Raw genomic sequence first — 115002 nt, forward strand, 5'->3', positions numbered from 1 at the left:
GCCGCGTTCGGTGGTCGTCACGCTGGGTGCGGAGGGGGCGCTCGTCGCCACCGCCGAGGGGAGTGCGCGGGTGCCCGCCGTGAAGGTGGACGCCGTGGACACCACCGGGGCCGGGGACGCGTTCACCGCCGCGCTGGCGTGGAAGCTGGGGGCGGGCTCGGCACCGGCCGAGGCCGCCGCGTACGCGGCCCGGGTCGGGGCCGCCGCCGTCACGAAGGCCGGGGCGCAGGTGTCGTTCCCGACCGCCGAGGAGGTCGCGGCGCTGTGAAGCGGGCCGGGATACTCAACCGCCATCTGGCGGGCGCCCTCGCCGAGTTGGGGCACGGGCACGGGGTGCTGGTGTGCGACGCGGGGATGCCCGTGCCGGAGGGGCCGCGCGTGGTCGACCTGGCGTTCCGGGCCGGGGTGCCGTCCTTCGCGGAGGTGCTGGACGGGCTGCTCGACGAGCTGGTGGTCGAGGGGGCGACCGCCGCGCGCGAGGTGCGGGGCGCGAACCCGGAGGCGACGGCGCTGCTGGAGGACCGGTTCCCCGACCTGGAGTTGGTCTCCCACGAGAAGCTCAAGGAGCTGTCGGGGGGCGCGCGGCTGATCGTGCGCACCGGGGAGGCGCGGCCGTACGCCAATGTGCTGCTGCGGTGCGGGGTGTTCTTCTAGCAGCACGGCACGGCTTCGGAACGTTTCGAGGGGCCCGGTCCAGTGGACCGGGCCCCTCGGCTTTTCCCTCCCCGTCAGAACTCCCGCGATCCCCCCAGATCCCCCTCCGGGAAGTCCTGATGCCACGTATGACCCGCCGGGTGCGGGGAGGGTTGTACGGCGGTTCAAGAATTTTCCGGCCTCGATCGCGCCACGGGGCTGTTCGATTTATGTCCCGATGGTGTCACCGCACGGGTAAGCGCGTTGCGGGTGCAACGCGTTGTGGGAGAGCATGTTCGAGACGTAGGTGAACCGGACACACGGGGGTGGAACGACGTGAAGTTCGACATGGGGTCGACGACCCTGGCCGACCTCGGCAAGAGCACGCTCGGGTCGAGCGACGACCTGGGGACGCTGATCCAGTTGCTGATCAGCGCGGCGGAACCGCTGGAGGGCAAGTTCAACGGCGCGGGCAAGCTGGCGTTCGACTCGTTCAAGAACCGCGCGGACGAGATCACCGCCGATCTGAACGGCTCGCTCGCCGCGATCCTCGGCGGTCAGTCGGGCATGGACACCGCGTTCGGCACCGGTGACACGGAGTCCCAGGACAACGCCAACCAGAACATGGGCCTGGCCAACTTCGACGCGGCCCGCTTCGGCGCCCGATAAGCAGCGATACGCAGCGATACGCAGCGACGAGCAGGAACGAGGGGGAAGTACTCATGGCTCAGAACCAGGACCGCCGTTCGTACGACACCGGGGCCTCGGGCGAGGTGCAGACCGCGCTCGGCACGATCGTGGGGCAGTTGGAGCGGGTGCTCAGTGACCGCGACGCCGCCGTGAAGGCCGCGATGACCGAGTTCCAGGCCGACGGGGTCTCGGACGACTACCACGGCAAGGAAGAGCGCTGGAAGAAGGCCGCGGGCGAGGTCCGCGAGATCATCCGTCTGGTGCGCACCACGCTCGAACAGAACGACGGCACCGCGCAGTCCACGCTGGCCAAGGCCCGCGCGGCGGTCGACCAGATCGGCTGACGGGGCGAGAGGCGAGGGGGGTTCCGTAGCCGTGGCGGCGCAGGATTACGACAGCCAGTTGCTGGAGTCGGTGTCGGTGCGCCGTCGGCGGTTGCGGGACGCCCTGTTGTTCGGGGCGCAGCGGCAGCGGCGCTCGGTGGACGAACGGGTCGGGAAGGTCTTCGCCGGGATCGTCATCGCGGCGGTGTTGTGCGCGGGGTGTGTGGGGTGGTCGTTCGTGTCGAACCGGATCATCGGGAAGAGTCCGTACGGGAGTTCGGTGCAGCCCTCGGGCAGCCCCTCGCCCGCCCCCTCGGTGAGCCCGTCCTCCACGCCGTCCTCCACGCCGCCCTCCACTCCCTCCCCCACGTTGTCCACAGGGTTTTCCACAGCCCCGACCGGCGATTCCGCCCGGTGATAGGTTCGATCGCGTGATGGCTACGGGGACATCTACGGGGACGTCGGGGCAGGCCACGGGTGGTGCGCGGACGGCGCTCAGCCGGGTCACGCTGGTCGGTGAGCGGCGGCGGGTCGATCTTGTGCTGCCGTCCCGGGAGTTGGTCGGGCTGCTGCTCCCGGAGGTCATGCGGCTGCTCGACGACCGGGTGGGCGAGCGGCCCGAGTTGCGGCATCTGGTCACGGCGGACGGTTCCGCGCTGGCGCACGACAGCACGCTGGAGTCGGCCGGGATTCCGGACGGCGCGGTGCTGCGGCTGGTCCGGGCCGAGGACGCGCCGTCGGCGCCCGTCGTGCACGACGTCACGGACGAGGCGGCCGAGGATCTCGATGCCCGGGGCGGGCGTTGGCGGCCGGCCGCGCGCCGGGTCACCGCCGGGGTCGCCACGGTCGGCTGGGCCCTGGTCGCCGGACTGTTCGCACGGGACGCGTACGAGCCCGGTGTCGTCGCGGGCGCGCTGCTCGGCGTCGCGCTGGTGGCCGCGCTCGCGGGCGCGCTGCTGGGGCGGATCGGGAAGCGGGCGCTGTCGACGACGCTGATCGCGACGGCGGGTGCGCTGGGGTTGCTCGGCGCGTCGACGGCGGCGGAGGCACAGCAGTGGTCCGGGACCCCGCAGGTCGCCGCCATGGCCACGGCCGGGGTCGCGACGCTGGCGCTGCTCGGGCTGTTCACTCCGCTCGGGCGGGGTGGGCTGGTCGGGGCGGGGGCGCTGGCCGGGGCCTCGGTGTGCTGGCTGGGGGTCGCGGCGGCCGTGTCGGGCTCGGTGTCGCTGTCGGTGACGGAGCAGGCGGAGGTGGGGGCCGTCCTCGCGGTGGTCTCCGTGGTGGTGCTCGGGCTGCTGCCCCGGCTGGCGTTGATGGCGTCGGGGCTCTCCGGGCTGGACGACCGGCGTTCCGGGGGTGCCTCCGTGAGCCGCCTCCAGGTGTCGGCGGCGCTCACCGCCACCCACCGGGGGCTGGCGCTGGCGACGGTCACCATGGCCGTCTCGGCGACGGCGGCCGGGGTGTTCGCGTTGCGTGCGCCGACCAAGTGGACCGTGCTGCTGGCCGCCGTCACCATGGTCGTCCTCGCGCTGCGCGCACGGGCGTTCCCGCTGGTCGCGGAGGTCGTGGTGCTGCTCGGCGCGGCGGCCGTGCTGGCCGTGCGGCTGGTGTCGGCCTGGCTGGACCACTCCGGCGAGGCGGCCGGTCCGCTCGCCGTCCTCGTCCTGCTCGCCGCGCTTCCGCTGCTGGTGCTCGCCGTGCGGCCCGCCGAGCATGTCCGGGTCCGGCTGCGGCGCCTGGGCGACACTCTCGAATCGATCGGCGTCATCACTCTGTTCCCGCTGCTCATCGGGGTGTTCGGCGTGTACGGACGACTGCTCGACACGTTCGCTTAGGAGCTGGGGGCCGGACATGGCGCAGGCAGGGGACTGGCAGCGGGACGTGCTGCGCGAGCTGGGCCGACAGGACGCGGCGTCCGGCGGCGACGCCACCACCGGACCACCACCGGAGGCCCCCACCCGCCGGGCCGAGCCGACACTGAGGCTGGTGCGGTCGGCGCCGGCGGAGGAACCCGAGCCGACGAACGGGCCTGCGGTGCCTGAAGGGGCCGAGAGGGCCGAAGGCGCTGAGAGGGCTGGGCTGTCGGGGCACGGTGGGCAACAGGCGGTGCAGCGTGGTGCGCAGCCGCCGGTCGGCCCCGACGTCGTAGGGCCGCCCGTGTCGTACGCACCCGCCGGGGAACCCTACGCCGTCCCCTACCCCGTCCCCCAGGCCGCCGCGCAGCCGCCGGGGGCGGCCGGTGACGCACGGCGGCCGGGCGTGTTCCGTGACGCGGATCGGCAAGGGGAACCCGGCGGTCACCCCGCGCCCGGGTCCGGGGGCTCGGCCGGGTCTGGTGCCGCGCCCGGGTCCGGGGGCCCGCCCGGAGCAGCCCCCTCAACCTCGCCCGGGGCAACCCCCGCCGCCCCCGCCCCCCGCGCCTCCCACGCCCCCCAGACCCCCCTGCGCGCCCCCGACGCCGTGCCCACTGTCGATCCCCGGCTCGCGCATGCGCTAGGGCGGCCGCAGCACGGGGAGTCGGTGGCTCGGCGGACGGGGCGGTCGATTCGGAAGCTGGCCTCGTCGGCGGCGCGGGACGTGGTGGAGGAGACGCGGATCGCGCGGGAGTTGCAGCAGCCGGTGACGACGGGGCGGGTGATCGCCGTGACGTCGATCCGGGGCGGGGTCGGGAAGTCGACGACGGCCGCGCTGCTGGGGCGGACGTTCAACCACTACCGGCACGACCCGGTGCTGACGATGGAGGCGGACGCGGCGCTGGGCACCCTGCCGGTGCGGATGGGCGCCGACTCGGTGCGCTGGGCGGCGGCCGACCTCGCGCGGATCCTCAACCCGGCGATGCGGCTCACCGATGTCACCGGCTACCTGGTGCCGGTGGCCGACGGCGGCTGGCTGCTGCCCGGGAGCCAGGGCCGGGTCGGGGCCCCGCTGGACATCCGTACGTACCGGACGGTGACCCTCGCGCTGCGGCGCTACTTCGCGGTGACCGTGGTCGACTGCGAGACCCTGCCGGGCGAGGTGGCCCGTACGGCGATGGACACGGCCCACGCGCGCGTGGTCGTCGCCCCGATGACCGCCGAGGGGGTCAACGGCACCCGGCAGGTCCTGGACTGGCTCGGGCAGTTGCCGCATTCCGCGCTCGCCTCGACCGTCGTCGCGCTGACCGTCAACTCCCCCGATCAGACGCTGGACCGCGCGACGGCCGTCGCCCATCTCAAGGAGGCCGGTGTCCATGTCGTCCCCCTCCCCTACGACCGCCACCTCGCCCAGGGCGGCCCCATCCGCACCGCCCTGCTGGGCCAGGAGACCCGTGAGGCGGCGATCACGCTCGCGGCCGAGGTGATGAACCGGGCGGTGAGGATGCGATGAGGGACCACCGGCACAGCGACCACCGGCCTACGGAAAAAGAAGAACCGGAAGAACAAGAAGGGGTCCGGTCGTGACCCAGCAGGTGATCCATCGGCCCGCCCGGAGCACCCGGCCGCTCGGGGCCACCGGTGCCCGGACGATCGAGCCGCCGCCCAACCTCCCGGAGGGCAAGGCGGGGACGGCGGCGACGGCGCTGCTGCCGATGGCGGGTGTCATGGGCTCGGTCGTGATGATGACCGTGATCCGCAACAGTCAGTTCGCGGCCATCGGTGCGATGGTGCTGGTCGTCGCGCTGCTCGGCGCGGTCGCCCTCTTCCTCTCCCAGCGCGGCAAGGCCCAGCGCACCCGGCGTACACAGCGGGAGCGGTATCTGGAGTATCTGGAGGAGCTGCGCGAGGAGTTCGGGAGCGACGAGCGGGAGCGGCGGGGGCTCGCGCGGGTGCTGAATCCGCCCCCGGAGGCGCTGTACGACCTGGTGCGCGACCCCGCCCGGCTCTGGGAGCGGCGGCGGCAGGACGCGGACTTCCTGCGGGTGCGGGTCGGCACCGGTGACGTACCCGTGGCGCATCTGGCCATCGGGCAGAACCAGGGCGGGGTGCTGACCCCGCCGGACCCGTTCATGCTGAACGAGGCGCGGGCGCTGCTGGCGCGGTACTCGATCGCGGGCGGCTGCCCGATCACGGTGCCGTTGGACCGCGCGGGCAATGTCAGCGTGGTCGGCGACCGGGAGGGTGTGCTGCGGGTGGCCCGCGCGCTCCTCGTGCAGGTCGCCGTGGCGCACGCGCCGGACGACGTGGCCGTGGCGCTCGGGGTGCCGGGTGAGCGGCTGGCGGACTGGGAGTGGGCCAAGTGGCTGCCCCATGTGCTGGACTCGCAGGAGCACGACGGTCCGGTGGCGGCCCGCCGGATCGCGCCGAGCCTGCCGCAGCTGGCGCGGCACGTCCGGCACGAGCTGGGCCGGCGTGCCTCGTACGCGGCGGAGGTGCGTCGGGGCCTCGCCGACCGCAAGGCGCTGCGGCTGGCGTCCCGGATGCTCGTCGTGAGCGACGAGTACGGGGAGACGGCCGTCGAACTGCCGCGTCCGGACACGGCGGTGGGGCTCGCGGACATGGGCGTCACCGTGCTGCATCTGCTGGAGGAGCAGGTGCACGAACCCGATCAGGTGTCGGTGCGGATCACCGTGCGGGGCGATCAGGTGGTGGTGGAGGACCTGCGCGATCCGGACCCCATGGCCGTCGCGACACCGGCCGTCGCCCCCGCCGCGCACGGCACCTCCGACCAGGTCACCGCCGCCGGGGCCGAGGGCCTCGCCCGGCTGCTGGCACCGCTGCGGCTGTCCGCCGAGTCGGCCGCCGAGGGCACCCCGGTCACCGGGCCCGTCGACTTCCCAGGCCTCCTCGGCGTCGACGACCCGGCCGCGCTGAACCTGGCCGATCTGTGGGCGCCGCGCGGCGAGCGTGAATTCCTGCGCGTACCCATCGGCTTGACGGACCGTCATGAGCCGGTGCTGCTCGACCTCAAGGAGTCCTCCGAGCTGGGCATGGGCCCGCACGGGCTGTGCGTCGGCGCGACCGGCTCCGGCAAGAGCGAGCTGCTGCGCACCCTGGTGCTGGCGCTCGCCGCCACCCACTCCCCCGAGGATCTGGCCCTCGTCCTGGTCGACTACAAGGGCGGCGCGACCTTCGCCCCGTTCACCGAACTCCCGCACGTGGCCGGGGTGATCACCAACCTGGAGAACCAGGCCGGGCTGGTCGAGCGCGTCCACTCCAGCCTCGCGGGCGAGGTCAAGCGGCGGCAGCAGGTGCTGAAGGACGCGGGGAACGTGGCCGACATCGGGCACTACGCCGCACTGCGCGCCACCCGTCGGCCCGATCTCGAACCGCTTCCGCACCTCTTCGTGGTGATCGACGAGTTCGGTGAACTCCTCACCGCCAAGCCGGACTTCATCGACCTGTTCCTCTCCATCGGGCGCATCGGCCGGTCCATCGGGGTGCATCTGCTGCTGTCCAGCCAGCGCATCGAGGGCGGCAAGCTCAAGGGGCTGGACACCTATCTGTCGTACCGGCTGGGGCTGCGCACCTTCTCCGCCGACGAGTCGCGGACCGTGCTCGACACCACCGACGCCTTCCATCTGCCGCCGCTGCCGGGCTTCGGCTATCTGAAGGTGGACACGTCGACGTACGAGCGGTTCAAGGCGGGGTACGTGTCGGGTGCGTACCGGGGCCCGGCGCTGGTCACCGAGGAGGACGACACGCCGTTGGCCTGGACGTATCCGACGTACAACACGCTCGACGGCGGGTCCGCCACGGGTGCGGCCCCGGCGGAGGCCAAGGCGACCAAGCGGGAGACCGGGCCGACCGTGATGTCGGTGATGGTGGACCAACTCGCCTCCGCCGCACGGCCGGTGCGGCGGATCTGGCTGCCGCCGCTGCCGGACGCGATCACGCTGGACGCGGCGGCCGGGCCCGTGCGGGTGGATGAGCGCGGGCTGCGGCTGGCCTCCGGGAAGGCCGGGGAAGGCGCGATGCGGGTGCCCCTCGGTGTGCTGGACGATCCGGCGAAGCAGTGGCAGGGGCACTGGGTGCTCGATCTGACGGTCGCGGGCGGGCACGCGGCGGTGATCGGCGGCCCGCAGTCCGGCAAGACGACCCTGCTGCGGACGCTCGCCCTGTCGCTCGCCACCACGCACACCCCCGCCGAAGTCGGTATCTACGGGCTCGACCTGGTCGGTGGCGGGTTGTCCGCGCTCACCGGGCTGCCGCACGTCGGCGGGATCGCGGGGCGGGCCGACCGGGAGCGGGCCGCGCGGACCGTCGCCGAGGTGCGGACGATGCTGGTCGAGCGGGAGGAGCTGTTCCGCGAGCACGGGATCGACTCCGTCGACCAGCTGCGGCAACTGCGCCGGCAGGGGAGGCTGCCGGAGCTGGGGTCGACGGACATCGTGCTGCTCATCGACGGGTTCGGGGCGCTGCGCGACGAGTTCGCCGAGCTGGACGACACGGTCGTGGATCTGCTGAAGCGGGGCGGCGGGTACGGCATCCATGTCGTCGGCGGCATGCTGCGCTGGAACGACGTACGGATCGCGACGCAGTCGATGTTCGGGACGCGGGTGGAGCTGCGGCTCAACGACCCGAGCGATTCGAGTGTGGACCGCAAGCTGTCCGAGACGCTGTCGCCCGACACGCCGGGCCGGGTCCTGACCGACGGCAAGCTGTTCGCGCAGGCGGCCCTCCCCCGTCTCGACGGGCGGCCGTCGACGGGTGACCTCGGTCCTGCGCTGGAGGACGCGGCCCGGACGATACGGTCCACCTGGCACGGTGAACTGGCCGCGCCGGTACGGGTGTTGCCGACCCGGCTGCCGTCCGCGCGGCTGCCGTCGGTGGTCGCCGAGCCGCACCGGGTGCCGATAGGGGTGGACCAGGACGCGCTGGCCCCGGCGCTGCTGGACCTGTTCGGCGCGGACCAGCATCTGCTGATCCTGGGCGACAACGAGTGCGGCAAGACGAACCTGCTGAAGCTGGTGGCGGCGCGGCTCGTGGAGCGGTACTCGGACGAGGAGCTGGTGTTCGGTGTCTTCGACCCCCGGCGCGGGCTGCGCGGGGTGATCCCGGAGCCGTACCGGGGCGGGTACGCGCACAACGCGAAGCTCGCGGCGGGGCTGGCGACGGGGATCGCGAGCGAGCTGGAGAAGCGGATGCCGGAGAGCGCCGACCCGGACGCGCTGACCGACGAGCCCGCGTTCAAGGGGCCGCGCATCGTGATCCTGGTCGACGACTACGACATCCTGACCACCGCCGGGCAGCAGCCGCTGGCCCCGTTCCTGCCGTACGTCTCGTCGGCGCAGGACATCGGGCTGCACTTCGTGATCACCCGCCGGGTGGCGGGCTCCTCGCGGGCGATGTACGAGCCGCTGCTGCAGACGCTCCGCGAGACCGGTACGGCCGCGCTGCTGATGACCGGTGAGCGGAGCGAGGGGCAGCTCTTCCCCGGTCTGTACGCGTCGGCGCAGCCGGCCGGGCGGGGCACGCTGGTCCGCCGGGGCCGCGCCCATCAGCTGATCCAGACGGCACTCGACACGGCACTCGACAGCACGGCATTCGACAGCGAGGAGGGCGACCGCCCGTGATCCGCCCATGACCAAGGACGTCATCGCCCTGACCCCCAAGATGCCCGATGTGTGGGCGCTCATGACGAGTCTGTACGCCGGTGGTTCCGACCTGGACCTGTCGGCGGCGGCCGAGGGCGCGGTGGTCCAGTTGCACGGGCCCGGCGGGCGTCCGCTGGTGTCGGTGGAGTCGCCGGTGCTGGTGCAGGTGCCCGGTGAGGCGGAGCGGCTGCTCGGGCAGGCCATGGCGGCCCCGTTCTGGTGGACGGAGGCGCGGGCGTCCACGGCGGTGCCGGAGGCGGAGCGGCTCGCGGGGGTGGTGTGCGGGCGGCTCAACGCGCTGCTGGGCGGCGCGACCTGGCCCCCGGAGGCGGCGGGCACGGAGGTCGTCGACGTGTCGGCCGTGCCCTCGGCCGGGTCGGGGCAGCCGGCCGTGGACGTGGTGACGGAGAACGCGGCGGTCGTCCTCATCGACCGGCCGGTGGTGGCGCTGACCAGCTGGCTCGCGGAGATCATGCGGACGGCGGTGGCGTCCCGGCGGTCCCTGCAGATCGTCACACCGCGCGGTGTACGCCTGACTCCCGCCGCCCGGACGACCCTCGCGCGCGTCCCCAACCGCTGGGTCGTCCAGGACCCGGAGTGCGGCTACTACGACGGGCTGTCGGGCGCGGTGCTGCGCTGGCAGGACGGCGCGTTCTCCCCCGCGCTCGCGGCGGACGGGACGGCGACGGTGGCGTCCGCGTTCACCCGCCCGGCGAGCCAGCACGACGGCCATGACAACGGCCAGGACAACGGCCAGGACGACGCCCCCGGCCGGCAGCTAGTCGTGGCCCTCCGGACCGTGCACCGGGCCGACGAGCATCTGTTGCTGGGCGGTGCGCTGGAGGCGGTCTGGCGGGTGCTGACGGGGGCGGGGCCGGTGGGGTGGGGTACGGCGGAGCCGGTCAACCTGCCCTGGTCGCCGCGGCAGTTGACCGATCTGGCCCGGGAGCGGGCGCCGGAGCCGACGCAGCTGATCGTGGTCGGCACCCCGGAGCGACCGGCCCTGGCCACGGTCCGGGTGACCCGGACGACGAAGGGCGTGGAGGAGGAGGCGGTCCTCACGCTCGGGTACGCGGCCGGTGAGGAACCGCCGCTGGACCGGATCGAGGCGCTGGCCGACACCCTGGTCCGGGAGCACGGGCTGCGGACCATGCTGACCTCGGTGCGCGTGGCCCGCGCCGACCTGACGACCGCGCCCCGGCTGGAGGGCCCGCCGATCCCGTACGCCTTCACGCTCGGTCCCGACGACGTCCACACCATCGGCCTGGACCACGCCCGCCGCCCTCCGGTCGAGGTCCGCGCGCGGCACCTCGGCCCGACGTCCCGCCCGGCCCTGCACTACCCCCTCGGGGACGGCACGGACACCGGGGCCTGGGCACGGCTCCAGCAGCTCACGGCCCATCTCAAAGGCGATCATTCCCAGCCAGTCACCCCTGCTCGGAGAGGGTGACTCGCGTCACTAACTCAACGACCAATACGAGCAGTACGAGCTCTGACGGATGAGGGATTTACCGGCCTGACCTGGGTCCCTAACCTCCCGGCAACAGCTGCCAGAAGGCACGCGCCAGGAGGAGAACCATGGCCAGATCAAGCCAGACCAGCACGCGACGCATCGTCGTCACCGCGTGCGCCGCGACGCTCGCCCTCGGCAGCCTGGCCGCCTGCGGCGGTGGTGACAGCGACGCGCCGAAGGTGGCGGAGAACAAGATCTCGGCGGGCAAGGTGCCGGACTACTACCCGGCGGACTACGCCGACCTGATCGCGGCAGCGGAGAAGGAGGGCGGCAAGCTCACCGTCTACTCCAACCTCGGCGACGAGAACATGGCGCCGATCGTCCGGGACTTCAAGAAGAAGTACGACTTCATCAAGACGGTCTCCGTCAACGAGCTGGACAGCGACGAGCTGTTCCAGAAGACGCTGTCGGAGAACGCGGCCGGTTCCTCGCCCGCGGATGTGCTGATCTCCAGCGCGGCGACCGCGTGGTCGGACTTCTCGGCCCGCAAGGGCACGGTCCTGGAGTACAAGTCGCCCGAACTGAAGGAGCTGGGCGCGGACGCGGAGCTGCTGCCGAGCGTGTACTCGCTGTCGCAGGACCCGATGACGATCGCGTACAACACGTCGCTGATGGAGACCCCGCCGACCACCCTGACGGACTTCGCGAAGATCGTGACGGAGGACGAGGGCAAGTACAAGAACAAGGTGACGGTCCGCGACCCGGAGGGCTCGTTCGGGTTCACGGTCACGCGGGCGCTCACCGAGGGCAACCCGGAGGCCTGGAACGACCTGGAGAAGATCCTTCCGCTGACCCGCCCGGAGACCTCCTCCGGCACGCAGCTGGAGAAGATCGTCGCCGGTGAGTACACGGCCGGCTTCCTGATCAGCGCCTCCCCCGCCTACCCGGTGGTCGAGGACAGCGCGGGCCTGGTGAAGATCGTCTTCCCGAAGGACGGCACGGTCGTGCTGCCGCGTGGCATGGGCATCGCCGCCGAGGCGCCGCATCCGGCGACCTCGAAGCTCTTCATGGACTTCGCCCTCTCCGAGGAGGGTCAGCGCGCGGTCGCCGAGGGCGGTCTCGCCTCGTACCGCGACGGTGTGAAGGGCGAGGGCCTGCACACGTACCAGGAGGTCGTGGACGCGGTCGGCGAGGAGAACATCATCCACGTCAAGTACGAGCCGGTCTCCAAGGACGACTCCGCGGCCTGGCTGGAGCGCTTCGACGGACTCCGTAAGTAGACGGACTCCGTAGGCAGGCAGCTCTCAAGGACGATCGGAGTCAGCTCAGATGTCAACCCTCACCCAGCCACCCCGCACACCGGCGGACGAGACACCCGCGGAGACGTTCCGGCCCCCGCGCTACCGCCGCCCCTTCGGCATCGGACGGGACACGGTCGTCCAGTACGGGGTCCTGGCGTTCCTCGCCGTCCTGGTGCTGGCCCCGATCGTCCCGACCCTCTACCAGAGCATCCGCAACCGCCCGCTCTACGAGGCGGGCGGCGCCTTCACCCTCAGCGGCTACACCGACCTCTTCACCAAGGCCGGTTTCGGTGAAGTCGCCCTGAACACCCTGCTGTTCGCGTCGCTGACCACGATCCTCAGCCTGGCGATCGCCATCCCGATGGCCATCGTGGTCGTCCGGACCAAGCTGCCCGGCGGCCGGCTGATCGCCCTCGCCATGCAGTGGCCGTTCTTCATCTCGTCGCTGATCCTGGGCTTCGGCTGGATCATCATGTACGGCCCGGCCGGGTTCGTCAGCGTCAAGGTGCAGCAGTTCTTCGGCTCGGTGCCGTGGAACCTGTACTCGATCCCCGGCATGGCCCTCACGGAGGCCGTGGCGCTCGCCCCGATCGCGTACGTCTTCTGCGCCAACGCCCTGCGCCAGTCGGACGCCTCGCTCGAATCGGCCGCGCAGGTCTGCGGGGCCGGTCCCTTCCGGATCCTCGCCCAGGTGATCGTGCCGCTGCTGCGGCCCCCGATCGTCTACTCGGCGATCCTCGTCTTCTCGGTCTCCATCGAGACGCTGAGCGTGCCGCTGCTGTACGGCCAGCCGGTCAGCATCGACGTCTTCTCAACCTTCCTCTACCACAACGGACTTCAGTCCGTGGACCCCGACTACACCATGCTGGGCGCGGCCTCGACGGTGATCCTCGTCGTCACGCTGAGCCTGGTCGCCGTACAGGCGAAGCTGCTGAAGGACGCGGCCCGGTTCGTGTCCGTGCGCGGCAAGGTGACCCGGCCGCGCAAGCTGGACCTGGGCTGGCTGAAGTGGGTCAGCATCGCGTGCATCTGGTTCTACGTGATCGTCGGCGCCGTCGTCCCGATCGCGGGCCTGGTGATGCGGTCGTTCACGCTGGTCTTCACGCCGTTGCAGTCGCCGTTCCGGACGGTCACGACGAAGAACTACGAGATCGTCTTCGACTCCGACAACTACGTGCAGTCGCTGTACAACAGCATGATCGTGGCCGGTGTCGGCTCGGTCGTGGTGTCCGCGCTGGCCGTGTTCGCGGTGATGGTGGCCCGGCGGTCGACGTTCCGCTTCGGCCGGGCGGTGGAATACCTGGCCCTCATCCCGCAGTCCCTCCCCGGCATCATCATCGGTATCGGCTTCTTCTGGGCCTTCGCACTCGCGCCCTTCGGGATGGGCTCGGTCCTCCAGGGCACGATCTACGCCGTCATCATCGCCTTCGGCATGCGGGCCCTGCCCAGCGCGTTCGGCTCGGTGGCGCCGGCGATCATGCAGATCGGCGGGGAGCTGGACAACGCGGCCCGGGTCTCCGGCGCCGACTGGCTGATGACCTTCTTCCGGGTCCTGCGGGCCCTGATCACACCGGCGTTCGCGGGAGCGCTGATCCTCACCTTCGTGATCATGCTCAAGGAGTACTCCCCGGCCGTCTTCCTCTCCTCGGCCGACAACAACATCCTCGGCACCACCATGCTCAGTCTCTGGACGCAGGGCAGGGCCGGATCCGTCGCCGCGCTGGCCACCCTCCAGATCGGCATCACCGCGGTCTTCGTCGCACTCGCGGGACTGCTCATGAAGGGAAAGCACCATGCCTGAGGTGACCGTCAAGAACCTCGCCAAGACCTTCGGCGACAACTCCGTGCTGCGGGACGTCACCTTCACCATCAAGGACGGCGAGTTCTTCACGCTGCTCGGCGCGAGCGGCTGCGGCAAGTCGACGACGCTGAACTGCATCGCGGGTCTGGAGCAGCCGACGGAGGGCTCGATCGCGGTGGGCGGCAAGCCCTTCGTGGACGCCGGCGCGGGGATCTTCCTGCCTCCCGAGGAGCGCAACCTCGGCATGGTCTTCCAGTCGTACGCGCTGTGGCCGCACATGACCATCGCGAAGAACCTGGCCCTCCCCCTCAACATCCGCAAGGTCCCGAAGGACAAGCAGAAGACGCTCATCCACGACGCCCTCGACAAGGTGGGCCTCGCCGCGCTCAGCGGGCGCTACCCCCACCAGCTCTCCGGCGGGCAGCAGCAACGCGTCGCGCTGGCACGGGCGTTGGTGTACTCGCCGAGCGTCCTGCTGCTCGACGAGCCACTGTCGAACCTGGACGCCAAGCTCCGCGAGCAGGCCCGTGCCTGGCTGAAGCGGCTCCAGGAGGAGCTGGGCATCACCACCGTCTACGTCACCCACGACCAGGACGAGGCCCTCGCGCTCAGCGACCGGATCGCCGTGATGGAGGGCGGCAACATGATCCAGATCGGCACCCCGCACGAGATCTACGAGAAGCCCGCCGCGCCCGCCGTCGCCGCGTTCGTCGGCCGCTGCAACTTCCTCACCGGCAAGGTGGTGAGCGTGGACGGCACCCGGCACAGCGTGCTCCTCGACGCGAGCGGGGAGGTCGTACGGGTCGACAGCGACGCCCGCGTCCCGACCGGTGACTCCGTCACGGTCGCCGTCCGCCCCGAGCGCCTGGAGGTCGTCGCCTCCGCCGAGACCCCGGCCGGGGTGAACCGGCTCGACACCCAGGTCATCACCAGCTCCTACGTCGGCTCGCGCTACGAGTACGACGTCCGCCTCGGCGACCAGGTGGTCCAGGTGCTGAGCGGCAACGGCGGGCTGGCCGGGGAGGTCGCGCTGGTCTTCGACCCGGGGCACGCGCTGCTGTACGCGGACCGGGTCGAACTGCCGGAGGACCAGCGGGACTTGCTGACCGTCACCTAGTGACGGCGGGCGAGGGCCCGTCGCCCCGTGACGGCCGCGAGCGCGGACAGGGCCTCCCGGTGGCGGGGTGTCGGCATCCCCGAGCCACCGAGAGGCCCCCGCGCTCACAGTTCGGTCTTGGGGCTGCTGTTGCTGGGGTCCAGGAAGAGCCTCCAGAGGGCGGTGATGAGGACCGCCCACTCCGAGGCCTGGTTGTCGCCCCTCTGTTGCGCTATCCCCAGGAGGTCGCTGTTGCTCGATTCGAACCCCGGGTCGTTGACGGGGGCGTCGTTGCTGTCGGGGCCGGGGGTGCTCGGTCCTTCGGCGGGCTGGTCGGTGAGTTCCTCGGCGGTGGGCGTCTCCTCCGTGACCCGCAGATCCGCGGCGCCCGCCGTGGGGTTGGGGCAGGTGATGGCCCCTCCGCTCTCCCGGCACACGGGGGCGGGCACGGGCATGGTCACGTCCGACGCGTTGGGTCCCTCCAGGTACTGGTAGAGGTGGAAGTCCGTGTAGTGGTTGGGGGTGTAGAAGATGAAGCCGTTGACGTTGTCCCGGACGATCCGCTCGTCACCGCGGTTCGTGCCCCGGGTCGGCCGGATGTCGATGTCGTACTCGAGGAGCTGTGGCTCCTGCGTGCCGGGGATGCCCCGGATGAAGTCGGTGAGGTCTCCGGAGGCGGCGTCGAGGAAGAAGCCACCGCGCATGATGAAGCCGACCCGGTTCGTCGCCGCGTTCGTGGGGTCGTTGGGGTCGGACATGTCGATCCGGTCGGTCCGCCTGCCGAAGGGGAAGCCCCGGCTCATCCAGTAGGCGATCGCGGTGTCCAGTTTCTCCGTCGGGAACTGGAAGTTCGTGCCGTCGTCGACGGCGGCGCTGGCCTGCTGCCCCTGGGACGTGGCGAACCACGTTCCGCCGCCCAGCAGCGTCGCCACGGCCAGGAACAGCGCCAGGAACTTTCCACTGAGCCATCGGGAACGGCGTTTGTGGCCACGGGGGCTCCCCGGGACCGTGCTTGTCGAAGTCATACGTGATTCCCCTCCTCGTACGCGACTGAAGCCGCCGGCCGGATTCAGTGCCGCGTCGGGAGTCTCACCCGCCCTCACAGGCCCCGCACAGAGTCAAACCTCCCAACCCGCCGGTATTAATCGACAGGATTCCTGTCTGTTGCGGCGGTGCGGCGCAGGGTGAGGGCCCGGCGGGGCGCGCGCCTTGAGGTGCTAGCCGCGCCTCTTCGGCGGCCTGCGCTCCGGGAGCCGTCTCATCAGTGAGCGCCAGTCCGGCAGGTCGATCTCGACGAGGACGGTCTTGCCGGGCGGCCTGCGGTCCTGGACCTCCCAGCGGTCGGCGAGCGCGTCGACGAGGACCAGACCGCGGCCGTCCTCGCCCAGGGGGTGGGCCGGGCGTACGGTGCCGGGGCGCGGGGGCAGGCGTTCGGCGCGGGTGTCGGTGACCTCGATGCGGAGGGAGCCGGTCGGGAGCGAGAGGCGCAGCTCGAAGTCCCGGCCCGGGACCCGGCCGTGCGTCACCGCGTTCGCGGCCAGCTCCGCGACGACCACGGCCGCCTTGTCGGACGCCTCCGAGCCGTACCGGATGCCCCAGGCGTGCAGCTGGTGCAGGGCCAGGTGTCTGGCGAGGCGGGCGCCCAGCGGTGTCGAGCTGAACCGCTGGGTGAACGCGTGCACGGTGACGGGGTGTTGCGGAGCGGGCGGTGCGGTCATGCCGCCAATGTGGCCTGCGGAACGGCCCGTTCACCAGCTCCACGCCGCGTACGCTGCGCGAGCGTACACGGTTACGCACTGGACGGTACTGGTGACATCGAGTAACCATGGGCGTTGGAACGGTGTGGTTCGGGTGGGCGGGTGCGCGGGAGGTGGCCCATGGTGGCCGACAGCGGCGGCGTGGTGGGGATCGGCGGAGTCGCCGGGGGCGGCGAGCCGGAGTCGTCCGACAGTCTGCGGACGTTCGGGGCGATGGTCCAGGCGCTGCGGGAGCATGCGGGGCTGAGTCGTGAGGAGTTGGCCGAGGTCATCGGTTACTCCAAGCACATGGTGGCCTCGGTGGAGCTGGGAAGGAGGATGCCGGACGCGGCGTTCGTGGAGGGGGTGGATAGGGCGCTGGGTAACACCGGTGCGCTGATCAAGGCGGCTCAGCATCTGGGGCGACAGCCGGGGTTGGCGGCGTGGTTCAGGAAGTGGGCCAGGCTGGAGGCGGCGGCGATCACTCTCTATACGTACGAGTGCCGGTTGCTTCCAGGCTTGCTGCAGACCGAGGCATACGCGCGGCAGCTGTTCCACGACGAGTTGCCGCCCCTGAAGGACGAGCAGATCGAGGCACAGTGGACAGCACGGGCAGAACGTCAGCGGTTGCTGCGGGAACGCCCGAACACCGCGTTCAGCTTCATCATCGAGGAGCAACTGCTGCTTCGCCGAACGGGCGGAACGGCGACCACGCGAGAACTCATCGGCCATCTGCTGGACGTCTCCGAGCTGCGGAACGTCGAGATCCAGATCATGCCGCTGGTGCGCGAGTCCCATGCCGGGCTGCACGGTCCCATGCAGCTGCTGGAGACCTCGGAGAACAAGTGGTTCGCTTATACGGAAGCCCCTGAGAGCGGCCAGCTGATCGCCGACCGGAAAGTGGTCAGTGTCCTCCAAGGGCGGTATGCCAGGATGCGTTCACAGGCTCTCACCATCCCGGACTCCGAGAGCCTGTTGCAGCGGATGCGAGGGGATCTATGAGCGCCACGGAACTGGTCTGGTTCAAGTCGAGCTACAGCAGCACCGGCTCCGGCGACTGCGTCGAAGTGGCCGTAGCCGCCGCCCTCCCCCACACCATCCACATCCGCGACTCCAAGAACTCCACCGGCCCCCAACTCACCCTCTCCCCCACCGCCTGGGCCGACTTCGTCCCCTACGTCGCCCGGGGCTGAACGCACCGTGATCGGCACCGTGTTCCGGAGCGACGACGTGCCCGTCGAGCACCGGTTCGACTACTGGCGGGAGTTGACGCACCTGGCCATCGCGCCCAGCGAGATGAGCAGCGAGTTCGCTCATGACTTCTGGGCGCGGCAGCGGCTGATGGCGCTGGGGCCGATGCTGGTGTGGCCGACGGCGCATCTGCCGACGGGGTTCCGGCGTACCGAGAAACTGGTGCGGCAGTCCGACCCGGAGATGTACCACCTGTCGCTGGTCCTCGGCGGCGGGCTGGGGTTCGAGCATGTGGGGCGGGCCGAGGTGTACGGGCCGAGCGATCTGTGGGTGAGCGACACGTCACAGCCGTACGACGTGTGCCCGCCGGACGGTCTGGGCCGTCAGGTGATCACGGGCGTCGGCGTGGACTTCCCGAAGGCGCTGCTGCCGTTGCCGCCTGCCCGGATCGGGCAGTTGCTGGGGCGGCGGCTGTCGGGGCGGGAGGGGGTGGGTGCCCTGCTGACGGGGTTCCTCACCGGCCTGGAGCAGCAGTCCGACTCGCTCCAGCCGTCCGACGCGCCCCGGCTGGGCACCGTACTGCTCGATCTGCTGTCCGCCTGGTTCGCGCAGGTGCTGGAGGCGGAGGACGCGTTGCAGCCGGAGACGCGGCAGCGGGCGCTGACGACGCGGATACGGGCGTTCGTCCGGCAGAACCTGCACGACCCGGAGTTGACGCCTCCGGTGATAGCGGCGGCGCATCACATCTCGCTGAGCTATCTGCACCGGCTGTTCCAGGAGGACAGCCCCGGGGAGACGGTCGCGGCGTGGATCCGCGGCCAGCGTCTCGCGGGCGCCCGCCGCGACCTCGCGGACCCGGCGCTGGCCGCCACGCCCATCCACACCATCGCCGCCCGCTGGGGCCTGGTCCGCGCCTCCGACTTCACGCGGGCGTTCCGGAGCGCGTACGGGGTGTCGCCGATGGAGTACCGCGCACGGGCGGGGGTCGTGGGGGAGGCGGGGTGGACCGGTCGGCAACGTACTCGTGAACGCACGGGTGATGACGCCGGCTGAGCGGGCGTGATCCAGTAGGACCGCGGCGGTCCCCCGGGCCCGCGCGCTCCCGCACGGCCGGCGATGGCCGTGCCCGTCATCGGCGAGGAGTCCATGCTCACCTCTCATTTCTCCCGTACCGAGTGGTGGATCGCCGCCGCCGTGGCCGGGGTCGCCCTGGCCGTGGCGCTCGCGTCGTTGCTCCCCGCGAGGAAGGACTGGTGGAAGGCGGTCGTGCCCGTCCTGGCGGCGGCCGTCTCCGTGGGGCTGAGCGCTCCGTCCGAGGAGGCCGACGGGGATCCCATAGCCCTGCCGCTGTTCACCGCCACCGCACTCGGTCTGGCGCTGATGCGGGTCGTCTTCGCCGGTCACATCAGGCGCCGGCAGGAGCGGGCGCGTTCGGGCCGACCGTGGGAGAGGCTGACCACCAGGCAGACCGTGATCTTCTTCCTCACCTTCACCGCGGTCGTGGCACTCATGGCCCGCATTCTGTGAGAGACCGGTAGGAGACGCGCACCTCGGGCATTCTGTGGATCACCGCCGGTCAGCGCCTCAGGTCCATGACTGCGACTCCGAGTCCCTCGTACCCATCCGGTTCCACCGTGGCGATCAACGCCCCTGCCGGAAGGGTCTGGTTGGGCCTCGCCGCGTGAACGGCGGCCGAGGTGTCCTGGGCGATTCCCGTTCGGCCCAGGTCGGCAACCGTCACGGCCATGGCGTAGTCATCGTCGACGATGGACAGCACGTCCACCAGGACACCCACGTGGTCGACCATGCCCGCACGACGGCGCTCTGCTTCCAGAAGGCACAGGACAGGCACCCACAGACGGACATCGTCACTCGCCGCGGCGGCATGGATGAGGCCGGAGACCTGCTTGTCGCCACCCAGCGCCACGAGCGTGGGCGCGTCGAGAACATAGTGCTCGACCTGGCTCAACTCGACGACTCCACCTGCGCGAGAGCGGCCCGGTGGGCAGCCGTGGCCTCCCGCATCCTGCGCCGCATCTCGGCCGACTCCTCCTCGGACACGTCGTGCCCGAAGCGTTCGGCGAGCAGGGCCCGGGTGCGGTCGGCGCGTTCCCTGATCTGCTCGGGGGTCAGTGTCTGAGCGGCTATGTCCTGCATGAGGGCACGAAGACTCGTCCCCCGGGCCTCGGCCACGGCGGCGAGCTGGTCACGGACTTCGGCGGGCACGCGGATCATGACGTCGGCCATGTGCCGAGTATACGTGACGTATACGCCTGTCGGCGGCGAGCCCGGCGCCGACCTCTCGCCCGGCTCGCCGCCCAACGACTAGGCCGCGTGCTCCACGAACCGCCGGGCCGTCTGGGCGAGCAGCGCGTGTCCGTCGCCCACCCACAGGTCGTCGTTGAAGAGTTCGACCTCGATGGGGCCGGTGTAGCCCGCCGCCTCGACGTAGGACTTCCACTCGCGCATGTCGATCGCGCCGTCGCCGATCTGGCCGCGGCCGGTGAGGACGCCCTGGGGCAACGGGGTGATCCAGTCGGCGAGTTGGAAGGTGTGGATGCGGCCGGTCGCGCCCGCGCGGGCGATCGCCGCCGGGGCCGTGTCGTCCCACCAGATGTGGTACGTGTCGACCGTCACGCCCACCTGGTCCGCCGGGAAGCGCTCCGCGATGTCCAGGGCCTGGCCCAGCGTGGACACCACGCAGCGGTCCGAGGCGAACATGGGGTGGAGGGGCTCGATGGCCAGGCGCACGCCGTTGGAGGCGGCGTACGGGCCCAGCTCCGACAGGGCGTCCGCGATGCGTTCGCGTGCGCCGTGCAGGTCCTTCGAGCCGGACGGGAGGCCGCCGGAGACCAGGACCAGGGTGTCCGTGCCCAGGGTCGCGGCCTCGTCGATCGCCTTGCGGTTGTCGGCCAGCGCCGCCGCCCGCTCGGCCGGGTCGATCGCCGTGAAGAAGCCGCCCCGGCAGAGGGTGGTGACCGACAGACCCGCGTCGCGGACCAGCTTGGCGGTGGCCTCCAGGCCGTACTCCGCCACCGGCTCGCGCCACAGGCCCACGCCCGGGATGCCCAACTCGGTGCAGCCATCGACCAGTTCGGGCATCGACAGCTGCTTGACCGTCATCTGGTTGATGGAGAAACGGGACAGATCTCCGAGGGCGCTCACTGGGCCACTCCGTACAGGGAGAGCAGGTTCTTCATGCGGGTCTCCGCCAGCGCCGGGTCCGGGAACAGGCCCAGGCCGTCGGCGAGTTCGTAGGCGCGCGCGAAGTGCGGGAGGGAGCGGGCCGACTGCAGGCCGCCGACCATCGTGAAGTGCGACTGGTGACCGGCCAGCCACGCCAGGAAGACGACACCCGTCTTGTAGAAGCGGGTCGGGGTCTGGAAGAGGTGGCGGGAGAGTTCGACGGTCGGGTCCAGGAGGTCCCGGAAGCCCTTCGTGTCACCCGTGTCCAGGACGCGGACCGCCTGGGCCGCCAGCGGGCCCAGCGGGTCGAAGATGCCGAGGAGGGCGTGGCTGAAGCCCTTCTCGTCGCCCGCGATCAGCTCGGGGTAGTTGAAGTCGTCGCCCGTGTAGCAGCGGACGCCCTGGGGGAGCCTGCGGCGGATGTCGATCTCGCGCTGGGCGTCCAGCAGGGAGACCTTGATGCCGTCGACCTTGTCCGGGTGGGCGGCGATCACGGCGAGGAAGGTCTCGGTGGCCGTGTCGAGGTCCGAGGAGCCCCAGTAGCCGTCCAGCGCCGGGTCGAACATCGGGCCGAGCCAGTGCAGCACGACCGGCTCGGTGGCCTGGCGGAGCAGGTGGCCGTAGATCTCCAGGTAGTCCTCGGGGCCCTGGGCCGCCGCCGCCAGCGCGCGCGAGGCCATCAGGATCGCCTGGGCGCCCGACTCCTCGACGAGCGCCAGCTGCTCCTCGTACGCCTTGCGGATCTCCGCGAGGGAGGCCGTCGCCGGGTCGGTGAGCTGGTCGGTGCCGACGCCGCAGGCGATCAGACCGCCGACCGACTTCGCCTCGGCCGCGCTGCGGCGGATCAGCTCCGCCGCGCCCGCCCAGTCGAGGCCCATACCGCGCTGCGCGGTGTCCATCGCCTCGGCGACCCCGAGGCCGTGCGACCACAGGTGGCGGCGGAAGGCGAGGGTGGCGTCCCAGTCGACGGCCGCCGGGGAGTCCGGGGACACGTCCGCGAAGGGGTCCGCGACGACGTGCGCCGCCGAGAAGACCGTACGGGAGGTGAGGGCGGTGCCGGGGGACACCGCCAGGGGTTCGGTACGCGGGGCGTAGGCCTTGAACCCGCCGTTTCCGTCCGGGAGTTGGATCGTCACAGCTGGATCTCCGGGACGTCGAGACGGACACCCTCGGCCGAGGACTTCAGGCCCAGCTCGGCGAGCTGGACACCGCGCGCGCCGGCCAGCAGGTCCCAGTGGTAGGGCGCGTCGGCGTACACGTGCTTGAAGAACAGCTCCCACTGCGCCTTGAAGCCGTTGTCGAACTCGGCGTTGTCCGGCACCTCCTGCCACTGGTCGCGGAAGGAGTAGGTGGCGGGGATGTCGGGGTTCCACACCGGCTTGGGGGTGGCGGAGCGGTGCTGGACGCGGCAGTTGCGCAGACCGGCGACCGCCGAGCCCTCGGTGCCGTCGACCTGGAACTCGACCAGCTCGTCGCGGTTGACGCGGACGGTCCAGGAGGAGTTGATCTGGGCGATCGCGCCGCCGTCCAGCTCGAAGATGCCGTACGCGGCGTCGTCGGCGGTGGCGTCGTAGGGCTTGTCCTGCTCGTCCCAGCGCTGCGGGATGTGCGTGGCGGTGAGGGCCTGGACGGACTTCACGCGGCCGAACAGCTCGTGCAGCACGTACTCCCAGTGCGGGAACATGTCGACGACGATGCCGCCGCCGTCCTCCGCGCGGTAGTTCCAGGAGGGGCGCTGGGCCTCCTGCCAGTCGCCCTCGAAGACCCAGTAGCCGAACTCGCCCCGGATGGAGAGGATGCGGCCGAAGAAGCCGCCGTCGATGAGGCGCTTCAGCTTCAGCAGGCCCGGGAGGAACAGCTTGTCCTGGACGACGCCGTGCTTGATGCCGGCGGCGTTCGCGAGCCGGGCCAGCTCCAGGGCGCCGTCGAGGCCGGTGGCGGTCGGCTTCTCGGTGTAGATGTGCTTGCCCGCCGCGATCGCCTTCTTGATCGCCTCCTCGCGGGCCGAGGTGACCTGGGCGTCGAAGTAGATCTCGACGGTCGGGTCGGCGAGGACCGCGTCCACGTCGGTGGAGACGTTCGCCGGGTCCAGTCCGTGCTGCTCGGCGAGCGCCTTCAGCGCGTGCTCGCGCCGGCCGACGAGGATCGGCTCCGGCCACAGCACGGTGCCGTCACCGAGGTCCAGACCGCCCTGCTCGCGGATGGCGAGGATCGAGCGGACCAGGTGCTGGCGGTAGCCCATGCGCCCGGTCACGCCGTTCATGGCGATCCGTACGGTTCTGCGCGTCACGGCCGTTTCCTTTCGTTGGTGTGCGTTCGGGGTGCGTTCGTTTTTCGCGTACGCGTCCGGCGCCGCGTACGCCCGACGAAAGGTGAGCGTCCCAGCAAGCGCTTTCTATCTGATGAGAAGCTAGCCTCTGAGCAGCGGTCTGGACAAGACCGTGAGGGGGTCGAGTTGTTCGAGGGGGCGAACGGCGGGCTGTTCGAGGGGGCGAACAGTGGTCGCGGTCGTATGGTTCCCCGACAGCCCGAATCGACAGCCCGAATCGATACGCCTATGCACACGCATACGCACTCGCGCACCGGAGGACGAGCAACGATGACTGTGACCCTGGCGGACGTGGCGGCCCGTGCGCAGGTGTCGCCCGCGACCGTCTCCCGGGTGCTCAACGGGAACTACCCGGTGGCCGCTTCCACGCGCGAGCGGGTGCTGAAGGCGGTGGACGAGCTGGACTACGTGCTCAACGGTCCCGCCAGCGCGCTCGCCGCCGCCACCTCCGACCTCGTCGGCATCCTGGTCAACGACATCGCCGACCCCTTCTTCGGGATCATGGCCGCGGCCATCCAGTCCGAGATCGGCGGGCCGGGCGGGCGCGCGGGCGGGGAGCGACTGGGTGTGGTGTGCAACACGGGCGGCTCCCCGGAGCGTGAGCTGACATATCTCACGCTGCTGCAGCGGCAGCGGGCCGCGGCCGTCGTACTGACGGGTGGGGCCATCGAGGATCCGGCACATCTGGCCGCCGTCGGCAACAAGCTGCGGAAGCTGGCGGAGGCCGGGACGCGTGTGGTGCTGTGCGGGCGGCCGCCCACGCCGGAGGCCATCGCGATCACCTTCGACAACCGGGGCGGCGGGCAGTTGCTCACCGAGCATCTGATCGGGCTCGGGCATCGGCGGCTCGGCTACATCGCGGGGCCGCAGGAGCGGACGACCACCCGGCACCGGCTGGAGGGGCATCGCGCGGCGCTGGCCGCGGCCGGTATCGAGGACGACCCCCGCTGGACCGTGTACGGCCGCTACGACCGGCTCTCCGGGTACGAGGCGACGCTGGAGCTGCTGCGGCGGGACCCGTCGCTGACGGCCGTGGTCGCCGCCAACGACACGGTGGCGCTGGGGGCGTGTGCGGCGCTGCGGGACTCGGGGCTGCGGATTCCTGACGATGTGTCGGTGGCCGGGTTCGACGATCTTCCCTTCAGCATCGACGCGGTGCCCGCGCTGACGACGGTGCGGTTGCCGCTGTCGGAGGCGGGGGCGCGGGCCGGGCGGATCGCGATGGGGCGGGAGGAGCCGCCGTATGGGGGGATCGCCACGGTTCGGGGGGAGTTGATGGTGCGGGGGTCTAGTGGGGGGCCTCGGGGGGGTTGAGGTGTGAGGTGGGGGTGTTGGGGGCGTCTGGTTGCTTGGGGCGTGGGGCCTCGGGGGGCCTGAGGCGGGGGCTTTGGGGGCGTCTGGTTGCTTGGGGCGTGGGGCCTCGGGGGGCCTGAGGCGGGGGCTTTGGGGGCGTCTGGTTGCTTGGGGCTTGGGGGCGTGGGGGCCTCGGGGGGCCTGAGGCGGGGGTGTTGGAGCCTCGGGGGAAGTGGGCCGGGGTGGGGTGGGCTGCGGTGGGGTGGGCTGCGGCGGTGAGCTGCGGCGGTGAGCTGCGGCGGTGAGCTGCGGCGGTGGGCTGCGATGGGGTGGCGGGATCGGTCGGGGTGGGCCGGGTCGCGGGGGGGCACATTGCGGGGGCCGGGGCGCGTGGGCCGGGTCGTGAGGGCCGGGTCGTGAGGGGGGCGTCGACTCACGGGGCGTCGACTCACGGGGCTTCGGGGCGGGTTGAGGGGGGCGGGGGGTCGGTCGGGGCCGTTTCGGGCCGGGTTGGGGTGCCGGTCGGGGTGATTTCGGGCCGGGTTGGGGATTGGGTCGGGGCCGTTTCGGGCGGGGTTGGGGGTTCGGTCGGGGCCGAACCGGGTCGGGGCGGGGATCCGCGGAGTCCTTGGAAGGCGGTTGCGCCCAGGGTGAGTACGCACAGGGCGATGCCTCCGAAGACGGTCGGGTTGACCCAGGTGGGGACGAGTTCGGTTCCCACACCCTCCTCCGTGACGCACTGCACGCTGACCGGCAGGGTCATCCGGGTCACCACGTACTCTCCGCTGGCGCCGGAGGCCGCGCACATCTGATCCGGGTCCAGGATGTAGAAGCCGCTCATCACGCCGTACGCGTACGCACCGAGCGCCGCCGCGCCGGTGCCGATCGCGAGCAGCGCGCAGGAGCCGGCGTCCGGCAGGCCACGCCGTCCACCGCCCGACCACCGTCTTCGCGCACGCAGGGCCAACGCCCCGGCCGAGGCCAGGACGACCAGGGGGGTGCCGAAAGGCGCGAGGGTGAGGGTCAGGAAGAGGACGCCGTAGAAGAATTGCTCCATGCTTCAGCGGACTTCTCCGGGGGGTCGGTGGTTCCGGCCCGGCGGGAGGGGTCGGACGGCCCCCCTCACCCTCTGTGACCGTTCGGCGCGCGAGGGTCACCGGTCCGCCGTACGTTGGGCGGGCAAGGCACTTCACCCCCCACCAAGGAGTAACCATGGCCGCCAAGGACAAGGGCAGCATGGACAAGATCAAGGGCAAGGCCAAGGAGATGACCGGCAAGGTCACCGGCGACCGCCAGCAGCAGGCCGAGGGCAAGATGCAGCAGGCGCGCGGCGAGGCCAAGAAGATGAAGGGCAAGGCGGAGGAGCGCGTCCGGGAGACGCAGCGGTCGGCACGGCGCGACGGCATGTAAGTCCGCGCAACGGAAGGGGGCTCCCGAGAGCGGGGAGCCCCCTTCGGCGCGAGCGGGGTCCGTGAGCGGGGAGCCCCCTTCGGCGCGAGCGGGGTCCGTGAGCGGCCAAGCCCCCACCGGCGCGAGCGGGGAAGCTGTTCGGCGTGAGCGCCGCAGGGGGAAGCTGTTCGGCGTGAGCGCCGCAGGGGGAAGCTGTTCGGCGTGAGCGCCGCAGGGGGAAGCTGTTCGGCGTGAGCGCCGCAGGGTGGGTCCGCGCGAGCGCCATGCCGGGCCACGGGAACGGGGAAACTCCTGCGGCGTAAGCGCCACCGGCCGCGAGCACCGGGCGGGCCCCACGGGCGGGAAGCCCGTCCGACGTGAGCGTCGTCGGCCGGGTCAGTGCAAGGACCGCGCGGGCCCCGTGAGCGTGAAGGCCCTTCGGCATGAGCGCCACCGGCCGCATCCGCGCGAGCGCCCCGGGGGCGGCAAGCCCCCTTCGGCGCGAGGGGCCCCGGGAACGGGGTAGCTCCTTCGTCGTGAGCGCCACCGGGTGGGTCCGTGCGAGCACCGTGCGGGCCCCGGGGGCGGCAGGCCCCTGCGGCGCGAGGGGGGAAGCTGTTCGGCGTGAGCGCCGCAGGGTGGGTCCGCGCCAGCGCCATGCCGGGCCCCGGGAGCGGGGAAACTCCTGCGACGCGAGCGCCACCTTCGCCGCGGCCGCACACGCGCCACGCGAGCCCCATGAGCGGCAAGCCCCCCTCGGCATGAGCGCCAGGAGCCGCGTCCGCCCACGCGCCACGCGAGCCCCGTGAGAGGCAAGCCTGCTTCTGCGGGAGGGGCCCCGGGGGCGGGGAGCCCCCTTCGGCGTGAGCGCCACACGCCGCGGGCGCGCACGTGCCGGGTGGGCTCCGCGTAGTCGTGTGGGTGGACGTGAGCGCGTGGGGATCGTGGGTACTCGGGGTGTATGGAGAGGCAGGTCGTGGGGCCGGTGTTGCCGGAGGGCAGGGGGCGGGTGTCGGCTGCTGTTCTGGGGTGTCTGCGGAGGGCGGGGGCGCCGCCCGACAGCCGTGTGATCGCCGGGGCCGACCCCTTCGGTGAGGATCTTCAGCTGGCGCTCTACCTCTGCTACGAACTGCACTACCGCGGCTTCGCCGACGTCGACGCCGACCTCGAATGGGACCCGGAGCTGCTGCGCTGCCGGGCGGCCCTGGAGTGGCCGTTCCTGGAGAGCCTGCGCGACCGGGCGACCCGGCACGTGAGCGCCCGCGAGGCCCTGGACGAGCTGCTCGTGGAACCGGCGGGCGGCGACGGGGGCGGCGGAGTCGGTGATTTCCTCCAGGACCGGGGCGAGCTGTGGCAGGTCCGGGAGTACGCGGCACAGCGCTCGCTCTACCACCTCAAGGAGGCCGACCCGCACGCCTGGGTGCTGCCCCGGCTGTGGGGGCGGGCGAAGGCGGGGATGGCGGCCGTGGAGTTCGACGAGTTCGGCGGGGGCCGGGCCGACCGCGTGCACGCGCGGCTCTTCGCCGAACTCATGACCGATCTGGGGCTCGACCCGGAGTACGGCCACTATGTGGACGCCGCCGGCGCCGAGGCGCTCGCCCTGGTGAACCTGATGTCCCTCTTCGGGCTGCACCGCGCCCTGCGCGGCGCCCTCGTCGGACACTTCGCGACCGTCGAGATCACCTCCTCCCCCGGCTCCCGGCGGCTCGCCCGCGCGATGCGGCGGACCGGGGCCGGTGCCGCCGCCGAGCACTTCTACGACGAGCACGTCGAGGCCGACGCCGTACACGAGCAGGTCGTCCGGCAGGAGGTCGTCGCCGGGCTCCTGGAGGAGGAACCGCAGCTGGACGCCGACGTGGCCTTCGGCGTCGACGCCACCAACCACCTGGAGGACGCCCTCAGCACCCACCTTCTCGGCGCGTGGCGGGAGGGCCGGTCGTCGCTCCGCACGCCGGTCTGAGCACGCGGGTCCAGAGCACACCGGCCCAGAGCACACCGGCCCAGAGCACACCGGTCCAGAGCACTCCGGTTTGACGACGTCCGCACGGTCGCCGCCTCACGGTCGCCGCCTCACGGTCGCCGCCTCACGTCCTCCACCCGTCCGACCAGAACAAGGAGCGGTGACCACCATGCCGAACACTCCCGCCGAACCTCGCCGCATCACCCTCCAGCGCCCCGGCCCCCTCCTGGTCGAGGGCCCGGTCGAGGTCACCCTGGAGGACGGGACCACCGTGGCGTCGGACCGGTTCCGCGTGGCGCTGTGCACGTGCCGTCGCAGCCGGATCTATCCCTGGTGCGACACCAGCCACCGCCGCCGGGCCCGTTGACCGCCCCGGCCCCCCGTCGACTATCTCTGACTCAGTCAGCTATTCTCCTGACTGAGTCAGAGATAATGAGACGGTCGGACGGCCAAGCGCCGGCGGCCACAAGGGGGCGATCGGTCATGACCGTGCACGACATCCGCGCGTTCAACCGCTTCTACACGAACGTGATCGGCGCGCTGGACTACGGCCGCCAGGTGTACGCCCCCTACACGCTCACCGAGGCGCGCGTGCTGTGGGAGCTGGCGCACACGGCGCGGGCCGAGGTGGCGGAGCTGCGGGCCGAGCTGTCGCTCGACTCGGGGTATCTGAGCCGGCTGCTGGCGAAGTTCGAGAAGGACGGGCTGGTGGAGCGGGCCCGGTCGGCGCGCGACCCGCGGCGGCGGCGGGTGACGCTCACCGCGCGCGGACGCGAGACCGCCGCGCTGCTCGGCGAGCGGTCCGACGAGGCGGTGGGGTCGCTGCTGTCGACCGTGCCGCCCGCCGACCGCCCCCGGCTGACCGAGGCGATGGGCGACATCCGCACGATCCTCGGCGACCGCCGTCGCACGCCGGGCCCCGACGACGTACGGCTGCGCGGGCCGCTCCCCGGCGACCTCGGCTGGATCGTGCAGCGCAACGCGGCGCTGTACGCGGCGGAGTACGGGTTCGACGGGGACTACGAGGCGCTGGTGGCGCGGATCGTCGCGGACTACGCCGAGCACCGGGACCCGGAGCGGGAGCGGCTGTGGATCGCCGAGGTGGACGGGCGGCCGGTGGGGTGCGTGATGTGCGTACGGGACGAGGCGCCCGGGGTCGCGCGGCTGCGGCTGCTGCTCGTCGAGCCGGAGGCGCGGGGGCTGCGTATCGGCGACCGCCTCGTGGGGGCCGTCGTCGACTTCGCCCGCGAGACCGGCTACCGCGAGGTCGTCCTGTGGACCAACGACTGCCTCGCCGCAGCCCGCCGCGTCTACCAGCGCCACGGCTTCACCCTCGTCGCCGAGAAGCCCCACCGTTCCTTCGGCGTGGACCTGGTGGGCCAGGACTGGCACCTGGAGCTGGGCGAGGAGTCCCGTCAGGGGAACGCGGCCGGGTCCGGGCAGCACATGACCCGCTGACGTGTGACGTGTACGGTCCGAAGGCATGAAACTCGCGTTCTCCACCCTCGGTGTCCCCGGCCTCCCCCTCACCGACGTCCTCCAGCTCGCCGTCACACACGGCTATCACGGCGTAGAGCTGCGCGCCCACCCCGAGGAGCCGGTGCATCCCGGCATCGGGGCGGACGAACGAGCCGCCGTGGCCGCCGAGTTCAAGGCGGCGGGCGTGGAACTCCTCGGCCTCGCCGGATACGCGCGGGTCGCCGCGCCGGGCGAGGACGGCCCCGTGCTCGACGAGATCCGCGGCCTGCTCGACCTCGCCCGTGACCTGGGGGCGCCCTACATCCGCGTCTTCCCCGGCGCCGACCTGGACGGCGGCCAGAGCCGGGAGGAGGCCGACGCGATCGCCGCCCGGCGGCTCGGCACGGCGGCGGAGGACGCGGCCGACCGGGGCGTACGCGTGCTGCTGGAGACCCATGACTCGCACCGCACCGGCGCCGACGCGATCCGCGTGCTCGGGCCGGTCGGCCACGGCAGCGTCGGCTCGCTCTGGGACGTGATGCACACCTGGCTCGGCGGCGAGCAGCCCGCCGAGTCCTACGCGGCCCTCTCCCCCTTCCTCGGCTACGTCCAGGTCAAGGACATCGCCTCCGCCGAGGACACCACCCCGCTCGCGCTCGGCGCGGGCGTCCTCCCGCTCGGCGAGTGCGTCGACCTCCTCTCCCGCAAGGACTGGGACGGCTGGCTCTGCTGGGAGTACGAGAAGCGGTGGTACGAGGAGGCCGCGCCGCTGCCGGAGCTGCTCGCGGCCGGTCGGGAGCACCTCGGGCGACTCCTCAACGACGCGGCGTAGGGCCGGCGACAGGACACAAACCGCCTGAAGTCGATCACCCGCCGAGCAATTACCGACAGTAACTCTCGTAAAACGGAGCGCTGCGGTATGCGCTTACAGCAGACTTACCTCCCGCAACAGCCATGCGTAACTGGCCATGTATCGGGGGGATTTGGCATATGCAAGGCACGGTCGACGGTTTCAGTTACGGTGTGGTCACCCCGGTGGCCGCCTATGTCATGGCCTGCCTGGGCGCGGCGCTCGGACTGCGCTGTGTGGTCAGGTCGGTCTACAACGAGCAGTCCTGGAAGCCGGGTTGGCTGGCGCTCGGCGCCGCGTGCATCGGGTGCGGCATCTGGACCATGCACTTCATCGCGATGGTCGGCTTCCGGGTGCAGGAGAGCCCGATCCGCTACGACGTGGGGCTGACCGTGCTCAGCCTCGCCGTCGCCATCGCGGTCGTCGGCATCGGGGTCTTCGCCGTGGGGTACCGCGGTGTCAGCACGTCCACGCTGTGCTCGGCGGGCTGCGTCACGGGCCTCGGGGTGGCCGCGATGCACTATCTGGGCATGGCGGCCATCCAGTTGAACGGCTACATCCAGTACGACATCGCCGTCGTCGCCCTCTCCGTGGGCATCGCCATCGCCGCCGCGACCGCCGCGCTCTGGGCGGCCGTGTCGATCCGGGGGTTCCTCACCAGCCTGGGGGCCAGCCTGGTGATGGGGGTCGCGGTGTCCGGCATGCACTACACGGGGATGGCGGCGGTGGGGGTGCATCTGCACGGCACGACCGGTGGCACGTTCACCGGGGAACCGCCCACGTCGATCCTGCTGCCGATGCTGATCGGGCCGGTCATCTTCCTGCTCCTCGCGGGGGTGGTCGTGATGTTCGACCCGATGCTCGTGCTGGGGGAGGGCGACTGGGACCGTGCGGGTGCCGGGCGTGGGCGGGAGCGGCGGGAGCCGCCTCGTGGCCCCTGGCGCGCGGACCGCCCCGACGTGCCCCTCCAGCACCCGGACCACGACTCCCCCGGCTCCCTCTTCGACCCCGGGACCCGCCGGGCCGCCCCACCGGAGCCCCAGGGGACCGGGCCTCGGGTCCAGCCGTGGTGAGTGGGGTTCGTTTTCGGGCGCGGGCCCGGTGGGGCTTCTCGCGCAGTTCCCCGCGCCCCTAAAAAACCAGGCCCCTGCGGGCCTGAAAGACCAGCCCCCCGCAGCCCTGCAAGGCGGCCGGTGGCGGGGAGGACGGCGGCCGGGGGCGGGGAGGAAAAGCACGGGGCGTAGCCCCTGCTTTTCAGGGGCGCGGGGAACTGCGCGAGTAGCCCCACCGGAGCTGCAGCCGCCAGACGTACCCGCACCCCCGAGCTATCAGGCGCCCGGCTCGCGCAACAGCCGGGGCTCCACGCGTTCCTCCACCGTCGCGTCACCCTCTCGCCGCACGATGTACGCGCCCTTGCCCGGGAGTTCGGCGACAGCCTCCACCAGGCGGGTGCCGTGGTAGACGAGGCCGACGCCGTCGTCCGTGCAGTGGGTCTCGGGCAGCGTGCCGTCGGCGACGAGGCGGTGGGTCAGGGGGCGGCGGCCCTCGTCGACGTCGTAGTGGACGCCGTTGCCGTAGGGAAGGAATCCCAACGCGTCGGTCACCGGGCGGAGTTGGGGGCCGAAGGAGTCCGTCGTGCCGCCCCGGAACCAGCAGAGCGAGCCCGCGCTGACGCCGCTGAGGACGACGCCGGAGCGCCAGGCCCGCCGGAGGATCGCGTCGAGTCCGTGGACACGCCAGACGGCCAGCAGGTTGGCGACCGAGCCGCCCATGACCCAGACGACGTCCTGTTCGAGGACGGCCGCCTCGATGTCCTCGATGTTCGGCATCGGGAAGAGCGCGAGCGGCGTCAGATCGAAGCCCGCCACCCGCGCCGCCTCGCTCATCCGCGCGGTCATGTGCTCGGCGTCCCCGATCGCCGTACCGACGTACATGACCTTCGGCCGCCGCCCGTTCACCCCCGACAGCTCCACCGCGTGGTGCACGAGGGAGTGGAACGTCACCCGGGTGCGGTCACCGACACGGTGGCCGCCCGAGGTGGCGAGGATGGTGGGGGTGGGGGTGGAGGTGGGGGCGGTCATGGTCGGGAGGGTAGTGCGAGTTTCGCGAACGCGTCGTGGAAGGCCGGGAACGTCTTCCGTACGCAGCCGGGGTCGTCGAAGGTGATGCCGGGGGTGCGTAGGCCGGTCACGGCGAAGGACATGACGATGCGGTGGTCGCCGTAGGTCTTGATGTCCGTGCCCTGGGTCGGCGGGCCCGGCTCGATCTCGATCCAGTCGGGGCCCGTGGTGACCCGCACGCCCAGCCGCCGGAGGTTCTCCGCGCAGGCGTCCAGCCGGTCGCACTCCTTGACCCGGGTGTTCGCCACGTCCTCGATCCGGACCGGGCCGGAGGCGAAGGGGGCGATCGCGGCGAGGGTGGGCATGGTGTCGGAGATGTCCCGCATGTTGACGGTCAGGCCACGGAGTTCGCCGGTGCCGGTCACGGTCGTACGGTCCTCGGTCACCTCCACCCGCGCGCCCATCCGGCGCAGTACGTCCACGAAGCGCAGGTCGCCCTGGAGGGCGCCGGTGCCGAGGCCGGGGACGGTGACCTCGGTGCCGGTGAGGGCCGCCGCGGCGAAGAAGTAGCTCGCGGTGGAGGCGTCGGGTTCGACGGCGTACGTCGTCGCCCGGTAGCCGCCGGGCGCCACGGCGTAGGTGTCGCCCTCGCGGCTCACCTCCGCGCCGAAGGACCGCATCATCGCCGTCGTGATGTCGACGTACGGCTCCGAGACCAGGTCGGTGACCCGGACGCGCAGGCCGTCGCGGGTGAGGGGGCCGAGGAGGAGCAGGGCGGTCAGGTACTGGGAGGACTGACCGGCGTCCAGGGTCACTTCGCCGCCGGTCACTCCGTGGGCGACGACGGTCAGCGGGTGGTGGCCCTCCGCCTCCTCGTGCCGCAGGTCCACGCCCAGGTCGCGCAGGGCGCGGGAGAGCGGGGCGAGGGGGCGGCGGCGCATCTGGGGGGAGGCGTCGAAGCGGTAGGTGCCGTGGCCGGCGGCGGCGAGGGTCGGCAGGAAGCGGGCGGTGGTGGCGCCGTCGCGGCAGTACACGTCCGCCTCCGCGACGGCGGGGCCCTGCGGGCGGCCGTCGATCTGCCAGGTGTCCGGGGTACGGCCGACGCGGTAGCCGAGGCGGGTCAGGCCCTCCGCGAAGCCCTCCGTGTCGTCGGACCGCAGGGGGTTGAGGAGGGTGGTGACGCCGTCGGCTGCCGCCGCGAGGAACAGGGCGCGGGCGGTGATGGACTTGGAACCGGGGATGTGCGCGAGGGGCATGCCGCCATGCTGGACCTCGGCCGTGGGTGCGCGCCGGGGTGTCCGACCTTTGGACCCCGGGTGCGCCCGGGACACCTTTGGGGGCGCCTCATGGGGTGGGGGTGCGGATTCGTCGGCGGGTGCGGGTGGTTCGTGGTTGCTCGCGCAGTTCCCCGCGCCCCTAAAAGACCAGGCCCCTGCGGGCCTGAAAAGCATCGGGCGCAGCCCATGCTTTTCAGGGGCGCGGGATGCTTTTCAGGGGCGCGGGGAACTGCGCGAGAAGGCCCCACCGGCCCGCACCCGCCGACGAACCCCGCACCCTCCACCCCATAAGGCGCCCCCGTCACCCCCGTCCCAGCCGTACCGACTTCCGAAAATCACCCCTCCCCGGGGAACCCGAACCCACCCCACCCCGTCCAACCCCCATGCCGCCGGATGAGTCCCGCAGTGCGGTGTCGGCCTCGCTGCTGGCTGCGATCGCTGACCAACCCTCTCCACCGCACGCGGCCGGCGGCACGCCGTCACCGGCGCGCCCCCCTCCTCAGCGCCGGTGACGGCCCCTGACGTATCGCCGTGCGTCGCTCCCTTGACCGGAAGAAACTTTCCAGATAATCGTGACTTCTTGGAAGTTTCCTTCAAAGGAGCGACGCCCGTGCCTTCCAGACGTACCGTTCTCGCCGCCACGGCCGGCGTCACCACGGCCCTGGCCCTCGGCACCGACGCACAGGCCGGACCCACGGAACCGGACAGCGGCACCCACGACGACACGTCCCTCCGCCGTCTCGTCTCCCGTATGACCCTCGAAGAGAAGGTCGGCCAGCTCTTCGTGATGCGGGTCTACGGGCACTCGGCGACCGCGCCGGACCAGGCCGACATCGACGCCAACCTCCAGGAGCTCGGCGTCCGGACGGCCGCCGAGCTGCTGGCGCGGTACCGGGTCGGCGGGATCATCTACTTCTCCTGGGCGCACAACACCCGCGACCCGCACCAGATCGCCGCCCTCTCCAACGGCATCCAGCGCGCCTCCCTCGCCCTCCCCCGCGGCCTGCCCGTACTCGTCTCCACCGACCAGGAGCACGGCGCCGTGGCCCGGATCGGCGAGCCCGCCACGCTGCTGCCGGGGGCGATGGCCCTGGGAGCGGGGGGTTCGATCGCCGACGCCCGCGAGGCCGGGCGCATCGGGGGCGCGGAGTTGCGCGCGCTCGGCGTGCGGCAGGACTACGCGCCGGTCGCCGACGTGAACGTCAACCCGGCGAACCCCGTCATCGGCGTCCGCTCCTTCGGCGCCGACCCCGAGGCCGTCGCGGGGCTGGTCGCCGCGCAGGTGAAGGGCTATCAGGGCGCCGGGGTGGCCGCCACCGCCAAGCACTTCCCGGGGCACGGGGACACGGCCGTCGACAGCCACTACGGCTTCCCGGTCATCGAGCACACCCGGGCCCAGTGGACCACCCTGGACGCCCCGCCGTTCCGCGCCGCGATCCGGGCCGGCATCGACTCGATCATGACCGCGCACATCATGGTCCCCGCCCTGGACCCCTCCGGCGACCCGGCCACCCTCTCCCGCCCGATCCTCACCGGCATCCTGCGCGGCGAGCTGGGCTACGACGGCGTCGTGGTCACCGACTCGCTCGGCATGCAGGGCGTACGGGAGAAGTACGGCGACGACCAGGTGCCGGTGCTGGCGCTGAAGGCCGGGGTGGACCAGCTGCTCAACCCGCCCTCGATCGACGTGGCGTGGAACGCGGTCCTCGCCGCCGTACGGGCCGGTGAGCTGACCGAGGCGCGGCTGGACGAGTCGGTGCTGCGGATCCTGCGGCTCAAGGCGCGGCTCGGGCTGTTCGAGCGGCCGTATGTGAGCGAGGAGGGCGTGGACCGGGTCGTGGGCGTCCGGCGGCATCTCGACACCGCCGACCGGATCGCCGAGCGGACCACGACGCTCCTGGTCAACGAGGGGCCGCTGCTGCCGCTGTCCCGGCGTACGCACCGCAACGTGCTGGTGGTCGGCGCCGATCCGGCGTCCCCGTCGGGTACCACGGGACCGCCCACGGCCGTCCTCGCCGCCGAACTCGCCTCCCTCGGCTTCACCACCACCGGCCTGTCGACGGGTACGGCCCCCACGGCGGCCCTGATCGACCAGGCCGTGGCGGCGGCCGGGGGCAAGGATGCGGTGGTCGTGGCGACGTACAACGTGACGGCGGGCAGTCCGCAGAAGACCCTGGTCGAGCGGCTGATCGCCACCGGGGTGCCGGTGGTGGCCGTCGCGGTCCGCAACCCGTACGACGTGGCCCAACTGACGCAAGTGAAGGGCTACTTGGCCGCGTACTCCTGGACGGACGTCGAGGTGCGGGCCGCGGCGCGGGTGCTGGCCGGGCGGGTCGCGCCGCGCGGGAAGCTGCCGGTGCCGGTGCAGGAGGCCGACGACCCGACGGCGGTGCTGTACCCGATCGGACACGGGCTGACGTACGGACCCTGACGTACGGGCTCTGACCTGCGGACCTCGGCGTAAAGCCGCTGACGTACGGGATCTACGCCGCACACCTCGCGCACTCCCCCCAACTGTCGCAAAGCGCACGGTATGTCTGGCGTGGCCCGCTCCGCAGGGTCACGCTGGGCGGGGGTTCATCGGGGGGTGGGCATGCGAGGGGTGTGGCGCGTTCGAAGGATGCGCGGCGGGGTGCCGGCGGCTGCCGTCGTCCTGGCCGTCGCCCTGCTCGCGGGATGTCAGGCCTGGTCGGGCGGGGTGGGCGAGGAACCCGAGGCGCCGGCGACCACGACCGCGCCGACCCGGCCGACGGGGTACGGGACGGTGTTCCTCGGGGTCGACGAGTGCAGTTCGTTCGGGACGACCAGCTTCACCGAGGTGCCCTGCGCGGGCGAGCGGGCCGCCGCCCGGGTCGTGGCCCGGCACGACGGCCGGGTGGGGCAGGGGCCGCTCTGCCCGCCGACGACCGACTTCGTCCTGCACATCAGCGAGTCCGCCGACGAACGGGACGGCTACGACGAGGACGGCGACGGTTCGGTGCCGCAGGGCTACGCCTGTATGCGCAAGCTCCAGCCGCCGCATCCGGGCGATCCCGGCGGCGGGGGCGGGCCCCGCACCATCGTCGGCGACTGCGTCTACGGGGCCGGGCGGGGCGAGGTCCGCGAGACGGCCTGCGACGGCGGTGGCAGGCACGACCCGGAGTACGAGGTGACGACGGCCGTCGACGCGAAGGCGCGGTGCCCGGCCACGACCGAGCTGTATGTGCGGCTGGGCAGCGGCAGCCGGCCGGTGGGCTGTGCGGTGCCGGTGTGAACGACCGAGCCCCAGTGCCACCGAAGCGGCGGCACCGGGGCTCGAATCAGCTGGACAGACCGGTTACGGCCGGAGCGCCGGCTCCCGCTCGACGTCCCGCTTGTCGAGCTTGGAGTCGAACTTCGCCAGCGGCTTCGCCTTGCTCGGGTCCGCCTGGACGGCGGCCGGGGCGACACCCGCCCACTTCAGGATGCGGGCCGTGGCCAGGTCCTTCTGTCCCTCGACGAGACCGGCGACATTGGCGCCGTGGTTGGCGCCGGGGACCGTGAAGACGTACGAGTCACGGGCCTTCTTGCCCAGGTGGAACGGCTCGGCGCCCCACGGGTCGTTCTGCCCGTAGACGAAGAGCATCTGCTTGGCGTTGTTGCGGACCCAGGTGTCGACGTCCCGCATCGCGTACGGCTGGAACCTCATCTTGATGTCGCGCGGGACGAAGTTCCGGGGCGGCTGGTAGCCGTAGCGGATGTACTTCTTCTCGATGTGCGGGAAGTCGATCGTGGGCGCGCCCAGCTGCGTACCGGCCTGGTAGTAGTACGGCGTGTACGGCTCCAGGCCCTGGTCGGTGTAGAAGGAGAAGCCGGAGATCGTGTCGATGGACGTCCAGATCTCGTCGTCCGTGGCCTTCTTGGCGTCCTTCGGGATGACGTCGCTGTCGCAGTCGGCGAGCAGGCTGTACTGCCAGAAGCCCCACACGTAGTCGAGGACGACGGCCTCGTACGCCTTGTCGAGGCTGCCGACCGTGTCGAAGGTGAAGCCCTCGGCGGCGGCGACCTCCGCGTACTTCTTCTCCAGCGGCTCACGCCGGACGAGGGCCTCGCGCTGCACGGCGTTCAGCCGGTCGCGGCACTCCTTGGTGCCGACCTTCGCGAAGAACCGGTCGTACGCCGAGTCCTCCTTGTTGACGACGTCGTTGGGCGCGACGTACGCGACGACGCCGTCCATGTCCTTGGGGTAGAAGCGCTCGTAGTAGGTGGCGGTCATGCCGCCCTTGGAACCGCCGGTGGAGATCCACTTCTTGCCGTAGATCTTCTTCAGCGCCTTGAAGATGCGGTGCTGGTCGCTTGCCGCCTGCCAGATGTCCAGCTTGGACCAGTCGGCCGGGTCGGGGCGCGACGGGCTGAAGAAGCGGTACTCCATGGAGACCTGGTTGCCGTCCACGATCTGCGTGGGCTCACGGCGGCCGGGGTTGGTGGAGACGCTGTAGCCGCCGGTGTAGAAGACCGTCGGGCGGGCCGTGTCCTTGTGCAGCACGGTGATCCGCTGCTGGAACGTGCCCTTGGACGGGTGCCGGTGGTCCACGGGCTGGGTGAAGTTGAGGACGAAGAAGCGGTAGCCGGGGTACGGCTTCTCCTGGATCAGGCTCACGCCCGGTATGGCGAGCAACTGGTCCTTGATGTCAGCGGAGTCCGAGTCCGCGGCGGTGGCCGCTCCCGCCGTGCTCAACGTGCCAATGAGCACCACGAGCGACAGCACCCATCCGAGTGCTTTGCGCATGCGTTTCTCCCCTATGCAGCAGCTGTGCGCCGGAAGCTATCGGAGCCACCGCCGGGGCACCAGGGAAGAAAGGGGCCAACTGGACTGCTTTCGGCCGCAGATGGGAGCGATAGGGAAAACCCTGTGTGCGCGGGGAAGGGAGAGGTTCAGCGCAGGATCCAGCCCGAGTCGTAGGTTCTGCCGCCGGCCTTGGCCTTGATCCATACGGCGCGGCGGCCCGCGTGGACGGTCACGGGGCCGGCGGGGCGCTTCTTGTTGCGGACCCACTGGCCGCCCCACGCCCGGATGCGCAGGGTCCCCTTGTGGGCCTGCTTCCTGGGCACGAGCACGGCGCACACATGACGGCCGCCCTTGCGGTAGACCCGTACGGTCCCGGTCTCGAAGGTCAGCGTGCGGACCTTGCGGCCGGGGCAGGACTTCGCCGCGGCGTACGCGGAAGCCCTCGCGGCGGCCTGCGCGCCGGGCGCCGGTCCGGCGAGCGTCAGCAGGCCGGCCGTCGTCAGCACGGCCAGCGCGAGCGCGATCGGCCGACGTACCCCACGCGGTCTCACTGCTGCCCCTCCCGCCACACGACCGTACTGATGTACGGACGCACGACCCCCCTCGAACGGTTGCGCGGCCGAGCTGAACCCGCTGTCACGGCTTGAGCGCCGGTTCCCCCACGAAGGTGCGCCAGAGGGCCGCGTACCGGCCGTCGCGAGCCAGGAGTTCGTCGTGGGTGCCGTCCTCGGCGACCCGGCCGTCGGCCATGACCACGACCCGGTCGGCGCGGGCGGCCGTGGTGAGGCGGTGGGCCACCACGAGCGTGGTGCGGCGGCCGGCGAGGCGGTCGGTGGCGTGGTTGACCTGGGCCTCGGTGGCCAGGTCCAGGGCGGCCGTCGCCTCGTCGAGGAGCAGGATGTCGGGGTTCACCAGCTCCGCGCGGGCCAGCGCGATCAACTGGCGCTGCCCGGCGGAGAGGTTGCGGCCCCGCTCGGCGACCTCGTGGAGGTAGCCGCCGTCGAGCGTGGCGATCATGTCGTGCGCGCCGACCGCGCGGGCGGCGGCCTCCACCTCGGCGTCGGTCGCGTCCGGACGCCCGTAGGCGATGGCGTCGCGGACCGTGCCCTGGAAGAGGTACGCCTCCTGCGGGACGACGCCGAGCCGGTGGCGGTACGAGGTGAGGTCGAGGTCGCGCAGATCGGTGCCGTCGACGGTGACCCGGCCGCCGGTGGGGTCGTAGAAGCGGGCGACCAGCTTGACGAGCGTCGACTTGCCCGCGCCGGTCTCGCCGACGAAGGCGACGGTCTGCCCGGCGGGGATCGACAACCGCACGTCGCTGAGGGCCGCTTCCCCGTCGGTGTCGGTGGCGGCGCCGTACGCGAAGTCGACGTCCTCGAAGGCGATCTCGCCGCGCAGGGACCGCACCTCCTGCGGTGCGGAGGCCGACTTCGTGGACGTCGGCTCCTGGAGGAGTTCCTGGATGCGGCCCAGGGAGACGGTGGCCTGCTGGTAGCCGTCGAAGACCTGGGAGAGCTGCTGGACGGGGGCGAAGAACAGGTCGATGTAGAGGAGGTACGCCACCAGTGCGCCGGTGGTGAGGGTGCCCGCGTCGACGCGGTGGGCGCCGACGATCAGGACGGCCGCCGCGGCGGCGGAGGACAGGAACTGCACGAACGGGAAGTAGATCGAGATCAGCCACTGGCCGTGCACCCGGGCCCGGCGGTAGCTGTCGCTGCCGGCCGCGAACCGCTCGCCGCCGTCCCGCTCCCGGCGGAACGCCTGCACGATCCGCAGCCCGGCCACCGACTCCTGGAGGTCGGCGTTCACGACCGACACCCGCTCGCGCGCCAGCTCGTACGCCTTCACGCTCGCCCGGCGGAAGTAGACCGTGCAGACGATCAGCGGCGGGAGGGTGGCGAAGACGACGAGCGCGAGCTGTACGTCGAGCACCAGCAGGGCGGCCATGATGCCGAAGAAGGTGACGACGGAGACGAAGGCCGTGACCAGTCCGGTCTGCAGGAAGGTCGAGAGGGCGTCGACGTCCGTCGTCATCCTCGTCATGATCCGGCCGGTCAACTCCCGCTCGTAGTAGTCGAGTCCGAGACGCTGGAGCTGCGCGAAGATCTTCAGCCGGAGCGAGTAGAGGACGCGTTCGCCGGTACGGCCGGTCATCCGCGTCTCGCCGATCTGCGCCGCCCACTGGACGCCCACCGCGAGCAGCCCCAGCAGGGAGGCGGCCCAGACCGCGCCGAGGGCCGCCTGCGAGACCCCGTCGTCGATACCGTGCCGGATCAGCACGGGCAGCAGCAGCCCCATGCCCGCGTCCACGGCGACCAGGGCCAGGCTCAGGGCGAGGGGCACCCCGAAGCCGCGCAGCAGCCGTTTCAGGCCGTACGACTCCTCCGGCGCGACCGCGCGGGCCTCGTCGACGGCGGGGGTGTCGGTCGCCGGGGGCAGCGCCTCGACCTGGGCGAGGAGTTCGGGGGTGGCGGGCGTGCCGTCGAAGGCGGCGTCCCGCGGCTCCCGGTCCCCGGTCCACAGCCGGGGCGTGATCCCGCGCTCGGCGTCGAACTCGGCGTCCAGCTCGTCCCGTATCGAGTCGCGTACGGGGCTGTCGTCGGCCTTGGCCAGGGAGTGGGCGGCCGGCGGGGTGTGGCCGGGTGAGACACCGCCCAGCTCGTCGGGGTCGGTGAGCAGCCGGCGGTAGAGCGCGGAGCGGCGCTCCAGCTCCTCGTGGGTGCCGATGTCGGCGAGACGGCCCCCGTCGAGGACGGCGATGCGGTCGGCGAGGCCCAGGGTGGAACGGCGGTGGGCGATGAGGAGGGTCGTGCGGCCCGCCATGACCTGCTGGAGCGCCTCGTGGATCTCGTGCTCGACCCGGGCGTCGACGGCCGAGGTCGCGTCGTCGAGGACGAGGAGGCGGGGGTCGGTGAGGATCGCGCGGGCGAGGGCGACGCGCTGGCGCTGGCCGCCGGAGAGGGTGAGGCCGTGCTCGCCGACCTTGGTGGCGTAGCCCTCGGGCAGCTCGGTGATGAAACGGTCCGCCTGGGCGGCGCGGGCGGCGGTCTCGATCTGCTCGTCGGTGGCGTCCGGGCGGCCGTAGGCGATGTTGGCGCGGACGGTGTCGGAGAAGAGGAAGGAATCTTCGGGGACGAGCCCGATCGCGGCCCGCAGCGAGTCGAAGGTCAGCTCGCGCACATCGTGTCCGCCGATGAGGACAGCGCCGCGCGTCACGTCGTAGAAGCGCGGCAGGAGAAGCGAGACGGTCGACTTGCCGGAGCCGGAGGAACCGACCACGGCGAGGGTCTCGCCGGACCGGATCTCGAAGCTGAGCCCGTCGAGGACGGGTCGCCCGTCCTGGTACCCGAAGGACACGTCGTCGAACTCGACGGTCGCGGGCGCGTCGGCGGGGAGGGTCTTGGTGCCGTCGGTGAGGCTCGGCTCGGTGTCGATCAGCTCCAGGACCCGCTCCGTGCCGGCGCGGGCCTGCTGGCCGACGGTGAGGACGAGGGCGAGCATCCGGACCGGGCCGACGAGCTGGGCGAGGTAGGTGGAGAAGGCGACGAAGGTGCCGAGCGTGATGTGGCCGCGCACGGCCAGCCAGCCGCCGAGCGCCAGCATCGCGACCTGGCCGAGGGCGGGGACGGCCTGGAGGGCGGGGGTGTACCGCGAATTGAACCGGATGGTGCGCAGCCGCCCCGCGAAGAGCTTGCGCCCCACCTCCCTGAGCTTCCCGGTCTCCTGCTCCTCCTGCCCGAACCCCTTCACCACGCGTACGCCGCTGACGGCGCCGTCGACCACACCGGCGACGGCGGCGGCCTGGGCCTGCGCGTACCAGGTGGCCGGGTGCAGCTTGGCGCGGCTGCGCCGGGCGATCCACCACAGCGCCGGGGCGACCGCGATCGCGACCAGGGTGAGCGGGAGGGAGAGCCAGGCCATGATCCCGAGGGAGATCAGGAACAGCAGGAGGTTGCCGATGGTCATCGGCAGCATGAAGAGCAGGCCCTGGATCAGCTGGAGGTCGCTGGTGGCGCGGCCGACGACCTGGCCGGTGGACAGCTCGTCCTGGCGGCGGCCGTCGAGGGCGGTGATCGTGCCGTACATCTCGGTCCGCAGGTCGTGCTGGACGTCGAGGGCGAGGCGGCCGCCGTAGTAGCGGCGGATGTAGGTGAACACGTACACGAGGAGGGCGGCGCCTATCAGGGCCGCCGCCCAGGGGGCCATGTCCCTGGTGTTGTCCCCGATCACGTCATCGATGATCACCTTGGTGATCAAAGGGACGAGTGCCATGACCGCCATGCCGGCGAGGGACGAGCCGAGGGCGAGGACGACGTCCTTCGGGTACCGCCAGGCATATCCGGCGAGCCTTCGCGCCCACCCTCGGTCGCCCCCCTGCTCCGCTGCCACGCCGGTGCCCTCCGCTCGTCCTGGTCGTGCTGGTCGTCCTGCTCTCCGCAAGACGGCAACACGGCTGGAGTGCGATTTCATCCCCCCGCAATAATTGGGGGGCGCCTTGGGGGGGTGGGGGGGGTGGGTCTCGTGGGCGGGTGCGGGTGCGTGGGGCTTCTCGCGCAGTTCCCCGCGCCCCTGAAAAGCAGGGGCTGCGCCCCTTGCTTTTCGGCCCCGCGGCCCCGTCGCCTTTCAGCCCCGCGAGGGCTGTTCTTCAGGCCCGCAGGGGCCTGGTTTTTTGGGGGCGCGGGGAACTGCGCGAGAAGCCCCACCGGGCCCGCACCCGCCGACGAATCCGCAGCCCCGCGAGCTATGACGCGCCGGTCTCAGCGCACCCGTACCCGGAGCGAGATGAAGCGGGTCGTCTGGGCGGCGTTCTGGTTGTCGTCGCTGACCAGGAGCACGTTCAGCCGACCCCCCGACCGCGAGCCCCCGGTCACGGCCATCCCCTCGATGTTGTCGAGGAGAGGATTCGGCTGCGGCTGCTTCGCCGTGGCACCGAGGCCAGGGCAGTCCACGAGATCCGCGAGGAGGGCCTTCCGGACGAGCCGCACCCCACTCCCCTCCTCCCCGCTCAGCACACCCACCGCACGCGTGTCGCTCGCCCGCCGCACATCCGCCACGTACAGACGCACCGTGTTGCCGACCCCCGCGGTGAACCCCCGCTCCAGCACCAGCAACCGCCCACCCGACAACCCCACCACCTCGACGACCCCGAGGCCGGTGTCCGCCCGGTACCCGTACTGCGCCGCGAGCCGGAAGTCCCGCCCACCCGCACCGTGCCGCTGCCAGGTCTGGAGGCGGACGACCCCGGCGGTGTCACCGGAGAGCGCCCCCTCCATCGAGGCCAGCAGTGTGCGCCCGCCGGGCAGCAGCGTGAGCCCCTCGAAGGTCTGGTTGGCGGTGGCCCGCCCGGCCGGGGCGACCTTCAGCGCGTCGGGCACGGGCAGGCTGCCGAGGATCCGCCCCCGCCGGTCGTACCGCCGTACGGTCGGCTCGGTCTCGGAGGTGATGAGCCGGGTGCCGTCCCGGTCGACGACCACCGCCTCGGAGTCGAGCGCGGCCCCGGTCTCCGTGGCGAGCGGGACGACGCCCTCGGGCCGGAGCGTGCGGGCGTCGAGCGTGAAGAGGGAGGACCGGTCGGACACGGCGAGCAGCGAGCCGTCGCGGTCGACGGCGAGGCCGGAGAAGTTCCCGACGAAAGTGCCTTCGTACGTCGTCTTGTCGAGGGCGTCGGAGTACCCCTCGATCGACACGGACGACGAACAGGCGTGCGCACGCGGCGAGTCGGCGTGCACCGGCCCGGCGGCGACGAGCGTGGTCGTGGCCGCCGCCAGGCCGGCGGTGAGGGAGGCGAGGAGGTTTCTCAGAGACATGGCGTCACGGTAGGACGACCCCGGTGAGACGAAGATGGCGTCACCGTGAACGTCCGGATGTCATCCGGAGCGGTCCTGGAAAGGCAGCGGGCGCAGCCCCTGCCTTTCCAGGGGCGCGGGGAACTGCGCGAGAACCCCCACGCACCCGCACCCGCCCACGCACCCGCACCCCCGAGCTATGAGGCGCCCCCCGCCCCCGACTCAGGCACCGGCACAGTCGCCTCCTGCGGCCGATCCGTCGGCACATACCGCTCCACACTCACCGTCGCCCCCGACGCCGTCTTCTTCGCCGGCACCAGATCCTTGTGGATGGCCTTGGAGACGGCCTGGATCGTGTTGACCCCGTACTGCATGTCCGGGTTGCCGTGGGTGAGGACGGTGATCGTGTAGTCCCGCCCGCCGCCCACGAACGTGCCGACGCTGTGCACCCGCCACCCGTGCGTGGCACGCGACAGCCACCCGTTCTTGACGTGCACCTTCACCGTGGACGGCGCCCCGGCCGGGGTGCCCCAGCGCTGCGAGGCGACGACCTTGTTCATCAGCTTGAGGGTGTACGCCCGCGCGTTGTCGCTCAGCACGGTGTTCTTCGCGGTGAGCAGCGCGAGCAGCCGCTGCTCGTCCCGGACGGTGATCTGGGTGAGGCCCCAGTAGTTGTTGGCGCCCGGCTTCGTCTGCGTCATCTTGGCGGCCGTGAGGAACGCCTGGATCTTCTTCACGCCGAGCTGCTTCCACAGGGTGCTGGTGGAGGCGTTGTCCGACTTGGTGATCATGGCGGTGGCGAGCTTGGTCTCGCGGTCGGTGAGGTACCGGTTCGTCTTCTTGGCGTCGAAGAGCAGGGCCGCGAGCACGGTGACCTTCACGACGCTGGCCGAGTCGAACGCGGTGTCGCCGCGCAGCGTGCAGGTGGTGTTGGTCGCGCGGTCGTAGAGGCCGACCGCCACCGTCCCCTTCCGCTTCGCCAACGCCGCCGTGATGTCCTTCTTCAGCTTGTCGGCCAGCCCGGCCTGCTTCGACGTGCAGCTGACGGCGGGCGCGGCGGTCGCGGCCGGCGCGAACGCCACCGCCCCCGACGTCATGATCATCCCCGCGCCGATCCCCGCCGCAAGCACACGCGTCCTTCTGGACGTCCGTGACACCCGGGATACCCCCGATATCCGGTGAGTCATAAAACGCTTCCCATCCCGTTGAGTGACTGGAACCCACCCCTGGCGGGTTCACCACAGTCGACTCGCAAGTGTGGCCGATAGTTGTACGCCAGTTCCCGTCCGGGGGGTCCCGGCAGGTCCGGTGGATTCGGTACGGTTCGGAAAGGGCCCGCCAAGGCCCGGGAGGGAAGGCCGAGTTGACGGACAAGCCGCCCAGCCCCGCGTATCAGTGCGGGCAGCTCTACGCGACGCTGCACGCGCTGCGAGCCATCGGCAAGCGGGACAGAACCCTGATGAACGCCAACAACCTGAACAAAGCCGCCATACATCCCGGCCCCCGGCTGCGGGAGCACCTCGCCCAGGCGGGCGAGCACCTGCTCTCCGCCCGGCGACGGGGCCCCAAGTACGCCAGGGCCGCCACCGAGGTGTTCCAGGCGATAGCCGACTTGGCCCCGCTCGGCGGCCAACTCCCGAACTATCTGCACGGAACCCAGCAGGACGATTTCCACGCGGGTTTCCACCACCAGTACGGCGAGTACGTCATCTCCCACGGCGACCTGGTGCGATGACCCCGTAGCGCCGACCCCGTAGCGCCGACCCCGTAGCCTCGGCTTCATGACGACCACCCTGCAGACGATCCACGACGTCCCCGTTCTGATGTGTGCCGCCGAGGGCGGTGTGATCGCCAAGGAGGGGGACGCCCTGGATCTCATCGGGGAGGCGGGGTACCAGGGCGCCGCTTGGGTCGTCGTGCCCGTCGGGCGGTTCGACGAGGCGTTCTTCCGGCTGAGCACCCGTCTCGCGGGGGACATCGTCCAGAAGTTCGTGCAGTACGGGGTCGGCCTCGCCGTCGTCGGGGACATCTCCCGCTACACGGCGGACAGTTCAGCGCTGACGGACTTCGTCCGGGAGTGCAACCGCAACCGGCAGACGTGGTTCCTGGCGGATGTCGACGAACTGCGGGAGCGGCTCAAGGGCTGAGGCACCCGGGGGCGGTTCCGGCACCTCCGCCACGTCCGCCACGTCCGCCACGTCCGCCACGTCCGCCGCCTCCGCCGTCCACCGCCGGTCGAGCCGGAAGTAGCCGTACGCCACCGAGGCCATCGCCAGGAGGAGGAGTGGTCCGTACACCCACGGGTGTCGGGCCATCTCCACCGGCAGATAGCGATAGGCCAGCAGCAGGGCGACGAAGACCGTCGCGCCGTGGGCGACCAGTCGCCGTCCCGAGCGGTCCCAGCCGCGGTCGATCGTGCGCAGCGCCGTCTCGATGGTGAGCGTGAAGACGACGCCGGCGATGAGGTCGACGCCGTAGTGGTAGCCGAATCCCAGCGTCGCGGTGAGCGTGGCGACCAGCCAGAACGTCCCGGCCCAGCGCAGCCCGCGCGGGCCCCGGCGGGAGTGGATGAAGATCGCGGTGGCCCAGGCCGTGTGCAGGCTGGGCATGCAGTTGCGCGGGGTGAGGTCGTCGTACGGCATCGGGTGCGGCGGGCCGATCGGCGGGGGTGTGCCGGGCCACAGGTTGGCCAGCGCCCAGTGTTCGCCGCCGGTGCCGAAGGCGCCCGTGCCGTAGGCGAAGACGGGCCCGACCACCGGGAAGATCATGTAGATGCCCGGCCCGAGGAGGCCTATGACCAGGAACGTGCGCACCAAATGGTGGCGCGGGAAGCGGCGTTCGACGCCCACGTGCCGCAGTTGGTAGAGGGCGACGACGACCGCGGCCACCGCGAGCTGGACGTAGACCCAGTCGAGGAGGGTGGAGCCGACCGGGCCGGTGGCGCGGAGCATCCGGCCCACCACCCAGGACGGGTTGCCCAGCGCGTGGTCGGCGGTCGCCAGGTACGGGTCGAGCACGGTCGGGCGGGTCTTGGAGGTGATCAGCAGCCAGGCGTCACCGGTCTTGCGGCCGGCCACCAGCAGCAGACCGAGGCCCACGCCCTTGAGCAGCAGCATCCGTTCACGGCCGGTGCGGCGGGTGACGGCGACGACCGCGCAGCCGAGCACCACCCACAGCGCGCCGTTGCCGAACATCATCTCGGCGTCGAGGGCCCAGCGCACCAGGAAGAAGACGAGGTCGATACCGAGGGCGGCCCCGAGCGCGATGAACCGCTGCCGCCAGGTGAGCACCACCATCGTCAACGCCATGCCGGCGTACAGCAACGGCCCCGATTTCGGGGCGAACACCACTTCCCGCGCCTGGTTGGTGAGCGGCCCCGGCAGGCCGTATCCCCGTGCGGTGATCTCCAGCGCGAGAACGAATCCGACGGCCGCGACGACCACCGCGGCCCACAGAATCACCCTCGGCCGACGCCACGAGGTGGACGCGAAAGCACTTCGTATGCGCGGGAGGACCCGCGAGGCTATGGATATCACCTAGCCGACCGATGCCTTGTTCGGTCGGCCGGGTCTCTTCGTGGTGGGGGGCATGACTTCCCGGTGAGTGGGTGAGTGGGCGGCTGGGCTCACGGGTGAGTGACAGGCGGGTGAACCGGACCACGACGGACGTGATCGCTCTATTGAAGACTGTCAAACACCTGTCAAGGTTGCCCGATACCGGTCAACTCTGTGCACCCGGGCACCGCCCAGCACGCCCGAATCCCCACGTCAATGAGGGCCTTCCCTCGACTCGGAGCACAGGCAGGGGAGTTGGGGCACGACGGTTGCCCCGTTCTTCATAACGTCACCGAATCGCCTTCCTTCCGTAACACATGGGCTGACCCGTCCATGCCAATCTCTCGGTTACCCACACAGTCAACCCGCGTAGAACGAGGCTCCCCGAAGCAACTCCTCGCGCTGCGCGGCCCTCTGGGAAGGGACACCCCTCATGCCCGCTGCGCGGATACGCAGTTGGAAGTCGGTCGCTCTCGCGACATCGGCCGTGCTCGTCGGTATCGTCCTCCCGGCGGCCACCGCCACCCCCGCCTCGGCGACGACGACCGCGTACGACGACACGTACTACGCGAACGCGATCGGCAAGACCGGTACGGCCCTGAAGTCCTCCCTGCACACGATCATCAGCGACCAGACGACGATCTCGTACTCGGCGGTCTGGAACGCGCTGAAGGTCACCGACCAGGACCCGAGCAACAGCAGCAACGTCAAGCTGCTGTACAGCGGGATCTCCCGCAGCAAGTCCCTCAACGGCGGCAACTCCGGCAACTGGAACCGCGAGCACGTGTGGGCCCAGTCCCACGGCGACTTCGGCACCTCCGCCGGCCCCGGCACCGACCTGCACCACCTCCGCCCCGAGGACGTGGCGGTCAACGCCCGGCGCGGCAACCTCGACTTCGACAACGGCGGCAGCAGCTTCACCAACAGCGGCGGCAGCCTCGTCGACTCGAACTCCTTCGAGCCCCGTGACGCGGTCAAGGGCGATGTGGCCCGCATGATCCTGTACATGGCCGTCCGCTACGAGGGCGACGACGGCTGGCCCAACCTGGAGCCCAATGACCTCGTCACCAACGGCGGCACCCGCTTCCACGGCCGCCTCTCCGTCCTGAAGACCTGGAACGACGAGGACCCGCCGGACTCCTTCGAGGAGCGCCGCAACGAGATCATCTACGACGACTACCAGGGCAACCGGAACCCGTTCATCGACCACCCCGAGTGGGTCGAGGCGATCTGGTAACGGAAGCGCCCGGCAACGGCTACGCGCATCGAACCCCCGGTCCGGCGGCCGGGGGTTCGCCGCTGTCCCCCGGCCCCGGTGAGATCCGCGTACTCCACAAGGTCCCCGTGAGCCGGGCGCCCGGCCGGCGACCTCGGTACGGCGTTCCTCGACGGCCACCGGTCGCGCGTACCCGTCCGACCGGCCCGCGGCCATTACTTCCCGCTGGGCGAATTCACAGGTCGCTGCCAGGTACGCCACAGTGCGCGCCCATGACGTCGCCGCACGGTGCTGTGGTGACATCTGCCACCGATCCACGTCCCCACGCCCCGCACACCACCGAGGCCACCGGCGCGCCCGAAGCCGCGGTGCTCTCGGAGCCACCACCGCCCGCCCTTCCCGTACCGCCGCCGGAGGCCGCGCCACGCTGGTCGCTGCCCGCGCTGCTCGGGATCATGGTCCTGGCGGGGGTGCTGTACGCCTGGAACCTGTCCTCGTCCGGCCTCAACAGCTTCTACAGCGCGGCCGTGCTGAGCGGCACGGAGAGCTGGAAGGCGTGGTTCTTCGGCTCGCTGGACGCGGGGAACTTCCTCACCGTCGACAAGCCACCGTTCGTGCTGATGGTGATGGGCCTGTCCTGCCGCCTCTTCGGCTTCGGCACCTGGCAGATGATGGCCCCGCTGATCGCCTCCGCGCTCGGTACGATCTGGATCCTGCACTCCTCCGTGAAGCGGGTCTGGGGCCACGGGGCGGCGGCCGTCGCCGCGCTCGTGCTCGCCCTCACCCCCATCACGGTCGCCATCAACCGTGACAACAACCCCGACACCCTCCTCGTCTTCCTGATGGTCGCGGGCGCGGCCCTCGCACTGCGCGCCGTGCACAACGGCAGGCTGCTCCCGCTCCTCGGCTCGGCCGCCTGCTTCGGTCTCGCCTTCAACACCAAGATGCTCCAGGGCTACATCGCCCTGCCCGCCGTCTTCGCCGTCTACCTCTACGCGGCCAACACGGGCCTGGTGAAGCGGATCGTCAACCTGGCGCTCGCGGGCGTGGCGCTGGCCGTCTCCAGCGTCTGGTGGGCGGCGGCCGTCTCCCTCGTCCCCGCCGACGAGCGGCCGTACATCGGCGGCTCCACCGACGGCACCGCCTGGAACCTGATCATGGGCTACAACGGCCTGGGCCGGATCCTCGGTGGCGAGGGCAACGGCGGAGGGGGTGGCGGCGGAGGCGGCGGCTTCTCCGGCACCGCGGGGCTCGGCCGGATGTTCAACGACGTCCTCGGCGGCCAGATCTCCTGGCTGCTGCCCTTCTCGGCCATCGCGCTCGTCGGCGGGCTGGTGCTGTGCGGACGCGCCCCGCGTACGGACCTCACGCGCGCGGCGCTGGTGATGTGGGGCGGCTGGACCGCCCTGCACTACCTCACGTTCAGCCTCGCCGAAGGCACGATGCACCCGTACTACACCACCGCGCTCGCCCCCGGCATCGCGGCCCTCTGCGGGGGCGGCGGCCTGATGCTGCTGCGCGCGTTCCGCACGGACAAGCGGTGGCTGTGGGTGCTGCCGGCCGCGTTCGCGGTCACGGGGGTGTGGGCGGTCGTCCTGCTGCGCCGGGCGACGGACTGGAACACCTGGCTGTGGCCGACGATCGCGGTCGTGATGGTGGCCGGGGTGGCTGGCCTGATCGCCTTCCGCTCGGCGGACTCCGGCAGGCGGGTACGGCTGCTCGCCGCGTCCCTCGCCGCCGCGGTCGTCGCCTCGGTCGCGGGACCGGCCGCGTACGCCGCCACCGAACTCTCCGCCACGGGCGGCGGCATGGGCGGCACCAACCCGACCGCCGGGCCCACGACGGGCGGCGGCATGGGCGGCTTCGGCGGCGGTGGCGGCGGCAACCGCGCGGGCGGCGGCCCCGGGGGCGGCGGCTTCCCGGGCGGCGGCCAGAACGGGCAGGCCAACGGCCAAGCCAATGGCCAAGCCAATGGCCAGGCGAACGGGCAGGCGAACGGGCAGGCCGCCGGCGGGCAGCAGCCCGACGGTGGCCAGATGGGTACGCCTCCGAGCGGCGCCCCCGACGGCAACCAGCAGGGCGGCACGCAGCCGGGCGGGACCCAGCAGGGCGGGCAGTCCGGCGGGCAGGCACCGCAGAGCGGCACGAGCGGCGGACCCGGCGGCGGCATGGGCGGCGGTGGCGGCATGGGCGGTGGCGCGAGCAGTGAGCTGATCTCGTACTTGAAGAAGAATCAGGACGGCGCCAAGTGGCTGCTCGCGGTGTCGAGTTCACAGAGCGCGGCGCAGCTCATCCTCAGCAGCGGCGAGCCCGTCATCTCCATGTGGGGCTGGTCCGGCAGCGACCAGGCCATGACCCTCGCCAAGCTCAAGGAACTCGTCAAGGCCGGCGAACTGCACTACATCCAGCTCGGCGGCGGCATGGGCGGCGGCCCCGGCGGCAACTCCTCCCTCAGCTCCGAGGTGACCGCCTGGGTGCAGAAGAACGGCACGGCGGTGAAGGCGAGCGAGTACGGCGGCAGCGACACGTCGTCCGACAGCGACAGCGACAGCGGCAGCGGCAGCGGCAGCGGCAGCGACACCAGCCAGTCGGCGAGCGTGTACCGCCTGGACGCGTCGGACGTGAAGTAACCACAGCCCCACCCATCCCCTCCCCCATCCCCTCCCACGAGGGCCCCTGGACGCACCCGCGCCGGGGGCCCTCGGCAGTTACTCATCCATGACATTCGGACGTACAACCGATGAACCCCCGGTCGAGTCGGACTACATGGACGCGGCGCTTCCGCCCCGCCGGACCCCACCGACCCGAAAGGCACGTGCATGTCACGAGCAGGAGCACGAGTACGAGCAGGCGCACGACGCGGCACCCGGACGGCACGCGTGGGCGCCCCGCTGGCAGCGGTGGTGCTGCTGGCCGGAGGCCTGACCGCTCTGTCGCTCGGCCCGGCCGCGGCGGCCCCCGCGAAGGTGGGCGTGGCGGACGACTTCAACGGTGACGGCTACGCCGACCTGGTCGTGGGCGCCCCGGACGGCACGGTGTCCGGGAAGGCCAAGGCGGGCTATGTGGCCGTCCTGTACGGCTCGAAGAGCGGCGTCGCCCCCTCGAACACCGCGAAGAGGAAGCTGATCAGCCGCTCGACGAGCGGTGTCCCCGGCTCCGCCGCCGCGAACCAGCGCTTCGGCGCGACGTTCACCAAGGGCGACCTGGACCGGGACGGCTACGGCGATCTGGTGATCGCGGGCGGCACGGCGGGCTCGGTGATCGTCTGGGGTTCGGCGTCCGGGCTGACCGGCGGGACCAGCATCCCCCAGTACGGGGCGGCCCCGCAGGCCGGCGACTTCGACGGCGACGGCAAGACCGACCTGGCGCTGTTCTCCGCGCAGTCGGTCGGCGGCGACGACCCCGAGGGCGCCCCGGCGGCCCTGTGGAAGGGCCCGGTCTCCCGCGCGGGCAAGCCCGCCGCCGTGCTCAACCTCCTCGACAAGTCGCTGTGGTGGGGCTGGGACGAGGACGACGCCTCCTGCGCGACCGGCGGCGGCTGCGAGAACGGCCCGTCCTCCATCACCGGCCCGGTCGTCTCCGGCCAGGTCGGCGACGTCAACGGCGACGGCCGGGACGACCTCGTCCAGTGGCACTACACGGGCGACGGCACCTGGGGCAACCGCCTTCTCCTGGGCGGGAGTTCGGGCTTCACCCGGGGCTGGGTACCCGGCGACGACGTGAGCCGCGACCCGGCGGGCACAGGCATCGGCGACATCAACGGCGACGGCTACGACGACGTGGTCGTGGGCGCCGACGGCTGGTCCGACCATGCCCGGGTGGCGTACGGCTCCGCGACCGGCCTCTCCGAGGCGAACACCAAGCTCGACCAGGACCTCCCGGGCTTCCCCGGCGCCCAGGAGGACGGCGACCTCGTCGGCTCGGCGGTCTCGGTCGCCGACGTCACCGGTGACGGCTACGCCGACATCGCGCTCGGGATCGCGTACGAGGACGTCGGCACCGTTGTGAACACCGGCTCGGTCGCCCTCGTCCCCGGCTCCGCCGCCGGTGTCACGGGCGCGGGTACGAAGGTGTTCCACCAGAACACCGCCGGAGTCCCCGGAGCCGCCGAGGCGGACGACCGGTTCGGCACCACCACGGCCCTGCTGGACCTCGACGGCAACGGCCACGCCGACCTCGTCGTCGGCGCCCCCGCCGAGAACAGCGACAACGGCGCCGTCTGGATCCTCCCCGGCACCACCACCGGCCCCACCACCACCTCGGCCCAGGCCTTCGGCCCCGGCGACGTGGCGGGACCGGTGACGGACGCGGCGTTCGGAGCGGCGCTGCGCTGATCCGGGCGGCACAGCGCTGATCCGACTGGTGCTGCGCTGATCCGAGGGGTGCGCGGGCCCGGTGGACGCCGCCGGGCCCGTGCACCCGAAGGCCGGCGGCGTCCCGGCACGTCAGCCCGTGTGCCGCAGGACCTCCTCGGCCAACCGGCCGTCCAGCGCGGTCGGCAGGGTGTGGCCCAGCCCCTCGATCATGACCAGCCGGGCTCCGGGGATCGCGGCGGCGGTGGCCTCCGCGTGCGCCGGCGGGAACATCGGATCCTCCGTGCCGTGCAGGACGAGCGTCGGCGCGGTGACGGAGGCCAGGGCCGCCGTGTCGTCCCCGCCGGCCGCTCCGGCGAGCGTGTGGTTGAACCCGGCGGCCAGGTCGCGCGCCCGCTCGTACACCCGGCGCTCCATGGCCCGGTACTCCTCCGCGTCGAACGGCAGCACCGAGCCGTGCAGCACCCGCCACAGCGGCAGCCGGAGGGCGAGGTGACCCTCCAGCCCGGCCCCGGGATCGGGCAGGCTGCCGGCGAGCGCGGCCAGCAACTCGGCGGTGGGCGGCGGCAGTTCACCCGGCTCCGGGGGTGCCCCCGCCAGGGCCCGTGCCACCACCGCCGCCGTGTCCGTGCCCAACGGCTGGGAGGACAGGCTCGTCAGGGTCAGCACCCGCCCCGGATCGGTGACGGCGATCCGCTGCGCGATGATCCCGCCCAGCGAGGCCCCCACGAGATGGGCCTTCCCCACCCCGAACGCGTCCAGCACGGCGAGCGCGTCGGAGGCCAGGTCGGCGACGGTGTACGGCCGTACGGCGAAGTCGACGACGGAGGACCGCCCGGTGTCCCGGTGGTCGTAGCGGATCACCCGCCGCCCGCCTTCGACCAGCCGCCGGACGATCCCGTCGTTCCACTGCACACCCTGCGCCTGCGCCCCCATCACCAGCAGCACCACCGGCTGCCCGGGATCGCCGAACTCCTCGGCCCACAGCTCGACACCGTCCACGGGGACGATCCGCTCGCGGCCCCTCAGCTCTTCGTTCCTGGCCCTGTCGTTGATGACTCTATTTTCCTGCATGGTCGTTCAAGATAATGATGCGCCATGTATCCCGCACGCGTTTTTTCGAAGTGGACGCCCCGCCGCCGCACGCGGCACCCTGACCCCATGGCGGGAGTCAAGGGACAGGTGCAGAAGCGGGGCGTGGAGCGGCGGCGCGCGATGGTGGACGCGGCGATCACGCTCTTCTCGCAGCAGGGGGTCCGGGGAACCGGCGTCGCCGCGATCGCGGAGCGGGCCGGCGTGACCCCCTCCGCCCTGATCCACCACTTCGGCAGCAAGGACGGCCTGGTCCAGGCGGTCCTGGAGGAGGCCGACCGCCGCGCACTGGCCCGGCTGTCCGTTCCCCCGGACGCGGAACCCACCCTCGACCAGGCCTTCGACTGGTTCGTGCGGGACGCCGAACACACGGCCGCCACCGAACGCGAACTGACCGCCCTGCACACCACGTTGACGGCCGAGAACCTCGAACCGGGCACCGCCCTGCACACCTGGTTCCGCGACCGGGGCCGGGCGCTGCGGGACCATCTGGCCGCCCTCTTCACCCGCGCCGCGGCCGACGGCTCGATCCGCCCCGATCTGAGGCCGGGCCTCCTGGCCGCCGAGGTGACCGCCTTCCTCGAAGGCGCGCACCTCATCTGGCTCCTGGACCCCGAACAGGTGGACCTGACCGCCCTGTGCCACGGCTACTTCGAGGGCCTGACCGCCCGCCTCCGCCCGTGACCCCCGCCGGTCGCGCAGTCCCCCGCGCCTCTTGAGGCCTACGGCCCTTTCGGGCCGAAAAGCACGGGGCGCAGCCCCGGCTTTTCAGGGGCGCGGGGAACTGCGCGAGCAACCCCCACCGCACCTCCACCCGCCGACGAACCCCCACCACCCCACCCCTACGCCGCCCCATTGAGATGCGTCGCCGCGAACATCCGCAGTACCGCCGGCAGCACGACCACCGAAGGGCCGGGCGTGGCAAGGGACTTGGTGAGGTCCTCGGTGAGGTTCTCGGGGCTGGTCCGGGTGGCGGGGACGCCGAAGGACTCCGCCAGGGCCACATAGTCCGGCCGGGTCAGCTCCGTGGCGGTCGGCTCGCCGAACGCGTCGGTCATGTACTCGCGGAGGATGCCGTAGCCGCCGTCGTCGACGATGAGCCAGGTGACGTTCAGGTCGTACTGCCGGGCCGTGGCCAGCTCCGCGATCGAGTACAGGGCGCCGCCGTCGCCGGAGACGGCGAGGACCGGGCGGGTGGGGTCGGCCGTCGCCGCGCCGAGGGCGGCGGGGAAGCCGTAGCCGAGGCCGCCGGCGCCCTGGGCGGAGTGGAGCAGGTTCGGGCCCTTGGCGTCGAAGGCCGACCAGGCCCAGTAGGCGAGGATCGTCATGTCCCAGAAGGACGGGGAGTCGGCGGGCAGGGCTTTGCGGATGGACGCCAACAGCCCCTGTTCCAAGGTGAGTTCCTGGGCGGCGATCCGGTCGGCGACCTTGGCCAGGACCTCGCGGACGCGCTCGGCGGCCCCGGTGTCCGGGCGCTCCGACACCGTCTCCAGCAGCGCCTGGAGCGCGAGCCGGGCGTCCGCGTGGATGCCGAGCGCCGGGTGGTTGGACTCCAGCTTGCCGAGGTCCGCCTCGATCTGGATCACCCGGCCGCGCGGCTTGAACGTGTGGTAGTTCGAGGAGAGTTCACCGAGGCCGGAGCCGACCACCAGCAGGACGTCCGCGCCCTCCAGGAAGTCCGTGGTGTGCCGGTCCTCGATCCAGGACTGGAGGGAGAGCGGGTGCGTCCAGGGGAAGGCGCCCTTGCCGCCGGGCGTGGTGACCACCGGCGCCCGCAGCAGCTCGGCCAGCTGCCGCAGCTTGCGGGAGGCGTCCGCCCGTACGACTCCCCCGCCCGCGATGATCGCCGGGCGGGCGGCGCGCGACAGCAGATCCGCGGCCACCGCCGTGAGTTCGGGGCGCGGGGGCAGTTCCTCGGGGAAGGCGTCGCCGCCCGTGACCACCGGGATCAGGGTCTCGGCCAGCAGCACGTCCTGCGGGATCTCCACCCACACGGGGCCGTGCGGAGCGGACAGCGCCGACTTCCAGGCCGCCTCGATCGCGGACGGGATCTGGGACTGCGTACGGACGGTGTGCACCGACTTCACGACGCCCCGGAACGAGGCCGCCTGGTCCGGGAGTTCATGGAGGTAGCCGTGCCGTCCGCCGCCGAGGCCCGCCGTCGGGATCTGGCTGCTGATGGCGAGTACGGGGGCGGAGGCCGCCGCCGCCTCCTGGAGCGCGGCCAGGGACGTCAGCGCGCCCGGCCCGGTGGAGAGGAGCAGCGGCGCCGCCTCCCCCGTGATCCGGCCGTACGCGTCCGCCGCGAACCCGGCGTTGTTCTCCACCCGCAGGCCGATGTACCGCAGGTCGGAGCGGCGCAGCGCGTCGAACATGCCCAGCGCGTGCTGGCCGGGGAGCCCGAAGACGGTCGTCGCGCCGAGCCCGGCCAGGGTCTCCACGACCAGGTCCCCGCCGTTGCGGCCGGGGGGAGGGTTCAGCGCGGCCTCCGTCTGGGCGGCCGTCGGGCGGAGTACCAGGTCGTGGTCGTGGGTCACTTGCCCTCGTTCTCCTTACGAGTCTCACGGGCTCCGGCGATCTGCCGGGACATGATCGTGGTGAGTTCGTACGCCGTGTGCGAGGCGGCCACGGCGGTGATCTCGGCGTGATCGTACGCGGGCGCCACCTCGACGACATCGGCGGAGACCAGGTGGCAGGAGGCGAGGCCCCGCAGGATCTCGAGGAGTTCCCGGGAGGTCATGCCGCCGGCCTCGGGCGTCCCCGTGCCGGGCGCGTGGGCGGGGTCGAGGCAGTCGATGTCGATGGAGATGTACAGGGGGCGGTCGCCGATGCGCTGCCGCAGCTGGTCGGCGATCTCGTCCACGCCTCGCCGCATCACATCCGCCGACGTGACGATCCCGAAGCCCATCTTCTCGTCGTCGGTGAGGTCCTGCTTGCCGTAGAGCGGGCCGCGCGTGCCCACGTGGGAGAGGGCGGAGGTGTCGAGGATGCCCTCCTCCACCGCCCGCCGGAACGGCGTCCCGTGCGTGTACTCGGCGCCGAAGTACGTGTCCCAGGTGTCGAGATGGGCGTCGAAGTGGAGCAGCGCCACCGGCCCGTGCTTCTTGGCGACCGACCGCAGCAGCGGCAGCGCGATGGTGTGGTCGCCGCCGAGGGTCATCAGCCGGGCCCCCGTGGAGAGCAGTTCGTCCGCCGCGGCCTCGACCGTCTCCACCGCCTCGTTGATGTTGAACGGGTTGGCGGCGATGTCACCCGCGTCCGCGACCTGGGCGAGGGCGAAGGGGGAGGCGTCCTGGGCCGGGTTGTAGGGGCGCAGCAGCCGGGACGCCTCCCGGATCGCGTTGCCGCCGAAGCGGGCGCCCGGCCGGTAGGAGACCCCCGAGTCGAACGGCACCCCCACGACCGCGACGTCCGCCCGGCCCACCTCGTCGAGGCGCGGCAGCCGGGCGTAGGTCGCGGGACCGGCGTAGCGCGGGATACGGGAGGAGTCGACGGGACCTCGGGGCGTCTCGTTGCCGCTCATGATGTTCTGCCTTCTTTCCTACGCTTCGTCGCGTATGTACTACTCGGTACGACTCTACTGGTGTGCCGGGGCCGGCTCGGACACGGGTTCGGGTGACCGCCCGGCCAGCCGCTCCCGCCAGGCGGCGAGGACGGCCGCGTCGGTGGGCGGGGTGGCGAGGGAGACGGTCAGGTACGCGGCGAGCGACAGCAGCAGCCCGTAGTAGACGGGCTCGTTGGCGAGGATCCCGTGCGTCGCCATCAGGACGACCACCGCGACCCCGCCGACCGCGACGGCGGCCAGCGCGCCCTGCGCGGTGCCCCGTTTCCACAGCAGTCCGCCGAGGATGGGCACGAGGAGGCCACCGACGAGGAGGTTGTACGCGACGGTCAGCGCCTCGACGACGTTGTTGAGCGCGATCGCCGTACAGATCACCGCGACGCCCATGACCAGGATGAACACCCGGTTGCCCCGCACCTCGTCGTGGCCGTCGCCCACCGGCCTTCCGACCGCTCCCCTCAGCCGCGACCAGATGTCGTTGTTGGCGACGGTCGCGCAGGCGATGAGGGCGCCGGAGGAGGTCGACATCACCGCGGCCAGCGCGGCGGCGAGCACCAACCCCCGTACGCCGATGGGGAGTTCCTCCTTCACGATGGTCGCGAAGGCGTCGTCGGCGCTGGCCAGGTCCGGGAAGAGCACCTTCGCCGCCGTACCGATGACGGCACCGGCGAGGGCGTACGCCAGGCAGTAGGTGCCCGCGACCGTGCCGCCCCACTTGGCCGTGCGGTCGCTGCGGGCGGTGAAGACGCGCTGCCAGATGTCCTGCCCGATGAGCATGCCGAACGTATAGATCAGGACATAGGTGAAGATCGTCTCGCCGCCGATGCCCAGCGGATCGAAGTACGAGGTCGGGAGCGCGTCCCGCATCTCGCCGAACCCGCCGGCCTTGACGACGGCGATGGGCAGCAGCAGAAGCAGCACACCGATGGTCTTCACCACGAACTGGACCATGTCCGTCAGCGTGATCGACCACATGCCGCCGAGCGTGGAGTACGCGACGACGATCGAGCCGCCGAGGACGATCGCGAGCGTGCGGTTCATGTCGAACAGCACATCGAAGATCGTGGCGTAGGCGATGGTCGAGGTGACCGCGAGCATCAGCGTGTACGCCCACATGACGACACCGGAGATGACGCCGGCCCGGCCGCCGTAGCGCAGGTCGAGCATCTCGGAGACGGTGTAGACCTTCAGCCGGGCGATGCGGGCGGAGAAGAACACGGAGAGGGCGAGCAGCCCGAGGCCGATGGTGAACACCATCCACGCACCCGACAGCCCGTACTGGTACCCCAGCCCGACCCCGCCGATGGTGGAGGCGCCGCCGAGGACGATGGCCGCCATGGTGCCGGAGTACATCGTCGGGCCGAGGCGGCGCCCGGCGACCAGGAACTCGCTCTTCGACCTGGCGCGGCGCATGCCCCACCAGCCCATGGCCAGCATTCCGGCCAGATAGACGACGATGACGGTGTAGTCGACGGCCATGGTGAGAGGCCTCCTTCGCGCACACTCGGTGGCGGGTGATGGGCACCGACACTAGGTGGCCGGAAAGCGACTGCGAAGTGTACGTTTCATCCATTCGCGCCGCCCCGGATGGAGGGAACGCACACCATGCCGCCGGACCCGGTCACACCACCCGCACCACCCGCCCCGGCGGTCCCTCCCACCCCGCCCGTCCTCCTCTCGGAGCTGCTGGCCCGGGAGGATCTGGGCCTGCGGCAGATCGCCGGGCCGGTGGACGCGGGCGCGGCGGTCCACTGGGCGCACACCTCGGAGATGTCGGACCCGTATCCGTATCTGCTCGGCGGCGAGCTGCTGCTGACGGCCGGCGTCCACATCCCGGAGGCGGCCGGTTCGGGCACCTACTTCGACGACTACGTCTCCCGCATCGTCGCGGCGGGCGGCGCGGCCCTCGGCTTCGGTGTCGCCCCCGTCCACGACAGCGTCCCGAGGGCCCTGGTCGCGTCCTGCGACTCCTACGCCCTGCCCCTGGTCGAGGTCCCGCCCCGCACCACCTTCTCGGCCGTCGCCCGCGCCGTCTGGCAACTGATGGCCCGCGCCCGCCACGCGGAACTCCGCCGCGTGACGGAGGCCCAGCAGGCCCTGGCCGCCGCCGCGTCCCGCCCGGACCCGGCCCGCGCGGTCCTCCGCCAGCTCGCCCAGCGGGTGAACGGCAGAGCGGTCCTGTACGGCCCGGACGGCACGGAACTGGCGTCGGCGGGCCGGGGCGCGACACCGGCCGCGCTGGCCGACCTGGTGGCGGTGGTTCAGCCGGGTGCTCCTGTGGCCCCCGGCCGCCTTCCAAGGGGCGCGGGGAACTGCGCGACCAGCCACGAACCACCCGCACCCGCCGACGCACCGAAACCCCCCACCCCCTCCCCGCGCAGCTCACCCCCCACCTCCGCGACCGACACAGTCGACGGCACCCACCTCGCCGCCTACGCCCTCACCTCCGGAGGACACGGCTTCACCCTCGGCGTAGCCACTCCTCACCGCGACCCCGGCGACCACACGATCACCTCCGTAGCTGCCGTCCTCCTCTCCCTCCTCACCGACGAACGCCAGAGCGGCACCGGCGCGGCCCGCACGTCGGCGCTGGTACGGCTGCTGCTGGGCGCCGAGCCGCAGCAGGTCGCTCCCCTCCTGGGCACGGGCACCCGCTGGCGCGTCGTGCACGCCCAGCCCTCGACCGGCGGCCCCCAGCCGGAGGCTCTCGCCACCGCCGCCCTCGGAACCACCCTCGGCTCAACCCTGGTGGACGCCCACGGCGACACCGTCCGCGTCCTCGTCCCCGCCGACCGCGAGGTCACCGAGCAGCCCGGCTGGATCTGCGGCGTGAGCGCCCCCGCCGAGCCGCACGCCTTGTCCGCCGCCGACGTCCAGGCCGCCCGCGCGCTGGCCCGCGCCAGGGCCACCCGGTCGGCACTGGTCCGGCACGGGTCCCGTACGACGCTCGCCCAGCTCGTCCCGGAGGACGACGCGACCGCCCACGCGCACGCCCTGCTGGCCCCGCTCACCACCGCCCCCGGCGCCGCCGCGCTCACCGAGACACTGCGCACCTGGCTGTCGCTGCACGGCAGTTGGGACCGTACGGCCGTCGCCCTGGCCGTGCACCGCAACACGGTCCGTCAACGGGTCGGCCGCTGCGCGGCGTTGCTGGGCGCGGACCTCGACGACCCCGACGTACGGATGGAGTTGTGGTTCGCGCTACGGCAGGAGTGAACCGGTGGCCGTCGTCCATGGCCCCCTCGGAGTGACGCAGGTCGCAGCGGCGGGGACGCCCGCGACGACGCACAGTCGTCTGCCTCACAATGGACGCATGCCGATACCCGGGACCCCCAGCCGCGCCGAACTCGTCGAACACCTCGTGAAGACGCGTATCGCGGGCGACGTCGCCACCCCGCGCGAGAACAACCTCTCCCACTACCGCGAACTGGCCAACGGCAACCGCCACTACTGGCTCGGCCTGGAGCTCGGGGACCGCTGGACGGACGAGCAGGACGTGCTGGCCGTGATGGCGGAGCGTGTCGGCGTGAACGACGACCCGGGGCACCGCTACGGCCAGGACACCATCGACCCGGATCTGACAGTCGACGCGCTGGAGCGCATGGCGGCCCGGCTGCGCAAGGCGGCGGACGGCGGGCAGCGGGTGCTGTTCGCGACCGGGCACCCCGGCGGGCTGCTCCAGGTGCACCACGAGACCGCGCGGGCGCTGCGCGCGGCGGGCTGCGAGATCGTCGTCATCCCGGACGGTCTGCAGACGGACGAGGGGTACGTCATGCAGTTCGCGGACGTGGCCGTCCTCGAACACGGCGCCACGCTGTGGCACACCCACTCCCCCGAGCCGATGCGCGCGATCCTGCGGGGCCTGGAGGGCGCCGGCCGGCCGCTGCCCGACCTGGTCGTCGCCGACCACGGCTGGGCGGGCTGCGCGGGCCAGCTCGGCGTGGACTCCGTCGGGTACGCGGACTCCAACGACCCCGCCCTCTTCCTCGGCGAGTCCGAGGGCACCCTCCAGGCCGTGGTCCCGCTCGACGACCATGTGGTCAGCCCGCGCCACTACGACCCGATGTCGGCGTATCTGCTGGCGCAGGCGGGCCTCAGCGAGGCGTAGCCCCCGGGGCCCCGGGCCCACCGGGTTCCCCGGGCCCACCGGGTTCCCCGGGCCCACCCGGCGCCCCGGGCTACTCCGGGCGCTCCGCCGGCCGCTCCCTAGGGACGCGGACCACGCCCTCCTGGATCACGGAGATCGCGAGCCGGCCGTCCTGGGTGTAGATCCGGCCCTGGCCGAGGCCCCGGCCGGCCGCCGCGGACGGCGACTCCTGGTCGTACAGCAGCCACTCGTCGGCGCGGAACGGCCGGTGGAACCACATGGCGTGGTCCAGCGAGGCCCCGACGACATCGCCGACGGCCCAGCCGCCGCGCCCGTGCGCGAGCAGGATGGAGTCGAGGAGCGTCATGTCGGAGACGTAGGTGGCGAGGACGACATGCAGCAGCGGGTCGTCGTCGAGCTTGCCGTTGGCGCGGAACCAGACCTGGGAGCGCGGTGCGCGGGGCTCGCCGTAGCGGCCGTAGGGCGGGTCGTCGACGTGGCGCAGATCGACGGCGGCCCGCGCTTCCAGCATCTTCTCCACGACGGCCGGGTCGAGGCCGTACGCCGGGAGGCGTTCCTCGGCGGTGGGGAGGGACTCCGGGTCCGGTGCGGCGGGCATCGGGGCCTGGTGGTCGAGGCCGTCCTCGTACCGCTGGAAGGAGGCGGAGAGGGCGAAGATCGGCTGGCCGTGCTGGACGGCGACGACGCGGCGCGCGGTGAAGGAGCGGCCGTCGTTCATGCGCTCCACGGTGTACACGATGGGCGCGCCGGCGTCGCCGATGCGCAGGAAGTACGCGTGGAGGGAGTGCGGCAGCCGGTCCGCGGGGACCGTCCGCCCGGCGGCGACGAGCGCCTGGGCGGCGACCTGCCCGCCGAAGACCCGGGGGACGATGGCGGGCCGGGACTGGCCGCGGAAGATGTTCTCCTCGATCTGCTCCAGGTCGAGCAGATCGAGGAGAGACTGCAGTGCGGGCTGACTCATGGGATCAGTTGTACTGTGCAGCGGTTTCCGGTGCCTTACAGACCCATGTCCTTGCTCACAGACCCATGTCCTTGGCGATGATCGTCTTCATGATCTCGCTGGTGCCGCCGTAGATGCGGTTGACGCGGTTGTCCGCGTACAGGCGGGCGATGGGGTACTCGTTCATGAAGCCGTAGCCGCCGTGCAGCTGGAGGCAGCGGTCGATGACGCGGTGGGCGACCTCTGTGGTGAACAGCTTGGCGGAGGCGGCCTCGGCGGCGGTCAGCTCGCCCGCGTCCAGCGCCTCGGTGGCGCGGTCCACGACGGCCTCGGCGGCGTCGACCTCGGCCTGGCAGGCGGCCAGTTCGAACTTGGTGTTCTGGAAGGCGGCGACGGGCTGGCCGAAGACGACGCGCTCCTGCACGTACTGCTTGGCGAAGCGTATGGCCGCCTTGGCCTGCGCGTAGGCGCCGTAGGCGATGCCCCAGCGCTCGGAGGCGAGGTTGTGGCCGAGGTAGTAGAAGCCCTTGTTTTCCTCGCCGAGGAGGTCCTCGACCGGCACCTTGACGTCGACGAACGCCAGCTCGGCGGTGTCGGAGGTCTTCAGGCCGAGCTTGTCGAGCTTGCGGCCGACCGAGTAGCCCTCGGCCTTGGTGTCCACGACGAAGAGGGAGATGCCGTGGCGGCGGTCCTCCTTGGTCGCGGCGGCGGTGCGGGCGCAGACGATCATGCGGTCGGCGTGGACGCCGCCGGTGATGAAGGTCTTGGCGCCGTTGAGGACGTAGTGCGTGCCGTCCTCGGAGAGCTTGGCGGTGGTGCGCATGCCCGCGAGGTCGGAGCCGGTGCCCGGCTCGGTCATCGCGATGGCCCACATCTCCTCGCCGGAGCAGAACTTCGGCAGGAAGCGCTTCTTCTGCTCGTCGGTGGCGAGCAGCTTGATGTACGGCAGGCCGAGCAGCACGTGCACGCCGGAGCCACCGAAGGTGATGCCCGCGCGGGCGGTCTCCTCGTACAGGACGGCCTCGAACTTGTACGAGTCGATGCCGGCGCCGCCGTACTCCTCGTCCACGCGGATGCCGAACACACCCAGCTCGGCGAGCTTGTAGTAGAACTCGCGCGGCGCCTGGCCGGCGGCGAGCCACTCGTCGTAGACGGGCACGACCTCGGCCTCGATGAAGGCACGCAGGGTCTCCCGGAACGCCTCGTGATCCTCGTTGAACACCGTACGGCGCACCGCCGTCACCTCCACCTGAGTACCTTCGGATGTGCCCAGCGCCCACCGGACAGACCCGACACGGCTAAGCGCTTGCTCAGCCAACCGTACCGGCGAGTAGACAACCCCGTCCAGACCCACCCCTCCGTAACGCTCGTCACTCCTTTGCGGCAGCCGCCCCGAACGCCCCCCGCGCCATCCGGTGCAGCAGCGACGCGGTGACCGCGCGGCCGGGGAGGGCGCCCGGGCGGCCCAGGTGCGGGGTGGAGTTCAGCAGGCCGAAGACCGAGTGGACGGCGGAGCGGGCGGTGGGTTCGGTGAGGTCCGGGTGGACCTCGCGCAGCACCCCCACCCACAGCTCGACGTACTGGCGCTGGAGCTGGCGCACCAGCTTGCGGTCGCTGTCGCGGAGGCGGTCCAGCTCGCGGTCGTGCAGGGTGATCAGGGGACGGTCGTCGAGGGCGAAGTCGATGTGCCCCTCGATGAGCGAGTCGAGGACCTCTCCCGGAGACACCCCGTCCGCCTCCGCGAGCCGCCGCTTCGCGCCCGTCAGCAGCTGCCCGCTGATCCCCACCAGCAGCTCCGCGAGCATCGCGTCCTTGCCCGCGAAGTGCCGGTAGAGACCGGGGCCGCTGATCCCCACGGCGGCGCCTATCTCGTCGACACCGACCCCGTGGAAGCCGCGCTCGGCGAAGAGCCGCGCGGCCTCCTTGAGGATCTGCTCACGGCGGGTGGGGGCGTCGGTTCTGGTGGCCATGGGCCAATTCTAGACAGGGAGGTTAGCGCTCGTTAACCTGAAGGAAATGCGTTAACGCTCATTAACAAGGTGAGGGGTTCGCAGGATGCACGAGGCACCGGAGCTTCACAGCGCGGCCGATCCCGCGTCGGAAGCCTGGCGGGCCAACGAGGAGGCCCATCGCGCGCTGGCCGACGAGCTGCGCGCCAAGCTGGCCGCGGCCCGGCTCGGCGGCGGCGAGAAGGCCCGCGCCCGGCACACCGCGCGCGGCAAGCTGCTGCCGAGGGACAGAGTCGACACCCTCCTCGATCCCGGGTCCCCCTTCCTGGAGCTGGCACCTCTGGCCGCCGACGGGCTGTACGACGGGCAGGCACCGGCCGCCGGTGTGATCGCCGGGATCGGGCGGGTCGGCGGACGCGAGTGCGTGGTCGTCGCCAACGACGCCACCGTCAAGGGCGGCACGTACTACCCGATGACGGTGAAGAAGCATCTGCGGGCGCAGGAAGTGGCGCTCGAGAACCGCCTCCCCTGTCTGTATCTGGTCGACTCCGGCGGCGCCTTCCTGCCCATGCAGGACGAGGTCTTCCCCGACCGCGAACACTTCGGGCGGATCTTCTACAACCAGGCGCGGATGTCCGGGGCGGGCATTCCGCAGATCGCCGCCGTGCTCGGGTCGTGCACCGCCGGGGGCGCGTACGTCCCCGCCATGAGCGACGAGGCCGTGATCGTCCGGGGGCAGGGCACGATCTTCCTCGGCGGCCCCCCGCTGGTGAAGGCCGCCACCGGCGAGGTCGTCACCGCCGAGGAGCTGGGCGGCGGCGAGGTGCACTCCCGGATCTCCGGCGTCACCGACCACCTCGCCGAGAGCGACGCGCACGCCCTGCGCATCGTGCGGACCATCGTCTCCACCCTGCCCTCCCGCGGCCCGCTCCCCTGGTCGGTCGAGCCGGTCGTCGAGCCCAAGGTGGACCCGTACACGCTGTACGGCGCCGTCCCGGTCGACTCCCGTACGCCGTACGACGTCCGCGAGGTCATCGCGCGCGTGGTCGACGGTTCGCGGTTCGCGGAGTTCAAGGCGGAGTTCGGGCAGACCCTGGTCACCGGCTTCGCCCGGATCCACGGGCACCCGGTCGGGATCGTCGCCAACAACGGCATCCTGTTCTCCGAGTCCGCCCAGAAGGGCGCCCACTTCATCGAGCTGTGCGACCAGCGCGGCATCCCGCTGGTCTTCCTGCAGAACATCTCCGGCTTCATGGTCGGCCGGGACTACGAGGCGGGCGGCATCGCCAAGCACGGCGCCAAGATGGTGACGGCCGTGGCCTGCACCCGGGTCCCCAAGCTGACGGTCGTCGTCGGCGGCTCGTACGGCGCGGGCAACTACTCGATGTGCGGCCGGGCGTACTCCCCGCGCTTTTTGTGGATGTGGCCCAACGCCAAGATCTCCGTGATGGGCGGCGAGCAGGCCGCGTCCGTCCTCGCGACCGTGAAGCGGGACCAGGCGGAGGCGCGCGGCGAGGAGTGGCCCGCCGAGGACGAGGACGCCTTCAAGGCCCCGATCCGCGCCCAGTACGAGCGCCAGGGCAACGCCTACTACGCCACCGCCCGGCTCTGGGACGACGGGGTCATCGACCCGCTCGACACCCGCCAGGTCCTGGGCCTCGCCCTGACCGCCTGTGCCAACGCGCCGCTGGGTGAGCCCCAGTTCGGCGTCTTCCGGATGTGAGGGGGAGCCAGCAGATGTTCGACACAGTCCTCGTGGCCAACCGGGGCGAGATCGCCGTCCGCGTCATCCGCACCCTCCGCTCGCTCGGCGTCCGCTCCGTCGCGGTCTTCTCCGACGCGGACGCCGACGCCCGGCACGTCCGGGAGGCCGACACGGCGGTACGGATCGGCCCGGCGCCGGCGGCCGAGAGCTATCTGTCGGTGGAGCGGCTGCTGGAGGCCGCCGCCCGCACCGGCGCCCAGGCCGTGCACCCGGGGTACGGCTTCCTCGCCGAGAACGCCGCCTTCGCGCGGGCGTGCGCCGACGCGGGCCTGGTCTTCATCGGCCCGCCCGCCGACGCCATCTCCCTCATGGGCGACAAGATCCGCGCAAAGGAGACGGTACGGGCGGCCGGTGTGCCGGTGGTGCCCGGTTCCAGCGGCAGCGGGCTGACCGATGCCCAACTCGCCGATGCCGCACGGGAGATCGGCATGCCGGTGCTGCTGAAGCCCAGCGCGGGCGGCGGCGGCAAGGGCATGCGGCTGGTCCGGGACGCGGCCGTGCTGGGCGACGAGATCGCCGCCGCCCGGCGCGAGGCCCGCGCCTCCTTCGGTGACGACACCCTCCTCGTGGAGCGGTGGATCGACCGGCCCCGGCACATCGAGATCCAGGTCCTCGCCGACGGCCACGGGAACGTGATCCACCTCGGCGAGCGCGAGTGCTCCCTCCAGCGCCGCCACCAGAAGGTCATCGAGGAGGCGCCCAGCGTCCTGCTCGACGAGAAGACCCGGGCGGCGATGGGCGAGGCGGCCGTGCAGGCGGCCCGCTCCTGCGGCTACTCGGGCGCGGGCACGGTCGAGTTCATCGTCCCCGGCGTCGATCCGTCCGCGTACTACTTCATGGAGATGAACACCCGCCTCCAGGTCGAGCACCCGGTGACCGAGCTGGTCACGGGCGTCGACCTGGTGGAGTGGCAGCTCCGGGTCGCGGCGGGCGAGCGGCTGGGCCTCGGCCAGGCGGACGTGACGCTGACGGGGCACGCGGTCGAGGCCCGTATCTGCGCCGAGGACCCCGCGCGCGGGTTCCTGCCCTCGGGCGGCACGGTCCTGAGACTGCGCGAGCCGCACGGCGACGGCGTCCGCACGGACTCCGGCCTCACCGAGGGCACGGAGGTCGGCTCCCTCTACGACCCGATGCTCGCCAAGGTCATCGCGTACGGCCCCGACCGCCCCACCGCCCTGCGCCGTCTCCGCGCGGCCCTCGCGGAGACGGTCACCCTCGGCGTCCAGACCAATGCCGGGTTCCTGCGGCGGCTGCTGGCCCATCCGGCGGTGGTGGCGGGCGAGTTGGACACGGGACTGGTGGAGCGGGAGGCGGAGGGGCTGATCGACGGGGAGGTGCCGGAGGAGGTGTACGCGGCGGCGGCGCTGCTGCGGCAGGCCGCGCTGACCCCGGCCGACGGCGGCACCGACGGGACCGGCACCGGCATCGGCATCGGCACCGGCACCGGCACCGGCACCGGCACCCGTACCGGTTGGGCCGATCCGTTCGACACGGCCGTCGGCTGGCGGCTGGGCGGCGAACGGGCCTGGACGGCGCACCATCTGCGGCTGCCGGGCCAGGAACCGGTGACCGTACGGGTGCGGCGCGCGTCGGGCGGCGGGGCCGAGGTGCTGCCGGACGGGGCCGAGACCCCTCTCCAGGGGTCAGGGGCCCTCCGGGGGTCCGGGATCCTCCGGGGGTCCGGGATCCTCCAGGGGTCCGGGGTCCTCCAGGGGCCCGGGGGCGCGCACCCGCGTCCCGGGGACGCGGGCCGGTTCACCTTCCACCTCGACGGCCTCACCCACACCTTCCACCACGCCGCCGACTGGCTGGGCCGGGACGGGGACGCCTGGCAGGTGCGGGACCACGACCCCGTGGCGGCCTCCCTGAGCCGGTCCGCGCACGCCGGGGCCGACTCGCTCACCGCCCCCATGCCCGGCACCGTCACCGTGGTGAAGGTGGCCGTGGGGGACGAGGTGGCCGCCGGGCAGAGCCTGCTGGTGGTGGAGGCGATGAAGATGGAGCACGTCGTCTCCGCGCCGCACGCCGGGACGGTCACCGAGCTGGACGTCACCCCGGGCACGACCGTCGCCATGGACCAGGTGCTGGCGGTCGTCGCACCCCACGAGGAGCACGCGGAGCACGTGGAGCACGTGGAGCACGCGGAGGTGGCCCGGTGACCCTGCCCATGACGTTCCCCGAACCCGGCCTCCCCGCCCGCGTCCGTATCCACGAGGTCGGCGCCCGGGACGGCCTGCAGAACGAGAAGGGAACCGTCCCGACGGAGGTGAAGGCCGAGTTCGTCCACCGTCTGGCCGACGCGGGCCTCACCACGATCGAGGCCACCAGCTTCGTCCACCCCAAGTGGGTGCCTCAACTGGCGGACGCGGAAGCCCTGTTCCCGCGCGTCGCCGAGCTGCCCGTGGACCTCCCCGTCCTCGTCCCCAACGAACGCGGCCTCGACCGCGCCCTCGCGCTCGGCGCCCGCCGCGTCGCCGTCTTCGCCAGCGCCACCGAGTCCTTCGCCAAGGCCAACCTCAACCGCACGGTCGACGAGGCACTGGCGATGTTCGACCCGGTGGTGGCCCGGGCGAAGGCCGAGGGGGTCCATGTCCGCGGCTACCTCTCCATGTGCTTCGGCGACCCCTGGGAGGGCGCGGTCCCGGTCCCCCAGGTCGTCCGGGTCTGCCGCGCCCTGCTCGACCTGGGCTGCGACGAACTCAGCCTCGGCGACACGATCGGCGTGGCGACGCCGGGCCATGTACAGGCGCTGCTCGGCGCGTTGAACGAGGCAGGCGTCCCCACCCTCTCCCTGGGCGTGCACTTCCACGACACCTACGGCCAGGCCCTCGCCAACACCTACGCGGCGCTCCAGCACGGCGTCACCACCGTGGACGCCTCCGCCGGCGGCCTCGGCGGCTGCCCGTACGCGAAGTCCGCCACCGGGAACCTCGCCACCGAAGACCTCGTGTGGATGCTGGACGGTCTCGGCATCGACACGGGCGTCGACCTCGGCCGCCTCGTCGCCACCAGCGCGTGGATGGCCGCCCACCTGGGCCGACCCAGCCCGTCCCGCACCGTACGAGCCCTCTCCCACCAGGAGTGACCATGAACCACCACCTCTCTCCCGAGCTGGAAGAACTCCGCCGCACGGTCGAGGAGTTCGCGCACGAGGTCGTCGCGCCCAAGATCGGCGACTTCTACGAGCGGCACGAGTTCCCGTACGAGATCGTGCGCGAGATGGGCCGTATGGGGCTGTTCGGGCTGCCGTTCCCCGAGGAGCACGGCGGTATGGGCGGCGACTATCTGGCGCTCGGGATCGCCCTCGAAGAACTCGCCCGGGTGGACTCGTCCGTGGCGATCACGCTCGAAGCCGGGGTCTCGCTGGGCGCGATGCCGATCCATCTCTTCGGGACCCCGGCCCAGAAGGCCGAGTGGCTGCCGCGGCTCTGCTCCGGCGAGGTGCTGGGCGCGTTCGGCCTCACCGAGCCCGACGGCGGCTCGGACGCGGGCGCGACCCGGACGACGGCCCGCCTGGACGAGTCGACGAACGAGTGGGTCATCAACGGCAGCAAGTGCTTCATCACCAACGCGGGCACGGACATCACGGCCCTGGTGACGGTCACGGCGGTCACCGGCCGCACCCCGGACGGCAAGCCCCTGATCTCCTCGATCATCGTCCCGTCCGGCACCCCGGGCTTCACCGTGGCCGCCCCCTACTCCAAGGTCGGCTGGAACGCCTCCGACACCCGGGAGCTGTCGTTCGCGGACGTCCGGGTCCCGGCGGAGAACCTCCTCGGCGAACTCGGCCGCGGCTACGCCCAGTTCCTGCGCATCCTCGACGAGGGCCGGATCGCCATCTCGGCGCTGGCGACCGGTCTCGCCCAGGGCTGTGTGGACGAGTCGGTGAAGTACGCCAAGGAACGGCACGCCTTCGGCCGGCCGATCGGCGCCAACCAGGCCATCCAGTTCAAGATCGCCGACATGGAGATGAAGGCCCACACGGCCCGTCTCGCCTGGCGCGACGCCGCCTCCCGTCTCGTCTCCGGCGACCCCTTCAAGAAGGAGGCGGCCCTGGCGAAGCTCTACTCCTCCACCATCGCCGTCGACAACGCCCGCGACGCCACCCAGATCCACGGCGGCTACGGCTTCATGAACGAATACCCGGTCGCCCGCATGTGGCGCGACTCCAAGATCCTGGAGATCGGCGAGGGCACCAGCGAGGTGCAGCGGATGCTGATCGCCCGGGAGTTGGGGCTGGTCGGCTGACCGACAGGGTACGTTCGAATGATGGCCGGAATCAGCGATGACAGCAGGGCTCCGGCACCCTCTCACCCGGCTCGCCTCAGGCGGGCCGGGTGCCTTTTCGCCCTCTTTGCGCAGGCCCTTCAACCCGCTCACGTTCCCTGCACATCGGGGTCACACCCCACAGGTTTACGCTTCAACCGACCCCCACCAGCCCCATGAACCTTCGATTCACAGGGGATTCAAAGATTAGGGCGGGGGTGGACCTGGGCATTCCACTCCGTGGAACCACCCTCTGGACAAGTGGTGAGGTTAGGCTAACCTACCTTCGAACTCACCCTCGGGCGGCACTCCGCCCCGTTCGAAAGTAGCCATACACATGTCCAACGCCAGAGCCGCTCACCTCACCCGCCGTGGCATCCTCGCCGCCGGTGGCGCACTCGGTCTCGGTGCCGTGCTCGCCGCCTGCGGAGACGAGGACTCGACGAGCAGCGGCACTGGCTCCGACAAGGAGACGGCTGCCGCCAAGTCCGGCCCCTGGTCCTTCAAGGACGACCGCGGCGTGACCGCCAAGACCGACAAGGTCCCGGCGAACATCGTGGCCTTCGTGGGTGTCGCCGCCGCGCTGTTCGACTACGGCATCGACGTCAAGGGCGTCTTCGGCCCGACCAAGACGGCGGACGGCAAGGCCGACGTCCAGGCCGGCGACCTCGACGTCAGCAAGGTCACCGTCCTCGGCAACGTCTGGGACGAGTTCAACGTCGAGAAGTACGCCGCCCTCGCGCCCGACGTCCTCATCACCACGATGTTCGACGACGCCGGCACCCTCTGGTACGTGCCCGAGGCCTCCAAGGACAAGATCGCCAAGCTCGCCCCGAGCGTCGGCATCTCCGCGTACGACATCCAGCTGACCGAGCCGCTGCAGCGGGTGCTGGAGCTGGCCAAGTCGCTGGGCGCGGACACCGGGTCCGAGAAGATCACCGCGGCGAAGAAGCGGTTCGAGGACGCGGCGGCCCGGCTGCGCGCGGCGACCAAGGCCAAGCCCGACATCAAGGTGCTCGCCGGCTCCGCCAGCCAGGACATCTTCTACGTCTCCGGTTCGAACCTCTCCATCGACCTGGAGTACTTCAAGGCCCTCGGCGTGAACTTCGTCGAGCCGAGCGCGGAGGTGCTGAAGGCCAGCGGGGGTTGGTTCGAGAACCTCAGCTGGGAGAACGTCGACAAGTACGACGCGGACGTCATCATCATGGACAACCGCACGTCGGCGATCCAGCCGGACGCGATCGAAGAGGCGACGTGGAAGAAGCTGCCGGCGGTCAAGGCGGGGCAGGTCATCGGGCGTAACCCCGAGCCGATTCTCTCCTACGACAAGTGCGCGCCGCTTCTGGAGGAGCTGGCCGAGGCGATCGAGAACGCGAAGAAGGTCGGTTAGGGCTGAGGCCATGGGTCGACTGCGGGTCCGGTGGGGGCTGGTCGCGCAGTTCCCCGCGCCCCTGAAAAAGCAGGGGCTGCGCCCCGTGCTTTTTCGGCCCGAAAGGGCCGTAGGCCCTTAAGGGGCGCGGGGAACTGCGCGAGAAGCCCCACCGGACCCGCACCCGCCCACGAACACCCGCGCACCCTCCCGCACACGCTCCCGCCCCCTACCCAGGAGCCCCCATGACGACGGCCGTAGCCGCCCCCTTCCGTTTCTTCTCTCTTCAGGTCGTACGGACGGAGCGGCTGGGGCCGTCCCTCGTACGTGTCTCCTTCGCGGGGGACGACCTCAGGTTCTTCCACTCCGACGGCAGGGACCAGTCGCTGTCGCTGTTCCTGCCGCACCCCGGGCAGGAAGCCCCCGCCGTCCCCTATGAGTTGGGGGACGGCTGGTGGCAGGCGTGGCGGGAACTGCCGGACGACGTACGGGCGGTGATGCGCTCGTACACCCTGCGCGGGCTGCGGTGCGACGCGCACGGCGACACCGTCGGGATCGACATCGACTTCGTGCTGCACGGGGTCGAGCCGGAGGCCGCCGCGCCCGCCGGCCCGGCGTCCCGGTGGGCGTCGACGGCGAAGGCCGGGGACCGGGTCGTACTGCTCGGGCCCGCGATCGCCGACAACCGGGCGATCCGGTTCCGCCCGCCGGCCGACACCGATCTGGTGCTGATCTGGGGTGACGACACGGCACTGCCCGCCGCCTCCGCGATCCTGGAGTCGCTGCCGGCCGGCACCCCGGCCCGGGTCTGGCTGGAGGTCCACCACCCGGGGGACATCCAGGACCTGGCCACCGAGGCCGACGCCGAGATCACCTGGCTGGTGCGGACCGAGGCGGCGCCCACCGCCCTCGACACCATCCGCGCCGCCCAACTGCCGCCCAGCGAGCTGCCGTACGCCTGGATCGCCGGTGAGTCCGGCCGGGTGAAGGAGCTGCGCCGTCATCTCGTGCGGGAGCGCGGGATCGACAAGCGCCGCGTCACCTTCGTCGGGTACTGGCGTGAGGGTCTGACGGAGGAGCAGCTGCGGGAGCGCGGCGAGTAAACGGAGTTGCCCGAGAAACCGAAGTGACCACAGTCACGGGTGCGCCCGGACTTCTCGGAAGTTAGTTAGGTTAGGCTTACCTAAGTTGGACGACGTGATGTCACCCCCCACTCACCTCTCCGTCCCACCCGGACCGCCCCGCTCGGAGGACCTCCCCATGCGCTCGCACCTGCTCAATGACACGACCGCGGAGCGGTACCGCCGCACCGTGACCGAAGGCGTGGAGCGGGTGGCGGCCAAACTCGCCACCACCGACCGACCGTTCACCGGTGTCACCGTCGACGCCCTCTCCCCCCACATCGAGAAGATCGACCTCGACAAGCCGCTGCACGACACGGCCGCAGTCCTCGACGAGCTGGAGGAGGTCTATCTGCGCGACGCGATCTACTTCCACCACCCGCGCTATCTCGCCCACCTCAACTGCCCGGTCGTCATCCCGGCCGTGCTCGGCGAGGCCGTCCTCTCCGCCGTCAACTCCTCCCTGGACACCTGGGACCAGTCGGCCGGCGGCACCCTGATCGAGCGCAAACTGATCGACTGGACCAACGAGCGCATCGGCCTCGGGCCCGCCGCCGACGGCGTGTTCACCTCCGGCGGCTCGCAGTCCAACCTCCAGGCCCTGCTGCTGGCCCGCGACGAGGCCAAGACCGACGACCTCGCCAAACTGCGGATCTTCGCCTCCGAGGTCAGCCACTTCAGCGTGAAGAAGTCGGCGAAACTGCTGGGCCTCGGCCAGAACGCCGTCGTCACCATCCCGGTGGACGGCGACAAGCGGATGCAGACGATGGCGCTCGCCCGTGAGCTGGAGCGCTGCAAGCACGACGGTCTCGTCCCCATGGCCGTCGTCGCCACCTCCGGCACCACGGACTTCGGCTCCATCGACCCGCTGCCCGAGATAGCCGAGCTGTGCGCCCAGTACGACACCTGGATGCACGTCGACGCCGCTTACGGCTGCGGACTGCTCGTCTCGCTCAAGCGCCGCCACCTCCTCGACGGCATCGAGCGCGCCGACTCCGTCACCGTCGACTACCACAAGTCCTTCTTCCAGCCGGTGAGTTCGTCCGCCGTTCTGGTCCGGGACGCGTCCACCCTGCGCCACGCCACCTACCACGCGGAGTACCTCAACCCGCGCCGCATGGTCACCGAGCGCATCCCCAACCAGGTCGACAAGTCCCTGCAGACCACCCGCCGCTTCGACGCGCTCAAGCTGTGGATGACGCTGCGCACCATGGGCGCCGACGGCATCGGCCAGCTCTTCGACGAGGTCTGCGACCTGGCCGAGGAGGGCTGGCGGATGCTCGCCGCCGACCCGCGCTACGACGTCGTCGTCGAGCCCCGGCTCTCCACGCTGGTCTACCGCTACATCCCCGAGGCCGTCACCGACCCGGCCGAGATCGACCGCGCCAACCTGTACGCCCGCAAGGCCCTGTTCGCCTCCGGCGACGCCGTGGTCGCGGGCACCAAGGTCGGCGGTCGCCACTATCTGAAGTTCACCCTGCTCAACCCCGAGACCACGGCCGAGGACATCGCCGCCGTACTCGATCTGATCGCCGGCCACGCCGAGCAGTACCTGGGAGAATCCCTTGACCGCGTCGCTTCCTGAACCCGCCGCATCCGCCGGGTCCGCTGAACAGGCCGTGAAAACACACGACTTCATCGGCATCGGGCTGGGACCCTTCAACCTCGGCCTCGCCTGCCTCACCGAGCCCATCGCCGAACTCGACGGGATCTTCCTGGACTCGAAGCCCGCCTTCGAGTGGCACTCGGGGATGTTCCTCGACGGCGCCCACCTCCAGACCCCGTTCATGTCGGACCTGGTCACCCTCGCCGACCCGACGTCCCCGTACTCCTTCCTGAACTACCTGAAGGACTCCGGCCGTCTGTACTCGTTCTACATCCGCGAGAACTTCTACCCGCTGCGAGTCGAGTACGACGACTACTGCCGCTGGGCCGCGAACCGGCTGAGCAACGTCCGCTTCAACACGACGGTGACGGAGGTGACGTACGAGGACGACCTCTACGTCGTACGGACGGCCGACGGCGACGTCCTACGCGCCCGACACCTCGTCCTCGGCACCGGTACGCCCCCGTACATCCCGGAGGCCGCGCAGGGTCTGGGCGGCGACTTCATCCACAACTCCCGCTACATGGCACACAAGCGGGAGTTGCAGCAGAAGGAGTCGATCACCCTGGTCGGCTCCGGGCAGTCGGCCGCCGAGATCTACCTCGACCTGCTGAGCGAGATCGACGTCCACGGCTACCAGCTGAACTGGGTGACCCGCTCCCCGCGCTTCTTCCCCCTCGAATACACCAAGCTCACGCTGGAGATGACCTCCCCGGAGTACATCGACTACTTCCGCGAGCTGCCGGAGCCGACCCGCTACCGCCTCACCCAGGAGCAGAAGGGCCTCTTCAAGGGCATCGACGGGGACCTCATCAACGAGATCTTCGACCTGCTCTACCAGAAGAGCCTCGGCGGCCCGCTCCCCACCCGGCTGCTCACCAACTCCGCGCTGAACAGCGTGCGTCACGAGAACGGCACGTACACCCTCGGCCTGCGCCAGGAGGAGCAGGAGAAGGACTTCGAGCTGACCTCGCAGGGCCTGGTCCTCGCCACCGGCTACAAGTACGCCGAGCCGGAGTTCCTCAAGCCCGTCCGCGACCGGCTGGTCTACGACTCCCAGGGCAACTTCGACGTGGCCCGCAACTACGCCGTCGACACCACCGGCCGCGGGATCTTCCTGCAGAACGCCGGCGTCCACACCCACAGCATCACCTCGCCCGACCTGGGCATGGGCCCGTACCGGAACGCGTACATCATCCGCGAGCTGCTCGGCACGGAGTACTACCCGGTGGAGAAGACCATCGCGTTCCAGGAGTTCGCCGTATGAGCGGCACGGACAGCGCACGCGCCACGGACTTCACCTTCCGCCCGCTGGACCCGCTGAGCGACGCCGAGCTGCTGCACCGCTGGGTGACGCACCCCAAGGCGGCGTACTGGATGATGCAGGACGCCCGGCTGGAGGACGTGGAGCGGGCGTACATGGAGGTCGCGGCCGATCCGCACCAGGAGGCCCTGCTCGGCCTGCTGGACGGCGAGCCCGTCTTCCTCATGGAGCGGTACGACCCCGTCCACCGTGAACTCGTCGGCCTGTACGAGCCCGAGCCGGGTGACGTCGGTATGCACTTCCTGGTGCCGCCGACGGACACGCCGGTGCACGGCTTCACCCGGGCCGTGATCACCGCCGTGATGGCGCGTCTCTTCGAGGACCCGGCCACCCTCCGGGTCGTCGTCGAGCCGGACGTCTCCAACAAGGCCGTCCACGCCCTCAACGAAGTCGTCGGTTTCGTCCCCCACAGCGAGATCGACAAGCCGGAGAAGCGCGCACTGCTGAGCTTCTGCACGCGAGAGCAGTTCACCGACAGCCAGAGCAGCCAGAGCCTGGCTGCCCAAGGAGTAGCTGTATGACCCTGTCCGATGCCGTGGCGCATCTGTCCCCCCACCGCTGGGCCCGGGCCAACCGCCTGCTCATCCGCAAAGCCCTCGCCGAGTTCGCCCATGAGCGGCTCATCACGCCGGAGGCCACCGGCGACGGGCGCTTCGAGGTCCGCAGCGACGACGGTTCGACCCGCTACGGGTTCACCGCCGTGCGGCGCGCCCTCGACCACTGGCAGGTCGACGCCGACTCGATCTCCCGTCAACGAGACGGCGTCGACCTCCCTCTGGCCGCCCTGGACTTCTTCATCGAACTGAAGCGGTCCCTCGGCCTGAGCAACGAGATCCTGCCGGTCTACCTGGAGGAGATCTCCTCCACCCTGTCCGGCACCTGCTACAAGCTCACCAAGCCGCAGACGACCGTCGCCGAGCTGGTCGACTCCGGCTTCCAGGCCATCGAGACGGGGATGACCGAGGGCCACCCCTGCTTCGTCGCCAACAACGGCCGCCTCGGCTTCGGTGTCCACGAGTACCTGTCGTACGCCCCCGAGACGGCGAGCCCGGTCCGCCTGGTCTGGCTGGCCGCGCACCGCTCACGGGCGGCGTTCACGGCGGGCGTCGGCATCGAGTACGAGACCTTCCTGCGGGACGAGCTGGGCAAGGAGACGGTCGACCGCTTCCACTCCGTCCTCACCGGCCTGGAGCTGGACCCCGCCGACTACCTCTTCATCCCGGTCCACCCCTGGCAGTGGTGGAACAAGCTCACCGTCACCTTCGCGGCCGAGGTCGCGCAGCGGAACCTGGTGTGCCTGGGCGAGGGCGACGACGAGTACGTGGCCCAGCAGTCGATCCGGACCTTCTTCAACAGCTCCGCCCCCGAGAAGCACTACGTCAAAACGGCGCTCTCCGTCCTCAACATGGGCTTCATGCGCGGCCTGTCGGCGGCGTACATGGAGGCGACGCCGGCGATCAACGACTGGCTGGCCGGCCTCATCGACAACGACCCGGTCCTGAAGTCCACCGGCCTGTCGATCATCCGCGAGCGCGCGGCCGTCGGCTACCGGCACCTGGAGTACGAGGCCGCCACCGACAAGTTCTCCGCGTACCGCAAGATGCTGGCCGCGCTGTGGCGCGAGAGCCCGGTCGCCTCGCTCCAGGAGGGCGAGTCCCTGGCGACGATGGCCTCCCTGGTCCATGTCGACCACGAGGGCAACGGCTTCGCGGCGGCGCTGATCGCCCGCTCGGGCCTGACCCCGAAGGAGTGGCTGCGCCGCTACCTCCGGGCCTACTTCACCCCCCTCCTCCACAGCTTCTACGCCTACGACCTGGTCTTCATGCCGCACGGCGAGAACGTGATCCTGGTGGTGAAGGACGGTGTCGTCGAGCGGGCGATCTACAAGGACATCGCCGAGGAGATCGCGGTCATGGACCCGGACGCGGTCCTCCCGCCGGCGGTCGAACGCCTCCGCGTGGACGTCCCCGAGGACAAGAAACTCCTCTCCCTCTTCACGGACGTCTTCGACTGCTTCTTCCGCTTCCTCGCCTCGAACCTCGCGGAGGAAGGGGTCCTGGACGAGGAGGAGTTCTGGCGCACGGTAGCCGAGACCGTCCGCGACTACCAGCACGCGACGCCCGAACTCGCCGAAAAATTCGCCCAGTACGACCTCTTCGCCCCCGAGTTCGCCCTCTCCTGCCTCAACCGTCTCCAACTCCGCGACAACAAGCAGATGGTCGACCTCGCGGACCCGGCGGGTGCGCTCCAACTGGTCGGCACCCTGAAAAACCCCCTCACGGGCCTCTAGGCCCCCCGAGCAGACGGGCACCTCGGAGTACGGTCCTCCGAGGTGCCCGTCGCCGTATCAATCCTGGTCGGTCCGGTTATCAACGACGCCGAGATCGACGCTGCGCTGCCTCACCCCACCGAATCCGATCCGCCCCCGCTGCCCACAGCCCCACCCAGCATCCGCTCCAGAGTCCGCGCCTCATCAGCGAATCGAAGCGTGACGGGCTCATCGGCGTAACCGTCAGTTGTAAGTTTTTCCCCCAGGGCACGCAGCATGTGAGCGGCAGAGGTGACTTGGACCGTCGCTTCTAGTGAGTCTCTTCTGTTGGGCGCGTCACGCACCGTCTCAGCGTTGCGCTTCATTGCGTCCACCATTCCAGTCAGGTGAGCACGGAGGTCTCCCGACAACGCTGACCGGCCGAGGAGACGCAACAGGCGTTCACAGGAAAGCGCCAGTCTGTCAAGGATCCTGGCGTGGTGGTCCATCTCTAATCCGGCATCGGTCGCAGTGATGTTTCGCAGGAAACCCGCGTGCTGGGTGCGCACCAGAACATCTGCGCCAAGAGTCTGCGGACCCGTGTCGAAAGAAGTAGTTCCATCGACCGTACGGCAGTTGAGAGCAGGACGAAAGCATGGGTGCACGTGGAGCTCGTCCTCGTACGGCTGTACAGGAAGTTGTGAGTCGCCGGCGAAAACGACACCGAAGCCCCGACGTACGCCGAGAAATCCGATGGCATACAGGGACTCGATGACAGCGTGCGACGTCAGATGCTCCGTGTACGCGGAGTGGGCTCGCTCCAGTGGCTCACGAATGGCTTCGAAGCGGGCTCCTAAGTCATGACGCCGCACCATGTAACCGCCATTTTCGAACAAGGCGAAGATCGGTCGCAAGAATGGAAATCCAACGTTATATTCCGTCGCCAGATCTTCCAGCTTCCACCTGGAGAACTGCTCTGTGGCCGCCAAAATATCATCCTCAAGCACCGTGGAATGACCATGCTCTGCAGCGGCATCCCGGCACAGGGTCAGGAACTGAATGGCGTCACGAGGGCGAGGGAGTGATAGGCGCGAAAGGTAGTCAGCCGTCGGCTCACCCTGGACTTGAGCAGGGAAGATCTCACCCCACAGTTGGCCACTTGTGAGCGGCCTCTCCAGGGAGAGCCGGGCCCGGGCCAGCGCAACATCGCGGAGTGCGTCCCGAGTCCAGGTGATCCTGATTTCGTCACTGCGGAACTTGTCTCCGTCGGAGAAGTTCAGACGGTCATAGATGTCAGCCCTCAGGAACAGAACGCACCTGACGGCCTGACCATATGTGCCGGTGACACGCTTGGCCGCCAACAACAGACCGGTGACCAGCGCATGACTTTCTGGATCCGCTTGCCACACCTGCTCCAATTGGTCGACAAGAATCAGTAATGGCTGATGCAGCACAGCGCAGCTCAGATCAGCGAAGGCGGCGCACACTCCTGACTCCAAGGCATCGAGTTGCCTGATCGCACGCGCCCCTTCCGTGCCTCCGCCTTCAGATCCGCCCACTGCCTCGACACTCGCTTCGACACCGAACATCTTCAGTGCGAGTGTTGCCGACTGGAGACGGCGCGTACCACGCCTCAGCCGATCCGCCAACTGCCCGTCGCCCGACTCGCCATTGGCCACAAGGAAGTCCCGGAGGGCACGCACCGAGCCCGGTAAACGCCGGCTGCCATGGGCATCGCGGGCGTGGGACGTCAAGTAACGTGCGGCTTGAATCGCGAAGACATATCGCCAGATCAGCGATTTGGCGGTGTCTGAAGTAAGACCCTGCAGGTCGAAGCGGCGTATCTCATCACCCGAGGGGTCATCGGGTGTGATCGCTATGGCGACCCCACCGTAAGCCCCTCCGACGCTGAGCTGCGCGCAGATGGCACTCTTGCCTGATCCTTTGCGTCCGATGACCAGCGACTTACGCCCGCTGAGTGCGGCAGCGTAAGCGTGGGTCGGCTGGAAACCGCGTCGGAGCAGACCACTCGTGAAGTCGTTCTCCGCGTCGTCGCGTCCGAAAAAGAGACGATCAACGGGCCGATTCAGCTGTTCCACGACTCCCCCTGTGGCTGTGGCGACCGATGTGGCCCACACTAGCCGTGGCTGAACCTACGTGCCTCGGGGGACACATGACGGACGACTTCGCAGATGAACCCACGCCCAACGAGCTGATGGCCGCCGTCATCGGACTGGAGCACGACATCGGTCTACTACGAGAGACCGTTGGTTCAATGGAGGAAGAGATCACCGAAGTACGCGACAGCGTCAGGGGTCTCACCTCCGCAGTGCACGGCGTGGCGAGTACGGTCAGCAACGTCTCGAACGCCGTTGACCAACTCACCCGAGATTTCGACCAGTTCACGGAGCGGTACGCCAAGGATCAGGCGCGTGCCGCCGCCGAAGCCGAACTGACCCAGCTCACCATCGAATGGCAGAGCCGCTTTGAACAGCGTCGACACACTCGAGCCCTGGCCCGAGGACTCGTGCACACGCTGACCAAGGATGCCGTTGAACGCGACGTCGTGGACAGGGACTTGGTGGCGGCGTGTGCTGGGGAGCGCTTGCTCATGACGCCCTCCTTCTGGCTGGCTCCATCCATCGTGGCCCTCGCCGCTCGCTATCGAAACGAACCAGAGCGCGGCCAGCGTGCACGGAGTCAGGCGTACTCGCTGGACATGGGCAAGTCCAACCTCTTCTTTTCTCTGACCTGTTCACGCCTGGGAGACATGGGGCAGGCAGCCCGCTGGATGGATCGCTACCTGCGCTCCCTCGACCCGTACGCCCTCGACGAGGACTTCCAGATCGTTCTCGACGCCATCGCCTGCAACGAGTTGGGGATCGACGCGCATTCTTACGCCAAACAGGCCATGAAGCGCTGGGCCGGGCAACTTGACCTGACCACCACAGACACCGGCGCCAACCAGACAATCCGGCACATGTGGGATTTACGCAAGTCCGTTCCGAGCCGGGACTTCAGGGAATTGGAACAGCTATGTTCAGATCAATGGGACCTGCTGAGCAGAGGATGGGAACTCTCAACAGTCCCGGAAGCCACACTAGCCCACTTGAAAAAGTCTTTTGTCTTCGCAGAGGAGGCAGCGAAAGACACGAGTCGTGGGCACGCCGAGAGCGCACTGGAATCCCTCATCAATCGACTCGACCCGGACGAGACCAAGGTGAACGACCGCATGAACTACCTGCGTTTGCTCATCGAACACGATGGTGATACGCGGGCGGCCCTCACAGAACACGCCACCCGCCTTGACGCACGAGGCCCGGTCGATCTGCACAACTTGCTGGTGAACGCCGTGTTTGTGCCGGATGCAGTCAAGTTGGGGGATGAGGCCCGCCTGTTCGCCCTGCGACTCCTGTGGCCGGACATACTGAACGCGACGCAAGACTACTCAAGCCGATCACAAGGCCTCTTTCCCCAAGAGCTGCGATTCGCGGTGGAGGGGTGGCAACGGGCTGTCCCTGCTCACCCAATAGCCGCCGTGGCTGCCGATCCGCTCGTCACGGAGCTGACACACACGATCGAGGAACGAACGAACCAGCACATCGATTCAGTGCGTCTGGCGCGGGGTCGACTCGCCGGCGCCCTTGTCGTCACGGTAGCGAGCTGCGGTCTGGCGATCCCCTCCACGCCCGGCCTTACTCGCGTACTCCTGGGTCTCTGTGTACTCATCGGTATGGGCTGGGCAATCTTCGAGTGGCGCCGTGTCCCCGTCCGAAAGCAAAAACTACAGCTGGCAGGTACGACCGCCGCCCGGTCAGGAAGCGCCACACTGAGGCGTGGACTCCAGCAGCGCAAAGTCTTCTTCGTGGCGTGGCTGGATCATCTCGATGCACCGTCCCGGATCGCCGCTTGGGGCACAGACATCTGGAGCGAACCTGCTGAAATAGAGTCCGACAAGGCCAGATCCCAAGAGTCCGGGAACGCGGATGAACATGGTGAGTGAGAGCAAGTTCGTCGGCCCCAACAATCGATTCGAGTTGTTGAGACACCGCGACAGCGGTGGCATGGGAGACGTGTGGGAGGCACACGATCACAACCTCGATCGACGCGTAGCACTGAAGTTCTTGGCACTCAGTCGCCTGACAGGAATTAATCCGAGCAGTGAGCGGGTCTCCCACTTACTGGACTTGTTTGTCCGCGAGAGCACGACCATGGCGCAGGTCCAGAGTGCCTACGTCGCTACAATCCACGACCGCCACATGGACGGCGACACCCCATTCCTGGTCATGGAACTCGTCGAAGGCAGCCCGCTCGCCGAATATCTGGGTGGCACACCCCTACCCCTCGAACGCACGGTCCGCTGGACCATGCAGATTGCCGAAGGGCTCGATGCGGCCCACTACGAAGGAGTGGTTCATCGCGATATCAAGCCTGGCAACATCCTGATCACAGAAGACCGCGGCGACGTCCGCATAGTCGATTTCGGACTGGCACGCTTCGCAGACGCCACCGAAACAAACAGCGGCACCGGAACTCCGTTGTACACCTCGCCGGAACGCTGCCGCATGGAATCTGGCGACGCGCGAAGCGATCTTTATTCTCTCGGCTGCGTGATGTACGAGATGGTGACAGGTTGGCCTCCCTTTGGAGATCGCACATCGGATCCCGCGTCTCTTGCCCAAGCCCACCAACACAAGCTCCCAAGCAGGCCTAGCGATACAGTGTCCGGCGTTCCGGAGCAGCTGGACAACCTGATCATGAAGTTGCTTTCCAAGAACCCGGAAGACCGACCGGAGAACGCACGGGTGGTCATCCACGCGGTACAGCAGGTTGAGCGGACCCCAGAGATGAAGAACGAGATGAAGCAGAACATCAAGGGCATGGGAGGAGGCACACCCCACGTCAATACGGGGTTCGTAGAGGAAATTCGTCAGACGGAGCGACAAGTGCGCAAGCTTCGGCTGAAGCATGGCTTTTCTCATCCAGACGTCATCACTGCGCGAATGGAGCTCGCTGAACTCACTGGCCGCTCGGGCGACCCCCGCGGCGCAGCGGACTTGTACGACCAGCTCGGCCAAGAGTGCCGCAGATGGTTCGGGTCACACGACGGCAGGACTCTCGACGCGTTTGAGGGCGTTGCACGGTGGGTCGAGGGTGCTCCATAAGTACCCGGGGCCCGCGCATCGGACTCGTCTTGTCCCCACAGCAACGCAGCCTCGTGCGACAACGCAGGCACCTCGGAGAACGGTCCTCCGAGGTGCCCGTCGCGCTTCGTACCCGGGCACGGGTCCGGTGGAAACCGCGCGAGAACCGCCACCGCTTGCACACGCAGAGGCACCGCACCCCCACCCCCTACCGCGCCCCAGGCCACGGCACCCCCGGCGCACGGAAGTACCCAATCCCCAACGCCTCCCACCGAGGCCCCTGCGCAGCAAGCCGCCCCCGATACCCGTCCCACCCGAGCGCGGCCTCCGGCGACCACCCCAACTCGGCGACCCCCGGCAGCCGCGGAAACACCATGTACTCAACATCCGCCGAGGACCCGATCGTCTCCGTCCACAACGGCGCCTCAACCCCCCGCACCGCGGAACCCCGCACCCCCTCCAGATACGCCCCCGGATCCCAGTCGTACGCCCGCCGCACATCCACATACCCGGCCCAGTCGAGCCCCAACGGCGTGTCCTTGTCGTACTTCATGTCGAGGTAGATCCGGTCGGCCGGCGACAGTACGACCCCGGTCCCGTTCCGCGCCGCGTCCGCGACCCGCTCCTTCTCCGCGGCCTCCGTGCTGTCCAGCCCCCAGTACTGCGCGAGAGCGCCCCGCGCCGGAGTCGCCCCGGTCAGCTGGTGCCAGCCGACGACCGTCTTCCCGTACCGCTCGACGACGGGCTGCACCCGGTCCATGAACTTCACGTAGTCCTCGTGGCTGGTGGAGTGCGCCTCGTCCCCACCGATGTGCAGATACCGCCCGGGCGTGAGCGCGGCCAGCTCCCGTACGACGTCGTCCACGAAGTCGTACGTCACGTCCTTGTCGACGCAGAGGGAGCTGAACCCGACCTCGGTCCCGGTGTAGAGCGGCGGCGCGACCCCGTCGCAGTTCAGCTCGGCGTACGACGCGAGGGCCGCGTTGGTGTGGCCGGGCATGTCGATCTCGGGGACGACCTCCAGGTGGCGCGAGGAGGCGTACCGGACGATCTCCCGGTAGTCGGCCTTCGTGTAGAAGCCCCCGGGGCCGCCGCCGACCTGGGTGGAGCCGCCGTACGGGGCGAGCCGCGGCCAGGAGTCGATGGCGATGCGCCAGCCCTGGTCGTCGGAGAGGTGGAGGTGCAGCTTGTTGAACTTGTACAGCGCCACCTGGTCGATGTACCGCTTGACCTGGTCGACGGTGAAGAAGTGCCGGGAGACGTCGAGCATCACGCCGCGCCAGCCGTAGCGCGGGGTGTCCTTGATCGTGCCGCCCGCGATCAGCCAGGGGCCGGGCTGCACGGAGTCCTTCTCGACGGCGGCGGGCAGGAGTTGGCGCAGCGTCTGGACGGCGTGGAAGAGCCCGGCGGGCGCGCGGGCGGTGAGGGTCACCCCGGAGCGCCCGCTCTCCAGCCGGTAGCCCTCCTGGCCGAGACCGGCCTCCTTCGACGCCAACCGCAGTCGGATTCCGGCCTCTTGGCGCTCACCGTCGCCGCGCCCGGCGCCCCCGCGCCCGGCGTCCCCGCGCTCGACGACCGGCAGCCGGTACCCGGTCGAGGGCCGCAGGATCCCCGCGAGGTACTCCCCCACCCGGCGCACCTCGGGCCCGCCGGACACGGCGATGCGCGTATCGCTCCGCAGCCGGTACGGCGATCCGTCGGCGCGGACCGAGGCGGGGGCCGGGATCACCCGCCCGAGCGGAATCGTGGCGGTGTCGGCGCCGGAGTCGGGCTTCTCGGACACGGGTGCGGCTCCCACGGTGAGGATCCCGGCCGCCACGAGCAGCAGCGAACCGAGGAGGCGGGTCGATCGGTGGCGCGGTCTCACAAGGTGCTCCCTTCCACAACCGAACGGACGACACCACCATCCCCTCAGAAGCACCCTCAGGTCTAGACCATCTCATCTGCCGACCGATGGAACAATCCCTGTCATGGCGGAAATCCTCCAGCGGGACGGCACCTGGACCTTCGACGGCGACACCCTGCGGCTGACCCCGGGCCGCGACAAGAGCGTGAGCCTGCTCCGCAAGACCCTCGGTGAACTCGCCGTACCACTGGGCGCGTTGGCGGGTATCTCGTTCGAGCAGGGCAAGAAGTCGGGGCGGCTGAGGCTGCGGCTGCGCGACGGCTCCGACCCGCTGCTCCAGGCGACCGGCGGCCGGCTCGCCGACTCCAACGACCCGTACCAGCTGAGCGTGGACTCCGACCGGTACGGCGTCGCCGAGTACTTCGTGGACGAGATCCGCAACGCGCTGCTCCTGGACGAGGTACCGGCCGACGCGGTGAACGCCTACCTCCTGGCCGGCCCGGCGGTCCCCCTCTCCGTCTCCGCCGGCGACGGCACCGCGAGCTTCGACGGCGACCACGTACGCCTGGAGTGGAACTGGAAGACGGAGGACGCCAAGGCGGCCTCCGGGGCGCGCACGCTGTCGCTGGCGGACATAGCGGGCGTCGAGTGGCAGCCCTCGGTCGGCCTGGAGAACGGCCACCTCCGCTTCACCGTGCGGAACGCGCCGACCAAAGCGCCGCCCAAGTACGACCCCAACTCCGTGGAGCTGTGGGGCTTCAAGAAGGACCCGCTGATGGCCCTGGTCGCGGCGGCCGTACAGGCCCGGCTCCCGCATCCGGCGTCCCCGGCACCGAAGCAGCTGACCTCGTCCCCGTCGCCCCAGGACCGGCCCGCGCCCGAGGAGGACCACGACGCGCTGCTGCGCCGCCTGCGCGAACTGGGCGACCTCCACCGGTCCGGGGTGCTCACGGACGAGGAGTTCACCCTGGCCAAGCAGGCGGTCCTCAAGCGCCTGTGACGCCGCTGAGGACCGCCCGCGAGGGTCACCCGGGGTAAGTGAGGTCCGTCGGTGCTCACTTGGCGCGGCGCGCCACCGTGAAGTGGTCGACCTGCGCGCCGGTCTCGGCGATACCGCGCACGGTCAGCGTGGCGTAGTGCCCCTTCGACGCGGGCTTCACGTCCACCCGCAGGAAGGAGTAGTCGAGGTAGCGCACCCGCGACCAGGTGACGGTCTCGTTCTGCTTGCCGTCCTTGGTGTTGATGTACGAGGCCACCGACTCGACCTCGTTCTCGTGGCCCTCGTACGACAGCGGGGCGCTGAAGGCGTAGAGGCTGCGACCGGCCGCGCCCGCCGTGACGTAGACCACGCCCTCGGTCTCCGGGTACGCCGTGCCGCCGATCGGGAGCTTCTTCTTCACCGCGCCGCCCTTGATGACGTCGGTGCGCTCGTACTGGTGGTTGTGGCCGTTGATGACCAGGTCCACCGAATACTTCTCGAACAGCGGCACCCACTCCTGTCGCACGCCGCCTTCCGAGGCGTGCGCCGTGGAGGTGCAGTACGCGCAGTGGTGGAAGAAGATCACGACGAAGTCGACGTCACGGGAGGCGCGGAACTTCTTCAGCTGCGCCTCCAGCCACTTGGTCTGCGTGCCACCGGAGATGCCGAGGTTGGCCGGGATCTCGAAGGAGATGTCGTTGGCGTCGAGCGAGATGACGGCCGTGTTGCCGTAGACGAAGGAGTAGACGCCCGGCAGGTTCTTCCGGTCGGGGCCGTTGTCGGGCAGGTTCCAGCGGGCCTCCTCGCCGCCGTAGCCGTTGGGCGAGTACCAGGCCTCCATGTCGTGGTTGCCGTAGGCGGGCATCCACGGCACGGACTTGGCGACGGACTCGGTCTGGGCCAGGAACTGGTCCCACACCCGGGAGTCGAAGCCGGTGTCGGCGGTCTTGCCCTGGCCGGCCGGGTCGGCGTAGGCGATGTCACCGGCGTGCAGGTGGAAGGCGGGGTTCTGGCCGAGCAGCAGGCTGTTGTTGGCCAGGCCGTGGTAGCCGACGCCCTCGTCGCCGAAGGCGGTGAAGGTGAAGGGCTCCTTGTGGGCGGGGGCGGTGGTGAACGTGCTGATGGTGCTCGCGAACTGCGGCGAGGCCGGATCGAAGCCCTCGTGACCGGCACCGTAGTAGTAGGTCCTGCCGGGCTTGAGGTGGGTGAGCTTGGCGTGCACGTAGTACTGCGTGTGGTCGCCGCTGGCACCGACGCCGGCCGGGGTGTAGAGGGTGCGGACCTCGGCGTCGATCTTGACCGAGAGGTGCGAGGCGTGGGTGCCGATCCGGACGAAGGGCTTCTTGACGGCGACCGGGACCTGCCACGAGATGGTGACCTCGGTACGCGGGTCGTTGCCGAAGGCGAGGTGCCGGCCGAAGGGGGCGACGAGGGAGCCGTCGACGCGCTCGGTGCTCGTACGGGCCTGGGTGGGTACGGAGGAGGAGCGGAGCGCGGCCGGGGTGGCAGCCTGGGCGGCCGTGGCCGGCACGAACGCGCCGCCCGCGACGGCACCGAGCGTGACGGCACCGCCTCTGATCATCGAGCGGCGGGAGAACTTGGAGCGCAGGTACTCGTGCTGCTCGGCCATGCTCATGCGCTCGGCCAGCTGCTCGGGTACGCCCATGCGAGGAATGTCCATGGCGTCCGAAAGTCGTCGCCTCAGGCGACGGGATACGGGCCATCGGATGGACAGCGCACGAACAGGCCCTCATAACACATTCAATGTTCCCCCAAGGGCCAGTAACAGCACCCTGCCCGATATCGGGCAGATTTCTTGCGAAACCCTCTTCGGTCCCCCAGGATCTACCGAGTGCACGACGAACTCGTTGATCATTTGACGCGATCCTCGCCCCTCAGCCGGGGCGAGGCGCTGCGGGTGATCCAGGACGTCCTCGCCTACTTCGACGAGACGACCGAGGAGTTCGTCCGTCGCCGCCACCGCGAGCTCCAGGCCCAGGGCCTGGTCAACGCGACGATCTTCGAACGGATCGAGGCGGACCTGAAGTACCGCGCGGTCGCACCGCCGGAGCTGACGCTCAGGCAGCTGCGCCGCATCGTCTACGGCTGAACATCCACAGCCGGTCGACCACGGCTGATCGTCTACACCTAGGGGATACGTATATATGTGCGGGATTGTCGGTTACATCGGCAAGCGCGATGTGGCGCCGCTGCTCCTGGAGGGCTTGCAGCGCCTGGAGTACCGGGGCTACGACTCGGCGGGCATAGTGGTCACCTCGCCCAAGACGGCCGGCCTGAAGATGGTCAAGGCCAAGGGCCGCGTCCGTGACCTGGAGGCCAAGGTCCCCGCGCGCTTCAAGGGCACCACCGGCATCGCGCACACCCGCTGGGCCACCCACGGCGCCCCGTCCGACGTGAACGCCCACCCGCACATGTCGGCCGACAGCAAGGTCGCCGTCGTCCACAACGGCATCATCGACAACGCCTCCGACCTGCGGAAGAAGCTGGAGGCGGACGGCGTCGAGTTCCTCTCCGAGACCGACACCGAGGTCCTCACCCACCTCATCGCCCGCTCCCAGGCCACCACCCTGGAGGAGAAGGTCCGCCAGGCGCTGCGCATCGTCGAGGGCACGTACGGCATCGCCGTCATGCACGCCGACTTCAACGACCGCATCGTGGTCGCCCGCAACGGCTCCCCCGTCGTCCTCGGCATCGGCGAGAAGGAGATGTTCGTCGCCTCGGACATAGCCGCTCTGGTCGCCCACACCCGCCAGATCGTCACCCTCGACGACGGCGAGATGGCCACCCTCAAGGCCGACGACTTCCGCACCTACACCACCGAGGGCACCCGCACCACGGCGGAGCCCACCACCGTGGAGTGGGAGGCCGCCTCGTACGACATGGGCGGCCACGACACCTACATGCACAAGGAGATCCACGAGCAGGCCGACGCCGTGGACCGCGTGCTGCGCGGCCGCATCGACGACCGCTTCTCCACCGTGCACCTCGGCGGCCTCAACCTGGACGCCCGCGAGGCGCGCCAGATCCGCCGCGTGAAGATCCTCGGCTGCGGCACCTCGTACCACGCGGGCATGATCGGCGCCCAGATGATCGAGGAGCTGGCACGGATCCCCGCGGACGCCGAGCCGGCGTCGGAGTTCCGCTACCGCAACGCGGTCGTCGACCCCGACACCCTGTACATCGCCGTCTCCCAGTCCGGCGAGACGTACGACGTACTGGCGGCCGTCCAGGAGCTGAAGCGCAAGGGCGCGCGGGTGCTGGGCGTGGTGAACGTGGTCGGCTCGGCGATCGCCCGTGAGGCGGACGGCGGCATCTACGTGCACGCGGGCCCCGAGGTCTGCGTGGTCTCCACCAAGTGCTTCACCAACACCACCGTGGCGTTCGCCCTGTTGGCGCTCCACCTGGGCCGCACCCGCGACCTCTCCGTCCGCGACGGCAAGCGGATCATCGAGGGCCTGCGCAAGCTGCCCGCGCAGATCGCCGAGATGCTGGAGCAGGAGGAGGAGATCAAGAAGCTGGCCCAGGAGTACGCCGAGGCCCGCTCGATGCTCTTCATCGGCCGCGTCCGGGGCTACCCGGTGGCCCGTGAGGCCTCCCTGAAGCTCAAGGAGGTCTCGTACATCCACGCCGAGGCCTACCCCGCCTCCGAGCTGAAGCACGGCCCGCTGGCGCTCATCGAGCCCGCCCTCCCGACGGTCGCCATCGTCCCCGACGACGACCTCCTGGAGAAGAACCGCGCCGCGCTGGAGGAGATCAAGGCCCGCAGCGGCAAGATCCTCGCCGTCGCCCACCGCGAGCAGGAGAAGGCCGACCAGACGATCGTCGTCCCCAAGAACGAGGACGAGCTGGACCCGATCCTGATGGGCATCCCCCTCCAACTCCTCGCCTACCACACGGCGTTGGCCCTCGGCCGCGACATCGACAAGCCGCGCAACCTGGCGAAGTCGGTCACGGTCGAGTAGGGGGCGCGCCCAGGCCCCTATAGGGGCGCGGGGCTGTGACATATGCGGCTCCACCGCGTGGGCGCGAGCAACCCCCACCCACCCGCAGAGGCCACACAACGAAGACGGACCCCCACGTGATGCCACCCATCACAAGGGGGTCCGTTCGACCACGCCGGGTTCGCCCAACACCCAAGCGCCGCTGCCAACTACCGTGGCCGTCACACCACTCGGTCCGGCATCACGCGGGTTATGCCCTTCACAAGGACACAAACACCCCTACGCGCCAGTAGACTTGCCCGTTCGTGAACTCGTCAGGGAATGACGATGACCGGCCGCTGCGCCCGCTTCGCGAGCCGCCCCGCGACGGACCCGAAGAGCCGCCCGACGAGCCCGTGCGTCGACCCGACGACGATCGCGTCCGCCTCGTACTCCCGCCCCACCTCTTCGAGTTCATGGCAGATGTCGCCACCACGCTCGACGAGGATCCAGGGCACTTCGGCGAGATAGTCGGCGCAGGCGAGTTCCAGCCCGAGCACCTCGGTGCGGTGGTCGGGGACGTCGACGAAGACGGGTGGCTCGCAGCCGGCCCACACGGTCGTGGGCAGCCGGTTGGCGACATGCACGATGATCAGGCCCGAGCCGGAGCGGCGGGCCATACCGATGGCGTACGCGAGGGCGCGCTCACTGGACGTCGAACCGTCGAAACCGACGACGACGCCGTGCTTGAACGCGGGATCGCAGGAGGGGCGTGTCTCTTCCGCCGCAAGGGGCTCGGCCGCCGTGTGATCGGCGACGGGCCGCCGCTTGCGGTCCGCGGAGTCGAAGAATTCTTGACCGGCCATGGGTGTCTCGGCGTTTGGATCCTCGTGTGGGACGACGTGGATGGGACGTCAGTGTGCGGCGGAGCCGTGTCCGGGAATCATCTTCCCCACCCCATACCCCCAAGGGTACGACCGCACGCCTCCTCCGCCCAGATCCCGCACCGGCTGCGCGGGGTTCCAGGGAGCATGCACGAGCACCGCCCCGTAACGCAATGGTTGCTGCCCCGTACAGCCGGTTTACGCGGGTAGGTGAACGCCGGCCCCGCACCCCGCGGCAACCCGATCAAGCGGCACCAGTGACCGACGGGTCGAACACGCGTTGAACCCCCGTAAGCCGATCCCGAGGGAGCCAGGAGGGAGCCCGCAGTGCCCGCCCACCGCACAGCACACCGAACCGCACCCCGTACGACACCCCGCACCGGGCCCCAGTCCGCCCCCGCCCCAGCAGCCGAAGCCGCAGCCGCCGCCGCCGCCGAGGACAGCACCCCGGCCCCGCCCGGGCCTCCCGCCGACACCGCCACGGACGTGGTCCGCTGGGCGGCGTTCAGCTGCGTCCTCGTCCCGGTCGTCCTCGTCTGGTACGGCACCTCACTCGCCGGCGCCACCGGCGCGGCCCTCGGCCTCGCCGCGGTCACCGGCGTCTGCCGCGTCCTCCTCCGCCAGTCCGAACGCGGAGCGGCCCGCGCGGCCCGCGGCGCCCGCACGGCCCGTGCCACCGCCGCCCGTTCGATGGCCGAAGATCGCGCCTCCGCACGCGGCCGACGCGGACGCCCCTCCTCCGGGGCGCACGGGGGCGGACGGAACTCCGGCCCGAGTACGCCGGTCGACTGACCGGTTTCCGCGCACACCCCCGTATCTTTTCAGCCAACTTCGGCCACCTGCACATCCCTTGGTCGAACACCCCTCCACCCCCCGTTCGACCTGCACTGAAAGGGGTCCAGGGGCCGCGCGCACCCTACGTGGACCGGCCACTGGGACGAGGCGTACTTCCCTGCACGGCCCACGAGTGCAACGCTTCGTGATCGAATGCTTCACGCCAAGTTGCCATGTCGACAATGTGCCGGATGCCGAACTGGTCACGCCGGCACCACGGGACACAGTAGATTCGATCATGACTGTCTTATGGCGGGGGACTCGTGCAGGACCAAGGGGAAACGTGCAGGAGCGACACAACCGAGGAGCCGCGACCACCGAGGGGGGCTTAGCAGTATGAGCCACGACTCCACCGCCGCGCCGGAAGCCGCGGCCCGGAAGCTGTCCGGGCGACGCCGCAAGGAGATCGTCGCGGTGCTGCTGTTCAGCGGCGGTCCCATCTTCGAGAGTTCCATACCGCTGTCGGTGTTCGGGATCGACCGCCAGGACGCCGGCGTACCGCGCTACCGCTTGCTGGTGTGCGCGGGCGAGGAAGGCCCGCTGCGGACCACAGGGGGCCTGGAACTCACCGCACCGAACGGCCTTGAGGCGATCTCGCGGGCGGGCACGGTGGTCGTGCCCGCATGGCGTTCGATCACCTCACCGCCGCCGGAGGAAGCGCTCGACGCACTGCGCCGAGCGCACGAAGAGGGCGCCCGCATCGTCGGGCTGTGCACCGGCGCGTTCGTGCTGGCCGCCGCCGGTCTGCTGGACGGCAGGCCCGCGACGACACACTGGATGTACGCGCCGACGCTGGCCAAGCGCTATCCGTCCGTCCACGTCGACCCACGAGAGCTCTTCGTGGACGACGGCGACGTACTGACATCGGCCGGCACCGCGGCCGGAATCGATCTCTGTCTGCACATCGTGCGGACGGATCACGGGAACGAGGCGGCTGGCGCGCTGGCCCGCCGTCTGGTGGTCCCACCACGCCGATCGGGCGGCCAGGAGCGCTACCTCGATCGGTCTTTACCAGAGGAGATCGGCGCCGACCCGCTCGCCGAGGTCGTCGCCTGGGCACTGGAGCACCTCCACGAGCAGTTCGACGTGGAGACGCTCGCGGCACGGGCGTACATGAGCCGTCGTACGTTCGACCGCCGGTTCCGTTCGCTCACCGGGAGCGCTCCCCTGCAGTGGCTGATCACCCAGCGGGTGCTGCAGGCGCAGCGTCTGCTGGAGACGTCGGACTACTCGGTGGACGAGGTCGCGGGGCGCTGCGGCTTCCGTTCGCCGGTGGCACTGCGCGGGCACTTCCGGCGGCAGCTGGGCTCGTCCCCGGCGGCGTACCGGGCGGCGTACCGGGCACGGCGTCCGCAGGGCGAGAAGCACAACGACCACCACCACGACGGCCCGCACGGCGTCCCGGGGCCGTCCCCGGTGTCGCCGGAGCACGCACCGGTGCCCCTCCAGGCCCGGCGCACGGCCGCGGCGAGCGCCCTGGCCCCGTCGGCGTCCCTCTCCACGGAGGGCGCCAAGCCGGAGCTGTACGCGACGGGCCGCCTGCCGGGCCAGCGCAGCGCGCCGTAGCCCGGACGGTCGACTGACGGCCCGGTCCCGCACCTGATCACTCTGTCTGTGATCACCCTGGTGCAGGACCGGGCCGTACGGCTGTCACGGGCCGTAAGGTGAGACACATGAACGATCGCATGGTGTGGATCGACTGCGAGATGACCGGCCTCTCGCTGTCCGACGACGCGCTCATCGAGGTGGCCGCCCTCGTCACCGACTCCGAGCTGAACGTGCTCGGCGAAGGCGTCGACATCGTCGTCCGCCCGCCGGATTCCGCTCTGGAGACCATGCCGGAGGTGGTGCGCCAGATGCACACCGCGTCCGGCCTCCTCGAAGCGCTGCCCGGCGGCACGACGCTGGCCGACGCGGAGGCGCAGGTCCTGGCATACGTACGCGAACACGTGAAGGAGCCGGGCAAGGCGCCCCTGTGCGGCAACTCGGTGGGCACGGACCGGGGCTTCCTGTCGCGTGACATGCCGGCCCTGGAGACCTACCTCCACTACCGCATCGTGGACGTCTCCTCCATCAAGGAGCTGGCCCGCCGCTGGTACCCGAGGGCGTACTTCAACAGCCCCGAGAAGAACGGCAACCACCGGGCCCTCGCCGACATCCGCGAGTCCATCGCCGAGCTGCGCTACTACCGCGAGGCGATCTTCGTCCCGCACCCCGGGCCCGACTCGGACACGGCCCGCACCATCGCCGCGAAGCACGTCCTGCCCGCGGGGTGACCCCCGCGCCGGGGCCTCCCGGGGCCCCGGACCGCCCCCACCGAAACGCGTGCGCGGGCACCCCTTCGGACCCTGTACACTTTTTCTCGGCCGGTCGGTGAAACCTTCGGACGAACCGCCGGTCATGGTGGGTGTAGCTCAGCTGGTAGAGCACCTGGTTGTGGTCCAGGATGCCGCGGGTTCGAGTCCCGTCACTCACCCTGAACAACGAGCCCCGACCTGGGAAACCAGGACGGGGCTCGTCTGTTTGTGTTTCCCGGTCACCCGGTTCAGCAGGAGTCGTAGCGCCAGACGCCGGCCTCGCGGGCCCACGGCTCCCGTTTCTGGTCGAACTTGGGCGTGCCGACGCCGTAGGAGACGTGGGCCGAGTCGCCGGACATCTCGTCGACCTCGAACCGCTTCACCACCTTCGGCTCGTGGTCACCGATGGCCCGCTCGGTCTGCTCGGCCCGTTCGGTCAGTGCGGCCATACCGGCGCGCGTGATCTCCTTCTGGCAACGCGCGGACAGCATGCCGAAGGCCGTGTCGGGCTCGTTCGCGAAGTACGCGGCGGCGTAGGCGCGGACGGCCGCTTCGAGGCCGGCGGTGTCGGCGTCCGAAGCCGCGGACCGGCTGGGCATGGCGCTCGGCTGCCGCTCGGCACTCGCGGACGGTTTCTCCCCGGCTCCGCTCGGCTCGTCGTCGGACGTACACGCGGTGAGCGAGAAGAGCGTGACAGCGGCGAGTAAGACGGTGACACGGGTGCGCATGGGTCCCCCTGGAAGCGGTGTACGAAAGAGCATCGTGGCACGGCGTGGTGGAGGGGCGGCCTCAGGAGTCCCGCCCCTCCACCACCGCGTACCACTCGACCGCGAACTCCCGTACGCCCGCGAAGCGTTCAGCGGGCTCGGGACGCGTGGCCCGCTCCAGGACGTCCAGTTGGGCCGCCGTGCCGCGGCCAGGCTGCCAGCAGCACGCCCCGTCCGTCGTGGGGCGTGCTGCCGCAGGTGCCAGCCGCCATCGGCCCGGTCGCTACAACCGCTCCCCTCTCGACCGCGCATTGCTCCTGGCAACACCTTCACTCAGCGCTTCGGACCGGGTCACCGGCCTGAGCCGTTCCGGCCGGGCGTCCCACTCCCGGCCGCCGCCGATGGGCCGGAGCTGCACGTACGGTCCGACAAACCCCATGACCCGGCCGATCCGCCCGGTTGAAGCGTCCCGAACCGTGTCACCGAGGCCCACCGGGAGCGGAACAGGACGGCCCGGAGGTTCGCAGCTGCCCGTCACGCCACCGCCTCCGCGCCCACCACATGCTCATCGAGATCGATCCCGAAGTCCGCCGCGAGCACCAGCGCGAGCCTCCGCCGAGCCTGCCGGGCCTCCTCCCGCTCGGCCTCGACGACGTACGGCCGGACCATGATGGTGGCACCGCCGTCGAGCGGGCCGTGGAGGCCGTACGGGGACCGCTGGGTCAGGAGTCGTCGCGGGGCAGCGTGGGGCAACGCCTCCGTACGAGGGCGCGGAGGTGATCCGGTAGAGCAGGCACGGGCGTCGGCCCGTCGCCTGCCCGTGCCGGGGGCTACGACGCCCAGGGCCCACCGCAGAAACGCGTGGATAATGCTCACTGTCGTCAGCTCCTTCGAAGCTGGTGGCCATGCCCCCGGACGTTCGCCGCGTCGCGGGGGTCTTCTCGTGTCGGTGCCGACGTTAGCGCAACCTGGTCATGCCCTGCCATGGCATGACACAGAAGGATGCTGTTTCCCATGGGCACATACGGTCTAGCCATGGTGGACATCCCGAAGGGCTACGGCCCGGACGCCGAACTGGACCCGGAAGCTGCCGACCCGCTGTACCTGCAGCTCGCCGCGGTACTGATCTCCCGCATCGACAACGGCACATACGCGCTGGGCCGCGCCGTGCCGGGGGTCGACCGGCTTATGCAGGAGTTCGGAATCGCGCGGGGCACGGCCCGCAAGACGTTGGTGTTGCTGGCCGAGATGGGTTACGTGCGGACGGTCGTCGGCAAGGGGTCGTTCGTGATCGAACGCGAGGCCGTCGAGGCAGCCAAGGACAACACTCCGGTCGAAGGGGCGCGACCGCAGACCGGCGGCTGATGAGGACGTCGGACGACGAGGCCCGTAATCAAAGTTGAGAATCCTTGGACCGGCGGGCTGCTCTTCGGCCTAGGGTCTCGATCATGTTCAAGTCAGGGGTGGGGTTCCTCGCGTTGTTCGGGCTCGGCTGGTGGCTCTTGGGCTCAAGTCCATTCGGCGGGTTGATGTGGCAGGTCCTGATCGCGGTCGGCTGTGCCGTCACGGTGGGGCTGACGCTTGCCGCGCGCCGTTTCCTTCCCTCGTCGGCAGGGGGACCTTTCCCCGTTGGCCGACGTCGGCGGTTCAACCAGATCAACGGGCTCCAGTGGCTGTTGATCGTCATCATCGCCGCAGTCTGCCGTCAGGCCGGGGTTCCGGTGCTCATTCCCCCACTGGTCGCGGTTGTCGTGGGGCTCCACTTCCTGCCGTTGGCGGCGGTGTTCGAGCAGCCCCGACTGCGCATACCGGCGGCCCTGATGATCGCTTCCGGCGCGGCGGGCATGACCGTCTGGCTCACGAACGGCCCGGACGAGACCGTTCGCCTCGTGGTGGGCATTCTTTCCGCGCTTTCCCTGTGGGGCATGGCGACATGGACAGTCGCAGGGGCGGCATCCGCTGCCGGGCAAGGGGCAGGAAACGAGGGATCTGGCGGCGCGTGACGGCCATCCCGTCTTGGTGGCAGAGCGAGTACGCGTGCGTGAGATCGACGCTGACGAGGGACCGCGGCTGCTGCGGATCATCCCAAGGGGCACCCGGCCGGTGGTGACGTGGCGGCGGACCCAGGTGGTCCTGCTGTCCATTCACGCTGCCCGAGCGCCGCGAGATCAAGAAGACCACCAAGTCCAAACCGGCGGGCTTCCTGGTCGCCGAGGGGGTGGTCGACAACAGCAGCCACGAGGGCCTGCGCATCCTCGCTCCGCGAGACAACGAAGAGATGTCTTGTCGTATCGAATGGCGATGCCGCGCCAGGCTTTCAGCCTATTGGTCAGGCGTTCGACGGTGTCGCGGTTCTTGTAGAGCTCCGTGTCGTCAGCGACGGGCCCGCCGCCCTTGCTACCTCGCTACCTCGCTACCTCGGTTGTTCCGATGGGCGGCCTGGTTTTCTTCTCCGGATGACGGATGGGGCGTTCGTGTTGCGACCTGTCCCGGAGGCTCTCATCGAACTCACCACGCTCACCACGCACCGCGAGCCTCTCCGCTACCTCCCGCCTCGGGTCCGTCATCCACCCCCATGCCGACCATGGGCATGGGCATGGGCAACCGTGGCGTGCTTCAGGACGAATCCCGCGCCACCAGCTCCGTAGGCAGCATCACCCGGCGTCGTTCCAAGCCGCGGGACACCGCCGGGCGGCGGTCGGCGATCTCGTCGAGGAGGAGGTCGATCATGGCTCGGCCCATTTCCTCGATGGGCTGGCGGACGCTGGTGAGCGGGGGGTCCATGTGGCGGGCGATGGCCGAGTCGTCGTAGCCGACCAGGGCTACGTCGTCGGGTATGCGGCGGCCCGCCTCGCGGAGGACCTGGCGGGCGCCCGCGGCCATGACGTCGGACTCGGCGAAGACCGCGTCGAGGTCGGGACAGCGGGCCAGCAGTTCCGTCATCGCCCGCCGGCCGCCCTCCTCCGTGAAGTCGCCGGGGACGATCAGGCGCTCGTCGACCGTGCGGCCCGCGTCCTCCAGGGCCTCGCGGTAGCCGACGACGCGCCGCTGGGCGCCGTAGACGTCCAGGCGCCCGGTGATCGTGGCGATCCGGGTGCGGCCCCGCTCGATCAGGTGTTCCACCGCCGAGCGGCCGCCGCCGTAGTTGTCGGAGTCGACGGAGGGCAGCGTCTCGTGCTCCGAGCGCGGGCCGCTGATGACCGCCGGGATTTCCAGTTGTGACAGCAGGTCGGGGAGCGGGTCGTCGGCGTGGACCGAGACCAGGAGGACGCCGTCGACGCGGTGCGCGGCCAGATACTGGGCCAGGCGCCGCCGCTCCCGGTCGCTGCCCGCGAAGATCAGCAGGAGCTGCATCTCCGTGTCGGACAGCTGCGCGCCCACGCCCTTGAGGATGTCGGAGAAGTACGGCTCGGCGAAGAAGCGGGTCTCCGGCTCGGGGACCACCATCGCGATCGCGTCCGTGCGGTTCGCCGCGAGGGCGCGGGCCGCCGTGTTCGGGACATAGCCCAGCTCCGCGACGGCCGCCTCGACCGCCGCGCGGGTCGCGTCGCTGACCCGGGGCGAGCCGTTGATCACCCGGGACACCGTCCCCCGGCCCACTCCGGCCCGTGCGGCGACCTCTTCCAACGTCGGCCGCCCACCGCTCCGGCCCCGTGCTCCGTGGCCTGCCACCATGGTCGCCTCCCGTTCACACCGCGCTGGCGTGGAATCTAACAGTCCTGATGCTCGTACGACGTCCGGGAAGGCTCACGGGAAGTTACTCAGCCGACCGCGACCGCCCTCGGTGACACCTGAGGTACTTGAGACACCTGAGACACCTGAGATATCTGAGACAGCTGAAATATCCGAGATACCCGATATGGGACAGGTGAGCGTCGGCCGGGCTCCTCGGACGCCGTTCCAGTCAGGGCGACCCGGAACGGTTACACGAGTCCAACGGTCCGGCCACCCCGCGGCGGCCGCCCCCGAGACCGACGCCCCCGTCCCGGCGCCCGAGGCCCCCCCCCCACCCCGCCGGCCCGGCGAAGCCCCACTCCCGCCCCACTCCCGCCCCAACCCCACCCCTTCCGACCGTTTCCGGGCATGCCCGGCCCCCGGCCCTCGGGTTAGTTAACAGCCCGATAACCGAAGACATCTCTCCGCGCCTGCTCCCTTGACACCCCCGCACGAACCGACGACTCTTCAACACATCACTCGTGGGAGCGCTCCCACAGTACCTGGCACTTACACATCCCGCACGTTCCCCGCCCGAGCCGCAGCATGAACAATTGGGCCCAACAACGCAGTTGGCCGGGGGGTCGGCACGTCAGGGCATCAGGAGGACGCAATGCGAGCACGTACCCTCCCGCACTCCCGGCTCTTGTCGGGCGGGGGCACCCGTAACGCCCGCAGGACGCGCAGGGCGGTCGCCATCGCGGCCGTCGCCGCGCTGGGCGCCGGGCTGCTGGCCGGCTGTGCCGACGACGGCAAGGACGAGGACGGCACGTCGTCGGACGGCGGTGGTGGCGGCAAGACCAAGATCACCCTGGGCCTCTTCGGCACCGCGGGCTTCGAGGAGTCCGGTCTGTACAAGGAGTACGAGAAGCTCCACCCGGACATCGACATCGAGCAGACCGTCACCGAGCGGAACGAGAACTACTACCCCGCGCTCCTCAACCACCTGACGACCGGCAGCGGTCTCCAGGACATCCAGATGATCGAGGTCGGCAACATCGCCGAGATCGTCCAGACCCAGTCGGACAAGCTCCTCGACCTGTCGAAGTACGGCAAGAAGAGCGACTACCTGGAGTGGAAGTGGCAGCAGGCCACTACGTCGGGCGGTCAGACCATCGCCGTCGGCACCGACGTCGGCCCGATGGCCATCTGCTACCGCAAGGACCTCTTCGAGGCGGCCGGGCTGCCCACCGACCGCGCGGAGGTCGGCAAGCTGTGGGCGGGCAGCTGGGACAAGTTCGTCGAGACCGGCAAGAAGTACAAGGCGAAGGCGCCCAAGGGCACCACGTTCCTGGACTCCCCCGGCGGTCTGCTGCAGGCCATCCTCAGCGGTGAGAAGGACCGGTTCTACGACGCCTCCGGCGAGGTCATCTACAAGACGAACCCGGCCGTGAAGACCGCCTTCGACCTCACCTCCGAGGCCGCCGAGGACGGGCTGATCGGCAACCAGACGCAGTTCCAGCCGGCCTGGGACACCACGATCGCCAACAGCAAGTTCGCCGCGATGTCCTGCCCGCCCTGGATGCTCGGCTACATCAAGGGCAAGTCGAAGCCCGAGTCGGCCGGCAAGTGGGACATCGCCCAGGCGCCGAAGTCCGGCAACTGGGGCGGCTCCTTCCTCTCCGTGCCGAAGAACGGCAAGAACGCCGAGGAGGCCGCGAAGCTGGCCGCCTGGTTGACCGCGCCGGAGCAGCAGGCCAAGCTCTTCGCCGTACAGGGCAGTTTCCCCAGCACCCCGGCCGCCTACGACTCGGCCTCGGTGAAGGACGCCAAGAACGACATGACCGGTGACGCGCCCATCGGCACGATCTTCGCCGAGGCCGCGGAGAACATCCCGGTCCAGACGATCGGCCCGAAGGACCAGATCATCCAGCAGGGCCTGACCGACAACGGTGTGATCCTCGTGACCCAGGGCAAGTCGGCCGAGGAAGCCTGGAAGAACGCCGTCAAGACCATCGACAACGCACTGGACAAGTGACCGGAATGACCGGTATGCCAACACGGCACGACACCGCCGCGCCCCCCAAGGAGGGGGGCGCGGCCCCGGCCCGCCGAGCCGTGGACTCCCCGGCCGAGGAACGACGCCGGGCCCGGCTGTCCCGCCGCTGGCAGCGGGACGTGCGCTGGAGCCCGTACGCGTTCGTCTCCCCCTTCTTCCTGCTGTTCGTCGCGTTCGGCCTGTTCCCGCTGCTCTACACCGGCTGGGCCTCGCTGCACGCGGTGGAGCTGACCGCCCCGACCGACATGAGCTGGGTGGGGCTGCGCAACTTCACCCGGATCTTCGACGACGAGTTCTTCTGGAACGCGGCGCAGAACACGCTGATCATCGGGGTCATCTCGACCGTTCCGCAGTTGCTGATGGCGCTGGGCATCGCGCACATCCTCAATTACAAGCTCCGCGCCTCGACCTTCTACCGGGTCGTGATGCTGGCCCCGTACGCCACGTCCATCGCCGCCGCCACCCTGGTCTTCGTGCTGCTCTTCGGCCGCGACTACGGAATGATCAACTGGTTCCTGGGGCTGCTCGGCTTCGACCACATCGACTGGCAGAACGGCGAGTGGTACTCGAAGATCGCCGTGTCGACCATCGTCATCTGGCGCTGGACCGGCTACAACGCGCTGATCTACCTGGCCGCGATGCAGGCGATCCCGCAGGACCTCTACGAGTCGGCTGCCCTCGACGGCGCCAGCCGCTGGAAGCAGTTCCTCCATGTGACGCTGCCGTCGCTGCGCCCGACGATCCTCTTCACCGTCGTCGTGTCGACCATCGGTGCCTCGCAGCTCTTCGCCGAGCCCCTGCTGTTCGACGCCAACAAGGGCGCGTCCGGCGGTTCCCAGCACCAGTTCCAGACGCTCGGCCTCTACCTGTACGAGCAGGGCTGGGTGAACCAGCACCTGGGCCGGGCCTCCGCCATCGCCTGGACGATGTTCCTGATCCTCATCGTGGTCGGAATCATCAACTACGTCATCTCGCGCCGGCTGCGCGCCAGTAGTTAGGAGACCGGCCGTGACGACGACCATGACCAAACCCCCGGCCGACGCCGTGCCGGAGCCGCCGAAGAACGGCGGGCGCAGGCGTGGCCCCAAGGCGGCGCGTGCGGGCGGGCAGCATCACGCGGGACCCGTCGCCTACGTCATCCTCATCGTGTTCACCCTCGTGTCGGTCTTCCCGTTGTTCTGGACGGCGGTCGCCGCCTCCCGGGACAACGCGCGGCTGGCGGACACCCCGCCGCCGTTCTGGTTCGGCGCGAACCTCTTCGACAAACTCGAAGTGGCCTGGAGCGACGCGAATCTGGGCGAGGCGTTCCTCAACACGACACTCGTGGCGGGCGTCTCCTCGGTGACCATCGTGGTCCTGTCGACCATCGCCGGGTTCGCCTTCGCCAAGCTGCGGTTCAGGGGCCGGGGCGCTCTGATGCTGATCGTGATCGGCACGATGATGGTGCCGCCGCAGCTCCAGGTGATCCCGCTGTACATGATGGTCGCCAAGCTCGACTGGACCGACCAGTTGCAGGCGGTGATCCTGCCGTCGCTGGTCAGCGCGTTCGGTGTGTTCTTCATGCGGCAGTACCTGCTCCAGGCCCTGCCGGACGAGATCATCGAGGCGGCCCGCGTCGACGGCGCGAGCAGCTGGCGCGTGATCTGGCATGTGGTGTTCCCGGCCGCGCGGCCCGCGATGGCCGTGCTGGGCATGCTGATGTTCGTCCAGACCTGGAACGACTTCCTGTGGCCGTTCCTCGTCCTGACCCAGCTGGGCAATCCCACCGTGCAGGTCGCGGTCGCCGGTCTGGGCCGCGGTTACACCCCCGACCAGGCCCTCATCATGGCGGGCGCGCTGCTCAGCACGCTGCCGCTGCTGCTGGTCTTCGCGATCTTCGGCAAGCAGATCGTGGGGGGCATCATGCAGGGCGCGGTGAAGGGGTGACCGGCTCACCGGTTGCCCGGCCGACGACCGGCTGACCGTCCGGGATCAGCCCACCGTCGCCCCTCGACCACCTCGCGGTTCCACCACGGGCCGGATCATCGCCGCCTCGGCCCGTTCCTCCCGCCTGTTCCACTCCCCCCACCCACCTCCGTCGGTCTACCCGACCACCTATGGGAGCGCTTCCATGCCTGAACCCGTGAACCCGGTCACCCCGGTGACCTTTCCGCCCGCCTTCCTCTGGGGCGCGGCCACCTCCGCGTACCAGATCGAGGGAGCGGTGCGCGAGGACGGCCGTACGCCCTCCATCTGGGACACCTTCAGCCACACCCCGGGCAAGACCGCCGGTGGTGAGACCGGTGACATCGCTGTCGACCACTACCACCGCTACCGCGACGACGTGGCGATGATGGCGGACCTGGGCCTCACCTCGTACCGCTTCTCGATCTCCTGGTCGCGGGTGCAGCCGACGGGCCGGGGCCCGGCGATCCAGCGCGGGCTGGACTTCTACCGGCGGCTGGTCGACGAGCTGCTGGAGAAGGGCATCAAGCCGGCCGTCACCCTCTACCACTGGGACCTGCCGCAGGAGCTGGAGGACGCGGGCGGCTGGCCCGAGCGGGACATCGTGCACCGCTTCGCCGAGTACGCGCGGATCGTGGGCGAGGCGCTGGGCGACCGGGTCGAGCAGTGGATCACCCTCAACGAGCCGTGGTGCACGGCGTTCCTGGGCTACGGCTCCGGGGTGCACGCGCCGGGCCGTACGGACCCGGTGGCGTCGCTGCGCGCGGCCCACCATCTGAACGTGGCGCACGGGCTGGGGGTCTCGGCGCTCCGCTCTGCGATGCCGGCCCGCAACTCGATCGCGGTGAGCCTCAACTCGTCGGTGGTCCGGCCGGTCACGAACTCGCCCGAGGACGTGGCGGCGGCCCGGCGGATCGACGACCTGGCGAACGGTGTCTTCCACGGGCCGATGCTCCACGGGGCGTACCCGGAGACCCTGTTGGCCGCGACCTCGTCGCTGACGGACTGGTCGTTCGTGCTGGACGGCGACCTGGCGACGGCCAACCAGCCGCTGGACGCGCTGGGGTTGAACTACTACACCCCGACGCTGGTGGGCGCGGCGGACGCCGACCTGAAGGGCCCCCGGGCGGACGGCCACGGGGCGAGCGAGCACTCGCCGTGGCCCGCCGCCGACGACGTCCTGTTCCACCAGACCCCGGGCGAGCGTACGGAGATGGGCTGGACCATCGACCCGACGGGCCTGCACGAGCTGATCATGCGGTACGCGCGCGAGGAGGCGCCGGGGCTGCCGCTGTACATCACCGAGAACGGGGCCGCGTACGACGACAAGATGGACGCGGACGGCCGGGTCCACGACCCCGAGCGCATCGCCTACCTGCACGGCCACCTCCGCGCGGTCCGGCGCGCGATCGCCGAGGGGGCGGACGTCCGCGGCTACTACCTGTGGTCCCTGATGGACAACTTCGAGTGGGCGTACGGCTACGGCAAGCGGTTCGGTGCCGTGTACGTCGACTACGCGACCCTCACCCGTACGCCGAAGTCGAGCGCGTACTGGTACGGGCAGGCGGCGAAGACGGGGGCGTTGCCGCCGCTGGTGACCACGTCGGCGTGAGAGCGGCGGGGGCGTAGGGCCGGGGGCTCGGGGGAGCCCCCTGGGGAACGGGGGAGCGGGGGTCCGGGGCGCGGCGCGCATAGGGGAGGCGCCGCGCCCCGGACGCGGGGGTCAGAGACGCCGGTAGTAGTACACCGTCGGGAACGGGACGCAGCCGAGGCTCTCGTACAGGGCGCGGGCGGGGGCGTGGAAGGCGTCGCCGCCGGTGCCGATCTCGACGAGTTCCGTGCCGCGTGCGCGCAGGTCGGCGAAGGCGTGCTCGCACAGGGCGGTGCCCGTACGGTCGCCGCGGTGCGCCCGGCCCACGGCGAGCAGGGTGATCTCACCGTGCCGGCGGGCGGGGTCGGCCCGCCAGGCGACATAGCCGGCGAGGACGCCCTCGGCGGACTCGGCGACCGCGACGTACTGGTGTGCGGCCGGGTCGTGCAGCGTGGGGAGTTGCGTGCGGTAGTCCTCGCGCCAGTCGGCGTGCAGGGTGGCGAGGACGAGGCCGTCGAGCAGTGTGCCGACGGAGTCCTCGAAGAAGGGCCGGAACGTGTCGATGGTGAGTTCGGTGAGTCGTGCCAGGTCGTCCTGGACGAACGTGCGGATGAGCATGGAGTGGGCCTCTCGGTGGCTTCGTGACTGAGGGGGCGGGGCACGACTGACCCACCGATCACGTGGGACGTGCCGGTGGGCCGGTCCTCAGTGGCGCGTACGCCAGGAAGCGAAGCACTCCATACGCGGCATGCTAGCGGCCTAGGAAAGGACAGGTCATATGACTTTGCTGGTCGCCGCCGTCATCGTCCACGACCGCGCCGCGGGCCGGGTCGTCCTCCTCCAGCGGGGCGAGAACGCCAAGTTCGCCCGGGGGAGGTGGCACCTGCCGGTCGGGAAGAACGAACCCGGGGAGCCCATCACCGCGACCGCCGTGCGCGAGCTGTACGAGGAGACCGGGCTGACCGTGAAACCGGAGGCGCTGGAGGTCGTCCACCTCGTCCACGCGGCCCGGGGCGTCGATGCGCCCGACGGCTTCCTCACCGTCGCCTTCGCCACCCACGAATGGACCGGCGAGCTGGAGAACCGCGAACCGCACAAACACGCCCAGGCCCGCTGGACCAGCACCGATTCCCTCCCCGAGGACTTCGTGGAGGGCGACGCGGACGCGCTCCGCGGGTACCTCGCCGGCGGCCTGCGGCTGTCGCTGTACGACTGGGAGTGACCCGCGCGAACGCGTCCTATGAAGCCTGTTCAGGGGGTTCGCCGAGCCCCATGTGCGCGAAGACGATGTCCCGTACGCGGAGGACGGCGGCGGGGTCGACGGCGGCGAGGACCGGCATCGTGTGGTGCCAGCCGTCGGACTTGAGGGCTTCCCCCAGGAGGGCGCGAGCGCGGGGGAGGTCAGGGCCGGACGGAGAGGGCAGGAGGACAGTGACCAGGCGGCGGGCGAGCAGGGTGATGTCGAAGAAGTTGTCGTAGAGCGGGACCGGTACCCGGTCCGCGGGCAAGCACGCGGCGTAAGCGGCGAGTTGGGCGAACGTGTCCGTGCTCCGCGCTCCCTCGTCCGCGCGTCGGGCGGTCGACGAGGCTTTTTCGTGGTCGCCGAGCGCCGCGTAGGCGAGCGCCGCTCCGCCCGTCGACCGGGAGAAGGGCGGCTCCGAGAGGAGGGACGCTGCGACCAACTCGTCTAAGCGGTCCTTGGCCGCGACCGGATCGGTGGTGGCCGTCAGCAGGCTGAGCAGCATCTCGCCGCCGTATCCGACATCCGAAGGCGGTGGTTGCTCGGGGGCTGCCTCGGTCATGAACCGCTCGATGCGGGCCGCGCGCTCCGCGTCATGGGGCTTGACGACGGCCAGGAGGCGTGCGGCGCGTGGTATGTCTCCGTCCCGCAAGCGGAACAGCACCTCGTCCGCCAGCCGACCCGCGAGATCGGGGTCGTACGGCCACAGACCGGCGGCCGCCTCGACCCGGGCACGATCGGGGTCGAACAGGAACGTCTGCGCTGCCTCCGTGAAGTCGGCGAGGACCTCCACGGCCTGTCGTCCCGCACCGGCCCACGCCAATGCCTGGACCAGGGCCGTGAACGGCTCGGGGAACACGTTCGCGTCGCTGATCGTGCGGCCGAGTCGTACGGCCTCTCCCGCGAGCCTCAGCGCTTGGCCGGCGTCTCGGCCTGCCAGGGCCAGCGAGACAGCCGCGCAGCCCGACGCTCGGACCCCGGGGTCGTCGATCGCCAGAAGGAGTCGTTCCGCGGCATCGGGAGAGCCTGCGGTGGCCAGCGCTCCGGCCAGCGCGGCAAGGCGTTCGGGCCGGAAGAGCCAATCCGGCTCGGACGGGGGCGCGTGCCCGTGCTCCGCCTTGTGGAGCAGTGCCAGTGACCGCTGCGGGTCGTCGGCGGCGAAGTGTCCGGCGAGTGCGGCGAGCGCTGCACCGAGGTCCGTCCCGGACAGACCCACGGGTACGGCGTCGGCTCTGTCGCGCAGCAGGGCCTCCACCTGTGTGGCCGTACCGGCAGCCGTGAGCAGGTCGACGACCCGGGTGACGGCTCCTCGGCCGGTCGCGAGGTCGATGAGGTGGTTCCGCCGGGTTTCGAGAGCGGCCCATGCCTCCGCGACCGCACCCCGGCGAGCCCACCCCTCGGCGACCGCCGACCATACGTCCGAGAGTTCAAGCTGTCCGGTCCGATAGGCACAGTTCTCCGCGAGGTGCTGGGCCTCCCCCGTCCGGTCCATGGTCACCAGGGCCAGGACAGCCTCGTGCCCTGCCGCATGGCCCGGCCGTCCGCCCGGGTCCGGTTCGTCCAACGCTGACTCGGCCAGTGCCTTCGCCTCGGCGGGACAGGTGTCGCGCAGGGCGTACGCGGCGATCGCCGCTGGGCTTTCGGAGCCCTTCCCGCTCGTCCGGGCCGACGCGAGCACCGACTCGCGTAGCCGCGCTGCGTCCTCGGGGAAGCCGTGGACGGAGTACGCCTCGGCGATCCGTGCCATGGCGCGAGCCCGATGAAGCGCGGTGCCGAACCATCCGGTCGCCTCCTCCGCCTGCCTGAGCAGGACGGTCGCGCTCTCAGGGTCCCCCAGCGTCCCGGCGACCGTGACCAGCGCCTCGGTCCAAGCCCACACCGCTGGTTCGGCGTGCGGCCTCGGAAGTTCTCGGAGGCCACGCACCGCTTCGTCCCGGCGGCCCGCCCGCGCCAGAGCGAAGGCCAGCGTGCCCTGCGCGGCCACGGTGTGCGCTTCCAGGCCCACCATCCATCTGTGCGACGCCCCCTCCGCCAGCCGAACCGCCTCTTCCGCCAGCTTCACGGCCCGCCGGTCGCCCGACTCGGCCAGGACACGGGCCACTCCGGCCAGCGCCCGAACCCGGTCCATGGGCCGGTAGACGCTTCGGGCGAGTCCGATGGCCTGACGGACCCGGCCGAGGCGGGCGTGGACGGCCGGGATGTCCGGGTGCAGGGACTTGTTACGCCGGGCCACCAAGTCCGCCACCACCGCGAGCACCGCCGACGCCCCCAGGTCGTCGGGCGTGACCCGTCGTACGGTCTCCCGGGCCGCCGCGATCTCCGCGAGGCAGGCCGCGTCGCTGCCGGTCGCCTCACGCAGGCGTTCGCGGCGCCGGGGGTCCGTGGCGAGGGCGGCCGCGCGGCGTGCGTCTCGAAGGAGCGTGACCAGACGGCCGTACGGCTGGAGCAGGTACAGCGGAGTGTCCTGCGGCCAGCCCCGCCGCTGGTACGTCTCCGCCCAGGCGTGCAGCCGCTCCCGGTACGCGTCCAGGTCCGGCCCCAACTCGTGTTGTGCCGCGGCGAGCAGGGCCTCGTGGGCGAAGAGGTAACCGCGGTTGGTCAGGTACATCGTCACGTCGCCGCCACCGGCACTGTCGCCACCACCGCGCAGGCGCAGAATGCGGCCGAAGACACTGGCGAGCGTGTGGTGCAGTGCGAGGTGCGGCTCCCCCGTGAGTTCACGCAGGTCGTCGTCCGTGAGCGTGCCACGCGCGGCGGTCAGCAGACCGACCAGGTCACGCTCCAACCGGTCTCCGCCGAGCGCCCGTTGGAGGTCGTACTTGGCCTCGTACTCGGTGTGCCGGGCCGCTTCCACGGTGGCGAGTTCGACCACCGGGCATGCGCGCAGCGGATGGCTGCCCTTGACGTCCGACGGAATGCCGGGGCTCGGGCGGCTGGTCACCAGCACGCGGACGTTCGGTGGGAGCCGCTCGGGAAGGAGTGCGGCGATGCTCGTGCCGCTGCCACCGGACTCACGGGACTGGTCCTCGTCGAGACCGTCCACGACGAGGAGGAGGGTGCCGCCGTCCTGGGCGACGCGCGCCGCGGCATCGCGCAGCAGGAGTCTGCGCTCGCCGTCGCGGGCGGACGGCGAGTTGTGACGGATGGGGTCGCGGCCGGCGATCGCGGCGAGCTGCTCGATGAGGGATCCGGTGTAGGCGGCGCCGTCCGACTGGCCGGCGTAGCGCGCGGTGATGAAGAACCAGACCGGGACGACACCACGGGGCGGGTGCAGGGCGAACCAGGACGCGAGGGCCGTCTTGCCGGCCCAGGGCGGCCCCTGGAGCCAGCGGTACCGAGTGGGGCCGCCGCAGAACTCGACGAGGTCACGGAGTTCGGAGCGCCTGTCGGTCAGCTCTTCGGGGGCGATGTCGGAGAGCTGTGCCCGGTAGACCTCCTGGATGAGGTCGAGCGCGTTGGCCGGTACGGCGTCCGGCAGCTCAGCGGGCCGTAGTCCGCTGCCCAACTCCTTTTCCAAGAGAGCCAGTTCGGTCGACGACAGCTTCTCCGCCCAGCGGTCGACCCGGCTCGCCGCGATCCGTCCGGGCCCGTCGGACCGGTGGTGTCCGGTCACCACACCGACCAGTCGACGGCCGGCGAAGACCACCGCACCCGACATGCCCTCCCAGGGATCCCGCTCGGGAGCCGGATCGTCGGCCGGGGGCGGGGTGACGCACAGGTCGAGGGTGCCTTCGCGCCGGTTGGACAGGACGGCGCAGGTCGCGTGCGCGTGCTCGGCGTCCCGGAAGCGTGAACCGTCGTCGTCCGTACGGAGTTTGAAGCGGGGAAAGCCGAGAGCCGTGCAGCGCAGTACGGTGTCGCGCTCCCCGACACGGCCGTAGGAGACGGGGGTCGGGTCCGGGTCGCTGTCCAGCAGCAGGGGAAGGGTGAGTACGGCGACGTCCACGCCCCCATGCCGCCACGTCACGACCGCATCGACAGTCCGCTCCCCCAACCGGTCGGCCTCGAAGCGCACCCGGACGTTCCTGGCGTCCTCCACGACGTGCGCGGCGGTCAGCACCTTGCCGGGTGCGACGAGATACCCCGAGCCTCGGCGCCCACGGCCACCGTTCGGCAACCTGACGATGATCTCGGCGACCTGCTCAGGACTCAGGCCGCCCCGGTCAGCGTTCGCCGTCAACCTCGCCGCCCGCGATCAGCACCGACTGGGGGGAACCACCGTCCGCCGTGCGGGCCTTGGGTGTCAGGGTGACGGTGATCCGCTGGGTATGCGCATGCGCGTACTTGCCGTTCGCCCCCGCGTCGACGACCCACAACCGAACCTTGGCGTCCGCGCCGGCTTCTCGGCTGACCGCGACGGTCGCCTCGATCTCGACGGGGCCGACCTCGAACCGGATCATCTCGTCGGCTCCGTCCGCGAGCGCACTGCTCAGCTGCTGCCTCAGTTCCCGGATCATGTCGGACAGTTCGATCACTCTTCCCCCTCGCGCCACGGTGCTTCGATGCTACAAGTCACTGCGGGACGCCACCGGTTCCGAACGCCGCCCTATACGGCCACCGGCCGCACCCGGTCCCCGCAGAGCTTGGCCATGTCGTCCACGTCCGACGTGAGCACGACCACCGGACGCTGCTGCCGCAGTGCCATCTCGGCCACGGCGGCGTCGATGGCGTACTTGTGGCCGTGCAGACCGGCGTTCATCAGCAGGGCCGACGCGGCCTTGGCCTCCTCGTCCCCGACCGGCACGATCCGCACCCCGGACAGAATCCACGCGAGCCGCGCCTTGTCCGTGCGCCGGTGGACCGCCTCGATGATCGTGAGCGCGCTGACGACCACTTCCATCCCCCGCTTGCGCGCTTCCGCGACCAGGGCGACGACCCGCTCGCGATCGTCGACAAGCTTGGACAGGCCCTCGCAGTCCAGGACGAGCGTGCCCTCGTGGCTCAGCTTGCGGCGGGCCACTGCCCCTCCTCGGCGAACACCTCGTCGAAGACCCGGCGCGCACGCTCCTGCTCCTCGGGGGCGATCGCCCCCTTCCGCTGCTCGTAGTCGGCCAGGTACTCGTCGAGGATCCGGCCGCGCAGTTCACGCTCCACGGCCTCGGTGATGAATGCGGAGAACTCCCGCTTGCCGACCCGATGGCGGATCGCCTCCGCCGTGCCTTCCGGCAGCGAGAGACTGACCCGGGTCGCGGGACCTTCTCCGATGCTGTACGAGGTCTCACTCATGGCAGTAGATTATCAAAGGAGTAGGAATAGGGGTGAAGGCACGACCAGGCCGTGCCTTCACCCCTGGATCACCTGGCGTCATCCGGCGCAGAATCCGGACGCCGTCGGTCAGCGCGGCTCGCGCACCACCGCCACGCCCCCCGCCTCCACCAGCACGGTCGCCGGGCCGTCGCCAGTGGTGGTCTCCTTGCCGGTCAGCAATTCGGTCGCCCCGGCGGCGACCTCGATCTCCGCCGCCGACTTCCCGTGGTTGATCAGGAAGAGGTAGTCCGCGTCCGGGCCCCGGCGCAGCATCGCCTCTACTCCGGCGGGGGTCGTGCGGATCGGCTCGACGCCTGCCTCGGTGCGGATGCGGTCGAGGAGGGAGGCCAGGGTCGTCGGGTCCGGGCGGGTGGCCAGGTACCAGGCCGTGCCCGAGCCGTGGGTGGCGCGGGTGACCGCGGGGACGCCGGTCAGGGGGCCCGAGGCGTACGACGTGACCGCCTCCGCGCCCGCCAGGGCGACCCGCTCCGACCAGAGGGAAGCCGTACCGCCCTCGCTCAGCTCCAGCGACTCCCCCGGCAGCAGCGGGAACAGCTCGTCCGTGCGGACGCCCAGCGCCTCGCGGAACGCGCCCGGGTAACCGCCCAGCCGGACATGGCAGTTCTCGTCCACAGCGCCGCTGTGGAAGCCGACGGCGAGGGTGCCGCCGGCCGCCGCGAAGCCGGTCAGGTTGGCCGCGCCCGCGTCGTCCACCAGGTAGAGAGTGGGGGCCAGGACCAGCTTGTAGGAGGAGAGGTCCGCGTCGGGGCGGACGAAGTCCACGGCCACGCCGGAGCGCCACAGCGGCTCGTACCAGGCGCGGACCAGGTCCTGGAAGCGGAGTTCCTCGCTCGGCTGGGACGGGAGTTCGACCGCCCACCAGGCGCTCCAGTCCCAGACGATCGCGACCTCGGCGACGCCCGTGCTGCCGCGCACCTCCGCCAACGACCCGAGATCCGCGCCCAGCCGCACCACGTCACGCCAGATCTGGCTGTCCGTGCCCGCGTGCGGCAGCATCGCCGAGTGCCACTGCTCGGCGCCCGCCTTGGCGGCCCGCCACTGGAAGTACGCGATGCCGTCGGCGCCCCGGGCCACATGGGAGAGCGCGTTGCGGCGCAACTCCCCCGCCGTCTTGGCCCGGTTGACCGGCTGCCAGTTCACCGCACCCGTGGAGTGCTCCATCAGCAGCCACGGGCTGCCGCCCGCGAGCGAGCGCACCAGGTCGCCGCTGAGCGCGATGTCGATCTCGGACTCGGGGTCCGTCGACTGGAGGTAGTGGTCGTTGGAGACGATGTCCAACTCCGGTGCCCAGCGCCAGTAGTCGAGCTTGTCGAAGTTGTACATCACCATGAAGTTGGTGGTGGCGGGGGTGCCGGGGGCGGCCTCCAGCAGCACCTCGCGCTCCGCCTTGCACAGCGACAGCAGCGCGTCGCTGCAGAAGCGGCGCCAGTCCAGCTGGTGGGTCGGGTTGGGGACCGCGCCGGTCGGGCGGGGCGGGATGATCTCGTCCCAGTCGTAGTACCACTGGCTCCAGAACGTCGTGCCCCAGGCGTGGTTGAGCGCCGCCAGGTCGTCGTCGTACTTCTCGCGCAGCCAGACCCGGAACGCCGCCGCGCTGGTGTCGCAGTGGCACTCGCCGTTGTGGCAGCCGTACTCGTTGTGGACGTGCCACATGACGACGGCCGGGTGGTCGGCGTACCGCTCGCCGAGCACGCGGGCGATCCGCAGGGCCGCCTCGCGGTAGGCGGGGCTCGACGGGCAGAAGGTCTGCCGGCTGCCGTACGAGAGGGTGCGGCCGTCCTTGTCGACCGGCAGCGCTTCCGGGTGCTTGACGAAGAACCAGGCCGGCGGGGCGGCGGTCGGGGTCGCCAGGTCGGCGGCGATGCCGTTCTCGTGGAGCAGGGCGAGGATCTTGTCGAGGCGGGTGAAGTCGTACTCGCCCTCGCGGGGTTCGAGGAGCGCCCACGCGAAGATGTTGACGCTCACCATGTTCACGCCCGCCTCGCGCATGAGGCGTGCGTCCTCGGCCCAGACCTCCTCGGGCCACTGCTCGGGGTTGTAGTCGCCGCCGTAGGCGAGGCCGGGTACGTTCAGTTCACGCTTCATTCGGCGGCCTCCAGGCCCTTGGTCAGCAGTCGGCGGGTCGTGTCCACGCCCCAGGGGTCCAGCGAGAGCAGCCGGTCGCTGGAGGCCATCAGGCCGCCCGTGGCCTCGACGTGCGCCGCCCAGCGCTCACGGGTCTCCACGGCCGGGCGGGCCATCAGGCAGTCGGGGTCGTTCACCCAGAGGCGGCCGTGCTGCCACTGGCGGCCGGCGCCGGTGAACTCGGCGGGGTCCTGGCCGGGCTGGCTGTAGTCGTCCGCCTCGGGGCGCCGGTGCGGGGCCGTGTCGGGGCTGACCCGCATGGCGTCGAACAGGCCGATCGAGGGCAGGATCGGCGCGCCGCAGCCCAGGAGGTAGGCGTCGGGGCCGATCGCGGCGCGGATCAGTTCGATCCCGGAGCGGTACGCGGTGAGCGCGTCCACGTCGGCGTGGCGTACGCCGTCCAGGGCGCCCGCGTAGAGGAAGTCGACCTTGAAGTAGTCGTAGCCCTCGGCGCGCAGGGTGGTGAAGACCTCGGTGAGGTACGCCGCCGCCCCGGGGTGGGTGGTGTCGAGGACGTACAGGTCGTGGCCCCAGTTGCGGCCGGCGTGGGTGAGGCCGCCGTCCTCGTCGCGGACCAGCCACTCGGGGTGCTCGGCGGCCAGGGTGCTCGCCGGGTCGACCAGGAAGGGGGCCGTCCAGATGCCGGCGCGGCGACCCCGCGCCCGGATGGCCTCCGCGATGCCCTCGCGGGAACGGAAGCGGCCGGAGAGGGTGAGCCAGTCGCCCAGGGCCTTCTGGTAGCCGTCGTCGATCTGGACGACGTCGATGGGCAGGTCGAGGGTGTCCATCGCCCGGAGGTTCTCGTGGATGTCGTCCTCGGTGACGGAGGTGAAGTACTCGTACCAGGAGCACCAGACGGTGGGTGCCGGGCCGGGGGCCGCGAGACCGAGGGCGTCGGCCCAGTCGGCGAGGACCGACTGGATGTCCGTGCCGGTCCACTCCTTCACGGGGCCGTCGGCGCTCACCTCCGCCTGGCCGTCGCGGACGACGAGGCGGATCGAGGGCACCTCGGCGGTCGGCTCGGGCGCCGCCCACAGCCGTACGGGGGTGCCGTCGCCCGGGTCGAGTGCGAGCAGGCCCTCGCCCTGGAAGGTGTCGGCGGGCACGGTGCGGCCGGGGCGGTAGCAGACGGTCGCCCAGTTGTCGTTGGTCGGGCGGTACGGGGCGTCGCCGAGGGCGTAGGAGCCGCTGGGGCTCCAGGACTGCCAGCCCTCCTCGTGGACCCGGGCGGTGTGCGGGTCCACGGGCACGGAGGTGACCGGGGTGAAGGGGTGGGGCACGGTGGTTCTCTCTCGGAAGGTGCGGGAACGGGTGACGCCGGGCCCGCTCGGACCCGGCGCCGAACCTGTACGACGTCTGCTGTCAGCCCTTGTTCGCGCCCAGGGTCAGACCGCCCACGAACTGCCGCTGGAGCAGGAAGTAGACGATCAGGGTGGGGATCGCGGTGAGGAGGGCTCCGGCGGCGACGAGGTTGTTGTCGGTGAAGAACTGGCCGGAGAGGTTGTTCAGCGCCGAGGTGATCGGCATGTTCTCGCCGGTGGAGATCAGGACGAGCGCCCAGAAGAAGTCGTTGTAGATCCAGATGGACAGCAACGTGGCCAGGGCGGCCATCGCGGGCTTGCACAGCGGGAGCACGATCTGCCAGTACATCCGCCACACCGAGGCGCCGTCGACGAGCGCGGCCTCGGTCAGTTCGTGCGGCAGGGAGCGCATGTAGTTGCTGAGCACGAAGGCGCAGAACCCGGACTGGAAGGCGATGTGGATGAGGACCAGGCCGAGCGCGGAGTCGTACAGCTTGCCGCTCATCGTGATGCCGGGCAGGTCGATGAGGAGGTAGAGGCGGTACAGCGGGGTGATGATGACCTGCTGCGGGAGCAGGTTGCCCGCGGTGAACAGCAGCAGCAGGAACAGGTTGACGCGGAAGTCGAAGCGGCTGACGTAGAAGGCGACCATCGACGACAGGAACAGCGTGAGCAGCACCGCGG

The 115002-nt window shown here is 70.8% G+C and carries 96 protein-coding genes, 1 tRNA gene and 2 pseudogenes (2 of these 99 only partly in view); 60 read left to right on the plus strand and 39 right to left on the minus strand.

All coding sequences use genetic code 11. The features are described 5' to 3' along the window. The 12 genes from rbsK to ACZ7MG_RS17795 all read left to right on the plus strand — a co-directional run. On the plus strand, window positions 1-268 hold the end of the coding sequence (rbsK, locus tag ACZ7MG_RS17740; RefSeq protein WP_471379745.1) for a ribokinase. Its footprint begins 638 nt before the window's first position; the window shows 268 of its 906 coding nt (coding positions 639-906); its start codon lies off the left edge, out of view; the stop codon is at window positions 266-268. Then, complete coding sequence (gene rbsD / locus ACZ7MG_RS17745; protein WP_471379744.1) at window positions 265-654, plus strand: D-ribose pyranase; 390 nt, start codon at window positions 265-267, stop codon at window positions 652-654. The genes rbsK and rbsD overlap by 4 nt, the downstream gene beginning before the upstream one ends. A 315-nt stretch (window positions 655-969) precedes the next feature. Continuing rightward, complete coding sequence (locus tag ACZ7MG_RS17750; RefSeq protein ID WP_471379742.1) at window positions 970-1302, plus strand: hypothetical protein; 333 nt, start codon at window positions 970-972, stop codon at window positions 1300-1302. A 53-nt stretch (window positions 1303-1355) separates the two neighbouring features. After that, entirely contained in the window at window positions 1356-1667 is a 312-nt protein-coding gene (locus ACZ7MG_RS17755) for a pore-forming ESAT-6 family protein (protein ID WP_471379741.1), read from the plus strand. A gap of 31 nt (window positions 1668-1698) precedes the next feature. Beyond that, a complete protein-coding gene (locus tag ACZ7MG_RS17760) occupies window positions 1699-2064 on the plus strand; it encodes a hypothetical protein (protein WP_471379740.1) in 366 nt (121 codons plus the stop codon). Between the two features lie 16 nt (window positions 2065-2080). Continuing rightward, the gene (eccD, locus tag ACZ7MG_RS17765) at window positions 2081-3481 is read left to right on the plus strand and encodes a type VII secretion integral membrane protein EccD (RefSeq protein WP_471379739.1); all 1401 of its coding nucleotides are present in this window, start codon (window positions 2081-2083) and stop codon (window positions 3479-3481) included. 685 nt (window positions 3482-4166) lie between these two features. Further along, window positions 4167-5012, plus strand: coding sequence for a type VII secretion protein (locus tag ACZ7MG_RS17770; protein WP_471379738.1), 846 nt, complete (start codon window positions 4167-4169; stop codon window positions 5010-5012). A 70-nt stretch (window positions 5013-5082) separates the two neighbouring features. Next, entirely contained in the window at window positions 5083-9138 is a 4056-nt protein-coding gene (gene eccCa / locus ACZ7MG_RS17775) for a type VII secretion protein EccCa (protein ID WP_471379736.1), read from the plus strand. A 7-nt stretch (window positions 9139-9145) separates the two neighbouring features. Continuing rightward, complete coding sequence (locus tag ACZ7MG_RS17780; RefSeq protein ID WP_471379735.1) at window positions 9146-10609, plus strand: DUF6177 family protein; 1464 nt, start codon at window positions 9146-9148, stop codon at window positions 10607-10609. A gap of 128 nt (window positions 10610-10737) precedes the next feature. Beyond that, window positions 10738-11892, plus strand: a complete 1155-nt coding sequence (locus tag ACZ7MG_RS17785; protein ID WP_471379734.1) for an ABC transporter substrate-binding protein — start codon at window positions 10738-10740, stop codon at window positions 11890-11892. A 49-nt stretch (window positions 11893-11941) separates the two neighbouring features. Continuing rightward, the gene (locus ACZ7MG_RS17790) at window positions 11942-13714 is read left to right on the plus strand and encodes an ABC transporter permease (protein WP_471379732.1); all 1773 of its coding nucleotides are present in this window, start codon (window positions 11942-11944) and stop codon (window positions 13712-13714) included. Beyond that, entirely contained in the window at window positions 13707-14831 is a 1125-nt protein-coding gene (locus ACZ7MG_RS17795) for an ABC transporter ATP-binding protein (RefSeq protein WP_471379730.1), read from the plus strand. The genes ACZ7MG_RS17790 and ACZ7MG_RS17795 overlap by 8 nt, the downstream gene beginning before the upstream one ends. Before the next feature lie 104 nt (window positions 14832-14935). On the opposite strand, the gene ACZ7MG_RS17800 is transcribed toward ACZ7MG_RS17795, so the two are convergent. Both ACZ7MG_RS17800 and ACZ7MG_RS17805 read right to left on the minus strand, forming a co-directional pair. Beyond that, window positions 14936-15835, minus strand: coding sequence for a hypothetical protein (locus tag ACZ7MG_RS17800; protein ID WP_471379729.1), 900 nt, complete (start codon window positions 15833-15835; stop codon window positions 14936-14938). Between the two features lie 192 nt (window positions 15836-16027). Beyond that, window positions 16028-16528, minus strand: a complete 501-nt coding sequence (locus ACZ7MG_RS17805; protein ID WP_471379727.1) for an ATP-binding protein — start codon at window positions 16526-16528, stop codon at window positions 16028-16030. A gap of 159 nt (window positions 16529-16687) precedes the next feature. On the opposite strand from ACZ7MG_RS17805, the gene ACZ7MG_RS17810 reads away from it, so the two are divergent. From ACZ7MG_RS17810 to ACZ7MG_RS17825, 4 genes are all read left to right on the plus strand, one after another. Further along, the gene (locus ACZ7MG_RS17810) at window positions 16688-17548 is read left to right on the plus strand and encodes a helix-turn-helix domain-containing protein (RefSeq protein WP_471379726.1); all 861 of its coding nucleotides are present in this window, start codon (window positions 16688-16690) and stop codon (window positions 17546-17548) included. Next, entirely contained in the window at window positions 17545-17739 is a 195-nt protein-coding gene (locus ACZ7MG_RS17815; protein ID WP_471379725.1) for a DUF397 domain-containing protein, read from the plus strand. Before ACZ7MG_RS17810 ends, ACZ7MG_RS17815 begins: the two co-directional genes overlap by 4 nt. Before the next feature lie 7 nt (window positions 17740-17746). After that, window positions 17747-18790, plus strand: coding sequence for a helix-turn-helix domain-containing protein (locus ACZ7MG_RS17820; protein ID WP_471379724.1), 1044 nt, complete (start codon window positions 17747-17749; stop codon window positions 18788-18790). A 93-nt stretch (window positions 18791-18883) separates the two neighbouring features. After that, a complete protein-coding gene (locus ACZ7MG_RS17825; protein ID WP_471379722.1) occupies window positions 18884-19264 on the plus strand; it encodes a hypothetical protein in 381 nt (126 codons plus the stop codon). A 49-nt stretch (window positions 19265-19313) separates the two neighbouring features. On the opposite strand, the gene ACZ7MG_RS17830 is transcribed toward ACZ7MG_RS17825, so the two are convergent. From ACZ7MG_RS17830 to ACZ7MG_RS17850, 5 genes are all read right to left on the minus strand, one after another. Then, complete coding sequence (locus tag ACZ7MG_RS17830; protein ID WP_471379721.1) at window positions 19314-19706, minus strand: PIN domain-containing protein; 393 nt, start codon at window positions 19704-19706, stop codon at window positions 19314-19316. Further along, the gene (locus ACZ7MG_RS17835; RefSeq protein ID WP_471379720.1) at window positions 19703-19984 is read right to left on the minus strand and encodes an Arc family DNA-binding protein; all 282 of its coding nucleotides are present in this window, start codon (window positions 19982-19984) and stop codon (window positions 19703-19705) included. The genes ACZ7MG_RS17830 and ACZ7MG_RS17835 overlap by 4 nt, the downstream gene beginning before the upstream one ends. 78 nt (window positions 19985-20062) lie before the next feature. Beyond that, complete coding sequence (locus ACZ7MG_RS17840; RefSeq protein WP_471380528.1) at window positions 20063-20860, minus strand: sugar phosphate isomerase/epimerase family protein; 798 nt, start codon at window positions 20858-20860, stop codon at window positions 20063-20065. A gap of 38 nt (window positions 20861-20898) precedes the next feature. Next, window positions 20899-22059 carry a dihydrodipicolinate synthase family protein gene (locus ACZ7MG_RS17845; RefSeq protein ID WP_471379718.1) on the minus strand — a complete coding sequence of 387 codons (1161 nt, stop codon included), beginning with the start codon at window positions 22057-22059 and terminating at the stop codon, window positions 20899-20901. Then, window positions 22056-23213 (minus strand): Gfo/Idh/MocA family protein, encoded by a 1158-nt coding sequence (locus ACZ7MG_RS17850; protein WP_471379717.1) that lies wholly within the window; start codon window positions 23211-23213, stop codon window positions 22056-22058. The genes ACZ7MG_RS17845 and ACZ7MG_RS17850 overlap by 4 nt, the downstream gene beginning before the upstream one ends. 309 nt (window positions 23214-23522) lie before the next feature. Between ACZ7MG_RS17850 and ACZ7MG_RS17855 the strand changes: the two genes are divergently transcribed. Continuing rightward, on the plus strand, window positions 23523-24566 hold the full coding sequence (locus tag ACZ7MG_RS17855; protein ID WP_471379716.1) for a LacI family DNA-binding transcriptional regulator: 1044 nt from the start codon (window positions 23523-23525) through the stop codon (window positions 24564-24566). Window positions 24567-24993: 427 nt separating this feature from the next. On the opposite strand, the gene ACZ7MG_RS17860 is transcribed toward ACZ7MG_RS17855, so the two are convergent. Next, window positions 24994-25602: a hypothetical protein gene (locus ACZ7MG_RS17860; protein WP_471379715.1), complete on the minus strand. Its 609-nt coding sequence runs from the start codon at window positions 25600-25602 to the stop codon at window positions 24994-24996. A gap of 155 nt (window positions 25603-25757) precedes the next feature. On the opposite strand from ACZ7MG_RS17860, the gene ACZ7MG_RS17865 reads away from it, so the two are divergent. The 6 genes from ACZ7MG_RS17865 to ACZ7MG_RS17890 all read left to right on the plus strand — a co-directional run bounded on the left by ACZ7MG_RS17865 (window position 25758) and on the right by ACZ7MG_RS17890 (window position 31275). Continuing rightward, window positions 25758-25955 carry a CsbD family protein gene (locus ACZ7MG_RS17865; protein ID WP_471379714.1) on the plus strand — a complete coding sequence of 66 codons (198 nt, stop codon included), beginning with the start codon at window positions 25758-25760 and terminating at the stop codon, window positions 25953-25955. A gap of 940 nt (window positions 25956-26895) precedes the next feature. Next, window positions 26896-27894, plus strand: coding sequence for an iron-containing redox enzyme family protein (locus ACZ7MG_RS17870; RefSeq protein WP_471379712.1), 999 nt, complete (start codon window positions 26896-26898; stop codon window positions 27892-27894). Window positions 27895-28063: 169 nt separating this feature from the next. Further along, entirely contained in the window at window positions 28064-28261 is a 198-nt protein-coding gene (locus tag ACZ7MG_RS17875) for a CDGSH iron-sulfur domain-containing protein (RefSeq protein ID WP_471379710.1), read from the plus strand. A gap of 116 nt (window positions 28262-28377) precedes the next feature. After that, the gene (locus ACZ7MG_RS17880; RefSeq protein WP_471379708.1) at window positions 28378-29352 is read left to right on the plus strand and encodes a bifunctional helix-turn-helix transcriptional regulator/GNAT family N-acetyltransferase; all 975 of its coding nucleotides are present in this window, start codon (window positions 28378-28380) and stop codon (window positions 29350-29352) included. A 25-nt stretch (window positions 29353-29377) separates the two neighbouring features. Beyond that, window positions 29378-30184, plus strand: coding sequence for a sugar phosphate isomerase/epimerase family protein (locus tag ACZ7MG_RS17885; RefSeq protein WP_471379707.1), 807 nt, complete (start codon window positions 29378-29380; stop codon window positions 30182-30184). Window positions 30185-30342: 158 nt separating this feature from the next. Beyond that, window positions 30343-31275, plus strand: a complete 933-nt coding sequence (locus ACZ7MG_RS17890; protein WP_471379706.1) for an MHYT domain-containing protein — start codon at window positions 30343-30345, stop codon at window positions 31273-31275. Between the two features lie 255 nt (window positions 31276-31530). On the opposite strand, the gene ACZ7MG_RS17895 is transcribed toward ACZ7MG_RS17890, so the two are convergent. Beyond that, window positions 31531-32283: a Type 1 glutamine amidotransferase-like domain-containing protein gene (locus ACZ7MG_RS17895; RefSeq protein WP_471379705.1), complete on the minus strand. Its 753-nt coding sequence runs from the start codon at window positions 32281-32283 to the stop codon at window positions 31531-31533. Further along, window positions 32280-33518, minus strand: coding sequence for a 3-phosphoshikimate 1-carboxyvinyltransferase (aroA, locus tag ACZ7MG_RS17900; protein WP_471379703.1), 1239 nt, complete (start codon window positions 33516-33518; stop codon window positions 32280-32282). The genes ACZ7MG_RS17895 and aroA overlap by 4 nt, the downstream gene beginning before the upstream one ends. Window positions 33519-34149: 631 nt before the next feature. Between aroA and ACZ7MG_RS17905 the strand changes: the two genes are divergently transcribed. Next, window positions 34150-35970: a glycoside hydrolase family 3 protein gene (locus ACZ7MG_RS17905; protein ID WP_471379702.1), complete on the plus strand. Its 1821-nt coding sequence runs from the start codon at window positions 34150-34152 to the stop codon at window positions 35968-35970. A gap of 162 nt (window positions 35971-36132) precedes the next feature. Continuing rightward, entirely contained in the window at window positions 36133-36792 is a 660-nt protein-coding gene (locus tag ACZ7MG_RS17910) for a hypothetical protein (RefSeq protein ID WP_471379701.1), read from the plus strand. A 63-nt stretch (window positions 36793-36855) separates the two neighbouring features. On the opposite strand, the gene ACZ7MG_RS17915 is transcribed toward ACZ7MG_RS17910, so the two are convergent. The 5 genes from ACZ7MG_RS17915 to ACZ7MG_RS17935 all read right to left on the minus strand — a co-directional run bounded on the left by ACZ7MG_RS17915 (window position 36856) and on the right by ACZ7MG_RS17935 (window position 45259). After that, window positions 36856-38286 carry a S28 family serine protease gene (locus ACZ7MG_RS17915; RefSeq protein WP_471379699.1) on the minus strand — a complete coding sequence of 477 codons (1431 nt, stop codon included), beginning with the start codon at window positions 38284-38286 and terminating at the stop codon, window positions 36856-36858. 146 nt (window positions 38287-38432) lie between these two features. Further along, entirely contained in the window at window positions 38433-38837 is a 405-nt protein-coding gene (locus tag ACZ7MG_RS17920) for a hypothetical protein (RefSeq protein WP_471379698.1), read from the minus strand. An 85-nt stretch (window positions 38838-38922) separates the two neighbouring features. Beyond that, a complete protein-coding gene (locus ACZ7MG_RS17925) occupies window positions 38923-42675 on the minus strand; it encodes an ABC transporter ATP-binding protein (RefSeq protein WP_471379697.1) in 3753 nt (1250 codons plus the stop codon). 368 nt (window positions 42676-43043) lie between these two features. Further along, window positions 43044-44093 carry an esterase-like activity of phytase family protein gene (locus ACZ7MG_RS17930; RefSeq protein ID WP_471379696.1) on the minus strand — a complete coding sequence of 350 codons (1050 nt, stop codon included), beginning with the start codon at window positions 44091-44093 and terminating at the stop codon, window positions 43044-43046. Window positions 44094-44269: 176 nt separating this feature from the next. Next, on the minus strand, window positions 44270-45259 hold the full coding sequence (locus ACZ7MG_RS17935) for a serine hydrolase (protein WP_471379695.1): 990 nt from the start codon (window positions 45257-45259) through the stop codon (window positions 44270-44272). 176 nt (window positions 45260-45435) lie between these two features. On the opposite strand from ACZ7MG_RS17935, the gene ACZ7MG_RS17940 reads away from it, so the two are divergent. Both ACZ7MG_RS17940 and ACZ7MG_RS17945 read left to right on the plus strand, forming a co-directional pair. Continuing rightward, a complete protein-coding gene (locus ACZ7MG_RS17940) occupies window positions 45436-45807 on the plus strand; it encodes a hypothetical protein (RefSeq protein ID WP_471379694.1) in 372 nt (123 codons plus the stop codon). Window positions 45808-45853: 46 nt separating this feature from the next. Beyond that, window positions 45854-46219, plus strand: coding sequence for a DUF4180 domain-containing protein (locus tag ACZ7MG_RS17945; RefSeq protein ID WP_471379692.1), 366 nt, complete (start codon window positions 45854-45856; stop codon window positions 46217-46219). Here ACZ7MG_RS17945 and ACZ7MG_RS17950 read toward each other — a convergent pair. Beyond that, window positions 46124-47533: a phosphatase PAP2 family protein gene (locus ACZ7MG_RS17950; protein ID WP_471379691.1), complete on the minus strand. Its 1410-nt coding sequence runs from the start codon at window positions 47531-47533 to the stop codon at window positions 46124-46126. The genes ACZ7MG_RS17945 and ACZ7MG_RS17950 overlap by 96 nt on opposite strands. Window positions 47534-48059: 526 nt before the next feature. Here ACZ7MG_RS17950 and ACZ7MG_RS17955 point away from each other — a divergent pair. From ACZ7MG_RS17955 to ACZ7MG_RS17965, 3 genes are all read left to right on the plus strand, one after another. Then, the gene (locus ACZ7MG_RS17955) at window positions 48060-48863 is read left to right on the plus strand and encodes an endonuclease I family protein (protein ID WP_086757714.1); all 804 of its coding nucleotides are present in this window, start codon (window positions 48060-48062) and stop codon (window positions 48861-48863) included. A gap of 275 nt (window positions 48864-49138) precedes the next feature. Further along, window positions 49139-51472, plus strand: a complete 2334-nt coding sequence (locus ACZ7MG_RS17960) for an ArnT family glycosyltransferase (protein ID WP_471379689.1) — start codon at window positions 49139-49141, stop codon at window positions 51470-51472. Between the two features lie 189 nt (window positions 51473-51661). Then, window positions 51662-53176: an FG-GAP-like repeat-containing protein gene (locus ACZ7MG_RS17965; protein WP_471379688.1), complete on the plus strand. Its 1515-nt coding sequence runs from the start codon at window positions 51662-51664 to the stop codon at window positions 53174-53176. Between the two features lie 111 nt (window positions 53177-53287). Here ACZ7MG_RS17965 and ACZ7MG_RS17970 read toward each other — a convergent pair whose 3' ends face one another. Continuing rightward, a complete protein-coding gene (locus ACZ7MG_RS17970) occupies window positions 53288-54229 on the minus strand; it encodes an alpha/beta fold hydrolase (protein WP_471379685.1) in 942 nt (313 codons plus the stop codon). 87 nt (window positions 54230-54316) lie between these two features. Between ACZ7MG_RS17970 and ACZ7MG_RS17975 the strand changes: the two genes are divergently transcribed. Continuing rightward, window positions 54317-54931 carry a TetR/AcrR family transcriptional regulator gene (locus ACZ7MG_RS17975; RefSeq protein WP_471379683.1) on the plus strand — a complete coding sequence of 205 codons (615 nt, stop codon included), beginning with the start codon at window positions 54317-54319 and terminating at the stop codon, window positions 54929-54931. 158 nt (window positions 54932-55089) lie between these two features. Here ACZ7MG_RS17975 and ACZ7MG_RS17980 read toward each other — a convergent pair whose 3' ends face one another. From ACZ7MG_RS17980 to ACZ7MG_RS17990, 3 genes are read right to left on the minus strand one after another with little or no spacing between them, the layout of a single operon-like run. Further along, window positions 55090-56784: a thiamine pyrophosphate-binding protein gene (locus ACZ7MG_RS17980; RefSeq protein ID WP_471379681.1), complete on the minus strand. Its 1695-nt coding sequence runs from the start codon at window positions 56782-56784 to the stop codon at window positions 55090-55092. Further along, window positions 56781-57770, minus strand: a complete 990-nt coding sequence (gene speB, locus ACZ7MG_RS17985) for an agmatinase (protein ID WP_471379678.1) — start codon at window positions 57768-57770, stop codon at window positions 56781-56783. Before speB ends, ACZ7MG_RS17980 begins: the two co-directional genes overlap by 4 nt. Before the next feature lie 54 nt (window positions 57771-57824). Then, a complete protein-coding gene (locus ACZ7MG_RS17990; RefSeq protein ID WP_471379676.1) occupies window positions 57825-59288 on the minus strand; it encodes a sodium:solute symporter family protein in 1464 nt (487 codons plus the stop codon). Between the two features lie 108 nt (window positions 59289-59396). Here ACZ7MG_RS17990 and ACZ7MG_RS17995 point away from each other — a divergent pair, with 108 nt between their 5' ends. Further along, window positions 59397-61025 (plus strand): PucR family transcriptional regulator, encoded by a 1629-nt coding sequence (locus ACZ7MG_RS17995; protein ID WP_471379674.1) that lies wholly within the window; start codon window positions 59397-59399, stop codon window positions 61023-61025. 97 nt (window positions 61026-61122) lie between these two features. Next, a complete protein-coding gene (locus ACZ7MG_RS18000) occupies window positions 61123-61917 on the plus strand; it encodes a phosphatase (protein WP_471379672.1) in 795 nt (264 codons plus the stop codon). Window positions 61918-61987: 70 nt separating this feature from the next. On the opposite strand, the gene ACZ7MG_RS18005 is transcribed toward ACZ7MG_RS18000, so the two are convergent. The 3 genes from ACZ7MG_RS18005 to ACZ7MG_RS18015 all read right to left on the minus strand — a co-directional run bounded on the left by ACZ7MG_RS18005 (window position 61988) and on the right by ACZ7MG_RS18015 (window position 64827). Continuing rightward, window positions 61988-62878 carry an acyl-CoA thioesterase gene (locus tag ACZ7MG_RS18005; protein WP_471379670.1) on the minus strand — a complete coding sequence of 297 codons (891 nt, stop codon included), beginning with the start codon at window positions 62876-62878 and terminating at the stop codon, window positions 61988-61990. A gap of 55 nt (window positions 62879-62933) precedes the next feature. Further along, a complete protein-coding gene (locus tag ACZ7MG_RS18010) occupies window positions 62934-64091 on the minus strand; it encodes an acyl-CoA dehydrogenase family protein (protein ID WP_391808302.1) in 1158 nt (385 codons plus the stop codon). A gap of 136 nt (window positions 64092-64227) precedes the next feature. After that, window positions 64228-64827: an SACE_7040 family transcriptional regulator gene (locus ACZ7MG_RS18015; RefSeq protein ID WP_471379668.1), complete on the minus strand. Its 600-nt coding sequence runs from the start codon at window positions 64825-64827 to the stop codon at window positions 64228-64230. Between the two features lie 85 nt (window positions 64828-64912). Here ACZ7MG_RS18015 and ACZ7MG_RS18020 point away from each other — a divergent pair, with 85 nt between their 5' ends. The 10 genes from ACZ7MG_RS18020 to ACZ7MG_RS18065 all read left to right on the plus strand — a co-directional run bounded on the left by ACZ7MG_RS18020 (window position 64913) and on the right by ACZ7MG_RS18065 (window position 78547). Next, on the plus strand, window positions 64913-66529 hold the full coding sequence (locus tag ACZ7MG_RS18020; protein ID WP_471379666.1) for a carboxyl transferase domain-containing protein: 1617 nt from the start codon (window positions 64913-64915) through the stop codon (window positions 66527-66529). Window positions 66530-66543: 14 nt separating this feature from the next. After that, window positions 66544-68730, plus strand: a complete 2187-nt coding sequence (locus tag ACZ7MG_RS18025) for an acetyl/propionyl/methylcrotonyl-CoA carboxylase subunit alpha (RefSeq protein WP_471379664.1) — start codon at window positions 66544-66546, stop codon at window positions 68728-68730. After that, complete coding sequence (locus ACZ7MG_RS18030; RefSeq protein ID WP_471379662.1) at window positions 68727-69656, plus strand: hydroxymethylglutaryl-CoA lyase; 930 nt, start codon at window positions 68727-68729, stop codon at window positions 69654-69656. The genes ACZ7MG_RS18025 and ACZ7MG_RS18030 overlap by 4 nt, the downstream gene beginning before the upstream one ends. 2 nt (window positions 69657-69658) lie before the next feature. Then, window positions 69659-70819, plus strand: a complete 1161-nt coding sequence (locus tag ACZ7MG_RS18035; protein WP_471379660.1) for an acyl-CoA dehydrogenase family protein — start codon at window positions 69659-69661, stop codon at window positions 70817-70819. A 355-nt stretch (window positions 70820-71174) separates the two neighbouring features. Further along, window positions 71175-72227 carry an ABC transporter substrate-binding protein gene (locus tag ACZ7MG_RS18040; protein ID WP_471379658.1) on the plus strand — a complete coding sequence of 351 codons (1053 nt, stop codon included), beginning with the start codon at window positions 71175-71177 and terminating at the stop codon, window positions 72225-72227. A gap of 224 nt (window positions 72228-72451) precedes the next feature. Beyond that, on the plus strand, window positions 72452-73309 hold the full coding sequence (locus tag ACZ7MG_RS18045) for a siderophore-interacting protein (protein ID WP_471379656.1): 858 nt from the start codon (window positions 72452-72454) through the stop codon (window positions 73307-73309). A 157-nt stretch (window positions 73310-73466) separates the two neighbouring features. After that, entirely contained in the window at window positions 73467-74912 is a 1446-nt protein-coding gene (gene desA / locus ACZ7MG_RS18050) for a lysine decarboxylase DesA (RefSeq protein ID WP_471379654.1), read from the plus strand. A gap of 34 nt (window positions 74913-74946) precedes the next feature. Beyond that, window positions 74947-76200: a lysine N(6)-hydroxylase/L-ornithine N(5)-oxygenase family protein gene (locus tag ACZ7MG_RS18055; protein WP_471379652.1), complete on the plus strand. Its 1254-nt coding sequence runs from the start codon at window positions 74947-74949 to the stop codon at window positions 76198-76200. Further along, complete coding sequence (locus ACZ7MG_RS18060; RefSeq protein WP_471379650.1) at window positions 76197-76778, plus strand: GNAT family N-acetyltransferase; 582 nt, start codon at window positions 76197-76199, stop codon at window positions 76776-76778. The genes ACZ7MG_RS18055 and ACZ7MG_RS18060 overlap by 4 nt, the downstream gene beginning before the upstream one ends. Further along, complete coding sequence (locus tag ACZ7MG_RS18065) at window positions 76775-78547, plus strand: IucA/IucC family protein (RefSeq protein ID WP_471379647.1); 1773 nt, start codon at window positions 76775-76777, stop codon at window positions 78545-78547. Before ACZ7MG_RS18060 ends, ACZ7MG_RS18065 begins: the two co-directional genes overlap by 4 nt. A 110-nt stretch (window positions 78548-78657) precedes the next feature. Here the strand turns inward: ACZ7MG_RS18065 and ACZ7MG_RS18070 are convergent, their stop codons facing one another. Then, window positions 78658-80604, minus strand: a complete 1947-nt coding sequence (locus tag ACZ7MG_RS18070; RefSeq protein ID WP_471379645.1) for a P-loop ATPase, Sll1717 family — start codon at window positions 80602-80604, stop codon at window positions 78658-78660. A 74-nt stretch (window positions 80605-80678) separates the two neighbouring features. Here ACZ7MG_RS18070 and ACZ7MG_RS18075 point away from each other — a divergent pair, with 74 nt between their 5' ends. After that, the gene (locus ACZ7MG_RS18075) at window positions 80679-82508 is read left to right on the plus strand and encodes a hypothetical protein (RefSeq protein ID WP_471379642.1); all 1830 of its coding nucleotides are present in this window, start codon (window positions 80679-80681) and stop codon (window positions 82506-82508) included. Beyond that, complete coding sequence (locus ACZ7MG_RS18080) at window positions 82492-83670, plus strand: serine/threonine-protein kinase (protein WP_471379639.1); 1179 nt, start codon at window positions 82492-82494, stop codon at window positions 83668-83670. Before ACZ7MG_RS18075 ends, ACZ7MG_RS18080 begins: the two co-directional genes overlap by 17 nt. Before the next feature lie 187 nt (window positions 83671-83857). Here ACZ7MG_RS18080 and ACZ7MG_RS18085 read toward each other — a convergent pair whose 3' ends face one another. After that, complete coding sequence (locus tag ACZ7MG_RS18085; RefSeq protein ID WP_471379636.1) at window positions 83858-85516, minus strand: beta-N-acetylhexosaminidase; 1659 nt, start codon at window positions 85514-85516, stop codon at window positions 83858-83860. Window positions 85517-85619: 103 nt separating this feature from the next. Between ACZ7MG_RS18085 and ACZ7MG_RS18090 the strand changes: the two genes are divergently transcribed. Next, the gene (locus ACZ7MG_RS18090; protein WP_471379633.1) at window positions 85620-86495 is read left to right on the plus strand and encodes a DUF4429 domain-containing protein; all 876 of its coding nucleotides are present in this window, start codon (window positions 85620-85622) and stop codon (window positions 86493-86495) included. A 55-nt stretch (window positions 86496-86550) separates the two neighbouring features. On the opposite strand, the gene ACZ7MG_RS18095 is transcribed toward ACZ7MG_RS18090, so the two are convergent. Beyond that, window positions 86551-88140: a purple acid phosphatase family protein gene (locus ACZ7MG_RS18095; protein WP_471379630.1), complete on the minus strand. Its 1590-nt coding sequence runs from the start codon at window positions 88138-88140 to the stop codon at window positions 86551-86553. 186 nt (window positions 88141-88326) lie between these two features. Between ACZ7MG_RS18095 and ACZ7MG_RS18100 the strand changes: the two genes are divergently transcribed. After that, window positions 88327-88584, plus strand: a complete 258-nt coding sequence (locus tag ACZ7MG_RS18100; RefSeq protein ID WP_471379627.1) for a hypothetical protein — start codon at window positions 88327-88329, stop codon at window positions 88582-88584. A gap of 55 nt (window positions 88585-88639) precedes the next feature. Beyond that, window positions 88640-90457, plus strand: a complete 1818-nt coding sequence (gene glmS / locus ACZ7MG_RS18105) for a glutamine--fructose-6-phosphate transaminase (isomerizing) (protein ID WP_471379625.1) — start codon at window positions 88640-88642, stop codon at window positions 90455-90457. A gap of 293 nt (window positions 90458-90750) precedes the next feature. On the opposite strand, the gene ACZ7MG_RS18110 is transcribed toward glmS, so the two are convergent. After that, window positions 90751-91281, minus strand: coding sequence for a universal stress protein (locus ACZ7MG_RS18110; RefSeq protein ID WP_037703396.1), 531 nt, complete (start codon window positions 91279-91281; stop codon window positions 90751-90753). 504 nt (window positions 91282-91785) lie between these two features. Here ACZ7MG_RS18110 and ACZ7MG_RS18115 point away from each other — a divergent pair. The 4 genes from ACZ7MG_RS18115 to ACZ7MG_RS18130 all read left to right on the plus strand — a co-directional run bounded on the left by ACZ7MG_RS18115 (window position 91786) and on the right by ACZ7MG_RS18130 (window position 94609). After that, window positions 91786-92091 carry a hypothetical protein gene (locus tag ACZ7MG_RS18115; protein ID WP_471380527.1) on the plus strand — a complete coding sequence of 102 codons (306 nt, stop codon included), beginning with the start codon at window positions 91786-91788 and terminating at the stop codon, window positions 92089-92091. Between the two features lie 378 nt (window positions 92092-92469). After that, the gene (locus ACZ7MG_RS18120; protein ID WP_471379622.1) at window positions 92470-93699 is read left to right on the plus strand and encodes a helix-turn-helix domain-containing protein; all 1230 of its coding nucleotides are present in this window, start codon (window positions 92470-92472) and stop codon (window positions 93697-93699) included. A gap of 107 nt (window positions 93700-93806) precedes the next feature. After that, a complete protein-coding gene (gene orn, locus ACZ7MG_RS18125) occupies window positions 93807-94409 on the plus strand; it encodes an oligoribonuclease (protein WP_471379620.1) in 603 nt (200 codons plus the stop codon). A 127-nt stretch (window positions 94410-94536) separates the two neighbouring features. Beyond that, a tRNA-His gene (locus tag ACZ7MG_RS18130) sits at window positions 94537-94609 on the plus strand. 69 nt (window positions 94610-94678) lie between these two features. Here the strand turns inward: ACZ7MG_RS18130 and ACZ7MG_RS18135 are convergent. Then, window positions 94679-95158, minus strand: coding sequence for a hypothetical protein (locus ACZ7MG_RS18135; protein WP_471379617.1), 480 nt, complete (start codon window positions 95156-95158; stop codon window positions 94679-94681). Between the two features lie 513 nt (window positions 95159-95671). Further along, window positions 95672-95890, minus strand: coding sequence for a hypothetical protein (locus ACZ7MG_RS18140; RefSeq protein ID WP_471379613.1), 219 nt, complete (start codon window positions 95888-95890; stop codon window positions 95672-95674). Window positions 95891-96172: 282 nt separating this feature from the next. On the opposite strand from ACZ7MG_RS18140, the gene ACZ7MG_RS18145 reads away from it, so the two are divergent. The 3 genes and pseudogenes from ACZ7MG_RS18145 to ACZ7MG_RS18155 all read left to right on the plus strand — a co-directional run. Continuing rightward, entirely contained in the window at window positions 96173-96502 is a 330-nt protein-coding gene (locus tag ACZ7MG_RS18145; protein ID WP_471379610.1) for a GntR family transcriptional regulator, read from the plus strand. A gap of 83 nt (window positions 96503-96585) precedes the next feature. Then, window positions 96586-97140 (plus strand): hypothetical protein, encoded by a 555-nt coding sequence (locus ACZ7MG_RS18150; RefSeq protein ID WP_471379607.1) that lies wholly within the window; start codon window positions 96586-96588, stop codon window positions 97138-97140. Between the two features lie 16 nt (window positions 97141-97156). Then, window positions 97157-97394 (plus strand): annotated as a pseudogene (locus ACZ7MG_RS18155) (IS630 family transposase); the annotation flags it as partial. On the opposite strand, the pseudogene ACZ7MG_RS18160 reads toward ACZ7MG_RS18155, so the two are convergent. Both ACZ7MG_RS18160 and ACZ7MG_RS18165 read right to left on the minus strand, forming a co-directional pair. Continuing rightward, a pseudogene (locus ACZ7MG_RS18160) lies at window positions 97306-97542 on the minus strand (hypothetical protein); the annotation flags it as partial. The pseudogenes ACZ7MG_RS18155 and ACZ7MG_RS18160 sit on opposite strands and share 89 nt — an antisense overlap. 211 nt (window positions 97543-97753) lie before the next feature. Further along, window positions 97754-98809, minus strand: a complete 1056-nt coding sequence (locus tag ACZ7MG_RS18165; protein WP_471380526.1) for a LacI family DNA-binding transcriptional regulator — start codon at window positions 98807-98809, stop codon at window positions 97754-97756. 655 nt (window positions 98810-99464) lie between these two features. Here ACZ7MG_RS18165 and ACZ7MG_RS18170 point away from each other — a divergent pair. From ACZ7MG_RS18170 to ACZ7MG_RS18185, 4 genes are all read left to right on the plus strand, one after another. Continuing rightward, on the plus strand, window positions 99465-100829 hold the full coding sequence (locus ACZ7MG_RS18170; protein WP_471379604.1) for an ABC transporter substrate-binding protein: 1365 nt from the start codon (window positions 99465-99467) through the stop codon (window positions 100827-100829). A 14-nt stretch (window positions 100830-100843) separates the two neighbouring features. After that, entirely contained in the window at window positions 100844-101848 is a 1005-nt protein-coding gene (locus ACZ7MG_RS18175; RefSeq protein WP_471379601.1) for a carbohydrate ABC transporter permease, read from the plus strand. Between the two features lie 10 nt (window positions 101849-101858). After that, complete coding sequence (locus ACZ7MG_RS18180; protein WP_471379599.1) at window positions 101859-102776, plus strand: carbohydrate ABC transporter permease; 918 nt, start codon at window positions 101859-101861, stop codon at window positions 102774-102776. Between the two features lie 184 nt (window positions 102777-102960). Next, window positions 102961-104406 carry a GH1 family beta-glucosidase gene (locus ACZ7MG_RS18185; RefSeq protein ID WP_471379596.1) on the plus strand — a complete coding sequence of 482 codons (1446 nt, stop codon included), beginning with the start codon at window positions 102961-102963 and terminating at the stop codon, window positions 104404-104406. Between the two features lie 111 nt (window positions 104407-104517). Here the strand turns inward: ACZ7MG_RS18185 and ACZ7MG_RS18190 are convergent, their stop codons facing one another. Then, window positions 104518-105003 (minus strand): GNAT family N-acetyltransferase, encoded by a 486-nt coding sequence (locus ACZ7MG_RS18190; protein ID WP_471379593.1) that lies wholly within the window; start codon window positions 105001-105003, stop codon window positions 104518-104520. A gap of 160 nt (window positions 105004-105163) precedes the next feature. Here ACZ7MG_RS18190 and ACZ7MG_RS18195 point away from each other — a divergent pair, with 160 nt between their 5' ends. Continuing rightward, window positions 105164-105607, plus strand: a complete 444-nt coding sequence (locus ACZ7MG_RS18195; protein ID WP_471379590.1) for an NUDIX domain-containing protein — start codon at window positions 105164-105166, stop codon at window positions 105605-105607. Between the two features lie 16 nt (window positions 105608-105623). Here ACZ7MG_RS18195 and ACZ7MG_RS18200 read toward each other — a convergent pair whose 3' ends face one another. From ACZ7MG_RS18200 to ACZ7MG_RS18230, 7 genes are all read right to left on the minus strand, one after another. Then, window positions 105624-109805, minus strand: coding sequence for a trypsin-like peptidase domain-containing protein (locus ACZ7MG_RS18200; RefSeq protein ID WP_471379587.1), 4182 nt, complete (start codon window positions 109803-109805; stop codon window positions 105624-105626). Beyond that, window positions 109789-110100 (minus strand): trypco2 family protein, encoded by a 312-nt coding sequence (locus tag ACZ7MG_RS18205; RefSeq protein WP_471379584.1) that lies wholly within the window; start codon window positions 110098-110100, stop codon window positions 109789-109791. The genes ACZ7MG_RS18200 and ACZ7MG_RS18205 overlap by 17 nt, the downstream gene beginning before the upstream one ends. Window positions 110101-110171: 71 nt before the next feature. Then, on the minus strand, window positions 110172-110585 hold the full coding sequence (locus ACZ7MG_RS18210) for a DNA-binding protein (RefSeq protein WP_471379582.1): 414 nt from the start codon (window positions 110583-110585) through the stop codon (window positions 110172-110174). Then, window positions 110567-110851, minus strand: a complete 285-nt coding sequence (locus ACZ7MG_RS18215; protein WP_471379579.1) for a hypothetical protein — start codon at window positions 110849-110851, stop codon at window positions 110567-110569. The genes ACZ7MG_RS18210 and ACZ7MG_RS18215 overlap by 19 nt, the downstream gene beginning before the upstream one ends. 108 nt (window positions 110852-110959) lie before the next feature. Continuing rightward, window positions 110960-112978 (minus strand): beta-galactosidase, encoded by a 2019-nt coding sequence (locus tag ACZ7MG_RS18220; RefSeq protein WP_471379577.1) that lies wholly within the window; start codon window positions 112976-112978, stop codon window positions 110960-110962. Further along, the gene (locus ACZ7MG_RS18225) at window positions 112975-114297 is read right to left on the minus strand and encodes a glycoside hydrolase family 36 protein (RefSeq protein ID WP_471379574.1); all 1323 of its coding nucleotides are present in this window, start codon (window positions 114295-114297) and stop codon (window positions 112975-112977) included. Before ACZ7MG_RS18225 ends, ACZ7MG_RS18220 begins: the two co-directional genes overlap by 4 nt. Window positions 114298-114379: 82 nt before the next feature. After that, a protein-coding gene (locus tag ACZ7MG_RS18230) for a carbohydrate ABC transporter permease (protein WP_471379572.1) crosses the window boundary here: on the minus strand, window positions 114380-115002 show its 3' portion. It continues 304 nt past the right edge of the window; 623 of the gene's 927 nt are visible here — the last part of the coding sequence; its start codon lies beyond the right edge, outside the window; the stop codon is at window positions 114380-114382.

This window comes from Streptomyces sp. NPDC107538 (assembly GCF_055657445.1).

What these genes read in the sequence shown, in the direction of transcription:
- ACZ7MG_RS17755 (WP_471379741.1), top strand. Translation starts at nt 1,356, where the DNA reads ATGGCTCAGAACCAGGACCGCCGTTCGTACGACACCGGGGCCTCGGGC.
- eccD (WP_471379739.1), top strand. Translation starts at nt 2,081, where the DNA reads ATGGCTACGGGGACATCTACGGGGACGTCGGGGCAGGCCACGGGTGGT.
- ACZ7MG_RS17780 (WP_471379735.1), top strand. Translation starts at nt 9,146, where the DNA reads ATGACCAAGGACGTCATCGCCCTGACCCCCAAGATGCCCGATGTGTGG.
- ACZ7MG_RS17785 (WP_471379734.1), top strand. Translation starts at nt 10,738, where the DNA reads ATGGCCAGATCAAGCCAGACCAGCACGCGACGCATCGTCGTCACCGCG.
- ACZ7MG_RS17790 (WP_471379732.1), top strand. Translation starts at nt 11,942, where the DNA reads ATGTCAACCCTCACCCAGCCACCCCGCACACCGGCGGACGAGACACCC.
- ACZ7MG_RS17795 (WP_471379730.1), top strand. Translation starts at nt 13,707, where the DNA reads ATGCCTGAGGTGACCGTCAAGAACCTCGCCAAGACCTTCGGCGACAAC.
- ACZ7MG_RS17800 (WP_471379729.1), bottom strand. Translation starts at nt 15,835, where the DNA reads ATGACTTCGACAAGCACGGTCCCGGGGAGCCCCCGTGGCCACAAACGC.
- ACZ7MG_RS17805 (WP_471379727.1), bottom strand. Translation starts at nt 16,528, where the DNA reads ATGACCGCACCGCCCGCTCCGCAACACCCCGTCACCGTGCACGCGTTC.
- ACZ7MG_RS17810 (WP_471379726.1), top strand. Translation starts at nt 16,688, where the DNA reads ATGGTGGCCGACAGCGGCGGCGTGGTGGGGATCGGCGGAGTCGCCGGG.
- ACZ7MG_RS17815 (WP_471379725.1), top strand. Translation starts at nt 17,545, where the DNA reads ATGAGCGCCACGGAACTGGTCTGGTTCAAGTCGAGCTACAGCAGCACC.
- ACZ7MG_RS17825 (WP_471379722.1), top strand. Translation starts at nt 18,884, where the DNA reads ATGCTCACCTCTCATTTCTCCCGTACCGAGTGGTGGATCGCCGCCGCC.
- ACZ7MG_RS17835 (WP_471379720.1), bottom strand. Translation starts at nt 19,984, where the DNA reads ATGGCCGACGTCATGATCCGCGTGCCCGCCGAAGTCCGTGACCAGCTC.
- ACZ7MG_RS17840 (WP_471380528.1), bottom strand. Translation starts at nt 20,860, where the DNA reads ATGACGGTCAAGCAGCTGTCGATGCCCGAACTGGTCGATGGCTGCACC.
- ACZ7MG_RS17855 (WP_471379716.1), top strand. Translation starts at nt 23,523, where the DNA reads ATGACTGTGACCCTGGCGGACGTGGCGGCCCGTGCGCAGGTGTCGCCC.
- ACZ7MG_RS17860 (WP_471379715.1), bottom strand. Translation starts at nt 25,602, where the DNA reads ATGGAGCAATTCTTCTACGGCGTCCTCTTCCTGACCCTCACCCTCGCG.
- ACZ7MG_RS17865 (WP_471379714.1), top strand. Translation starts at nt 25,758, where the DNA reads ATGGCCGCCAAGGACAAGGGCAGCATGGACAAGATCAAGGGCAAGGCC.
- ACZ7MG_RS17870 (WP_471379712.1), top strand. Translation starts at nt 26,896, where the DNA reads ATGGAGAGGCAGGTCGTGGGGCCGGTGTTGCCGGAGGGCAGGGGGCGG.
- ACZ7MG_RS17875 (WP_471379710.1), top strand. Translation starts at nt 28,064, where the DNA reads ATGCCGAACACTCCCGCCGAACCTCGCCGCATCACCCTCCAGCGCCCC.
- ACZ7MG_RS17880 (WP_471379708.1), top strand. Translation starts at nt 28,378, where the DNA reads ATGACCGTGCACGACATCCGCGCGTTCAACCGCTTCTACACGAACGTG.
- ACZ7MG_RS17885 (WP_471379707.1), top strand. Translation starts at nt 29,378, where the DNA reads ATGAAACTCGCGTTCTCCACCCTCGGTGTCCCCGGCCTCCCCCTCACC.
- ACZ7MG_RS17890 (WP_471379706.1), top strand. Translation starts at nt 30,343, where the DNA reads ATGCAAGGCACGGTCGACGGTTTCAGTTACGGTGTGGTCACCCCGGTG.
- ACZ7MG_RS17895 (WP_471379705.1), bottom strand. Translation starts at nt 32,283, where the DNA reads ATGACCGCCCCCACCTCCACCCCCACCCCCACCATCCTCGCCACCTCG.
- aroA (WP_471379703.1), bottom strand. Translation starts at nt 33,518, where the DNA reads ATGCCCCTCGCGCACATCCCCGGTTCCAAGTCCATCACCGCCCGCGCC.
- ACZ7MG_RS17910 (WP_471379701.1), top strand. Translation starts at nt 36,133, where the DNA reads ATGCGAGGGGTGTGGCGCGTTCGAAGGATGCGCGGCGGGGTGCCGGCG.
- ACZ7MG_RS17915 (WP_471379699.1), bottom strand. Translation starts at nt 38,286, where the DNA reads ATGCGCAAAGCACTCGGATGGGTGCTGTCGCTCGTGGTGCTCATTGGC.
- ACZ7MG_RS17930 (WP_471379696.1), bottom strand. Translation starts at nt 44,093, where the DNA reads ATGTCTCTGAGAAACCTCCTCGCCTCCCTCACCGCCGGCCTGGCGGCG.
- ACZ7MG_RS17935 (WP_471379695.1), bottom strand. Translation starts at nt 45,259, where the DNA reads ATGACTCACCGGATATCGGGGGTATCCCGGGTGTCACGGACGTCCAGA.
- ACZ7MG_RS17945 (WP_471379692.1), top strand. Translation starts at nt 45,854, where the DNA reads ATGACGACCACCCTGCAGACGATCCACGACGTCCCCGTTCTGATGTGT.
- ACZ7MG_RS17955 (WP_086757714.1), top strand. Translation starts at nt 48,060, where the DNA reads ATGCCCGCTGCGCGGATACGCAGTTGGAAGTCGGTCGCTCTCGCGACA.
- ACZ7MG_RS17965 (WP_471379688.1), top strand. Translation starts at nt 51,662, where the DNA reads ATGTCACGAGCAGGAGCACGAGTACGAGCAGGCGCACGACGCGGCACC.
- ACZ7MG_RS17970 (WP_471379685.1), bottom strand. Translation starts at nt 54,229, where the DNA reads ATGCAGGAAAATAGAGTCATCAACGACAGGGCCAGGAACGAAGAGCTG.
- ACZ7MG_RS17975 (WP_471379683.1), top strand. Translation starts at nt 54,317, where the DNA reads ATGGCGGGAGTCAAGGGACAGGTGCAGAAGCGGGGCGTGGAGCGGCGG.
- speB (WP_471379678.1), bottom strand. Translation starts at nt 57,770, where the DNA reads ATGAGCGGCAACGAGACGCCCCGAGGTCCCGTCGACTCCTCCCGTATC.
- ACZ7MG_RS17990 (WP_471379676.1), bottom strand. Translation starts at nt 59,288, where the DNA reads ATGGCCGTCGACTACACCGTCATCGTCGTCTATCTGGCCGGAATGCTG.
- ACZ7MG_RS17995 (WP_471379674.1), top strand. Translation starts at nt 59,397, where the DNA reads ATGGAGGGAACGCACACCATGCCGCCGGACCCGGTCACACCACCCGCA.
- ACZ7MG_RS18000 (WP_471379672.1), top strand. Translation starts at nt 61,123, where the DNA reads ATGCCGATACCCGGGACCCCCAGCCGCGCCGAACTCGTCGAACACCTC.
- ACZ7MG_RS18005 (WP_471379670.1), bottom strand. Translation starts at nt 62,878, where the DNA reads ATGAGTCAGCCCGCACTGCAGTCTCTCCTCGATCTGCTCGACCTGGAG.
- ACZ7MG_RS18015 (WP_471379668.1), bottom strand. Translation starts at nt 64,827, where the DNA reads ATGGCCACCAGAACCGACGCCCCCACCCGCCGTGAGCAGATCCTCAAG.
- ACZ7MG_RS18020 (WP_471379666.1), top strand. Translation starts at nt 64,913, where the DNA reads ATGCACGAGGCACCGGAGCTTCACAGCGCGGCCGATCCCGCGTCGGAA.
- ACZ7MG_RS18025 (WP_471379664.1), top strand. Translation starts at nt 66,544, where the DNA reads ATGTTCGACACAGTCCTCGTGGCCAACCGGGGCGAGATCGCCGTCCGC.
- ACZ7MG_RS18035 (WP_471379660.1), top strand. Translation starts at nt 69,659, where the DNA reads ATGAACCACCACCTCTCTCCCGAGCTGGAAGAACTCCGCCGCACGGTC.
- ACZ7MG_RS18040 (WP_471379658.1), top strand. Translation starts at nt 71,175, where the DNA reads ATGTCCAACGCCAGAGCCGCTCACCTCACCCGCCGTGGCATCCTCGCC.
- ACZ7MG_RS18045 (WP_471379656.1), top strand. Translation starts at nt 72,452, where the DNA reads ATGACGACGGCCGTAGCCGCCCCCTTCCGTTTCTTCTCTCTTCAGGTC.
- desA (WP_471379654.1), top strand. Translation starts at nt 73,467, where the DNA reads ATGCGCTCGCACCTGCTCAATGACACGACCGCGGAGCGGTACCGCCGC.
- ACZ7MG_RS18060 (WP_471379650.1), top strand. Translation starts at nt 76,197, where the DNA reads ATGAGCGGCACGGACAGCGCACGCGCCACGGACTTCACCTTCCGCCCG.
- ACZ7MG_RS18065 (WP_471379647.1), top strand. Translation starts at nt 76,775, where the DNA reads ATGACCCTGTCCGATGCCGTGGCGCATCTGTCCCCCCACCGCTGGGCC.
- ACZ7MG_RS18075 (WP_471379642.1), top strand. Translation starts at nt 80,679, where the DNA reads ATGACGGACGACTTCGCAGATGAACCCACGCCCAACGAGCTGATGGCC.
- ACZ7MG_RS18080 (WP_471379639.1), top strand. Translation starts at nt 82,492, where the DNA reads ATGAACATGGTGAGTGAGAGCAAGTTCGTCGGCCCCAACAATCGATTC.
- ACZ7MG_RS18090 (WP_471379633.1), top strand. Translation starts at nt 85,620, where the DNA reads ATGGCGGAAATCCTCCAGCGGGACGGCACCTGGACCTTCGACGGCGAC.
- ACZ7MG_RS18095 (WP_471379630.1), bottom strand. Translation starts at nt 88,140, where the DNA reads ATGGGCGTACCCGAGCAGCTGGCCGAGCGCATGAGCATGGCCGAGCAG.
- glmS (WP_471379625.1), top strand. Translation starts at nt 88,640, where the DNA reads ATGTGCGGGATTGTCGGTTACATCGGCAAGCGCGATGTGGCGCCGCTG.
- ACZ7MG_RS18110 (WP_037703396.1), bottom strand. Translation starts at nt 91,281, where the DNA reads ATGGCCGGTCAAGAATTCTTCGACTCCGCGGACCGCAAGCGGCGGCCC.
- ACZ7MG_RS18120 (WP_471379622.1), top strand. Translation starts at nt 92,470, where the DNA reads ATGAGCCACGACTCCACCGCCGCGCCGGAAGCCGCGGCCCGGAAGCTG.
- orn (WP_471379620.1), top strand. Translation starts at nt 93,807, where the DNA reads ATGAACGATCGCATGGTGTGGATCGACTGCGAGATGACCGGCCTCTCG.
- ACZ7MG_RS18135 (WP_471379617.1), bottom strand. Translation starts at nt 95,158, where the DNA reads ATGCGCACCCGTGTCACCGTCTTACTCGCCGCTGTCACGCTCTTCTCG.
- ACZ7MG_RS18145 (WP_471379610.1), top strand. Translation starts at nt 96,173, where the DNA reads ATGGTGGACATCCCGAAGGGCTACGGCCCGGACGCCGAACTGGACCCG.
- ACZ7MG_RS18150 (WP_471379607.1), top strand. Translation starts at nt 96,586, where the DNA reads ATGTTCAAGTCAGGGGTGGGGTTCCTCGCGTTGTTCGGGCTCGGCTGG.
- ACZ7MG_RS18170 (WP_471379604.1), top strand. Translation starts at nt 99,465, where the DNA reads ATGCGAGCACGTACCCTCCCGCACTCCCGGCTCTTGTCGGGCGGGGGC.
- ACZ7MG_RS18175 (WP_471379601.1), top strand. Translation starts at nt 100,844, where the DNA reads ATGCCAACACGGCACGACACCGCCGCGCCCCCCAAGGAGGGGGGCGCG.
- ACZ7MG_RS18185 (WP_471379596.1), top strand. Translation starts at nt 102,961, where the DNA reads ATGCCTGAACCCGTGAACCCGGTCACCCCGGTGACCTTTCCGCCCGCC.
- ACZ7MG_RS18190 (WP_471379593.1), bottom strand. Translation starts at nt 105,003, where the DNA reads ATGCTCATCCGCACGTTCGTCCAGGACGACCTGGCACGACTCACCGAA.
- ACZ7MG_RS18195 (WP_471379590.1), top strand. Translation starts at nt 105,164, where the DNA reads ATGACTTTGCTGGTCGCCGCCGTCATCGTCCACGACCGCGCCGCGGGC.
- ACZ7MG_RS18215 (WP_471379579.1), bottom strand. Translation starts at nt 110,851, where the DNA reads ATGAGTGAGACCTCGTACAGCATCGGAGAAGGTCCCGCGACCCGGGTC.
- ACZ7MG_RS18220 (WP_471379577.1), bottom strand. Translation starts at nt 112,978, where the DNA reads ATGAAGCGTGAACTGAACGTACCCGGCCTCGCCTACGGCGGCGACTAC.